We start from the raw sequence: 112122 nt of genomic DNA, 5'->3' as shown, positions 1-112122 counted from the left end.
GGTCTGGTGCGGACGGGCATAGATGAGATCAAAGGACATGCGCGGGAAATGGGCTTGCGCCAGTTTGATCGCCGCCTTGGCTTCCTCGGCGCTGTGCAGGCGCCCCAAAAAGCGCAATTGGTCATCATAGAGCGACTGCACCCCCAGTGAGACGCGATTGACGCCGGCCTTAGCATAGCCTTTAAAGTGATCCGCTTCGACCGAAGTCGGGTTGGCTTCCAGCGTCACTTCGATATCGTCGGCCATGGTCCAGAGGCCCGCAGCGGCATCGAGCAAAGCAGCGACGGTTTGCGGCTTCATCAGCGACGGGGTGCCGCCACCGAAAAAGATCGAGGTTAGCGCCTGACGCTTGCCCGCCGCCTTTTGGCGCTCGGCATAAAGGCGCATTTCAGCGATCATTGCGTCGGCGAAACGGTTTTGATCAACCGGCTGATGGCGCACATGGCTGTTAAAGTCACAATAGGGGCATTTGGCCATGCAGAAGGGCCAATGAAGATAGAGCCCGAAACCGGGTGAGGCTGGCCCTGTCCCATTCTTTGTGTGTTTTACGATGCTGGCGGCGCGTGCGATCATCATGGTTCCTGACAGATCAGGCCTCTCTCCATGCCAATGGCGAAGAGGCAAAAACCCCGACCAGCCCGAAAGGGCGGTCGGGGCTTGGGACTTTCATGTTACTTGAGAAAAGACTCAAGGCAAGCATCGGAAAAGAGCTTGAAGGCGCGGGAGCGATGGGACAGGCCGCGATCGCCGCCCGGTTTCCAGCCATGTTTTTGCTCTGAGGTCATTTCGCCAAAGGTGATGTCATGGCCTTCAGGGACGAACATCGGATCATAGCCAAAGCCTTTGTCTCCGCGCGGTGGCCAGATGACCTCGCCTGCCACTTCGCCGCGGAAGAATTGGGTCTCGCCATCGGGCCAAGCCAGACAGAGCACCGCGATGAAGCGGCCCGTCCGGTCTTTGGGCTCGGTTGCGCCCTTGGCTTGCAGCTTTTCCTCGACATTGCGCATGGCCAAGGCGAAATCCTTGGCAGGCCCCGCCCAACGCGCGGAATAGATGCCCGGATCGCCATCAAGGGCATCGACCGCAAAGCCGGAATCATCGGCCAAAGCCGGCAGGCCCGTGGCTTTGGCGGCAGCCAAGGCCTTCAGTTCCGCATTGGCCTCGAAGGTGGTGCCGGTTTCTTCCGGCTCGTCCAGCTCCAATTCGGCTGCGGTCTTGATGCTCAGGCCATAATGGGCCAGCAATTCCTGAATCTCGCGGATCTTGCCCTTATTGTGGCTCGCCACCACAAGCGGCGTGTCGACACTAAGCTGATTGCTCATCGGATGCTCTCTTTGTTGTGGGCGGATTGGCTCAGGCTTCGTCGGCGAGCTGAAGGGTCAGCAATTCGCCGATTCCTTTCTTGGCCAGCCCCATCAGAGCCATCAATTCTTCTTCGGAGAATGGCTCGCCTTCCGCGGTGCCCTGAATTTCGACGATGCCGCCCTTGCCGGTCATGACGAAGTTGGCGTCGGTTTCAGCGTCGGAATCCTCCAGATAATCAAGATCCAGCACCGGGGTGCCGTTATAGATGCCGCAGGAAATGGCTGCGACCTGATCCTTGAGGATGGCGGCATCCTTGGCGACCATGCTGCGGCTGCGCATCCACTCGATGCAATCGCGCAAGGCAATCCAGGCACCGGTGATGGAGGCGGTGCGGGTGCCGCCATCGGCCTGAATGACGTCGCAATCGACGGTGATCTGACGTTCACCGAGCGCTTCCAGATCGACAATAGCACGCAGGGAACGGCCAATCAGGCGCTGGATTTCCTGTGTCCGGCCAGATTGTTTGCCCGCGCTGGCCTCACGGCGCATGCGATCGCCGGTGGCGCGCGGCAGCATGCCATATTCAGCGGTCACCCAGCCGCGATTCTGACCTCGGAGCCAGGGCGGGATGCGCTCTTCAAGGCTGGCGGTGCAGAGCACATGGGTATCGCCAAACTTGATCAGGCAGGAGCCTTCCGCATGTTTGGAGACATTGCGCGTGATCGTCACCTCGCGCTTCTGGTCTGGGGTACGTTTGGACGGGCGCATTGAAGTCTCCTGCTTGCTGTGTCGAATGGCCGGGACGCCTGATCCCCCGCTCACGCAAGGGTGAAAGGGATGTTGGCCACATGGGCCATTGTTTCCGGTCCGGTCACATCTATATCTTGTGCATTGCACATGCTTGAAGAGCTTTCTAGAAGTGCATGGGCCTTGAGACAAGGGGTGCTTGCAGCATTTCGTGTTTTTGGGGCATAAGAATATGGAACGATGCTTCGAAACCACGGAGCCTGTTATCGACAGAGAGTGTCAGATGATCGATCGCATAAACAGCTTTCCGCCCTTTACCGGGATGGATGACCGGTTGAAGGACATTTTCCGGACCATTGTCGAATCCTATCTGCAAACCGGGGATCCGGTCGGTTCGCGCAGCATTTCACGCGCCCTGCCGATATCCCTGTCCCCTGCCTCGGTGCGCAATGTGATGTCGGATCTGGAGCATCTGGGCTTGATTTATGCGCCCCATACCAGTGCCGGGCGGTTGCCAACCGAAATGGGCTTGCGCTTCTTTGTTGATGCGATGCTGGAATTTGGCGATCTGTCAAATGATGAGCGCCGCAGCATTGAAAGCCAGATGACCGCGTCACCGGATCATGAGGCCGGGGTCGACAATCTTCTGACAAAAGCCAGCAAGATGCTATCGGGTCTGTCATCCGGGGCGGGCCTTGTGCTGACATCGAAGCAAGATAAAAGGCTCAAGCATGTGGAATTTGTCCGGCTGGAAGCGACCAAGGCCTTGGTCGTGCTGGTGGATGAGGAAGATCGGGTCGAGAATCGTCTGATCGACCTGCCCTCGGGCCTGCCCGCCTCAGCGCTGACGGAAGCCAGCAATTTTCTCAATGCCCATATTCGCGGCAAGACGCTGACGGCGGCGCAGACCGAAATCGAGGCCCATCGCCATGCATTGCAGGCCGAACTGGATGAACTAACCGCCAAGCTGGTGGAAGCCGGGCTCGCCACATGGGCCGGGGCCAACACGGACCAGCCACAGAGCCTGATTGTTCGCGGGCGGTCCAATTTGTTGGAGCATGTCACCGCGCGGGAAGATCTTGAGCGGATCCGGCATCTGTTTGATGATCTGGAGACCAAAAAAGATCTGGTGCAGTTGTTGCAGCTGGCTGATCAAGGGGACGGGGTCCGGATCTATATCGGATCGGAAAACAAGCTTTTCTCCCTGTCCGGCTCGTCGGTCATTGTCTCGCCCTATCGGGATAGTGAGCAGAATATTGTCGGCATTCTTGGCGTGATTGGTCCAACGCGGTTGAACTATGCCCGCATCGTGCCAATGGTCGATTATACCGCTCGGGTCTTGACCAGCATGTTGTCGGAGAAACCCTGAATCGTGACCGGTGCCTAAGGTCCCCCGTTTTTTGACGTCAAAATAGTCCAGAAGGCCACTGCATGTCCTTTGGGGTGTGAATCGCCTTGAAATATCCGCGGCTTTTGCATCTCTTTGCCCTGCACTACTTGATTTTCTGCTGAAAAGCCTGATATCGGGTGCAAACCAAAAGACCTGAGGATGTTTGGTGCGCGTTACGGTGATATGCCTCACCCGCATGCGCACTCGTTCCAAAAGCGAGGCCAATTGATGTCTGAAGAAAAGCAAAACTCTGAAACTGTCGAGGATCCGCTTGCCGAGGCTCCGGTTGAAGAGACTGCAACCGATGCGCCCTATCTCAATCCGCTGGAAGCAGCCGAGCTTCGGATTGCCGAGTTGGAAAAAGAACATGGCGAGATGAAAGATCAGCTTCTGCGCACCGTCGCCGAAATGGAAAATCTGCGCCGCCGTACCGAGAAGGAAGTGCGCGATGCCAAGCAGTTTTCGGTCGCCAGCTTTGCGCGTGACATGCTTGCCGTTGCTGACAATCTGCGTCGCGGTCAGGAAGCCGTTGCCGATGAAGAGCGCGTTGCCGCCGAGGGTGCACTGAAAGCTTTGCTCGATGGCACGGCGATGACCGAGCGGGAAATGCTCAAGACACTGGAAAAGCATGGTGTCAAAAAGCTGAACCCGGAAGGCGAGAAATTCGATCCCAATTATCATCAGGCGATGTTTGAAGTGCCGAACCCGGAAGTGCCGAACAATTCCGTGGTTCAGGTGGTTCAGGCCGGTTATGTGATCGGCACCCGCGTTCTGCGTCCGGCGATGGTCGGCGTGGCCAAGGGGGGACCGAAATTCGTGTCCCCAGCTGCGGATGAAGAGTCAACAGACGATGCATCAGGCGAAGGTCTCGACAAAAGCGTCTGATATTACCGCATAGAAGAACCCAAAGCCGTTGCCGCTCTCGTAAGCGGCAGCGGCTTTTTCACATCGATGGGATTCTGTCGCGAGAATATCTCGATCAAAGGCGAAAGTGCGCCGTTTCGTCGCACCTTGCAGGCCTTTTTTGGATGGTTCCAATGATTTTAGTCAAAGAGAGGCGTTCGGTCTGAGACTAAAGTGGACTCAACCTTGTGGTTCGGGTTCGCCAGTGCGTCTCTCTCCTCCCCTCGACGTTCCTCTGCTGGCACCATACCCATGGATCACGCCTATAAGGAGACCTCCAACGGGTCTCCTTTTTTTTGCCCTGATGAAATCTATCGTTTACGTAATGGGCATGTTGTTGCGGTTTTACGATCTGCCAAGCGCTGTAATAATCCAGGATCGGAACTGAATGGCCGCCGGGCTGATATGGCCACGTTGGCGCACCAGTCGCATTGTTTGGCCGGTGGCAAGAGGCGTGCTATCCAATGCAACGAGGCTTCCGTCTGCCAGCGCGGCATGCGTCAGGGCAGCATGGGCCATAAAGACACCCCTGCCCTGTCTGGCGGCTTCGAGCGCCAGCCATTGATTGGGATAATTGAGGCCCGCATGCCAATCCAGAGAAAGGCTCGCTCTCGCCTCAGCCCAGACCTGCCAATCGGCTTCGCAATGACTGTCATGCAACAAGGTCACCGATTTCCAGTTATGGGGATCCTGAAGACCCAACAGATCCCGATATTGCTGAGAGCAGACCGGCAGGATCGCATCATCATACAGAGGTTCGCTGAGAAGGTCGCCGTCTTTTGCCTCTCGGTTGGTAATCAGGAAATCGAGCGCGCCCATATTCTGGCTGCCACCACGCCTTGATTCTCCGCGAGGAATGATTTCCACCTGTGGATTGAGTTGATAAAAGTCCTGCAGGCTGGGCAACAGCCAGCCATCGAGCAAGGCGGGCGGCAAGGCAATGGTGAGAGAGACAAGTGGGACGTCGCCTTGTTTGGGTGGCATCAGCGTCGCAAGCTGATCGAGCAGGCGGGTCACGTCTGGCAGATAACGCTCGCCAGCGTCCGTCAGTTTCACCTTGTTGGCCCGACGAACGAACAGGACCTCTCCCAGCCACGTCTCCAAGCCCTTGACATGCTGACTGATGGCGGTCGAAGTGACATCCAGTTCCTGCGCTGCGCGCGCAAAAGAACCATGACGCGCTGCAGCTTCGAAGGCCTTGACGGCGCTGAAGGGCGGTAGCTTTCGCGACATGTGGAACCTCGACTCTGTCTGACTTTGGAAATGTGCATGGCTTGGTGCCCGGATCGGTTTTCCTTGCAGGTGGGCATTTTCCATTTATCACATCATGATCCAAGACGTGGTTTGGGCAGTGATACCGCTCCAGAATGCCAGAGAAACGACAAAGGGCAAGAAAAACTTTTCCAAGTTTTTCTTGCCCTATTTCATCATATTGAATTTATTTCTTTATTTTACACGCCCTTCAGCCGCTGCCAACAGTTGCGCGTTGCCACCGGACGCCGTCGTGTCGATGCAGAGATGTCGCTCGAGGATGAAACGGGCCGGATCGGCTTCGACAATCAGTGGCATCAAAACCCCGTCACGTTTGGCAATTTCAATGCGGAGGGCCCGTTTGATGTCAGCTTCAAAGCAACAGGCGATGGCATCAATCGAGTCCAGATGGGACATTGTTTCGATATCGACATGACCATCGAAACCGACAATCGGCGCCCCTGATGGCTTGAGCTGTTCCGCAAGGGCCTTGGCGCCCGGCGCGACCAGCACCACCGCACATCCACCAACCAGCGCAGCCACTGTCATTTTCAGGGTTTCGGTATCATCGCCCCCGATCACCAGCGCAATACCGCGCGGTGCAAAAGTCAGCCGGTTGGACTCCCCGGTCGGTCCGGGCATTTCCTGCGGTTCGAGCGGCTCTCCCATATGAGCATCAAACTCAACCGGCATGTCGCAAACGCCTTTCAGCGCGGCGTAGCGGAAGGCATTGGCCGCCCAGTGGGTGCGCAGCTCGTGCTCGGTCTGCAGCTCATGGATCGCATATTGCAGCTCGACAGTGGCGATTTGCTCGCCACTCATCGTGCCGGTTGCCGGGGCAGCCCCCTGATAGAAGCGATTGACATAGTGCGGGCCACCGGCTTTCGGGCCGGTTCCAGACAGGCCTTCGCCACCGAAGGGCTGCGAGCCAACAATGGCGCCGATCTGGTTGCGATTGACATAAATGTTGCCGACCTTGATTCGGTCAACAATGTCCTGCACCCGATTGTCCATGCGGGTGTGAAGTCCAAAGGTCAGGCCAAAGCCCTTGGCATTGATGGTCTCAACCACCTTGTGCACATCGCGTGCGGCGAAGGAGGCCACATGAAGGACGGGACCGAAAATTTCCTCCTCCAACTCTTCAATACCGGAGAGCTGAATGATGGTCGGCGCGCAGAAAATGCCGCTCTCCGGCACATTCAACTGCTTGATCAGCTTGCCAGCGGCACGCATTTGCTCGCAATGGGCGTCGATCTTGCCCTTGGCGGCCTGATCAATCACCGGGCCGATATCGGTCACCCAGTCCCATGGATTGCCCAAAGCCAGTTCAGCCATTGCGCCCTTGAGCATCTCGATCACTCGTTCATAAATGTCCTCCTGCACATAAAGCATGCGCAAGGCCGAGCAGCGCTGGCCGGCCGACTGGAAGCTCGAGGCGAGGATATCGCGCACGGCCTGTTCCGGCAGGGCGGTGGAATCAACAATCATTGCATTGAGACCCCCGGTCTCGGCAATGACAGGCGCGTCCGGGGAAACATGTTCCGCCATGGCGCGGTTGATGGTCTGAGCAACGCCGGTCGAGCCGGTGAAGCAAACCCCGGCAATCCGCGGATCGCTGGTGATCGGCGTGCCAACGGTGCGGCCACTGCCGGGCAACAGCTGCATCGCGGCTTTTGGCACGCCGGCTTCATGCATCAGCTCAACGGCACGGGCGGCGATCAGCGGGGTTGGGCCTGCGGGCTTGGCCAAAACCGCATTGCCAGCGGCGAGCGCCGCCAAAATCTGGCCGGTGAAGATGGCGAGCGGGAAATTCCAGGGCGAGATGCAGGCGATGGTTCCGCGCGCCTGCTTTTTGGCCTCGGCTTCCAGACGCTCTGCTTCATTGGCATAGAAGCGGGCAAAATCGACCGCCTCGCGCACTTCGCCGATGGCATCAAGCATGGTCTTTCCCGCTTCGCGGCTGGCAAGTGCAAAAAATTCCGGAGCATGGTCTTCATACAGATCACCGACCTTGCGCAGAATCGCAGCGCGCTCGGCGGTCGGCACCTGTGACCAGTCCTCGAACCCTTTGAGGCTGGCAGCAAGAGCCGCTTCGACATCATCGCTGGAGGCTTGCGCGACAAGACCGATTTGGTCACTTGGGTCGGCAGGGTTGAAAACCGGTTTCATTTCGGAAGCGGTTTCATATCCGTCAACCATTGGCTTTGCCGACCATTGGTGGGTCTTGAAACGACCACGTTTCGCATCCAATTTGGCCATGGTGACCGGATCGGTGTGATCCCACCCCTGGCTATTGACGCGTTTTGCACCAAAAATGTCTTTTGGTTTGGTGATGTAAGGATTGGCAATCGCATCGCCAAGGCTGCGCACCTGTGCGAAGGGATCCTTGGCGATTTCTTCCGGCGCGATGCTCTCATCGACAATCTGGTTGACGAAGGACGAGTTGGCGCCATTTTCCAGCAGACGGCGGACCAGATAGGCCAGCAAATCTTCGTGGGCACCGACCGGCGCATAGATGCGGCAATTGACATATTCGGTCTTCATCAGGGTTTCGAACAGGCTTTCCCCCATGCCATGCAGACGCTGGAATTCGAACCGGTCCTTGCGGATGCCCATGGTCTGGGCAATTTCGAGGATGGCAGCCACCGAATGGGCATTGTGCGAGGCAAATTGCGGGTAGATCCGGTCTGTCATGTCCAGCAAGCGGCGGGCATTGGACAGATAGGAGACATCGGAATTGACCTTGCGGGTAAAGACCGGGAAGCTTTCAAGGCCCATCACCTGGGCGCGTTTGACCTCGGCATCCCAATAGGCCCCCTTGACGAGGCGCACGGTGATCTTGCGGTCCAGCTTGTGGGTCAGGGCATAGAGCCAGTCGACAACGAAGGAAGCACGGTGGCCATAGCTCTGGACCACGACACCAAAGCCATCCCAGCCAGCCAGCGCCGGATCAGAAAAGACCTTTTCGATCACATCAAGGGACAGATCGAGGCGGTCCATTTCCTCCGCATCGATGTTGAAGCCCATATTGGCGGATTTGGCCAGCAGGGCCAGCGACAGGGTGCGCGAGGTGAGTTCCTTGAGCACCCGGTCCTTCTTGCCCATCTCATAGCGGGAATGAAGCGCCGACAGTTTGACCGAAATGCCCGGATTCTTCATCGTGTCATCGGACTTGCAATGCTTGGCCAGCGCGGTGATCGCATCAGAATAGGCAATGTGATAGCGCATCGCATCCGCTTCGGTGCGGGCCGATTCGCCAAGCATGTCGTAGGAATAGACATAGCCCTTCTTTTGCATGCCCTCAGCACGGTTGGTGGCCTTTTCGATGGTGGTGCCCAGCACGAACTGGCGCCCCAGTTCCTTCATCGCCTGCGCCACGGCGGTCCGCACCACGGGTTCGCCCATCCGTTTGACCATCGAATGGAGCGTCGTGGCCAGCCCTTTTTCTTCGTCGGTTTTGAGCAGCTTGCCGGTCAACATCAGGCCCCAGGTGGAGGCATTGACCAGCGAGGAGGCCGATTTGCCCAGATGCACACCCCATTCACTGGGGGCGATCTTGTCGGAAATCAGCGCATCGATGGTGTCCGGGTCCGGCACCCGCAGCAGGGCTTCGGCCAGACACATCAGGGCAATGCCCTCTTTGGTCGACAGGCCATATTGGGCCAGAAAGCTTTCCATCATGGTCGGAGCGGTGCTGGTACGGATGGTCCGGACCAGATCGGCGGCACGTTTGCTGGCCCGGGCGCAGAGATACTCGTCGAGATCAGCTTCCTGCATCAGACGACGGACATTTTGCGCCTCATCGGCCAGATAATGATCGCGGATGATGGTGCGAAGGCTGGTCATGCGGTCAGTCAGATCCTGTGCCCGCTCGCTGTTCTGTTGATCCATATGGACCTCCTTGGACGGCTTGGCTCGGCGGCTCGATCTTGCTTTTGCTTTGATTTTCGCTCTGTTTCAGGCGAAGAATGTCGGGACCGCGAAGCGATGTGATTGCTTGGAAGATGGCTTCAGAATAGCGGAAAATGCCTAGGCGAACCGACTGAATGATTTGCAAATTTAGCCAAATTCTCTTATTTTTGGTCCATAGACTTCATTCAATGCCTAGAAATTTTGACAATTATGGACAATTTGGACAATCTTGATCGCAAAATTCTCGACGTTCTGGCCGACGACGGGCGGATCACGATCACTGACCTTGCAAAAAAGGTCGGTCTATCAAAGACCCCTTGCCAGCTCAGGATGCGCAAGCTGGAGGAGAAGGGCTATATCCGTGGCTATGGCGCGATGCTTGACCCGGAAAAGCTTGGCGAAGGGCATATCGCTTTTGTGCAGGTCTCCCTCAGCGATACACGATCGGACGCGCTCAATGCCTTCAACGAGGCGGTGCGCCATATCAGGGAAATCGAGCAATGCCACATGATCGCGTCGAATTTCGACTATCTTCTGAAAATCCGCACCCGTGACATGTCGAACTATCGCAAGGTGCTGGGTGAGAAAATCTCCGCCCTGCCCCATGTGTCCCACACATCGACCTTTGTGGTGATGGAAAGCGTCAAGGATCGAAAGTGAATGGCATTGGTGCGGCCCGGTTCAGTCCGTTTTCGCACTCAAGACCCTGAGGCTTTTGGGGTGAAGCTCAATCGTCACCTTGTCTTCCAAGGGCAGCAATTCGCCATCCTGAACGCATTTGGCCGGTTTCTTGCGGCTTGTCATTGAAATCTCGACCTTCCTGGCAGCCCTGATTGTGAGGTCGGGATTGTCGTGGGTTTGCCCTAGCAACAGATCAGCGCCCAGTTTCAGTGCCTTTTGGCGGTTCATCCGGCCAACCATATAGACACCGAGCCGCCCACCATCGGGCTGCTCGGCAAAGGGCGGTGTGGTGCCACCGAACAGATTGTTGGAAATGGACAGGGCACTCAGTTTGCAGGTTTCCGGTGTGCCGTCGATTGAGAGGGTCAACTGATAGAGCGGCATGCGGGCGATGGTCCGCCAAAAAGCTTTCAGGCTGGCGGCCATTTTGCCAAAGCGCGAGCCATAGGTCAGACGATCACGCTTGCGAATCATCCGTGGGTGCAGACCAATCGACATTTGATGGACAAAGGGACGACCGTTGGCGGTTGCGATGTCATAGGCGCGCATTTGGCTGTGCCCCAAAGCATCGATGGCAGCATCGAGATCAAGCGGCATGGCCAACGAACGGGCAAACAGATTCATCGTGCCGCCTGGAATGACCGCAAGGATCTTGTCATGCTTCCAGGCAAATTCAGCTGCCGCCGACACGGTGCCATCGCCCCCACCGGCCAACAGGACCGCAAAATCTTCGCTGCGGGCGGTTTTCTCCATGTCGTCGATCAACGCCTTGCCGTCTCCCACATGAAAGGTCACTGCATCATAGTGATCAGCCAAGGCCTGCTGGATATGATCCTTGACGGCGTCGAGATCGGCGGTGCGAAAGGTGCCGCTACCGGTATTGAGGAAAGCATGGACGCTGTTTTTCGGCTCAGTCACGGCTGGCTCCTTCCGGTCTCGTGTCACTTCCGGCCTTTGTCACCCGCCGCATGGTCAAATTGATCCGGCCCGGCTCTTTGAGCAAAGTCGAGGTGCCGGGATAGATCTTGTCGACCCCATGATAGGCGAGGCGGTCTTCGCCTTCGAGCAGCAACACGTCACCGGACTGGAGCAGGAAGCTCTGGGTTGGATCCTTGCGTTCCCTGCCACCAAGGCGAAAGCGGGCATCATCGCCGAGCGAGACAGACAGGATCGGTGCATCGAAATCCTCTTCGTCATTGTCGACATGGAGGCCCATTTTGGCGTCCGGACGATAATAATTGATCAAACAGGCTTCAGGCGGCAACGGGTAGCCGGTCAGATCCTGCCAGAGCTGCATCAAGCGATCAGGGATTGCAGGCCAAGGCTGACCGGTGACTGGATGGACCGGCTCATAGCGATAGCCCGATTTGTCCGATAGCCAGCCCAACGGGCCGCAGTTGGACATGCGCACCGACAAAGGTTTGCCCCAGCGCGGCATGGTCGGGGTGAAAAGCGGGGCTTTGGCCACGATTGCGCGAATATCTTTAAGCAGAGCCTTTTGTATTTCGGGTGCGAGATGAGCACTCAACAATCGCATTTTCTGGTCCTTTTTGCCTTGGAATGATCCGCCTCATGTTGCTGTCCGCCCTGCCCGTTGCCATTGTTCGCGACGACATCCCCCAGCCCTCTAACGCAGAAAGGGGCCTGCGGGATCCATTATGCTGCCCATTTTGTTCGAAAATCCGGCAGCGGTCAGAGGTCGGCTGCCGGACAATCGGCTGATGGTCTCACTCCGCAAAGGTAAAGGCTCTGGGGAATTGTGCATAGAGCGGATCGCCGTCCCAGAAGACATCGGTCGGCCCGATGGCATAGTCAATCAGGTTCCATTGGCCATAGGCCTGTCGGAGCAGCGCATACGTGGTCAGGCCGTCCTGATCGCTCCACATTTTGAATTGCGGACCGTTTGTGGCAATGGCTGCGCCACCGGGCCTTTGCGGTTCAACCACCAGCCAGGCCCAGTCGCCATAGACATTCATCCGGTTGACCACGAATTCAACCGGTGCGCCAAGGCGGGCTTCCAGCAGCGGGCGAATCGCGTTGAGCACCGCCTTGCGCTCCATACTGCCTCTTTCTGGCGTGTAAAATTGCTGTGCCGAGGCCACGCTGATGCCCAGTTGGCCAACAGTGAGCAGCAAGGCTGCAATCACGGCAATCGGCATCCAATGTCTGTTGATCATGTCTTTTCTCCCCTTGTCCCCCATGACGAACGGCAAAGTCGGTGCGGCCCGATCGTATTTTTCAGGGTCTGTGTTTGCTTCAGTCAGAAAAACCGCTTGCATCAGTCTAGCGGATAAAAACCGCTATGCTAAGACGATTTACACGGCCCTTCGCCTTGCTTTGGGCGGGTCAATTGAGGCCTCTTGTGGGGAATTTTTCATCTTAACCCCGATTTAACCCGAAACACCCCCTTTATTTTGCCGCTCCACTCTTATATGAGGGGTGCCAACTTTTCGAATTTTGTCGCAAAAGCGTTCAAACTGGTAGGGTTTCAGCCTTGCACCATGCATGGGTGGCCCCTATATGTCCCATTGAATGGAACCTAACCCGCGCGGCAACGCGCATCTTCAGGGGGTCGGGCCGACAACCGGCGCAAACAAACCGCTTTTGAAGGGTTTCACCGACCTGCCGATAAGGAGAAACAAGAATGAGCAAAGTCATTGGTATTGACTTGGGCACCACAAACTCCTGCGTGTCCATTATGGATGGCAAAGAGCCAAAAGTCATCGAGAACGCCGAAGGCGCCCGTACCACCCCGTCGATGATCGGTTTCACCGACGATGGTGAGCGTCTGGCCGGCCAGCCAGCCAAACGGCAGGCTGTGACCAATCCGCTGAACACCCTGTTCGCGGTCAAGCGTCTGATCGGTCGTCGGTTTGATGACCCAGCCGTTAAAAAGGACATGGATCTGGTCCCTTACAAGATCGTCAAAGGCGACAATGGCGACGCTTGGGTGGAAGTCGAGGGTGGTAAATACTCTCCTTCTCAGGTGTCCGCGATGATCCTTCAGAAAATGAAGGAAACCGCTGAAGACTATCTCGGTACCCCAGTCACGCAGGCCGTTATCACGGTTCCTGCCTACTTCAACGATGCCCAGCGTCAGGCCACCAAAGATGCCGGCAAGATCGCAGGCATGGAAGTGCTGCGCATTATCAACGAGCCAACTGCAGCTGCGCTTGCTTATGGCCTTGATAAAAACGACGGCAAGACCATCGCGGTTTATGACCTTGGTGGTGGCACGTTCGACGTGTCCGTTCTGGAAATCGGCGACGGCGTGTTTGAAGTGAAATCCACCAACGGCGATACCTTCCTGGGTGGTGAAGATTTCGACATGCGTCTGGTCGACTATCTGGTGCAGGAATTCAAGAAAGACAGCGGCATTGATCTGAAAAATGACAAGCTGGCTCTGCAGCGCCTGAAAGAAGCTTCCGAGAAAGCCAAGATCGAACTGTCTTCCTCCACCCAGACCGAGATCAACCTGCCTTACATCACCGCAGATGCCTCTGGTCCGAAACACCTGACCCTGAAGCTGACCCGTGCAAAGTTCGAAGCGCTGGTTGACGATCTGGTCAAACGCACCATCAAGCCTTGTGAAGCCGCCTTGAAAGATGCTGGCCTCAACGCCTCCGAAATCGACGAAGTCGTGCTGGTTGGCGGTATGACCCGCATGCCGAAGGTGCAGGAATCGGTCAAGCAGTTCTTTGGCAAAGAGCCTCATAAGGGTGTGAACCCGGATGAAGTGGTTGCCATGGGTGCGGCCATTCAGGCTGGCGTTCTGCAGGGCGACGTGAAAGACGTGCTGTTGCTCGACGTGACCCCGCTGTCTCTGGGTATCGAAACCCTTGGCGGTGTCTTCACCCGTCTGATCGACCGCAACACCACCATCCCGACCAAGAAGGGTCAGGTCTTCTCGACCGCTGATGACAATCAGAGCGCCGTGACGATCCGGGTTTTCCAGGGCGAGCGTGAAATGGCTGCCGACAACAAGATGCTTGGCCAGTTCGATCTGGTTGGCATCCCGCCAGCCCCACGCGGTGTGCCGCAGATCGAGGTGACCTTTGACATCGACGCCAACGGCATCGTCAACGTATCCGCGCTCGACAAGGGCACCGGCAAGGAGCAGAAAATCTCCATCAAGGCCTCTGGCGGTCTTTCCGACGACGAGATCGAAAAGATGGTCAAGGATGCCGAAGCCAATGCCGAAGCCGATAAGGTGCGCAAGGAAATGGTGGAAGCCAAGAATCACGGCGAAGCCTTGGTGCACTCGGCCGAGAAGAGCGTTGCCGACTTTGGCGACAAGGTATCGGATGCCGACAAATCTGCCATTGAGGCAGCGATTGGCGAACTGAAGACCGCTCTGGAAGGTGACGATCTTGAAGCGATCAAAGCCAAGACCGAAGAGTTGACCAATGCTTCCATGAAGCTTGGTGAAGCCATGTATGCGGCACAGCAGTCCGATGAGGAAGCCCAAGCCGCCGCAGATGCTGCACGCGATGCTGCCAAGGATGATGACATCGTCGATGCCGACTTCGAAGAAGTCCGCGACGATGACGAGAAAAAGTCCTAAGGCCGGGTCGTTACAAGACAAAAGGCAGCACTCATCGGGTGCTGCCTCATCGTGTTGAGAACCCGGAGTGATGCCACACTTCGGGTTTTGTTGTGAAACCAGTGCAGTTGGGCGGGCAAATGAACATTCCGACAGATTCCGAAGATGTCTATGGCAGCCATGCGTTGCCTGCGTCCCTCGCCCACCTTCGGGCCATAGCCAATGCGCGTGGTGCGGGCCTGTTTGATCGACGCCTTGCGTCTATCACCCGCAAGCTGCTCTATCTGCTGACCTCATCGCCTTATGATGTACCGGTCTTCCGTTCGCAGAAATTGCGCCTTTATCCCAAGAGCAATCGGTGTGAAAAGCGGGCCTTTGTCGGGCTGTCTTCATGGGATCAAGGGGAGCGGGCGGCCATTGCTGCTGACATAGCCGCATCTGTCGCACGTGAGGCGCCTTTCGTCTTTCTCGATTGCGGCGCCAATATCGGGCTTTACAGCCTGTTTGCCCGTGACGAGGCGCTGGCGCTGGGCAAGCCCTTCGTCGGACTGGCGATCGAGCCGGATCCGGTGAACCAGAAGCGCCTGGCGTTCAACCTTGATGCCTCTGATGCACGGGACGTGACCATCGCCCCCTTTGCCATCGGGCGAGAAGAGGGCATTGTGCGGTTTGTCAGTTCGGTTTCCAACCGTGGTGAAGCCCATGTGGCGTGCGACGCAGAAACCAACCCTTGCATTGAATTGCCAATGCGGCCGCTGTCGGACCTTGTCAAAGCGCATGGGATCGACCATATCGATGTGATGAAAATCGACATCGAGGGACACGAATTTGAGGCGCTGGAGCCTTTCTTCGATGCGGCACCAAAGTCCTTGTGGCCCAAAAAGATTTTGATCGAGGTGGGCCGAGATCAGAAGACCGATGCTCTGTCGCTGTGCCTAGATCGCGGCTATCGCGTCGAAAAAGCCATCAACATCAATGCATATCTTGCACTGGAAACGCCAGATCAGACCGTTGATTGGCCGTAGACCAAGACGAGTTAGAAAGTGGAACGGATGTCCAAAGCCGATTATTACGAATTGCTCGGGGTCTCCCGTGGGGCTGACGACAAGGAGTTGAAAAGCGCCTTTCGCAAGAAAGCGATGCAATTTCACCCTGACCGCAATCCGGACGACCCGGAGGCCGAAGCCCGCTTCAAGGAAATCAATGAAGCTTACGAAATTCTCAAGGATGCCGAGAAGCGCGCCGCCTATGACCGCTATGGTCATGCAGCCTTTGAACAAGGCGGAATGGGGCAGGGCTTCGGATCTGACTTCGGGTCCTCCATGTCCGATATCTTCGAGGATATTTTCGGCGACATGATGGGCGGCGGTGGCCGTCGGTCCCGCGGTCGCGAGCGTGGGGCTGACCTGCGTTACAATATGGAAATCACACTGGAAGAGGCCTTCCACGGCAAAACCGCCGAAATCGAAGTGCCGACTTCTGTCACCTGTACCACCTGTTCAGGCTCCGGTGCCAAGGCAGGCACGAGCCCGAAACCCTGTCGCACCTGTGGTGGTATCGGCAAGGTTCGGGCCACACAGGGCTTTTTCACCGTCGAGCGGACTTGTCCAAGTTGTCATGGCCGTGGCGAGGTGATCGAGGATCCATGCGAGAGCTGTCACGGTTCGGGTCGGACGATGGAAAACCGCACCTTGTCGGTCAACATTCCGTCTGGTATCGAGGACGGCACCCGCATTCGCCTGTCCGGCGAAGGGGAAGCCGGGGTCCGGGGTGGCCCTCCGGGCGATCTATACATCTTCCTTACCCAGAAACCGCATGACCTGTTCCAGCGGGATGGGGCAGACATTTTCTGCCGCGTGCCAATTTCGATGTCGACCGCCATTTTGGGTGGCCAGTTCGAGGTCCCGACCGTGGATGGTGGCAAGACGCGGGTGAATGTGCCCGAAGGCACCCAGACGGGCAAACAGTTCCGTCTGCGTGGCAAGGGCATGCCGGTTCTGCGCAGTGCGCAATATGGCGACATGTATATTCAGGTCGACGTGGAAACGCCGCGCAAGCTAACCAAACGCCAGAAGGAACTGATCATGGAGTTTGACGAGCTGGCGCATGCAGACAATCATCCAGGCAGCGACGGCTTTTTCGCCAAGGTGAAGGATTTCTTCGAACGCATCGGCGAATAGATAACAGTCTGCCAATCGATGTTGAAAAGGGGTGTTGGATCAGCACCCCTTTTTTGCATCCGCTGACTTAAAAACACCATCAAAGCGGATCATGCTGTCGCCGAATGCTGATGGCACAGCCGGATTGATGTCGGGACTACAAGCCTTTACCGGGCTTGATTTGTTTCTTTTCTTGATGTGATGTCTTTCATCGCGCATCATTTGACAATATATTGATTACGTATGTTCCCTCATTTATTCTCTCGCGCCATCTGGCACGGGTCACAGTGTCTACTCCTCAAGCCTGTCGAATGTCAGGCTTGGATTTTGCCGGAGAATCCAATGCTCAAGAAATTGCGTAACCGTCCCTTGATCACCAAGATCCCGGATGAAATCCGTTTCTTGCGGCAATGGTTCGACAATCCGCTGAAAACCGGCGCAGTGGCGCCGTCCAGCCCGGCTTTGGCGCGGCGCATGGCCTCCTTCATCGATCCGGCCAAACCGGGTCTGGTGGTGGAGCTGGGGCCCGGGACGGGCGTTGTCACACAAGCGGTCCTTGGGCGCGGTGTTGAGCCAAACAGGGTGCTGGCGGTGGAATATTCCACCGACTTTGTCGACATTCTGCGCGACCGCTTTGCCGGTGCGACGGTGATGCAGGGGGATGCCTATGACTTTCAGACAATCCGGCAGACTCACATCAACGAGCCTCTGGCAGCGGTGGTCTCGAGCCTGCCCCTCTTCACCAAGCCGAAGGCCATGCGCAGCAGACTGATCGATATGTGCCTTGATGCGCTGGCACCGGGCTGCCCCTTCATCCAGTTTTCCTATGCCCTGGTTCCGCCGGTGCCAGTCGGGGAGGGCAATTTCACCATCGAGACCAGCAACTGGGTCATTGGCAACCTGCCGCCCGCCCGTGTCTGGGTGTATCGCAGACCGCTGCAATAGGTCTGTTTGCGACGATTTCTCCTCTTTCTTCTTCTTCAATATACAGGATGGGTTATGCAAAAGACGCGTATTCTCTGTTTTGCTGGGTCGACGCGGTCCGGTAGTTTCAATCAGGCTCTGGCGGGTGTCATGGCCAAAAAACTCAGCCTGATGGAAATGGATGTCACATATCTGAATCTGACTGACTATCCGCTGCCGCTATTCAATGCCGATGATGAAAAAGAAAAGGGCCTGCCGGACAATGCGGTGAAACTGGCCAAATTGATGGCCGAGCATGACGGTATCTTCATTGCCAGCCCGGAATATAATGGTTCTGTGACACCCTTGATGAAAAATACCATCGACTGGGTCTCGCGTGTGCCGGCCGAAGGTCGCCATCCCTATCGGTCGCCGGTCTTTGCCATTGGCGCGGCCTCACCCGGCCAGATGGGTGGTATGCGTTCTCTGGCTCATTTCCGCCAGATCCTCGTGGCCTTGGGGGCCATCGTGATTCCGGAACAGGTGAGCGTCGGCAATGCGGGCTCGGCCTTTGACGACAAGGGCGATCTGAAAGAGGATCGACAAAGCGCCTTCCTTGAGGGCTGTGCCCATAAACTGATCCAGACAGCGCAACGCCTGAAGCCACTCGGATAGACCATCGTCGGCCATCTATTCACCTACACAGCTATGGACCGGACCAGATTTGGGTGATAAGGCTCTTGCCAATTATCCCAAATCTGTCAGCTACGGAGATCTTCCCATGTCCATCAGCGCCCGCGACCGCCTGATCGTACCCCTTGATGTGCCCACGCTTGATGACGCCCGCCGGGTTGTCGATGATCTGGGGGACACAGTCTCCTTCTACAAGATCGGCTATCAGTTGGGTTATGCAGGTGGCTTTGCGCTGGCCCATGACCTCATAGCAGAAGGCAAGCAGATCTTCATGGATCTGAAATTGCTCGATATCGACAATACGGTCGAGAAGGGCGTGGACTCGATCAGCCGCATGGGCGCAACCTTTCTGACCGTTCATGCCTATCCCAAGGCGATGCGGGCCGCTGTCGCGGGGCGGGGCAGCTCGGATCTCAAACTGCTCGGTGTCACCGTACTGACCTCTATGGATGATCAGGATCTGCTCGAGGCAGGCTATCGGATGCGTGCAGAGGAACTGGTTGCCATGCGCGCCAAGGATGCCAGAGAAGCAGGCATGGACGGCATCGTCTGTTCAGCACAGGAAGCCACGGCCATGCGCACCATTGTCGGCCCGAATGTGTCGATCGTAACCCCGGGCATCCGCCCGAGTGGCAGCGATGTTGGCGACCAGAAGCGGGTGATGACGCCGGGCAAGGCCATTGCAGCGGGTGCTGATTATCTGGTGGTTGGGCGTCCGGTGCTCAATGCGGCTGACCGTCCATCAATGGCCCGCCAGATCGTCGACGAGATTGCAGCGGCGCTGTAGGGATCAGCCAGCGATCTAACGATTATTTCGGTTCCGAAGCAAAAATCGGAATCTTTCATATCCAAAGATGATCTGGCCTCGACACATTCCGTCAGTTCAGCGTGGCCAATGGTTGTCCAAGCGCTGACGTTGGTCAGCTTCGCGATGGCGAATGACCGAATGTGTCTTTGCACCTTGAACAGGTCGGGCGAGATCGTCAGGCAGCACTGGTGCGCAAGCCCTTGAATTCCCCATAGCGCCATGCCTCGCGCTGCTTGCGCAGGGCGTGCATGTAGATGACCTGCCCGATGGCAACACTGAGCAAAATCATCAGCAAGCCGGGGATGACAAGAGCATAGAGATAGCTGTCCGGATTGGTTTTCAAGAAAGCCTTTTCCGGACGGTCCGGATTGACATGGGCCAAAACCGTGCGCCCCACGGAATAGGCCGCAATCTGATGCTTCACTTCGCCGGGCGAGTGAGATCGGATTGGCCGGACTGACAGGCGCTGGCCGGTATAGAGCGTGCCATCATACAAATATTGATACTGGATATCGGCCGTGAAGACCGGCGTACCATCCTCATAGGTCATCCGAACCACGTCGGACTTCATGACAACTGCCGTTACCTGCTTCCAATTCTGAGCCGTGAAGGCTGTGGAGAAATGCGCAAGACCGACCACAAACAAGGCAAAGCCGACCACGACGAGGAAGAAACGCAACAGACGAACCGATCCGCGTTGATCCACCGACAGCTGTGGCCGCTGCAACCGCCAGCGGGCCGGTTCCTTGATCGGTTGGCGTTCAATTCCCTTGGTTCCCGGATAAATATAGGCAGGTTGGTAACGCATGATCAAAATCTCGAATATCAAAAAAATAGAAATTGCAACTCAATGAAACCACACTTTTCCAGTGCGGCCTAATGCCGATGTAAGGATATATCATTAGTTTAATGAAATTCTTTCGCTATCGGAAAAATTTTATCTTTATGCTTTTCAGATGAAACCAGATTCTCTGTTTAGGGCTTGTTAACTTTTATTATCCACAGAGTCTTCACAGATGGGAGAGAAGCAAAAGACGGAGAGACCAGAGTCTTTCTCGCACTGAAACCATTCACTATTTGCAGCACCAGAGTCATCGCACCGGGTGACAAGAGCGATAACTTTGCGCGCAGAGTCGAGGCAGAGTCAACGGAATCGCGCCCAGAGTCGAAGCCGATTTACCCTTTGTTAATACTTAGTGGTGGGAAGTTTTCGCAGCCGATCGATCATAGCCGGGCCTCCGCGCGAATGCTCGTCAGTGGCGAGAGCGTTTTTTGTAGCGTGCCTTGAACAATAGGGTCGCAAGCATCGCCTTGAGGCAGCCGAACAAACCGAATGTCCGCACCCGATAACGCCATTCCTGCCCATAATGATTGCCCGCGTCGGCGAAGCGTTTGCGGGCTGGCAGTGAACGATCGCCGCCGATAGCGTCGATTGTGGAATCGAAAATGTTCGAGGTGATCGGCGCAGGCAGCACACCATAGGTGGTGAGGCCATGCTCCCAGGGACGACGCAAATCTTCATCCACGGGCCGCATTCGGCGGGTTTGGTAGCCAAGAAACTTGCGGGCACCGGACTGGTTGATCACATAGGCACCGGTATTGTTGGGCACCCGCCAATAGAGGACAATCTCACCAGCTGCACCGGGCAGGTTTGAGACCGTCTTGAAATGGGCCTTGGCCGGATTGCTCAGGCGCACAATTTCCCAATCTTCGGGCAGGGTGTCGATGGCCGCCATTAGGGGGCGGAAGTTTGCTTCAAAGCGCAAGTCGTCTTCCATCACCAGAACCGGCTCTTTGATATCTTCATCGACGATGCGTTTCAGAATCGTCAGGTGACTGGCATAGCATCCAATCTCTCCCTTGCTCATGGCGCTGGCAATTTCGCCTGCATCATCAAGGAAGAAGGGCTTCAAACACTCATCCATGGCCAGACCGAGGCAGGCAGGAACTCGTTCAGGTGTGATGCCATAAGGCTTGAGCGCTTCTTGCATATAAATGAAACGGTCATTGTCTCGATCGAGATTGATAAGAAAGAAGCGCATGGCTGTCCCTGTCAGATCAGAATCCATCCCTGAGGGCAGATGTCATCGATATAAGTCGATTGCATATGGTCGCGCGTGAACCATCGACGGGGCGCAATGACCTGCTTATGCGCCTTCGGATTCAGCCAGGCGCCCCACCAGCTGAAGGAGGAATTGGCGATGATATGGTGATTGCATTGACTCATCAAGGCGAGATCATGCATCCGGAAGGCTTCGGGCATCAAGGTGCGGTTAGACCAGTGCTTGGTGAGGGCATCGGCGGCTTCGATATCATCGCTGAAAATGTAGAAATGACAATCGGGCACCATCTTTTCCATCAATGCACGGGCACCATTGTAATAATGGTCTTCCATGATGCCGTGGATTTTCAGCACCTTGGGATCATAGAGATAATCGCCCCGTCGGACATGAACGGACACGGAACCGGGACGTGACACCGTGTTCAAACTGTCTTTGGCCAGATCATTGATCAGATGGGACAAGGAAAACTGTTGTCGCACGCCATCTATTTCGCTATCGAAATAATCTTCAGACTGGAAATATCCGTTGAGATAACACCCCGCCTTAACTGCATGGATCGCCTCGTTTGTGGTCAGGCTGAAATGTCGAAAATGGGTGCCGGGCCAATTGTCTCCATGTTTGTTTTTTGATCGAGAGAACAGACGTTTCAAGCCGAACGCTTTAGCCGCATCACAGTCCCAGAGATCCGCTTCAAGGGCGAAGTTGGCCAGACCGAACGTGGTGTGACCAAGGCGGTTGGAATCGACCACATGAAGCAGCAACTTGCGGTCAAGCCGCCGGGCTTGCGCAAAAGCCGCTGCATATTGGAACATTTGATTGCCGAGGCCACCGAAAATACGGACACAGAGAAACTGGTCGACATTGTGCGGTGTTACTTGAATGGCTTTCATCAGCTACCTTTTGCGCCGTCGCCTGTGGGCGGTCTCGTTCACTTCCGCTCGAACAGGGTGATTTCCATGTGCCACAGCAGCCTTTTTGCAGCGCGCGGCACTTTCAGCAGGCGTGACAGACGCGAGGCCTTGATCCAGCGAATCGGCTCGGGTCTTTCCAACAGAGGAATGTCTGCCAGCTCTGGAGACAGATCTATAACCAATTTGTCCAGCACGGCAAAGAGATTATGCTCATGCATCAACCGATCCTTGTTGGCCTGCATGGCGATGGCCGCCCGCTCGTTCCCAGCTCGGCCCTGATCAAGGCATTGACGGATTCGCTCAACGGATTCACGTGGACGGGTCAGATCAATCCACAGCAGGCCATCCTTGTCGAAATCATCCGCAATGGCCGGCGAGCCACCATGAATGAGAAATGCGCCGCCGAGCAGGGTATCAGCCGTTTTCTCCGTCCAGCCATGGGGCAGAAGATTGTTTTCCAAAGCCAGATGATATCGAGAATTTTCGATGACTTCCGCCTTGTCTTCAAGGGGTTGGAAGCCGCGCCCGAAGATTGTTAACCGCTCCCCCAACGCGACCTTCAACAGGCGCAGAAAGCGCAATCGGCGCACCTGATTTTTGGTCTGGCTTTTGGTGGAGCAAATGGCAGTGAGCTCCAGACTTCGGTCTTCAAGGGTGCGGACCGGTTGCGACAAGGCTTGCCAGTCCTTGCTGACATGCAAGGATCCACCGGCACCGATATCCATCCCGTAGAACCAGGGAAGGGCGGTTTGCGTGATCCGGGTCAGGCCTTTGAACCCCTTGACATTATAGGGGGATAACACGATTCCGAACTGGTCCAGATACGCCTCGGGATAGGCCTGAAAGTCCGGCGGTTCACTGATCACCAGCACCCGGCGGGCTTTTGGCACCCGCGTTTTGAGCGGCGCCTTGTGGCGATCATAGGCAACGAGCCAGTCTGCTTTCTGTTCGGGATCCTCAAGAATGACCTGCAAATCATTCCAGCAGCCATCCGATCCCGGTGTTTGCCGAAACAAGGCTCTGGTCGCGTGGGACGAGGAAAAATGAATGCATGTCATCAGCTGTTCCGTACCAACCTGGCTTTGCGCAAAGTGTGTGGCAAACGCCAGAATCAATCACTCAGTGCGCTGTATAGTGGTGCCTTGTTCCTCCCAGTTTATCAGGTTAAAGGATCTCTAACCAATCAAAACGATTACCCTACGACAGGGTGCCTTTGATCATCATCTCCCGGATGAAGGGAAATCGCACTTTTATTGACTTGGAAGACCGGAACCACTGGTGTAAGGCATAGACAATTCTTGCTGTCCCGTTCCTATCGAGCCATGAGACCAGATGACCGAACCCAAACGACTTGCCAAACTTCCCCTGTCCGTTTTCATCATCACGCTGAATGAAGAAGACCGCATTGCACAGTCGGTGCGCAGTGTCATCGATTGGGTGGACGAGGTGATTGTGGTGGATTCCGGTTCCACGGACCGCACGATCGAGCGGGCCGAGGATCTTGGTGCCAAAGTTGTGCATCATGACTGGCCGGGCTATGGCCAGCAGAAACGGTTTGGTGAGGATCTGTGCCGCAATGACTGGCTGCTGAATATCGATGCGGATGAGGAAATCACGCCGGCTTTGCGCGATGAGGTCATTGCCCTGTTCGACCCGCTTCCCGATACCGATATCTGCAAGCTCGAGATTCTCGACATTTATCCCCACTTGAGCGAAGCCAAAAGCTGGGCCTATGGCTATTGGCAGTATCGGCTTTATGACCGCACCAAGGGTCGTTTTTCCGCATCAACCGTGCACGACACGGTGCGCCCGAGCGCAGAAGCGCGCATTCATGTTCTGAAGGGCAAGGTCAATCACCGCTCCTTCAAGACCATCGCCTTTGCCGTCGACAAAATGAACCGCATTTCCTCAATGCAGCGCGATGACATGCTGGGTCGCAAACGCAAAGTTCCAACTTGGCGGCTGATTACCGAGTTTCCCTTTGCCTTCTTCAAAGGCTATTTTCTGCGCAAACACTGCCTCTATGGCTACTGGGGCTTTGTGCTGGCTTACAATTACGCCTTTTCTCGTCACCTGCGGGTTGCCAAGATGTATGAGGCACAGATCTTGAACAAAGATGCCCCGTAGCACCATCCCCTCAATGGACATGATGATGACCATGAAAAACTTCGCAACCAAACTCGTACGCAGTTTCAAACGATCCATCTTGCGCGATGAGTTCCTGCTCGCATACAAAAAGTGGCGAAAGACCAAGGGCGATCAAACTTTGCGATTTGATTATGATTTGGACGACACAAGCGTCGTGTTGGACGTTGGCGGGTTTGAAGGCAATTTTGCACACGACATCCATGATCGATTTCGATGCAAAGTCTTTGTGTTCGAGCCTTCTGCCGCATATGCTGATGGTTGCAAGCAGAGATTCCAGACTTGTGAAGACATCACCATCCTGCAATATGGGCTATCCGACAGCAATGAGACTGTTCTCTTGAGTGCCGATGGCGATGGCTCAAGTGTCTTCAGGGAAACCGGAGACGATTCTCAAAGTGTCGTGCTGCGGTCTGTAGAAGATGTTCTTGCTGAGTTGCAAATCGAAGAGATAGATCTGTTGAAAATCAATATTGAAGGCGGGGAATTCCCTTTGCTTCAATCGATGATCGAAAGGGGGCTAATCGACAGGGTCCGGTTCCTTCAGGTCCAGTTCCATGATTTCGTTCCCAATGCGAGAGCCAAACGGGCTGATATTCGGGATGCATTGGCGAAAACGCACAAAGAGCAATGGTGCTTTCCTTTTGTCTGGGAAAGCTGGGAAAGGCAGTAGCCTCTCTTCAAATGCGAAACTTTGTCGTGTCTGGTGGCACAAGATCCGGGCATGAAGACCTATTCATCAAAGGATTTGCTGCCATGCAGCGGGCAAACAGGTCTTGCACCAGACACAGGACATGCTTAGAACAAGCATAACTCAGATAGGGCCGGTGTGATGTTTGTATCGTCACAAACCGGCAAAAAGAGCGGGGAACCAGTATGACAGACATTCGGCTTGTGGTTATGGGTGCTCAAGGGCGCATGGGACGTGCTCTGATTGCCGCCATTCATGAAGCAGAGGGTGTCTGTGTTGCTGGAGCGATTGAACGGGACGGGTCTGACGCGGTTGGTCAGGATGCTGGCCTGTTGGCCGGTCTGCCCAATCTGGGCGTGACGGTGACCACCGATCTTGCCGCCGCGCTGGATCAGGCGGATGGGCTGATTGATTTCACCGCACCAAAGGCAACCCTTGCCTTTGCCGCCATCGCCGCTGAGAAAAACAAACTCCACATCATCGGAACCACTGGCTTCACCCCCGAAGAAGAAGCCGAGCTGAAGGTTGTTGCCGACAAAGGGGCCGTGATGGTCAAGTCTGGCAATATGTCGCTCGGGGTCAATCTGCTTGGCAAGCTGGTGGAACAGGCGGCACGCTCTCTCGATGCAGATTTCGACATCGAAGTGGTTGAAATGCATCACAAACACAAGGTTGACGCTCCATCTGGCACCGCCTTGCTGCTGGGCCAGTCGGCGGCCGAAGGGCGCGAGATTGACCTGCATGACAATGCGGTGATGGCGCGTGAAGGCATTACCGGGGCGCGTGAGCGCGGATCGATCGGCTTTGCCACCTTGCGCGGTGGATCGGTGATTGGCGAGCATACGGTGATTTTTTCTGGCGAAGGCGAGCGGATTGAATTGACCCACAAGGCGCAGGATCGGTCGATCTTTGCCCGTGGCGCGGTCAAGGCTGCATGCTGGGCCCATGGCAAGCCAATCGGCTATTACACAATGATGGATGTCCTCGGTTTGAACCAATAGACCCGATTTGCAAGCCTTTGGCGCGGGCCCCCTGCTGACAAGCTTGCTTAAAGACCCTGTTTCCCTATGCATCCTTTTGAGGTGAGCTCACTGTAAGCCGGGATGCGTTGTCGTTGACTGTGAAGGAGTTGATCCTATGGAACGGACACTAGTGCTGGTGCGTCATGGCCAGAGTGAATGGAACCTCAAAAATCTCTTTACTGGCTGGAAGGATCCGGACCTCACCGAGCAGGGCCATGCAGAAGCCATTGCTGCTGGTAAAAAGCTCAACGAGCTGGGTATGAAGTTCGATATTGCCTTCACCTCTGATCTGCAGCGTGCGCAGAAAACCTGTCAGCATATTCTGGATGGCGTCGGCCAGTCCGATCTGGAAACCATCCGTGATCTGGCGCTGAATGAGCGCGACTATGGCGATCTGGCTGGTCTGAACAAGGATGATGCCCGCGTCAAATGGGGTGAGGAGCAGGTTCACATCTGGCGCCGCTCTTATGACGTGCCTCCTCCAGGCGGTGAAAGCCTGAAAGACACCGCTGCCCGCACTCTGCCTTACTTCATTACCGACCTGCTGCCACAGGTCATGTCTGGCAAAACCGTTCTGTGTGCAGCGCACGGCAATTCCCTGCGTTCCATCGTGATGGTGCTGGACCGTTTGACCAAAGAGGAAATCCTCGACGTCAATCTGGGCACCGGCATTCCGATGATCTACAAATTCAACGACGATACCAGCGTTGCATCGAAAGAAATCATCGAACTCTAAGGATTTCCTTGGTCAATTCGAAACCGAAAGGGCAGCTTTGGCTGCCCTTTTTTGTCTCTGGATAGCGGAGAAGGAGACGGATTAGACGCCACCGACCTGTTGGCCGGATTCCCAGCCCAGGATGGCGCGTTTGCGGGTCAGACCCCAGTGATAGCCGCAGATCGAGCCGCTCTTACCCACAACCCGATGGCAGGGGACAACAAAGGAAATGGGGTTCTTGCCCACCGCCGTACCAACAGCACGGGCGGCCTTTGGATTACCGATCCGCTCGGCGACATCGGAATAGGTGGTCATGTTGCCAAAGGGAATCTTCAACAGCATTTCCCAAACCCGCACCTCAAAATCTGTTCCAAGCAGAGTGATCCGCAAAGGCTGCTCGTCATTCCAGGCCTGCGGATCAAAAATCCGGTGGACATAGCTCTGGGTGGCGGCGGGATTTTCTTGATAAATCGCGTTCGGCCAGCGGCCCATCATGTCTTCGAGCGCCTTATCTTCCTCACCGGGATCGGCAAAGGCCAGACCGGCAAGGCCATGCGCCGTGACCATCACCAGAGCCATGCCAAAGGGACTTGGATGGAATCCATAATCGATGGTCAGACCGGCCCCTTTGGCCTTGTAGGCACCGGGGGTAATGGCCTCATGGGTGACAAACAGGTCGTGCAGACGCGAGGGGGCAGACAGTCCGACCTCGAAGGCTGCATCCATTACAGAAGCGGACTGATCGAGCAATTCCTTGGCGTGATCAAGGGTCACCGCCTGTACAAAGCCTTTGGGCGACAGACCACCGGTCCAGCGGGTGAACAGCCGTTGCAGATGGTGTGGCGACAGGCCCACATGATCAGCGAGCCTCTCAAGGCTTGGCTGATTGCGCCAATGATGGGTGAGATATTCGATCGAGCGGCGAATGGTGTCATAGTCGCGCAAAGCGTCCTGTGCATCGGTCCGGCAGGACTGGGCATCGGTCAGGATCGGCAAATCCGTTGTCAGGGGCAGGATTTTGGGCAGGCTCTGGCTCGTCATGCACTGGCTCATTGTTGGCAAACTCCTCGGTCTGTGAAGAGATGCTATCGAATGGCAGAGCATTCAACCACCCGAAACTTGCGCGCACCCGGTTTTTGCCGCCATCAGCGCCGATTTTAGCGCCCCGGCAAGGCTTTCCCGCTCACAGGCATGGAGGAAGGCCCCGATTTCCACTCGTTTGCCATGGGAGGTGAGATGCAGCTCGGTCATGCCGCGATCCTCTTCCTCGCGCGTTTCCATCCTGACCCAATAGGGATTGAAGGACATATGGCTCTGGCGGCCCCTGGGGCATGTGCGGATGACGCTGACTTCGCACTGGGTGATGCGGATCTGTTCCGTTGCTCTGGCATCGCGATAATTGCGGCGAAAAGCCCACCACAAAAGCAGGATATCCAGCCCGGCAAAGCCAAGGATCGGCCAAGCACCCATCAGATAGAAGGGAATGGAGACAATCAGCAACAGAAGGCCGACAAAGATCATCAACCCGATGAAGCCATTGCGTCCCAAGGATCGGTAGGGATGGAGGATGGCATCAAAATAGGGTTCGGTCTCATCAAAGCGCTGTGTGGTTGCTTCATCAAGAACTGCCATAGCGATAGTCTACCCAAATCTTACGTATTTTCCCATAGTGTTTTTCGCAGCCCTTGCCGATTTGGATCGTTGATGGGAAAGAGACTTGCATCAATTGGCGCCGGGAGCCTAAAGATTGATGAGATTATCGAGAAAGGATGAGGACCTTGACCGACCAAGCGGACGACACAACGCCTGCCCCAAAGCCAGCAAAGCAAAAAGGAGCAAAATCGGCAAAAGCCCCGATTGCTGCGAAGAAAAAACCAGCGGCTAAGAAGCCTGTGCGGCGGCGCAAGTGGAGCAAGATGCCAAAGGAGGATATCGAGGCGCTGTTTGATCGTTTCTCGCGCCAGCGGCCCAATCCGCGCGGCGAACTCGACTATACCAACGCCTACACCCTGCTGGTGGCGGTGGTTTTGTCGGCACAGGCCACCGATGTGGGGGTCAATAAGGCGACGGGACCGCTCTTTGCTGTGGCCGACAGCCCGGAAAAGATGGTGGCGCTCGGCGAAGATTTGGTCCGCGATTATATCAAGACCATCGGGCTTTATCGCAACAAGGCCAAGAATGTCATTCTGCTTAGTCAGAAATTGATCGACGAATTTGGTGGTGAGGTGCCTGCGGACCGCGATGCCTTGGTCAGCTTGCCCGGCGTGGGGCGGAAAACCGCCAATGTGGTGTTGAATATCTTTTTCGGTCAGCCGACCATCGCGGTCGACACGCATATTTTCCGGCTGGCCAACCGGTTGGAACTGGCACCGGGCAAAAATGTCGATGAGGTGGAATTGGCGCTCGAGAAGGTCATCCCAGACCCTTATGTCCGGCATTCCCACCATTGGCTGATCCTGCATGGGCGCTATGTCTGCAAGGCCCGCAAGCCCGACTGCAAGCAATGCATCGTTGCTGATCTCTGCCGTTTCAAGGACAAGACCTATTCGGTGCCCGCACCGATTGTGGTGCTGGATTCCTATGAGAATAAGCTGAGCGAGCCGAACAAGACCGGAGAAGTGCTCTAGTCTTGCCGTCTGGGCGCGCTCATGGCGTCAGGAGCCGATCAATCGGTGTTGACCGGCTTGGATCCGGTCAGCCTTTTGTGGACATGGACCATGAAGGCGGTGGCAAAAAGCGGGGTCAGCAGGTTCAACAAAGGCACAGCGATGAAGCCGGCAATCAGCAGGCCAGCAATGAAGATCCGGCCGCCATAACGGCTGCGCAGCTCCTTGACTTCGGCGCGTGAGCGAAAGCGCAGGGCGGCCTGTTCAAAATATTCACGGCCCAGCAGATAGCCGTTGGCGATGAAAAAGAGCGGCACGCCAAGTCCGAGGAACGGGATCAGCAATAGCACGATCAGGTTGACGCCGATGACCACACCCAGAAAGCGCAAGGTCTGGATGATTGCCTCGCCGAGCGGTAAATCGCGGCCATTGGCTTCGTGGGGATAGTGCCGATCTTCGACGGTGCGGCTGACTTCATCGAGAAACAGACTGGCAACGACGGTGGAAACCGGGATAATCAGAAACCAGAGACCGAAAAACAGCCCCAGAGACGTGATGATGGCCGCCGCGGCCTCTGCCCATCCGGGCAAGAAATCTTCCAACGTCAGCATATATTCGATGCCTTCACGCATGCCCACCCAGACAAGCGCCAGCAGCAGCAAGGTGATGCCGAGCATTTTCCAAAGGACAGAGCGGAACGGCTTGGTGAAAAGCTGATTGAAGGCCAGGAGGGCTGAGGCAAACATGAATGTCGAGTCTTTCGCGAATTTTGAGGTGCGTCCTGCATCACATAGGCGGGTAAAAGCGCCAGTGCAAGGGCCGTTCACCCCTTTTGGCGGTTGCCAAACAGGGCCCCGTTATTATACTGCCGCCGACTTCACCCCCCTTGAAACCGAAAGAAAGGCTCGTTTTTTGGAGGACTATCTCCTCAATTCACGTGCCGGAGTTCAGCATGACAGCAGCAAAATATGACATTTTGGGAATCGGGAATGCAATCGTTGACGTGCTTTCGCGCACCGATGATGACTTCCTCGTTGCAGAAGATCTGCATAAGGGATCGATGAACCTGATTGATGCTGAGCGTGCCGAATATCTCTATGCCCGCATGGGTCCGGCGATTGAGGCATCCGGTGGCAGCGCAGGCAACACCATTTTCGGGATTGCCAGCCTTGGCGGTCATCCGGCCTATTTCGGCAAGGTGGCCAAGGATCAGCTGGGCAGCATCTTCACCCATGATATGCGCTCGCTGGGTGCGCATTTCGACACATCACCGCTTAAAGATGGTGCGCCAACTGCCCGCTCGATGATCCTGATCACCCCGGATGGCGAGCGGACGATGAATACCTATCTGGGTGCCTGTGTGGAACTGGGCGAAGAGGATATCGACCCGGATGTGGTCGCCAATTCCGGCATCACCTATATGGAAGGCTATTTGTGGGACAAGGAAAATGCAAAAAATGCCTTCCGCAAGGCTGCCCGCATTGCCCATGAAGCAGGCCGTGAGGTGTCCATTACCTTGTCGGACAGCTTCTGTGTGGATCGCTTCCGTGGTGAGTTTCTCGATCTGATCCAAAGCAAGCAAGTGGATATCCTGTTTGCCAACGAGCCGGAAGTAAAAGCGCTTTATCAGACTGCTGATCGGGCGACGGCGCTCAATGCCCTGCGCAAGGATGCCAAGCTTGCCGCCATCACATTGGGCAGCGAAGGGTCTGTCGTGGTATCAGGCGATGAGACCATTTATGTCGAAGCCTGCAAAATCCGCGAGCTGGTGGATACGACCGGGGCAGGGGATCTTTATGCCTCCGGCTTCCTGTTTGGCCTGTCGAAAGGCTTCAGCCTTGAGAAATGCGCCACCCTTGGCAATTTCTGCGCCGCTGAGGTCATCCAGCATATTGGCCCACGGCCGGAGCATGACATGAAGCAGGCAGCCGAGCAGGCAGGCTTGCTCTAAGACCCAATCCCCGTAACAGGCAAACATGCAAAAGGCGGCTTACAAGCCGCCTTTTTTGTTTCGATTCCGGATCAAAGCTTGGAAATTTGCTCTTTCTAGAGCTTGCGCAGCAGGACCGTCTTGATGGCGTGGGTTTCATCCTTGCCCAAGACCAGATCGGCGCGCGGACGCGTGGGGAAGATATTGTCCCGCAAATTGACCAGGTTGATGGTCGTCCAGAGCCGGTTGGCGGTCTCTTCGGCTTCCTCATCGGTCAGCGTCGAATAGCGATGGAAATAGGAGCCGGGATCGCGGAAGGCGGTCTCGCGCAGGCGCTTGAAGCGCTCGATATACCAGCGATGCAGCATATCCTCTTCGGCATCGATATAGATCGAGAAGTCGAAAAAGTCAGAAACAAAGGGAATGGCCTTACCATCATTGGGCAGCAGGCCGGTTTGCAGGACGTTCAGACCTTCAAGGATCAGAATGTCCGGCTGGTCGATGATCACGGCCTCATCGGGCATCACGTCATAATAGAAGTGGGAATAAACAGGTGCCCGGACATTGCGCTTGCCGGTCTTGATGTCGGTCAGGAACTGCAGGATCGCCGTGCGATCATAGCTTTCCGGGAAGCCCTTGCGCTGCATCAGGTCCTCGGCATTCAGCACCGCATTTGGCAGCAGGAAGCCATCGGTGGTCACCAGATCTACCTTGGGGCTGGCAGGCCAACGAGACAACAAAGCCTGAAGCAGGCGGGCCGTGGTCGATTTGCCGACGGAGACCGACCCCGCCACCCCGATGATGAAGGGGGTTTTGGGCTCATTGGTGCCAAGAAAATGCTGAGTGGCATTGTTCAGGCCCTTGGCAAACTCAACATAATAGCTGAGCAATCTGGAGAGCGGCAGGTAGATTTCCTCAACCTCTTCCAGAGAAATGGGTTCGTGAAGGCTCTTGATGCGCTCCAGATCCACATTGGTCAACGTCATGGGCGTGTCTGCACGCAGGGTCGCCCATTCTTCGTTGGTAAATGCACGATAGGGGGACAGATTCCGCCGTGCCATTTGTTCCATTGTCTTATTCCCCGGTGCCCGGTCGACCAGTTCCATATCAGGTCACTCCCCCAAGCATCCTGCCTTGATCATCCAAGCCGATGGTTCGCAAGCAGTTTGACGCCTATAGTGGCTTTGTTCGATCAATCGCAGCCACTCTAGACGCAAGCGCTGCTCTCAATGTTGATTGATCTCAAAACCTATCCCTTTTGCCGCCTTTCGAGCGACCTTGTCTCCCCCTGTGGCCCTTGCAACAGAGAGTATGAAAAAGCGCGGCGATCCGTCTTTTGCCTGCTCTTGCAGTGCGTCAATTCACTCGCATGGCGCAATTGGCAATAAGTATGCGTGTTAGTGCGTAGCTTATGCGAGGCCGTGAATAGCGAGTGATGATTCACGTGAAATGAGAGGATGAAGTGGCACGCGGCGGCTCAGACAGTCAGTCCGGCTTGCGGGCGGCTTTCTCTTCCAGCCCGGTCTGGCCGGTGCGGCGGGCCAGCTCGGCCATCACATCGTCCAGTTTGACACCGGAAATGTTCAGCACAACCAGCAAGTGATAGAGCAAGTCTGCAGTTTCAGACGTCAACTCTGCCTTATCGCCCTTCATAGCGGCGATCACGGATTCCACCGCCTCTTCGCCAAGCTTCTGGGCGCATTTGCCGACACCTTTGCCGACCAGTTTGCGGGTGTAGGAATTCGTGTCCTTGGAAGCAGCACGCTTCGCAATGATCGCTTCGAGATCACTGAGAGTGAATTTGGCCATCTGGCTGTCCTTCCCGTTCTATTTGTCCATATCCATGCGCATGGGGATGCCTGAAGCGGCCATGTGGGCCTTGGCTTGCTGAATGGAAAATTCACCAAAATGGAAGATGGAGGCAGCCAGAACAGCAGTTGCGTGACCATCACGCACCCCTTCGACCAAGTGATCAAGGGTGCCAACACCGCCAGAGGCGATCACAGGAACCGTGATCATATCCGCAATTTTGCGGGTCAATTCGATATCGAAACCGATTTTAGTGCCGTCGCGATCCATTGAGGTCAGAAGGATTTCACCTGCGCCCAAATCGACCACTTCCTGGGCATATTCAATCGCGTCAATGCCGGTCGGTGTACGGCCACCATGGGTGAAGATTTCCCATCTGGATGGTTCACCCTCCTTGGAAACGCGCTTGGCATCGACCGAGGCCACAATGCACTGCGCGCCAAATTTCTCCGCCGCTTCCTTGACAAACTCGCGGCGCAAAACGGCGGCGGTGTTGATCGACACCTTGTCGGCCCCGGCTTTCAGCAAGTCGCGGATATTGTCGGTGGTGCGGATGCCGCCACCGACGGTGACCGGCATAAAGCATTCTTCCGCCGTGCGGCGGACCACATCAAAGATCGTGTCACGGTTTTCATGGCTGGCGGTGATGTCGAGGAAGCACAATTCGTCGGCACCGGCGGCGTCATAGGCCTTGGCGCTTTCCACCGGGTCACCGGCATCCTTCAGATCGACAAAGTTGACGCCTTTGACCACGCGGCCATCTTTAACGTCAAGGCAGGGAATTACGCGGGCTTTGAGCATGTCACTTCTCCGCTTCCTTGGCTGTCTTGATCAAAGCCAGTGCTTCGCTCGGATCAAGGCGGCCATCATAGAGGGCGCGACCGGTGATCGCCCCTTCCAAAATGGCGCAATCGGGCTGGATCAGCCGTTTGACATCGTCAATCGAAGCAAGGCCGCCCGAGGCAATCACCGGAATGGAGACGGCACGGGCCAGCTCGAGGGTGGCGTCGATGTTGAGGCCGGTCAGAATGCCATCGCGGTCAATGTCGGTATAGATGATCGCGGAAACGCCAGCATCTTCGAACTGGCGCGCCAGATCGATCACAGTCAATTCCGAGGTTTCGGCCCAACCCTCGACGGCCACCTTGCCACCCTTGGCATCAATGCCAACGGCCACACGGCCCGGAAACAGCTTGCAGGCTTCTTTGACCAATGCCGGATCGCGTACAGCGACGGTGCCCAGAATCACCCGGGAGATGCCCTTGTCGAGCCAATGCTCGATGCCATCAAGATCGCGGATGCCGCCACCGAGCTGGACTGGATTGGTGGTGCTGGCCAGAATGCTCTCAACGGCGGCGCTATTCTCGGACTTGCCAGCAAAAGCGCCATTCAGATCAACCACATGGAGCCATTCAAAGCCTTGATCCTGAAAGCTTTTTGCCTGTGCGCCGGGATTGTCGTTGAAAATGGTCGCCTGATCCATGTCGCCGAGCTTGAGGCGCACACATTGACCATCCTTGAGGTCGATTGCAGGAAAGATGATCATTATGGTCTCCAGCGCAGGAAATTCGAAATCAGCGCCAGCCCCAGTTTCTGGCTCTTTTCAGGGTGGAACTGGGTGCCGACAAAATTGTCCCGACCAACCATGGCGGTGACGGTCTGGCCATAATCGCAGGTGGCCAGCAGATCATCGGCATGGGTCGGCTGCATATGATAGGAATGGACGAAATAGGCATGCAGGCCGTCAGGCCCGGTCGGAATACCAGCCCAAAGCGGATGATCCTTCAGAACGGACACTGTGTTCCAGCCCATATGCGGGATTTTCAGGGTTGGATCCTGTGGCTCCAGCGCCACCACATCGCCGGCAATCCAGCCAAGTCCGTTGGTGGTGCCATGCTCCAGCCCCCGGTCGGCAAGCAATTGTTGGCCGACGCAAATGCCAAAGAAGGGTTTGCCCTTTTTGTGAACGGCTTCCTCCAGCGCTTCGGTCATGCCATCCACCGCATCCAAACCGGCGCGGCAATCAGCATAGGCCCCAACGCCGGGCAGGACGATCCGATCAGCTGCGCGGACATCCTCCGGGTTGGACGTGACAGCTACGTCGCCGGTCAGGCCAGCTTCACGGGCGGCGCGCTCAAACGCCTTGGCGGCGGAACACAGATTGCCCGAGCCATAATCAATAATCGCAATGCGCATGGTCTTTACGTCTCCCGGGACCGGTCTGGTGCGGGGAAGAGGCCGATGATCGGCTCGCTGGTCCCTGTGTCCCGCATTTTATCCTTGAGCGCGACATAGCCGCTTTTGCTCTGGTTTGGCAATGGCTTTGAGCCGGATGCGTCTGCAGACCGCGCAAATGGGGTCTGCGTCGCCCCCCTTTCGGCCTCTGCCAGTCTTGCTGTCACATAGCGATGCTCACAATGCTCCAGATCCTCGGCATAAAGACTTGCCACTTCGATATAGCCCTTGTTGCGCAGGGACCAACCGATGAGATTGGGGGCCTCGAGGCTGATCCACAAGCTCATCAGAAGGGTGATCAGCATGGAAGCCCAGATCGGCAACATGGTTTCGAGCGCCGAGACCGGGATCAGAATGAGAATATAGATCAGCAAGATCCACCACAGCCGCTTCACCAGCATCCAGACAGCGGGCAGCATGAAGGCGAAGATCGAATAGTGATCCTTGATCAGGATCGCCGAATCGATCGCCTCATGAGGGGGCAGGCCGGGCTTTTCATAAATGGTGTAGGAGGGCATCCTGCCACCTTTCATTTCGTGTCTGTGAACGACATCGTTATCAAAGCATGACGGGCGCAGCCATCAGCCATTCAGCGTTCCCTTGGTGGAGGGCACCCGGTCCGCCTGACGCGGATCAAGCTCGATGGCCTGGCGCAAGGCACGTGCCACTGCCTTGAAACAGCTTTCGGCAATATGGTGATTGTTGCGACCATAGAGATTGGCAATATGCAGCGTGATGCCGGAATTCTGCGCAAAGGCATTAAAGAATTCCTCGAACAGTTCGGTATCGAAATCACCGATTTTGTCCTTTGTGAAGGTCACATCCCAAACAAGGAAAGGTCGACCGGACACATCCACAGCGGCACGGGTCATGGTTTCATCCATCGGCAAATGGGCATCGGCATAGCGGGTGATACCCTTTTTGTCACCCAGCGCCTGTTTCAAGGCCTGACCCAGCGCGATGCCGACATCCTCGGTGGTGTGATGGGCATCCACATGCAAGTCACCCTTGACCTTGATGTCCATGTCGATGAGCGAATGGCGGGATAGCTGATCAATCATATGGTCGAGAAAGCCAACCCCGGTGTCGATCTTGTAGCTGCCGTTGCCATCCAGATTGATGGACAGGGCGACATCGGTCTCGTTGGTCTTGCGATTGATCGTTGCCTTGCGCATAGATGCATTCCTTCGCGTGGGTCTTCAAGCCAAAACACCCGGGGTCCAGAGCAAGCCTTTCGCGCCGTTGCGCACACGCTTTGCTTCCAACCTGCCGGGCAATCCTTTATGTATCAGGGCATTCTTTACAAATCCATAGGCCTCAACGCGCTAATTGAATCAACATGGTTGGTTTTTGACGTATTTGTTGCGCATTTTCGCACGATTATGGCACCACCATGCGCAAAGTCGCACAATGAGGTCTTTTGGCCTTGGTCTTGAAGGTGTAGAAGCTGAGCCAAAGGGGCTGATTGAAAGTCGATCAGTGGCGCTTACATAAGACACAGATTTCCAATCGATCCCAAGGGCTCAGCAGCCTGAGGGACCCGAGGGGGCCGCAACAGGGATGAGAGAATGAGCGATCAAAGTTCAAATGTGCCGGTTTGGCACGGCACGACCATTGTAACCGTTCGCAAGGGTGGCAAGGTTGTCATTGCCGGCGATGGACAGGTGAGCCTTGGCCAGACGGTCATCAAGGGCAATGCCCGTAAGGTGCGGCCACTGGGCAAGGGCAATGTGATTGCCGGATTTGCCGGGGCAACCGCCGATGCCTTCACCCTGTTCGAGCGGCTGGAAGCCAAACTGGAACAATATCCCGAACAGCTGACCCGCGCCTGTGTCGACATGGCCAAGGATTGGCGCACGGACCGCTATCTGCGCCGTTTGGAAGCGATGATGATCGTGGCGGACAAGAATGTCTCGCTGGTCCTGACGGGCACTGGCGACGTTCTGGAGCCCGAAGACGGGGTCACGGCGATTGGGTCTGGTGGCAATTATGCGCTGGCTGCCGCCCGTGCCCTGATGGATACCGATCTGGACGCCGAAGCCATTGCCCGCAAGGCGATGGGCATCGCGGCTGACATTTGTGTCTATACCAACGGCAATCTGACGGTGGAAGTGCTTGATGCTGACGCGTGACACCCTTATCGCTGCCAGCCGTCAGGGGTTGATCGGGCTGGATCAGGTTGATCCGCTGCTGGCTTTTCTCACCGGTGAGGATCAGGCAGGACGCGCCGTGATGCACGACCCGGAAGAAATGCACTTTGCCCGGGGCTTTCACGATATTTTCATTTCGATCGGCCTTGTCATCCTGATGTCGGGCTATTTCGCGACCGCCATGCTGTTTGGCAATGACGAGGCCACAACGGTGCTGATGACTTATGGTGGTAGTATGGTGCTGGTCTGGAGCCTGGCCGAATGGTTTTCCAAGGCCCTGCGTCTGTCCTTGCCCTCGATCCTTTTGAGTGGCCTGTTTGTTGCTCTGAGTGGTCTGACCGGGGTCTCTTTGCTATCGGTCCTGTTTGCACTGGGCAATGGCTGGTCCGTGCCGAACTGGGCAGCGCTTGACGGATCCGGTTTCTTTGGTTTGGTGCCATTTTTTGCTGCCATTGCGGGGGGCTTGGTCTTTTATGGCCGGTTTCGCGTGCCGATCACCCCAACCTTCATCACCTTGGCGACCATCGGTCTGTTTTTCATGCTGCTGGCTTTGATCGAGGAGACGCTTCTGACGGATTTCATCACCCTCTGGATGATACTGGTCGGGCTCGGCTGTCTTTCGCTGGCTTTATGGTATGACCGCCAGGATCGCATGCGCCAGACGGTGAAGAGCGACACGGCCTTCTGGCTGCATCTGGTGGCCGCACCCTTGCTGGTCCATTCGCTTCTGTCCCATTTGTCGGTGATTGAGTCCAGTGCCTTTGCGGCACTGGCGACCATCGCCTTGTTTGTTCTTATCGGGCTGTTTGCCTTGATCATTGACCGCCGTGCCCTGCTTGCCTCGGGGATCGGCTATCTGGGCGTTGCCATCGGCATCCTGATCGAACAAAGCCAGTTGGGTGAGGGGGGCGCCGTTGCGCTTACCTTGCTGATTCTTGGCCTGTTCGTCCTGATGCTTGGCTCAGCCTGGACCAAATTGCGGGATCTGCTGCTCAGCCGATATTCCCATCATCCGCTGATGCGCAACCTGCCTCCTGTTTCTTCCGAAAGGATCTGATGAATGACCAACTTTTCCCCGCGCGAAATCGTGTCCGAGCTGGACCGCTTCATTATCGGCCAGAAAGAAGCCAAACGAGCAGTGGCCATCGCGCTGCGCAATCGCTGGCGTCGGCAACAGCTTGACGACAGCCTCAAGGAAGAGGTTTTGCCCAAGAATATCCTGATGATCGGGCCGACGGGGGTCGGCAAGACCGAGATTTCACGCCGTCTGGCCAAGCTCGCCAATGCCCCCTTCATCAAGATCGAGGCGACGAAATTCACTGAAGTGGGCTATGTCGGGCGTGATGTGGACCAGATTGTCCGCGATCTGATCGAAAGCGGCATCATGTTGACCCGGGAAAGCCGCCGCAAGGATGTGAAGGCCAAAGCCCATAGGGCCGCAGAGGATCGGGTGCTGGATGCGCTGGTCGGTCCCGGTGCGGGCAGTGCGACCCGTGACAGTTTCCGCAAGAAGCTGCGCGATGGGCTGCTGGACGACAAGGAAATCGAAATCGAGGTGCGCGACAGCTCGTCGCCAATGTCGAATTTCGAAATTCCCGGCATGCCCGGAGGTTCCATGGGCGTGATGAATCTGTCGGACATGTTCGGCAAGGCCTTTGGTGAGCGCACCAAATCCCGTCGGGTGTCGGTCAAGGAATCCTACGAGCTTCTGATCATGGAGGAATCGGATAAGCTGCTTGATGAAGATCAAGTTGTTTCGGAAGCGATTTCCTTGGTGGAGAATAACGGTATCGTTTTCCTCGACGAGATCGACAAGATCTGTGCACAGGATGGCCGCGGTGGGGCAGATGTGTCCCGTGAAGGGGTCCAGCGCGATCTGCTGCCACTGATCGAAGGCACCACGGTGACGACAAAATATGGCCCGGTGAAAACCGATCATATCCTGTTCATCGCTTCGGGTGCGTTCCATGTGGCCAAGCCCTCTGACCTGCTGCCCGAGCTTCAGGGTCGCTTGCCGATCCGGGTGGAACTGAATGCGCTGACCAAGGACGATTTCCGCGCCATTCTGACCGAAACCGAAGCCAATCTGCCGAAACAATATAGCGCGTTGATGGCCACCGAAGAGGTGACACTGAGCTTCACCGACGACGCAATCGAAACGATCGCCGATATTGCGGTGGACCTGAACAGCTCGGTTGAAAATATCGGAGCTCGCCGCCTGCAAACGGTCATGGAGAAGATTCTGGAAGATATTTCCTTCGAAGCGCCGGACAAAGCAGGAGAAGAGGTCGAAATAACCGGTGATTTTGTGCGCGAGCATATTGGTGCTCTGGCCAAAAATACCGATCTGAGCCGCTATATTCTGTAACAGAAGTAATCTGGCTCAGAGCTGATCTCTGAGATCGGGGCTACCCATGCCCCGGTCTCGCGACGAAGCAGCGCGCAGCTGCAGAATCAACGCATCAAGACTGTCGGGAGAGAGTTGATTGATTCGATCAGCCAGCAGATTGGCCAGCTCGGTTGCCTTGGGATCGAGGCCCGCGGTGCGAATCGTTGGATTCGGATCCGAAATCTCCGCCAGACGCTGCAATTCTTCCGCTTCATCCCAAATCACATTGAAATATCCAATGATCCGCTGGATGAGAAACCAGGTCGGCTTGCCGCGTTTGCCATGTTCCAGAGCTGAAAGATAGGCGCTGGATACCTCCAGTCGCTCCGCCATTTCCTTGAGGGAAATGTTGCGTTCCTGCCTCATGCGCCGCAGCTTTGCACCAAACGGGGTCATGTCTCACCGTCCTCAAAGGGCTTTTCAGGCCCGGTTTCGAGCTTCAATCGTGTCAGGCTTTAGGCATTTTATCCTGATTTGCCCCGTTTTCTCAAGCGCACATGCAAAGCGCCTGCCCCTCCGAGGGTGCGATGGGCTTCCTCGAAGCCGACAATCAACGACCGGATTTCCGGTTCGGACAGCCATTTGGGCACCACACGGCGCAGAACGCCCTTCTCAGGCCCGACAGAGTAGGTTTCGGCATCTCCCCGGCTTCCCTTGCCGGTGATCACCAGAACATGCTTGTGGCCCTGACTGTGCGCGCTGCGCAGGAAGCCGAACAGGGCAGAATGGGCCTCGCGCTGGGTCATGCCATGCAGATCAATCCGGGCGTCGATGAAGGCACGTCCCTGAACGATGCGCTTTCTTTCCTTCCGGTCAATCGGGCTGAGCGGCGGCAAGGGTTGAGGGCGATGCTTGCCATTGCCCCCCATACCGGCTTTTTTCAGACTCAGCATGTCATCCTTGGTCGCGCGGCGGCGCTGAACCGGATGGTTCGGATCGGGTTGATTGGTCGGATCCATCGAGGAAGGCTGATCGATGGTCTCGATCAGAGCCTTCAATTCAGCGGATTTGCCTTCCATCGGGGTAACGGTGTCAGCCACCTTTTGCCAAAGCTTGAGATCCTTGCGATTGAGCGGAGGCTTTCTAGCCATCGGCCTGCTCCTTCTCATCAAGGGGCAGCAAACAGGTAAAGCAGGTCGGTTGTTTGAGGATGCCTGCCAATTGGCCTGCTGTCTCGCCAGAGCCGCAGAAAAGGTCGGCACGGGCCATCCCTTTGATGGCTGAGCCAGTGTCATGGGCCAGAACCAGTTGGCGGAACGGGGTCTCGTCTCCCTGTTCCAGCGAGGGCAACATGGTCTCGATCCAGAAGGGCAGGCCAAATGTGTGGAGATGCCGATCGACCGCGATGCTGCGCAGAGGCAAAAGCGGCACATGGGCCGCGGACTCTGGGCCGACATCCGGGCTGTTGAGCGCTGGCTCTTCAACCGGCTTGAAAAAGATATAGGAGGGATTGCGGCCAAGATAGGCGACGCCTTCCGCACCCATGGCCCGCAGATGGGCGATCAGAGCGCCCATTGAGATCGAATCGGGGGTGAAATGACCCTCTTCAATCAGCAATTTCCCAAGGGATTGATAGGGATGGCCGGATTTTCCGTCAAAGGCGACACGCATTGTCTGGCCGTCTTCGAGCCGCAGGCGGGCGGATCCCTGAATATGGATGATATAGGCTTCGAAGGGGTCTTTGAGCCAAACGAACTCCAATCCCTGGCCTTCAAGACCGCCAGCCATGATCGCGGCGCGGCTCAGATGCAGTTCAATCTTTCCGTTGCGCTGGCGGGCAAAACTGGTCTCTGGTGTAAAACCTGCAGCAAGCGCTTCCTTGGTCTTGAGGCTGACCAAATCATGCGGGCGACGATGGAGAGGAAAGCGAAATTCGGTATCAGGGGCCAGCCGTGCATCAAATTCCGGCTCATAATAGCCAGTCAGCAAGCCCTCGCCATCAATCGAATAGGGCGCGAAATGACGCTCGAAAAAAAGCCGGGCATGGGGGCGGGGCAGATCGGCTGGCAAATCAAGAGCCGCTTGCGCCACGGCAAGCAACGCCTTGATCGCCACCGACGGATGACGGCTGGTCGGCGGATGGGCGATCAGGAAGGGCGCAGAGTGACGAAAGGCGGCAAAGGCCGCCTCGTGATTATGATCAGCCCAACCGGAAAGGGTCGCAAAGTCTGTCCGGGTCAGGCCAGCCATCATCTGATTTCTTCCTTCTTTTCACCAAACGGGCCCGCAAATCCTTGAACAGGAAAGGGGCCCGATTGTCAGCATGGCGGCAAAGTGATTGCCTGCTTTTGTTATTGCGCCGATTCCGTGCCGATCAGCTTCCAGTTCGGGTTGCGGCTGGTCACATCGCGGGCAAAGGTCCAGATATCGGTGACTTCGTCAATGGCATTCGGATCCCCTTCCACCACGTGACCGATGTCATCCTTGGTGCAGGAGGTGATGGAAGAAACAAAGCGCACAGTGATCTGGGCTTCACCACCGGCCAGTTCCGCCTCGACAATCGAAGACTTGTTGATGCCGATGAAGGTGAACTCAACCCGCAAGCCCTGTTCGTCCCGATCATCCAGAGCCTGAACGAAGCCAGCAAAAACATCGCCTGCCAGCAATTTTTTCAAGGTCCGGCGGTCCCCTTCGGCAAAGGCCGTGACAATCATTTCATAGGCGGAGCGGGCACCGGCCATGAAGGAATCAGGCTCGAAACTCTTGTCTACCGACATCAGATGGGTGAGAGCCGCATTGAGTGGCGAGCCTTCCGGCGCGATCTTTTCCAGACGCTGGGCTTTTTCCTCAGCTTCCATTTCCTCAGTCTGGGCGCGACCCGGCAAGGAAATGACATTATCGCCAACATCGTCTGCGCGTGGCGCCTTGCCATCGTTCTGTTTGTCTGGATCGGCATAAGGATCGTAAGGATCCGGCTCATTGCCGGTGCGTGTACCAAGAACGTCCCGCAGACGCATGAACAGCACCACTGCGATCACAAGGAAAATGATGGATGTGAGATCGAAACCGAAGACATCGGACATAGAGTTAGCCTTAATCCATTCGTTTTTTGCAGAAAAGGCCTGCAAGTTTGACATTTCTTTCTATATGTAGGGGAGAGGCGTCGGCAAATCCAGAAAGGATGCATGCCAGCCCCAAAAAAAGCGCACCCTCATTGGAGTATTTTTGATTACGATGCAAAAATCGCTGTTTCCCTTCGTTCCCTTCCTGCTGCTGATCGTCCCAGTTCTGGAAATCGGGGTCTTTATTCTGCTTGGCGGGCAGATCGGCGTCATCAATACCCTCCTTGGCATTGTTCTGACCGCCTTGATCGGCACCATTTTGCTCAGACGGCAGGGTTTTGCCCTGATCAATCAGGCTCAGGGCCAGATGAATGCAGGCAAGGTGCCGGGCAAGGAACTGGCCCATGGGGTGATGCTGTTGGCGGCAGGCCTTCTTTTGCTGACACCGGGCTTTGTGACCGATACATTCGGTTTCCTGCTTTTGGTACCACCCATTCGAGACGGGATTTTCGCTTTTTTCAAAAGCCGGATCACCTTGGTCAATGCCGGTGCAGCGCAGTCCGGTTTTTCCAGCAGCAATGCAGGTGGCACCTATTATCGCAGCTACAGCTATTCCTCGACACAGACCGACTCCACACGCAACCGATCGGCGGACCCTTCGGTGATTGATCTGGACGATGATGACTTTAGCGAAGTCACCAGCCACGATGCCATCGAAGCCAAGCCATCGAGCCAGAAGCCTGACCAGAAGGACAGCCAATCTCCTTGGGAAAAATCCTGATTGGCGATTGCCCTTTTTGGATAGCGTTGCGCCGTATGTCGGGGGGAAAGATGGGCAAATTGGCCTAAAAGCCGCTGCCGTGGGGGCCTTTTCCTTGTTTCCCGTCAAGCATCATGCTAGGCGCTAGATAGCGAAGGATTCCAAGCCGGAATCCTGTATATGGACACCAATTTACGGGAATAAATTTATGAGCGACGCACAAGAAAACGGCGCTGCCGAGGGCCAAGAGCAGAAGCTTCCTGGCATGCGCATTCTGGCGCAGTATATCAAGGATCTGTCTTTCGAGAATCCAAATGCTCCGGATTCCCTGCGTCCTCGCGAGAATAGCCCGGACATCAATGTTCAGATCAACGTCAATGCGACGCCGATCACCGAAACCGAGTTCGAAGCCGAGCTGACGCTCAATGCAGAAGCCAAAGACGGCGAAACGGTGATGTTCAATGTTGAGCTGCTGTATGGTGGCATCTTCTCGATCGTCAACGTGCCGCAGGAGCAGCTGCATCCGTTCGTCATGATCGAATGCCCACGTCTTCTGTTCCCATTTGCCCGTCAGATCATTTCCGATGCGACCCAGCGCGGCGGTTTCCCTCCATTGAATGTGGATCCGATCGATTTCGCGATGCTATATCGTCAGCGGATGATGGAACTGGCCGCCAAAGAAGGCGAAGGCCAGACCGAGCAGTAAGACCTGCTTCAATGAACGTAATAAAAAGCCGACCTCTTTGCAGGTCGGCTTTTTTGTGCCTTGAAAGCGCCAATCGTTTCACGTGAATCCGTCCGGTTAGACGGGGGCTGAAAAAGCGTCAAGATGATTGTTCACTGTCCACTTTGGCCAGCTCGGGCAGATAGTCAGCCCAGAGGCTGTCGCCTTTGATTTCTTGCAAAAAGGCCAAATGTGCCTGACGGTCCGCTTCGCTCAAACGGCCGGGCAGGGGATTCGGCCGGGGACGGGCAGCAACTCTCTGACGACGCCCCCACTGCCCCTCATCACCGCTGCCCTGATCCTCTTCCTCTCCGGCCAGCAGCAGGCTTTTCTGGCGGCCACCGATCAGTTCGAGATAGACATCGGCAAGGATCTCACTATCGAGCAACGCGCCGTGGAGAGATCGTTTGGTGTTGTCGATGCCGAACCGGTTGCAAAGGGCATCGAGGCTGTTGGGTCCTGCGGGAAATTTTGTCCGCGCCATGGCCAGAGTATCGCGCACCAGATTGTCATCAATCTGCGGAAAACCAGCCTTTTCCAGTTCCCAGTTGAGAAATTTGACGTCGAACTGGGCATTATGCGCGATGATCACCGTGTCCTTGATGAAATCATGGAAGGCTTGCGCCACTTCGGCAAATTTCGGTTTGTCAGAGAGAAACTCCTCCGACAGGCCATGCACTTTGAAGGCCCCTTCGGGCATGTCTCGTTCGGGATTGATATAGACGTGAAAGTTGTTTTCCGTCGGCAGGTGATTGATCAGCTCGACACAGCCAATTTCCACCACCCGGTCGCCGGTGAAGGGATCAAGCCCTGTGGTTTCGGTATCGAACACGATCTCTCTGAGTGCCATGGAATCCTCTTGCGTCCAATTATCGGGACTGATGTCCGCTTAGTATGCTTCATTCACCGGTGAGAGAAAAGCGCTGACGGATGGCGTCGAGCACCCTGTCCACCTGTTCTGCGGCGTCTTCAAGGCTGGTGCCGGTGTCGATGACATAATCGGCCCGCTGGCGCTTGTCTGCATCAGGCATTTGCCGCGCCTTGATGGCTTCGAATTTCTCTTCGCTCATGCCCGGTCGGGCCAAAACACGCGCGCGCTGCACCTTTTCAGGTGCCGAGACCACGACAATCACATCGGCGCGGGCCTCACCACCGGTTTCAAACAGCAGGGGAATATCGAGCACCACCATCTGGGCACCGCTCGCCTTTGCGGCTTGGAAAAAGGCGCATTCCTCTTCATGAACCAACGGGTGAATGATCGCTTCAAGTCTGGCCATGGCCTCGCTATTGCCGATTACCTGTTTGGAAAGCGCTGCGCGATCCACCCCGTCCGGGCCAGTGGTGCCGGGAAAGGCCGCCTCGATCAGAGGCGCGGCCCGGCCTTGATAGAGGCGATGGACCGTCGCGTCCGCATCATGCAAGGGGCAGCCACGCTCGACAAACATTTGCCCCGTTGTTGATTTCCCCATGCCGATGGACCCGGTCAGGCCGATCTTGATCATCGCTCAAGCCTCCAGAATGCGCGTGCGCAACCCATCCGTTACCGCAGGACGCGTTCCGAACCAGTGTTCAAAGCCCGGCACCGCCTGATGCAGCAGCATGCCAAGTCCATCCACGACCCGATTGCCACGGATACTGGCTGCAGCCAGCAGGTCGGTTTCCAGCGGATTATAGACGATATCGGTGACCAAAGCGGAAGTAGGCAGCACATCGAGATCAATTTCAAGGGCAGGTTGGCCAACCATGCCAAGGGAAGACGTGTTGACCAGCAGATCCTTGCCAACGAGGGCTGGAGAAAGATTGTCCCAATCTTCAACCATCACCCGGTCGGCAAAACCGAGCGCAGCAAACAGCTGTTGCAACTCTTCGGCGCGGGCGCGGGTTCGATTGACCAGCGTGACTTTTTTGAAATTGCGGTTGATCAGGCCATCAATGATCGGGCGGGCCGCGCCACCGGCGCCAATCACCAGGGCATGAGCGCCCTGTTTTGCGTCCCAGCCAGGGGCGCGTTGGTCAAGATTGGCGAGAAAGCCATAACCGTCGGTATTGTCTGCATGGAGTTTGTCGCCTTCAAACCACAGGGTATTGGCTGCTCCAAGGCGTTTTGCCGTGTCGTGAATGACATCGACATGGGCCAGCACCGCCTGTTTGTGGGGAATGGTGACATTGCCCCCAACAAAGCTTTGGTCGCGCAGCGACCCGACGAATTTTTCCAGATCTTGCGGCTCGACTGCAATCTTCTCATAGGAACCGGCCAATTCATGCTGCTTCAACCAGTGACCATGGATCAGCGGCGATTTGGACTGTTCGATGGGCCAGCCAATGACGAATGCCTTTGGTGCTTTTGGGACTTCAGACTTGGTCATTGATCAAAACTCCAAACCGTGGTCGCGGCGCAAGTAGGAAAGAAGCGGCAGCAGCGGCAGGCCCAGAATGGTGAAATAGTCGCCTTCGATTTTCTCAAACAATTGCACACCCAAGCCTTCCAGTTGATAACAGCCAACACTGGCACGGACCTGTTCCCCAACGCGGGCCATGTAACGGCCGACCTCTTCGGGACCAAGTGGCCGCATGGTGAGAGTGGCAGTGGAGACATGGCGCCACAAAGTTTCCCCATCCTTTACACAAGCCACCGCCGAATGGAGCTGGTGATTTTTACCTGCCATTTCAAGCAATTGGGCACGGGCTGCGGCTTCATTTTCCGGTTTGTTAAAGCGCTTGTCGCCGAAGCCGAGTGTCTGATCGGCACCGATGATCAAGACTCCGGGATTGCGATCTGAGACATCCATCGCCTTCACCTCTGCCAACAACTCGGCAATGTCTTGGGGGCTGCCTCCAGCCTTGATAAGGGGCTGTTCGGCGGCTCGTTCATCAATTTCCGCGGTTTGGCACGCAAAAGACAGTCCGGCATTGGAAAGCAAGGCGGCGCGCGACTGGCTCTTGGATGCTAGAATCAGGGGTGTCATCATCAGGGTCCCTTTGAAGAAATGCGGTTTGAGACCTTTTAGAGCAACTCAGCCAGAAACGAAACTGTTGATCAGGGCTGGACTCGGGGATTTTCTCAAAGATTCAAAAGGATCAATTTGTTTCAAAATCGAACGATCGGCTGGTTATCAACGGAACGAAAATTAGTGGTTGGTTAAGAGCGATTCTCTCAAGAATCTCCTTGCCAGCCTTTGTCGAAATCCCCCTTTTTGCGTCTCTGGACCACTTATGCCCAAGGTCAAAATTTTCTGGATAGGGGTTTCTACAATCCGACTTGAAGGCCGATTTCTGTCATTTTCTTGTCGTGATTGGCTGCTAAAAAGCGCATGAGTGGATGATTCTTCCCCAAGCCAGATGGGCCTCAGGGGACAATGTTGGGTGAATCTGGCGCTTTAAGATTTTCTTCACTTTTCCCAAAGCGCCATCCCCAATTGCTTTTGCGCGGAGACGTATTTGTTAACCATGTATTAACCTAGGTTAACAAACAATTAATACACAAAGAGCGCAAAATTCGTTACCACTTAATCCTCGCGTAATTCAGTTTTGACATTGATCCAGCTTTCTGGATTCCTTGATCAAAATCGACTTTTCCCCGCTGTTCAATTTGCAAGTGGAGGAGTCTATACCGAAATAGGAGGGGGTTTTCCAAGCGATCTGTGACTCATTTGTGGGTGAAAAAGATATCCCGCAATCCACTGCCAATAAGAAGAAACAGATCTTAGAATCTAAGAATCTTTTTTATAGGAAAACCCGTTTGATCGTGCTCAGATAAGACCCGGATGAAGAGAGAGACCAAGACAGTGACCAACCGACGCCTACTCAATGTACTCAATGGCCAAACCGAAAAGGTGCCCCCAATCTGGCTCATGCGACAGGCGGGTCGTTATCTACCAGAATATCTGGCAACCCGGGCAGAAGCCGGGAGCTTTCTCAATCTGTGTTACAATCCCGAATTGGCTACCGAAGTGACGTTGCAGCCGATCCGTCGGTTTGGATTTGATGCTTCCATTCTTTTCTCAGACATTCTGGTGGTTCCCGATGCATTGGGACGATCCGTGCGCTTTGTGCAAGGGGAAGGACCGCAGCTCGATCCGATCCGTGTTGAGGAGATCAATGATCTCGATCCTTCCAAGGTTTTGACCCAGCTTGATCCTGTCTATGAGGCTGTCGAGCGGATCCGGGCCAATCTGCCCGATGAGACCACCTTTCTGGGATTTTGTGGTGCTCCATGGACGGTTGCCACTTACATGATTGCAGGTCATGGCACACCGGATCAGGCACCGGCGCGGTTGTTTGCGCGTCGCGAGCCAGAGGCCTTTGCCAAACTGATCGATGTGCTGGTGGAAGCGTCCATCCTGTATCTGGTCAGGCAGCTGCGTGCGGGTGCCGATGCGGTGCAGATTTTTGACAGTTGGGCCGGTGTGCTCGATGACGCCCTGTTCCTGTCCGCCAGTCAGGAACCGATTGCCCGAATTGTGGCAGGCGTACGGGCGGAAGTGCCGGATGCAAAGATCATTGGCTTTCCGAAAGGGGCCGGGTTGCGTTTGCCGGGCTTTGTCGAGGCAACCGGTATCAATGCGGTTGGTCTAGACTGGACCGTACCTCTGGATTGGGCGCGTGATACCCTTCAGGACAAGGTGGCGCTGCAGGGCAATCTTGATCCGACATTGCTGATTACCGGCGGTAAAGATCTGGACCAGTCGATTGATCGGATCATGGAAGCCTGGAGTGATGGGCCCTTTATCTTCAATCTCGGCCATGGCATCACCCCGCAAGGCGATATCGATCTGGTGCACCAACTGATTGATCGGGTGCGCTCCTACGGCAGCTGAGCCACTTGCCCTTTGCGAGAGCCGGCGCTCGTTCGGCTCTTTTCAGCACTTCTCTTTTCCTTTCATTGACACTCCCAGAGGGACACATGGAATTCCTGACGTTTCTGGATTACTCCTGGACCAAGGCACTGCATATCATTTCGATCATTACTTGGATGGCGGGGATTTTCTATTTGCCGCGGTTGTTCGTTTATCACGCCATGACCGAGGTGGGCACCGACAAGTCCGAGACCTACAAGATCATGGAGCGGCGTTTGTTGAAGGGGATCATGAATCCCTCAATGATCGCGGCCTGGATTTTTGGTCTCTGGCTGGCCTTCCCGCATGAAATCTGGTCGATTGATTCCATCTGGCTGAACATCAAGTTTGTGCTGGTGTTCCTGTTGACCATCTATCATATGATCTGTGCTCGCTATGTGCGCTTGTTTGCAGCGGACGCGAATCAGCATGGCCATGTCTATTACCGCTACTTCAATGAAGTGCCGACTTTGCTGATGCTCGGCATTGTCATTTTGGCGGTGGTCAAACCCTTCTGATTTTTTGTTTTTTCGAAAATATACGACGAATGTTCAGTGAAACCCGCTTTCTAGCAGCAGAAGGTGGGTTTCTGGCTTTTTTGGGCTTGCTCGAAAGTAACGAAGCCTGTATGTTCGCCGAAATCGTGACACAACGATAGTCTTGAGACCCCTTATCATCCTCTTGTTTCGAGACAAACAAAACACATTCTCAATCCTGTGTTTTGTCCTTTCCTTACAAATTTCCCCTGGTTGCTTAGATTTTAAGAGAGTTTCGCTATGCGCGAAATGAAACTACAAGAACTCAAACAAAAATCCCCGACAGAGCTTCTGAACTTTGCAGAAGAGCTTGAGGTCGAAAATGCCAGTACCTTGCGAAAGCAAGAGCTGCTTTTTGCGATCCTGAAACAGTTGGCAGAAAAAGACACCGACATCATCGGTGAAGGTGTCGTGGAAGTCTTGCAGGACGGCTTCGGCTTCTTGCGCTCGCCAGATGCCAACTATCTCCCTGGACCCGACGACATTTATATCTCGCCATCGCAGATCCGTCGGTTCTCGTTGCGCACCGGTGACACGGTCGAAGGCCATATCCGCAGCCCCAAGGAAGGGGAGCGGTATTTTGCGCTTTTGAAAGTCAACACGGTGAATTTCGAGGATCCGGACAAGGCGCGTCACAAGGTTCATTTCGATAATCTGACACCGCTTCACCCTGAAGAACGCTTTAAGCTGGAAGCCACTGATCCGGACGGCAAAGATATGTCGAGCCGTGTCATCGATCTGGTTGCTCCGCTTGGCAAGGGACAGCGTGCGCTGATCGTCGCGCCGCCGCGTACTGGTAAGACGGTGCTGCTGCAGAATATCGCCAAGTCGATCACCGCCAATCATCCCGACAGCTGTCTGATCGTGCTGCTGATTGATGAACGTCCCGAAGAGGTGACGGACATGAAGCGCACGGTGAATGGCGAAGTGGTCTCGTCCACCTTCGATGAACCGGCGTCCCGTCACGTTCAGGTCGCCGAAATGGTGATCGAGAAGGCAAAGCGTCTGGTTGAGCATGGTCGCGATGTGGTCATTCTGCTCGATTCGATCACCCGTCTGGGCCGTGCCTACAACACCGTGATCCCGTCTTCGGGTAAAGTGTTGACCGGTGGTGTTGATGCGAACGCCCTGCAGCGGCCGAAACGCTTCTTCGGTGCGGCGCGTAATATCGAAGAGGGCGGGTCACTGACGATCATTGCAACAGCGCTGATCGATACCGGCAGCCGTATGGATGAAGTGATCTTCGAAGAATTCAAGGGCACCGGTAACGCCGAGATCGTTCTTGATCGCAAGGTTTCCGACAAGCGTATCTTCCCGGCAATGGATATTCTGAAATCCGGCACCCGTAAGGAAGAGCTTATGGTCGACCGCAAGGAGCTGCAGAAAGTCTTTGTTCTGCGCCGTATCCTTGGGGCGATGAGCAATGTCGATGCGATCGAGTTTCTGCTCGACAAGCTTCGGTCAACCAAAGACAATGCCGCGTTCTTCGACAATATGAATACCTGATCTGCAGCAGGCCCGAAAAGGTTTGGGCTTGCTCTTGATTGCAGGAACGATTAGAAAGCCGTCTGACACATGTCAGGCGGCTTTTTTCATGGCTGCCACGCGGCCGCAGATCGACAGGATCGTTTTGGTCGCCAGACATCGAATCGGATCAGAAATGGTCGCCCCTTCTCACCCACAAAGGCAGGGCCTCATCACCCGGACCTTGGGACCCAAAGCATCATGACACGTGATACCATCTTCGCTCTTTCCTCTGGTGCAGTCCCGGCAGGGGTTGCGGTTGTCCGTATTTCCGGACCAAGGGCACGAGAGGTCATGAATTGTCTTGTCGATTCGGAACCGAAATCTCGCTTTGCGGCGCTGCGCTATATCACCAACCCGCATACGGGGGATGTGATTGATCAGGCATTGGTGCTGTTTTTTACCGGCGAGCGATCCTTTACCGGAGAGGAAGTGGTCGAGTTCCAGCTGCATGGGGGGCGGGCAATCGTCAAGGCGATGCTGGAATTGCTTGGTTCCTTCGATCACTGCCGGTTGGCAGAAGCAGGGGAGTTTGCCCGGCGAGCGTTTGAGAATGGCAAATTTGACCTGACCGAGATTGAAGGACTGGCCGATCTTATCCATGCGGAAACCGAGAATCAGCGCAAACAGGCCATGCGGCAGGCGAGTGGCGCTCATCGCAGTGTGATTGAAGGCTGGCGCGAAACCCTGCTTTATGCCCGCAGCATGATTGAGGCGGAACTGGATTTTTCCGATGAGGAAGATGTGCCAGGTGCCGTATCTGATGTGATTTGGCCAAAATTGCAGAAGCTCAAGGCCGAGATGGAGCATCATCTGGCCAATGCCCATCGCGGTGAACGTTTGCGTGATGGGCTGACCGTGGTGCTGGCCGGTCATCCCAATGCAGGCAAGTCGTCGTTGCTCAACTGGTTTGCCAAGCGGGATGTGGCGATTGTGACGGAAGAAGCTGGAACAACACGCGATCTGCTGGAGCTGCATCTGGATATTGAAGGCTATCCGGTGACAATGATTGATACGGCAGGCTTGCGCGAATCCGACAATATTGTCGAGCAGGAAGGCATTCGGCGGGCGCTTGAACGCAGCGAGTATGCCGATCTGTTGATTGAAGTTGTGGATGCCAGCATCCCCGATGCACGGGTGTCACTCAACACGCGGGCTGAACGGATGGTTCTGTTCAACAAGCAGGACCGGATAGGGGATGCCCGCTCCGATCCACAAGTGCCGGAAAAAGGCGAAGATCATGCCTTTTTTGTGTCGGTGAAGAGCGGCATGGGGATGGATTTCTTTTACGATTCGTTTGTGAAACAAATCGCGGATTTGTTCGATGGAGCGGAGAATATCCTAATTACCCGTAAACGCCACGAGGCCTATTTGCGAGTTTGTGTGGATAATGTGGACAAATCCCTTATCTACTCAGACTCTCCTCTAGAAATTCGCTCCGAATTTTTGCGCATGGCTGGGGATGAGCTGGGGAAAATCACTGGACGCATTGATGTCGAAGATATGCTCGGCGTGATTTTTTCACAATTCTGTGTGGGTAAATAGTGGATCGTTTCACGTGAAACAGGGTGATTTAGATTTTGGTTTGACAGTGTTTCACGTGAATCGCGGATTCTTGTTAAATCTATCGAGCTGAGTCGGTTTCACGTGAATCCCTGAAAACAAAATTTTTGTAAATAACGCTGGAAGCGTTTCACGTGAATCCTGTATAAGGGCTCTAACAACTTTGGGTGTTCCAAGACTACCGGGACTTGATCCTCTCTGGCGTTGCTTTCAGATCAAGGGTCTGTGATTTCCGGTGCGCTCAACTATATAGGGTGGAGTGTTAAAGAAATTCCTAACCCTCATGGAATGCACGCTCTATCGGTTGCCGAGCAGGATGAACTTTGGCTGACCGATTTTGATCTAGGGAAATGTGAAAAGAATGATGACCCATTTTGATGTGGTGGTCGTTGGTGGTGGCCATGCCGGAACCGAAGCAGCTGCGGCCGCAGCGCGTACCGGTGCTGCCGTTGCTCTGGTGACCCATAGTCGCGACACGGTTGGTGTCATGTCTTGCAATCCTGCCATTGGTGGTCTTGGTAAAGGACATCTGGTGCGCGAAATTGATGCGCTGGGTGGATTGATGGGGCAGGCGGCTGATCGGGGTGGTATTCAGTTTCGGTTGCTCAATCGCCGAAAAGGGCCAGCGGTTCAGGGGCCTCGGGCTCAGGCAGATCGTAAGCTCTATCGCGCGGCTGTTCAGGACTTGCTGTTTGCTATTCCCAATTTGACGATTGTTGAGCAGGAAGTGTCTGATTTATCGATTGTTGATGGGTCGGTTGCTGGTGTTTATCTGTCTGATGGTCGCGAATTGACTTGTGGCGCTGTGGTGTTGACGACTGGCACATTCTTGCGTGGCCTTATTCATATTGGTGAGCGCAGTTTCTCGGCTGGGCGGATGGGGGACCCGGCGGCCAATGATTTGTCCTTGCGGTTGATGTCGGAGAATTTTCGGTTGGGTCGCCTGAAAACCGGAACACCGGCGCGTCTGAATGGGCGGACGATTGACTATGCGTCGCTCGGTGTGCAGCCGGGGGATGATGAGCCAATTGCGTTTTCCTATCTCACCAAAGAAATCACCACACCACAGATTGCCTGTTATGTGACGCGGACGGTGGAGAAGACCCACAAGATCATTCGTGACAATATCCATAAATCGGCGATGTATTCGGGCAAGATCGAGGGGACGGGACCGCGCTACTGTCCGTCGATCGAGGATAAGATTTCGCGCTTTGGCGATCGCGATGGCCATCAGATTTTCCTGGAGCCAGAAGGGCTTGATGTGGATACGGTCTATCCGAACGGCATTTCCACCTCACTGCCAGAAGATGTTCAGGACGCCTATATTCGATCCATTCCGGGTTTGGAGCAGGTGGAAATCGAGCAATATGGCTACGCGATCGAATATGATTATATCGACCCGACCGAGTTGAAATCGACGCTGGAGACCAAACGGATTGGCGGCTTGTATTTGGCCGGTCAGATCAATGGCACCACGGGCTATGAAGAGGCCGGGGCGCAAGGTTTGATGGCCGGATTGAATGCGGCACGTCAGTGTGGTGGGTACGAGGGTGTGACACTCTCTCGTTCGGATGCCTATATCGGCGTGATGATTGATGATCTGATCACCAAGGGTGTGGCCGAGCCTTATCGGATGTTCACTTCGCGGGCCGAATATCGCCTGTCGCTGCGGGCGGACAATGCGGACCAGCGGCTGACGGAAAAGGCTGATGAGTGGGGTTTGATTTCAGAAGAGCGGCGTGCTGTCTTTGCCGACAAGAAGGCCGAGATGGCGGCGATCACCGCTCTGGCAATGGAAAAGAACCTGACGCCAAACGAAGCCGAGCAGTATGATTTGCGAATCAACAAGGATGGGCAGCGGCGCAGTGTCTATGAATTGCTCGCTTATCCGGATCTTGATCTGGCGCGCTTGAAACAGATTTGGCCGGAATTCGGGTCTTTTTCAGCTGCGGCGCAAAAGCAGTTGGAAATCGAGGCGCTCTATCAGGTCTATATGAAACGTCAGACCAGTGATATCGAGACCTTCAAAAAGGATGAGGCATTGGAAATTCCGGCTGCCTTGAACTTTGCCGAGATCAATGGATTGTCGAACGAGTTGAAACAGAAGCTTGCTCATATCCGACCACAGACTCTAGGGCAGGCGTCCCGCATTGATGGTATGACACCGGCGGCTCTGACTTTGGTGCTGGCCCATAGTAAGCGTGTATCGTGAGAGAGCATAAATGACGGATATGAGCATGAGAGACGAACAGCAAGGTCAGGCGTTGATTTCTGACATGCTGACGGTTTCACGTGAATCCTTCCACAGGCTGGGGATATATGTTTCCCTTGTGCGAAAGTGGCAGCCAGCGCAAAATCTTGTTGCATCAAAAACACTTGGTGAGATCTGGGTTCGACATGTTGCCGATAGTGCACAGATATTCGCAAATTATCCCCAGGCGCGCCACTGGGTGGATATGGGGTCTGGAGCCGGATTTCCGGGGCTGGTAACAGCCATTTTGCTTGACGATCTGGGGGAAGATTATTCCGTTCATATGATCGAGAGCAATGGGCGCAAGGCTGCCTTTCTGCGGACCGTGGCACGGGAATTGTCGCTCAATGTTACGGTTCACAATGATCGAATCGAAAGCGTTCTGGATGGTTGGGATCAGCCGATTGATGCCTTCAGCGCCCGAGCGCTGACGTCATTCGCCAATTTGTGCGACTTTGTTCGTCCGTACTTGTCGGAAGGGTGTGTTGGCGTTTTCCACAAAGGACGAGACTTCGATCGGGAATTGGAAGAGGTCAGTGTCAGCTGGGACGTAGATCTGATACAAAAAACGAGCAGAACGGATCCGGATGCGCGGATCGTTATTCTGCAAAATCTGTCATCCAAAACGCATAGTGACGCAGATGCAAAGTGAGGCCACTTTATGAGTTCACTGCCGGAATCTCCTCGCGTTCTGACCCTTGCCAATCAGAAGGGCGGTGTTGGGAAAACCACAACAGCCATCAATCTTGGAACCGCTCTGGCGGCGATTGGTGAGACGGTTCTCATCGTTGACGTTGATCCGCAGGGAAACGCCAGCACCGGTCTCGGCATCGATCGTCAGGCGCGTAGCGTTTCGACCGCCGAGTTGCTGTTGAATGAGGCCACTTTGCTGGAAGCTGCCATTCCGACCGCGGTGCCGCGTTTGTCAGTGGCTGCTTCAACGATGGATCTGCTCGGTCTGGAACAGGAAATTTCCGGTTCCAGCGACCGCGCCTTTCGCCTGCGTAAAGTATTGCAAAAGCATGGAGAGTTGGGGGATCAGATCCCGGAAGACAAGCGCTTCACCTATGTTCTGATCGATTGCCCACCTTCGTTGAACCTGTTGACCATCAATGCGATGGCCGCGGCCCATTCCATTTTGGTGCCGCTGCAATGCGAGTTTTTCGCGCTCGAAGGTTTGACCCAGTTGATCCAGACAGTCAATCAGGTGAAGGGAACGCTCAATCCTGAACTGTCTATTCATGGCATTGTCATGACGATGTATGATAGCCGCAACAATCTGTCGAATCAGGTGGTTGAGGATGTGCGCGAGCATATGGGTGACAAGGTGTATGACACCATCATCCCGCGGAACGTCCGGGTGTCGGAGGCGCCGTCCTATGGCAAACCGGCATTGCTTTATGATCTGAAATGCTCCGGCAGTCAGGCTTATCTCAAGCTGGCATCGGAGATTATTCAGCGCGAGAAGAAACTGCGCAACAAGGCGGCCTGAGGCTGGTCGCCCATTTTGGTGGAAGAAGGGGTCCGGACGCGTCAGAAGTCAGTTGATGCCCGGCGGGAATGCGGAATATGGCAAAAAAACCTACAGAGGGAAAACGGTTGGGGCGCGGTCTTGCTGCTCTGATCGGGGATATGGACAATGAAGGGCAGGCGTTGGAACGGGCTCGTTCGCAACGTCGTATCCCAATCGAATTTCTGCGACCCAATCCACGCAATCCCCGCAAGGATTTCATTGAAACCGATCTGGAAGATCTGACGAAGTCCGTCAAGGAAAAGGGCATCATGCAGCCCATCCTGTGTCGCCCGGTTGACGGTCGACAGGACTCGTTTGAGATCATCGCTGGCGAACGTCGCTGGCGCGCGGCCCAAGGTGCTGGACTGCATGAGGTGCCTGTCTTGATCCATGAGGTCAATGACAAGGAAGCGCTTGAGCTGGCGATCATCGAGAATGTTCAGCGCGCCGACCTGAACTCGCTGGAAGAAGCGCTTGGCTATGATCAACTGATCGAGCAGTTCGATTATACGCAAGCCGAACTGGCGGATGTGATTGGCAAGAGCCGTTCCCATGTTGCCAACACTTTGCGTCTGCTGAAACTGCCCGAAAGCATCAAGGAATATCTGAAAAAGGGCGAGCTGACCGCTGGCCACGCCCGTGCACTGATCACGGCGGAAAATCCGGAAGAGCTGGCTCGTCGCATTGTTGAAGACGGGATGACCGTGCGCGACGCGGAAAAAGCCGGTCAGGAAAAGGCCAAAGACAAGAAAGAACCAAAGCCGAAGAAAGAGAAAGACGCCGACACGGTGGCGCTTGAAAAGCGTCTGACGGATCGTCTGGGCTGGAATGTTTTCATCGCGCCGAAGAAAAAGGGTGGCGAGTTGAAGATCCAGTATAAGTCTCTCGAGCAGCTGGATGCGATCATTGAGATTCTCGAAAAGCAATAAGGGCCTTCCAAGGTCATGAAAAAGGGGAGCTTCGGCTCCCCTTTTTTGTTGGCTATTTGGCTTCAGGTGGCTTGAGTCGTGATCGAAATGGCGCGCCGCAAAGGCCACAAAACAAGGAGCGTCAGGAGGGCGGCGACGCCAAAGGCGCCTGCTGGATGATAATATGGGGTGCCTTGGACGGTGAAAAAGGCAAACAGCCAGGTCATAATCAGGGGGCTGATTATGGTGGTGATCGCGCTGATGGACGCAATCGCGCCTTGCAGTTCACCTTGGGCGTTGTCGGAAACGCGCTTGGTCATCAGTCCCTGCATTGCTGGGCCGGTGATGCCGCCCAGTGCACTGAAGGGCAGGAAGAGATAGAGGATCCAGCCCTGAAAGATAAACAGATAACCAAACAAGGCTACGGTTTCGAGCAGGATGCCGAGGAGGGCAACGCGGGATTCACTGATGAATGAGAGCAGCCAACGAATCAGGAAGGCCTGTACCAAGGCATAAAACAAACCAAAAATGCCCAGAGAAATGCCAATTTCGCGGCTCGTCCATTGAAACGCCTCGCGGGTATAGTAGGGCCAGATGGCAGGATAGATATGGGTTGCCAGATGGAACAGGAAAAAGGCGGCCAGGAAAAAGATCAGACCCGGCACCAGACTGGCTTGTTGTAGCGCACCGAGAGGATTTGCTCGTCTCCAGCTAAAGGCACGCCGATTCTCTTCAGAAAGTGTTTCGGGAAAGATGATGGCGCCATAAAGGAAGTTCAAGAAGACCAGAAAAGCGGCTGCAAAGAAGGGCGCGCGGGTGCCAAATTCTGCCACCAGTCCACCGATGATTGGTCCGGCGATGAAACCGAATCCAAAGCCTGCACTGACCATTCCGAAATTGCGGGTTCGGTTGCTATTGTCCGAAATATCCGCTGTTACGGCAAAGGCCGTGGCATGGGTTGCTCCGGCGATGCCGGCAATCAGTCGCCCCACGGCCAGAAGCCATAGGGACGGTGCAAAGCCCATGATCACATAATCAATGCCCAGGGCGGCCAGGGAAATGAGCAAAATGGGGCGCCTGCCAAAGCGGTCAGAAAAATTGCCCAATGTCGGTCCGGTCAGAAATTGCATCAAGGCATAAACGAAGCTGAGATACCCGCCATAGATGGCTGCCTGGCTGATACTGGCGGAGGAAAGTTCCTGTATGAGATCCGGCATGACGGGCAAAATGATGCCAATACCCATCGCATCCAGAAAGACCGTGATGAAGGCAAAGCGAGCGGAATGCCCGTGAGCTGGTGTGGCAGTGGCGTGGTTTGTCATGATTTTTTCCGGCGAGATAGGGCGTTACCGAGCCTATTAAATGAAAGCCCGATAGAGGGATCATCTCCGGAAATACCATCTCTAATCAAGCTATTGATTCTGAAAGCGAGTCTTTGTTCAAAGACTGATTCACGTGAAACGGTTTTTCTCGCTCAAAGAAGGCGGGAAAGGGGTGCCTTAAGCAATCACTTGCGGCTGCGCTGGGCCGTCGCGGCGATCATCAGTAAGGTCTCCGAGATGATGGTCGCAGAGAGATGATAATGTTTGCGGCTGTTGGCAAGGCTCTCGGCCAAAAGCTCACAGGCCCGGGATGCTTTGGCACTGGACCAGATACGCGTTTGGGCCTGTATTTTGCCCTTGCGCTTGAAATGCAGCATTGGGGCGGCACGATCGAGGGCTGATTGCGGTGCGGTTCCCTTGTCCATCAAAGAGAGGCACTTTTCCAGCATCTGAAAATGACGAAGCGCAGCGGACCCGATAACCGATGGATGTTGGCCCGAGCCAAGGCTTTGCTCCATCTGGCGATCCAGCTCACCGATCTGACCGAGCGCTGCGCTATCGATTACCATATCGATCTGGTGGGTGGACGCGTCGCCGACAATGTCGGTGATATGCTGGTCAGTGATTTGCGTTTCGCCCAATGCATAGAGACAAAGCTTTTGGATTTCTGCGCGCGACGCCATGCGGTCTGCACCGAGATTGTCCAGCAACATGGCCCGGGCAGAGTCGCTGATGGTGAGGTTGGCGAGATTGATCTCTTCGTCAATGATGCCATTGAGCGCTTCGCGGGCATCCACATAGCAAGGCAGGGCGACAGCGCTGGTGGCTTTCTCGATGCTCTTGCGAATGGGGCTCGACTTTTTCAGATCGCCTGCCTTGATGATGATATAGGCGTCTTTTGGCGGCGTGGAGAGGACCGGGTCGAGCGCTTTCTGAATGGGCTTGTTGCCGCTGACTTGCAGGATAATGATACGGCAGCCGCCAAACATCGAAATGGTGTTGGCTTCATCGGCAAGGCGCAAGGGATCGGCGGCAATTTCGCTTGAATCAAGCCGTACAGAGGCAAAGGGATCGCTGTTGTCTTTGAGGAAATATTGCGCCAGCCGGTCGGCCCGTTCGGTGATCAGGCCGGTATCCTGACCATAGATCAGGATGACTTTGTACTGAGGATTGGGTCTGGTGATGAAAGAGTCGACCATATTGGCCTTGATCTGCGCCATGTCCAATCCCGTTGTTCGGTGGCTGGGAAGCCGCTGGAGAGGGAAAACTGCCGCTTGGATAAAGCGGCAGCCTGCTTTTCTGATCAGGTGCCTGCAGCAAGATAGGCGGACAGGCGCAGCTGGATGTCGTTGGCGACCTGCTCTGCGGCCCGGTTCTGGGCGTCCAGTTCGGCGCGATCATTGGCAAATCGCTGGGAACTGCGGGCAAAGGAGGCGGTAAAGAAGCTTGAGCCTGTGGTGGCGATTGCATTGTCTGCCAAGCGGATCAGCTTATAAGTGGCAGTGAGGCGCACGCGCGTGGTTTTTGCCAGCCCGGTACCGCTCTCAATATCAAGCTCGTTGGTGATATTCTGCACGTCCATCACCAACCGATAGGCAGGAGTGGAGGGTGATCCGCCGCCAGTGAAGGCGAAAATCAGGTGATTGCGGATTTCCTGCTCCACCCGGTCTTTGGCCGGTGCGATCTCAATGGTCGAGAGTTCAGCCGCCAGTGTCTGTCCGGTGGTGGTGTCGGTCGAATAGAGCGGACGCACCTGACAGGCAGACAAGGCAAGACCAAGGCCCACCAGAAGGGCCACGGTCATGGTGCCGGATTTGAGACGGGATTTAGACGACGACATTGACGATCCTTTTCGGCACTACAATGATCTTGCGCGGGGCTTTGCCCTCCAGCGCACGAACCACAGGTTCGGACGCCAGCACTGCGGCTTCGATTGTAGCCTGATCCGCGTCGGCGGCAATGGTCAATTCGCCACGTTTCTTGCCATTGATCTGAATTGGCAGGGTGACTTCATCTTCCACCAGCATGCTTGGGTCGGTTTTTGGCCAATTCTGGTTGGCAACCAGGCCATCTTTGCCAAGGGCAGTCCAGCATTCTTCCGCCAGATGCGGCATCATCGGAGCGGCCATCAGCAGAAGCATCTCAAGGCTCTCATCGAGCGTTGCAGCAAGGCTTGCGTCTTTGTCCAGCTTGTCCTTTTTGATCACCGAGGCGATGTGATTGACCAACTGGTAGATCTGGGCAACCGAGCGGTTGAAGCCGAGCTGTTCAATGGCCGCTTCCACAGACGCCAAGGTCTTGTGCGTGATGCGGCGCAGGGCAAGCGCCTCGTCAGACAGGCTTGACGGTGCTTCATGCTTGGTATCGCCAAGGAAGTCAGTGGCATCAGCCACCAGTCGCCAAATGCGCTGTACGAAGCGGTGAGCGCCTTCTGCGCCGGCTTCGGTCCAGATTACATCGCGCTCCGGAGGGCTGTCGGACAGCATGAACCAGCGGGCTGTATCGGCGCCGAAACTCTCGATGATGTCAGTTGGGTCGACGGTGTTTTTCTTCGACTTCGACATTTTCTCGATCGAGCCGATGGCGATGCTTTCCCCGGTCTCATTGTGTTTGGCGCTGCGTTTGCCGTCAGCTTCCGAGATGGTGATTTCAGCGGGAGACACCCACCGGCCATCTTCACCTTTATAGGTCTCATGCACCACCATGCCCTGTGTGAAGAGGCCCTTGAATGGCTCTTTCACGGTCATGTGGCCGGTCTCGCGCATCGCGCGGGAGAAGAAGCGGGAATAGAGCAGATGCAGGATCGCATGCTCGATGCCGCCGATATATTGATCGACCGGCAGCCACTCATCCACTGCGTTGGTATCGGTTGGGTTGCTTTCCCATGGCGCGGTAAAGCGGGCGAAATACCACGAGCTGTCCACGAAGGTGTCCATGGTGTCGGTTTCGCGACGGGCTGACTTGCCACAGTTCGGACAGGTGCATTGACGCCAGGTTGGATGACGATCCAGCGGATTGCCCGGTTTGTCAAAATTGATGTCTTCTGGCAGCTGGATCGGCAGATTTTCTTTCTTCTCCGGCACCACACCGCAATCGTCGCAATGGACCATCGGGATTGGGCAGCCCCAATAACGCTGACGGGAAATGCCCCAGTCGCGCAGGCGATATTGCACCTTGCGTTCGGCCTGTGGTTTGTCGCCGATGCTCACGGCTTCGAGCTTGCTGGCAACCGCATCCTTGGCATCCGCGATGGACAGGCCATCGAGGAACTCGGAATTGAAGATCGTGCCTTCGCCGGTATAGGCCTCGTTGCCCACGTCAAAGCTGGCAGCGTCTGCATCTTTTGGCAGCACCACTGGCAGGACCTTGAGGTCATATTTGCGGGCGAAATCAAGGTCGCGCTGGTCATGGGCCGGGCAAGCAAAGATGGCGCCGGTGCCGTAATCCATCAGGATGAAGTTTGCGACATAAACCGGCAGCTTGATGTTCTCATCCAAAGGATGCGTAACGGTCAGTCCGGTATCGAAACCAATTTTCTCTGCCGTTTCCAGCTCAGCCGCCGAGGTGCCCTGCTTATGGCATTCAGCAACAAAAGCCTGAAGGGCAGGATTGTCCTCGGCCAAAGCCTTGGTCAGCGGATGGTCAGCAGACAGGCCCATGAAGGAGGCCCCGAACAGGGTGTCCGGCCGGGTGGTGAAAATCTCGATTTCGCTGTGGCCGTGGGTTTCTTCGGTCAGCTGGAACCGCACTTGCAGGCCTTCGGACTTGCCGATCCAGTTGCGCTGCATCAGGCGCACTTTGTCCGGCCAGCGGTCGAGATTGTCGATCTCATCAAGCAGGTCTTCGGCAAAGTCGGTGATTTTGAAGAACCACTGGGTCAGCTCGCGCTGTTCAACCTCGGCGCCAGAACGCCAGCCCTTACCGTCAATCACCTGTTCGTTGGCCAGAACGGTCTGATCCACCGGATCCCAGTTGACCTTGGCATTTTTGCGATAGGCGAGGCCTTTTTCGACGAAATCGAGGAACAGCATTTGCTGGCGGTGATAATAATCCACGTCGCAGGTGGCGAATTCGCGGTCCCAATCCAGCGACAGGCCCATCAGCTGCAGCTGGGCGCGCATGGTGGCGATATTTTCATAGGTCCAGTCCTTGGGATGAACCTTGTTCTGCATGGCGGCGTTTTCGGCTGGCATGCCGAACGCGTCCCATCCCATTGGATGGAGCACGTTGAAGCCCTTGGCCCGTTTGTACCGGGCGACCACATCCCCCATCGTGTAGTTGCGGACGTGACCCATGTGAATCCGGCCAGACGGGTAGGGGAACATCTCTAGCACATAATATTTCGGACGGGGATCGTCGTTTTTCGTTTGGAAAATTTTCTGGAAATCCCAGGTCTGTTGCCAGCGAGTTTCCGCCTCGCGTGCGTTGTAGCGTTCATTAGCCATTGTATATGCCGAAATGCCTCGATTTATGGTCACTTTCTGGCCTGACCATCATCAGAATTCACCCCTTGCGTCAAGTCCTTTAAAGGTCAGAACCGATTTGGAGCTGTTCAATCTTGCGATGTTGCATGGAAGCGAGTACTTTATCGGCCACAAAGCCAGAGATACAGGCCCGAAGATGGAAGGCCTGACAGGCGTCAAAATTGAGGATTCAAGAAGCAAGATGAGTATATCATCCCAGTTGGCCCGGGTGTGTGAGGCCATCGCGGAGTGCGAAAAACAATCGGAACGAAAACCGGGAAGTGTTTCACTCATCGCTGTTTCAAAGACATTCGACGCCGATGTCATCCGAAAGGCACTGGAAGCTGGCCAACGAGTCTTTGGTGAAAACAAGGTGCAGGAAGCCAAGGGCAAATGGCCGGACTTGCGCGAAGAATTCGACGATGTCGAGCTTCATCTGATCGGCCCGCTGCAATCCAACAAGGCCAAGGATGCAGTCGCCCTGTTTGATGTCATCCACACCATTGACCGGAAGAAAATCGCCCGTGCCATACGGGTTGAGATGGAAAAGCAAAGCCGCGAAATTGACCTGTTTGTCCAGATCAATACCGGCTATGAAGACCAGAAATCCGGAATTCTCCCTGAAGAAGCCGATGATTTCATCGGCTTTTGTCAGGTCGAGTTGGGCTTGAAGATCCGTGGCCTGATGTGCATTCCGCCCTCCGATGATGATCCCAAGGCGCATTTCAAATTGCTGCGCAAGATTGCCAAGCGCAATGACATTGCGGACTTGTCGATGGGTATGAGCGCCGATTATCCTGAAGCCATCAAGCAAGGGGCAACCCTTGTGCGCGTCGGCAGCGCCATTTTTGGCGAGCGCCCACAAAAGCACTAGAAGCCGCTCTGAAATGCGATCAGCGACCAATCTGTATGCACGTGTTCGGGCTCAGACCGGTTAGCAATTGCCTGAAATCAGGTTTGCTTAAGGCAATGCAGCCTTCCGTCGGCAAGTAGCCGGGCCGGGCAACATGCATGAACAGGGCGGAGCCTCTTCCCTTTTTTCGCACGCTGATGTTGATATCGAGCACCACGATCAGGTCATAGAGTGCGTCTTGTCGCCACATCTCTTCATGAGAGGTGGAAAAAGGTAAGCGAACCAGTTGGTTATAGCTTGGATGATCGGGCGCATCGCACCATCCCATGGCCCGATGAAGGGGCCGGAAGGCCAGCCGAGAGCGGGGTTTTGCTTCGCGGTCGGCGCGGTAGAATCCATAAAGCGGTCGGGTGACAAGGATCGATGTGGCGCCATCGCCTTCGCGTTTGTTCACGGTCAGACCAGTTTTTCCCAAGGCACAGGGAAAACAGAATCTGTCGGCCAGCACGTGCCCGCGGTTCGGCGTCAAGCCCGTCGATCTGATGCTTATCCTGTTAAGTGAGCCGCGCAAAAGGATAAATTCCTCGTTCTGTTCGGTATATTGATCCGGTCAATCTGTGTTACAGTTCCGTTTTCTCACGGATTTGTGAGCGCCATCAAATGGTTCTGACAGTGACGTGATTGGCTGTGATTTGCAATTGCAGCCTTCTGTTTCTTTATTGAAGCGAGAATAATCAATGCATTGGGCTTGATTGATCGGATTGAATGGCAACAGAGTTCGGCAGAGGGGTTTGTTGGGCGCGCCTGGTTCCATTCTGAGGATGCGAAAATGACTGCAAGAAAGATATTGCTCGTTGATGACGACACCGAACTGCGCGAAGCCCTTGTGGAGCAGCTGTCCCTGTATGAGGAATTCGACCTCTATCAGGAAGAATCCGCTGCAAAGGGCATCCAAACCGCGCGGTCGGATCATTTCGATTTGTTGGTGATGGATGTTGGTCTGCCGGATATGGATGGCCGCGAAGCGGTGAAATTGCTGCGTAAGGGCGATTTCAAGGCGCCGATCATCATGTTGACCGGCCATGACACGGACTCTGATACCATTCTGGGACTGGAAGCCGGGGCCAATGACTATGTCACCAAGCCGTTCCGTTTTGCGGTTCTGCTGGCTCGGATCCGTGCCCAGCTGCGTCAGCACGAAAATAGCGAAGATGCGACCTTCAGCGTGGGCCGTTATACCTTCAAGCCCGCCGCCAAGCTTCTGTCGGATGAATCCGGCAGCAAGGTGCGCCTCACTGAGAAGGAAACCTCGATCCTGAAATATCTGTATCGCTCAGGAGACAAGCCGGTCAGCCGTGATGTGCTGCTGCATGAGGTCTGGGGCTACAATTCCGGCGTGACGACCCATACGCTGGAAACCCATATCTATCGTCTGCGCCAGAAAATTGAACGCAATCCGTCCAATGCGGAGCTGCTGGTCACCGAAGCGGGTGGCTACAAGCTGGTGCCATAAGGCGATCTGACCGGTTCGTGTGGGTGATCCGGTCGCCCGCCTTGACAAGAATGGCGTGCAAGCGCCTTTATAAAGCATGCCCGGTGGCTTCAATCCGCGGGCATGCTTTGTTATTTTGGCACCGAGCCACATTTCCCAACCCCGAGAAAAGCCGGACTGATGAGATCCCATGAGCCTGACCAGTGATATCGATCTATTGCGCAATGTGCCCTTCTTTGCCGATTTCTCCGAGGATCAGCTGCGCCTGTTGGCCTTTGGCGCGGAATCGCGGATGTATCGCGCCAAGCAGGTGATGTTTCGGCAGGGGGATCTTGCTGATTCCGGGTTTGTTATCAGTGAAGGGCAGGTGCGGATGACCATCACGGTGGATGGTGTCGACCAGCAGTCGCAGATTTTGGGGCCCGGCTCGCTGATCGGTGAAATGGCTCTGTTGGCCGAAACTCGTCGCTCGGCGATGGCCGCCGCGATTGAAGATGTCAAGGTGATTCAGATCCGGCGAATTCTGTTCCGTCGGGTGATGGATGAATATCCCGACCTTGCCGTACAACTGCGCGATAAGCTGGCTGGCCGTCTGAGCAACATGGTGCAGGATCTGGAGCAAGTCCGCTCGATGCTGGACCGCAATCAGGCCGCTGATATGAGCCTTGAAGAGGTTGCGGCTTTTGCCGACAAGCGCGACTAGCGGCTTTCTGCTTCTGGTTGGCACCAGAGGCTTCCAAGCATAACTAAACCCCCGCCGATGTATGATCGACGGGGGTTTTTTGATTATTGGATCAGTTGTTTAGCGATTGCTTAGCGATTCTGGCGGTTGTCGATCAGATCTTCGACGACCGTTGGATCTGCCAGCGTCGAGGTATCGCCCAGCGAGCCAAAATCATCCTCGGCAATCTTGCGCAGAATACGGCGCATGATCTTGCCAGAACGGGTTTTCGGCAGCCCTGGTGCGAACTGGATGAGGTCTGGAGAGGCAATCGGGCCGATTTCGTGACGCACCCAGTCGCGCAGTTCCTTGCGCAGCTCTTCGGATGGTTCTTCCCCTTCCATCAGGGTGACATAGACATAGATGCCCTGACCCTTGATGTCATGCGGATAGCCAACCACGGCGGCTTCAGAGACCTTTTCGTGGGCGACGAGGGCGCTTTCTACCTCGGCGGTGCCCATGCGGTGGCCGGAAACGTTGATCACGTCATCAACGCGGCCGGTGATCCAGTAATAGCCATCGGCATCGCGGCGGGCGCCGTCGCCTGCGAAATAGTAGCCCTTGAAGGTCTCGAAATAGGTGGAAACAAAGCGGTCATGATCGCCATAAACCGTGCGCATCTGGCCCGGCCAGCTGTCGGCAATGCAGAGAATGCCTTCGCATTCGGTCTCGGTGATTTCCTTGCCTTCATTGTCGAGCATCACCGGTTGTACACCGAAGAAGGGCCGCGTTGCGGAGCCGGGCTTGAGGTCCGTTGCACCGGGCAGTGGGGTGATCATGATGCCACCGGTTTCGGTCTGCCACCAGGTATCGACGATCGGGCATTTATTCTTGCCAACCACCTCATAATACCATTTCCAGGCTTCCGGGTTGATCGGTTCACCAACCGAGCCAAGCACGCGCAGGCTGGAAAGATCGGCCTTCTCGACATGCTCGTTGCCAGCCCCCATCAGGGAGCGGATGGCGGTCGGTGCGGTATAGAAGATGTTGACCTTGTGCTTGTCGCAGACATCCCAGAAGCGGGACGGGCTTGGATAGGTCGGGATCCCTTCGAACATTAGGGTGGTGGCACCATTGGCCAGCGGTCCATAGACAATATAGGAGTGACCGGTCACCCAACCCACGTCTGCAGTACACCAATAGATATCGCCATCATGATAGTCGAAGACATATTGATGGGTCATTGAGGCATAGACGAGATAACCGCCTGTGGTATGGACCACGCCTTTTGGTTTCCCGGTGGAGCCGGACGTGTAGAGGATGAAAAGCGGATCTTCGGCATTCATCGGCTCTGGTGGGCAGTCAGCAGAGGCTGGACCGACCACATCGTCATACCAGTGATCCCGGCCATCAATCATCGGCACATCGCCGCCGGTGCGCTTGACCACGAGGCACTTGACGTCATGTTTGACTTTTTCAAGGGCTGCGTCGACGTTGGTTTTCAGAGGCACCTTGCGACCGCCGCGCAGGCCCTGATCGGCGGTGACAACCAGCTTGGCGGTTGAGCCTTCCACGCGATCGGCAAGCGCGTCCGGTGAAAAACCGCCAAAGACGATGGAGTGAATCGCGCCAATGCGCGCACAGGCCAGCATCGCATAAGCCGCTTCCGGGATCATCGGCATGTAGAGAATCACGCGGTCGCCTTTGGCCAAGCCGAGTTCTTTGTAGGCATTGGCCAGTTTGGAGACGCGCTCATGCAGCTGCTTGTAGGTGATTTGCTCGTCATCTGCCGGGTCGTCGCCTTCCCAGATGATAGCGGTCTGATCCCCACGGCTCTCCAGATGGCGGTCGATGCAGTTGGCCGAGACATTCAGTTCGCCATCTTCGAACCACTTGATCGAGACATTGTGGTAGTCATAAGAGGTATTCTTGACCTTGGTGTAAGGCTTCATCCAGTCGAGGCGTTTGCCATGCTCCGCCCAGAAGGCTACTGGATCTGACACCGACTGATTATACATCGACAAATAGGTGTCATTATCAATAAGGGCATTGGATGCCACATCCGCCGGCACCGGATAAACATTGTCCGACATGAGTTCCTCCCAGAACAGGTCCAAATTTGGGTTGCCATCCCGCTACGCAAAAACACGGCGATGGTCTGACGTTCGCGCCCATTATGCTCAGCGGAATGCACCCCGTCCACTGGCTCGATATTGCCCTTTGGTCGGTTGTTGGAGGGTTTTTTGTCAAAGATTGCGCTGAAAGCGCAGGGGTTTACGACTTTGGGCTAGTGTTGCCTGGAGGATCAATCGGGCAACAGGAAGATCTCACCCTGCCGTTTGGTCACCGTGACCGGGCTGAGAGACTGGCCGAAACAGGGGCCGGAGAGGCATTTGCCGTCGGACAAGCGAAAGCGCGCTCCATGGGTGGAGCAGACGATGAGGCTTGGATCGTTCCGGTCTAGAAATTCGTGCGGGAAGGTTTCAAGCGGCGTTTGAATATGGGGGCAGACATTGTGATAGCCGTGCACGGTCCCGTCTGGATCCATTGTAATGATCAGATCCAGATCTTTGTCCCGATGGGTAAGGATCGCGTTAAAGGCGCCGGTTGGCTGCAAATCGGCCAGTTTGCAAAGGAGAATCGGGGCGCTCTTGGGGTTTGGCATGGCAGGATCTTTTGCGAATCACCCTCTGGGAGTCAAATGGATCCCTGCAATGGTACAGCGAACCGACCCGCCTGCCATCTCGATTGTCGGGATGGATAGCGGCAGCAATCTAGCAGATTGCTCTATGGTTTCGATCTGGTCCGGGGTCAGTGCGTCATAGGCCCGGGTCGATAAAGCGAGAATGCGGCCCTCTGCGCCCTGCAACTCAATGGCATTGCCGGCAAAATTGCCAATCTGGTCATTTGTCAGGCCAATCACTGTGCGGCCCGATGCTTTGAGGCGGCTGATCATTTCGCGTTTGCGACTTTCATCCTCGATCATGTCGAGCCCAATCAGGGCAAATTCGGTGGCGATGCACATCAGCACATTGGTGTGATAGATCGCCGTGCCATGGGCGTCGCTGGCGGCAAAGGCCATGGGTTCGAAATTGAAGTGGGTCGAGAAACGCTCAAGGGCAATGGGGTCCGTTCGGTCCGATCTGGTGGCATAGGCGACCCGATCAATATGGTCGAGCACCATGGCTCCAGTGCCTTCAAGAAACAGGCCGTCCGGTTCAAGGCCTGAATAATCGATCACATCCTGCACACGGTAGCGATGCTTGAGCATTTCGATGATATCGGGGCGGCGTTCAAGGCGGCGATTCTCTGCTTTCATTGGATACATCGCGATATGACCGCCCGCATGGGTGGAGAACCAATTGTTGGGAAAGACCGAATCAGGAGTTTCTTTTGTCTGATCCTCAAACAGATGGACGGTGACGCCCGCTTCCTGCAGATGCTTTGCTGCCTGGGTTATTTCTGCATGGGCCAGAGCCGCGATGTCCGCTTGCCCATCAATCGGCAAATCCGTATCCAACGCCTGAAAGGCATTGTCGAGGGCCGTTTGGCCATTGATGTGGAAGTGGTGTGGGCGAATCATGACAATGGCGGCCGGAGCCTGAGCGGACATCATCGGGAGGTCTCCTGAATGGTCAGGCGATGGGCCTATTCGGCGGCTGTGACATTCTTTTCGGCTCGACGGACCATGCCATAGAGGTCGCGTGGTTCGTCCGGGTCAGCCAGCATGTCCAGATTGTCAAAGAATTCGGTGCCCTGAATGGCGCCATAGAGATAGCGCAGGGCAGAGAAATCCTCGATTGCGAAGCCGACCGAATCAAACAGGGTGATCTGGTTATCCGAGGTGCGGCCCGTTTCCTTGCCAGCAATTACTTGCCACAATTCCTTGACCGGGTGGTCCTCTGCCAACTGCTGGATTTCGCCCTCAATGCGGGTTTGTGGCGGATATTCAACGAAAATGTCAGAGCGCAGCAGAATGTCCTTGTGCAGCTCTGTCTTGCCGGGGCAATCGCCGCCAATGGCGTTGATATGCTGCCCGGAGCCGACCATGTTGTCGGTCAGAATGGTGGCGCATTGCTTGTCAGCGGTGCAGGTGGTGATGATGTCGGCACCACTGACACATTCCTGATGGCTGTCGGTGCGAATGACAGTGAGGCCGGAATCGCGCAGGTTGAAGACCGCTTTGTCGGTGGCCACCGGGTCGATGTCATACAGACGGACAGTGTCGATGCCGCAGATGGACTTGAAGGCCAGCGCCTGAAACTCGCACTGGGCACCATTGCCGATCATTGCCATGACCTTTGCATTCTTTGGTGCCAGATACTTGGCCGCCACCGCTGACATGGCCGCGGTGCGCAGGGCGGTCAGAATGGTCATTTCAGTCAAGAGGATCGGATAGCCGTTGCCAACATCGGCCAACAGGCCAAAGGCAGTGACCGTCTGCAGGCCCTCTTTGGTGTTTTTTGGATGACCATTGACATATTTGAAGCCATAGACCTCGCCATCCGAGGTTGGCATCAGCTCGATCACGCCTTCCTTGGAGTGTGAGGCGACACGCGGGGTCTTGTCAAAGCTCTCCCAGCGTTTGAAATCACTCTCGATCTGCGCTGCGATGCCGCCGATCATCTTTTCCACGCCGATCGAGAGAATCAGTTTCATCATATTGTCGACGCTGACAAAGGGGACGAGATTGAGGCTGTCTTTTCGCGGTTTGATCATCGAGGCATCCTGCTTTCTGGCACAATGTGGGAGGGATCGGCTGCGACTGAAATGTGGTCTTTCAGGAACCGATTGCGCTTTGTTGTTGAGAATAGCGGGCCGGTTAATCAGACAAAATGGCAAAAGGCTTCAATAATCGACAGACTTTTGATAATTTCGTCAGATGTTTTTATGCAAAATGATAAATTTGGGGCGCGAAGGGACATGACAACACACTCAGCGAAGCATGTTTATGATCAACTGGACAAGGAGTTGATTTCGCTTTTGCGCCATGACGGGCGGGCGCCCTTGTCCAAGCTCGCCGATATTCTCAAAGTGTCGCGCGGAACAGTGCAGAATCGCCTCGACCGATTGCAGGAATCCGGTGCGGTGATCGGCTTTACGGTGAGGGTGCGTGAGGATTATGAGCTTGATGGTATCCGGGCGGTGATGATGATCGAGGTGGTGGGAAAATCCACTTCGCAGGTGATCAAGCGTCTGCGCGGCATGCCGGAGCTTCAAACCCTGCATACCACCAATGGCTCGTGGGATCTGGTGGCGGAAATTCAGGCCGCGTCTCTCTCCGATTTTGATCGGGTGCTGCGTGAGGTGCGGCTGATTGAAGGGGTGCTGAACAGCGAAACGAGCATTCTGCTCAGCACCATCTGAACCGGTTGCCCTTTTGTCAGCCAAACCAGCCGAGAATCGCGCCCTGAGCAGCGAGATTGACCAGCCAGTGGCCGCCATCTATCAGAGTGAGGCGGAAGGGCTTTTTCTGATAGGCATAATTGACGGTGAGGGTCGTGGCGACAAATCCGATCCAGATGAAAATTGCCGACATCATTCCGCGCCGCGGGGTCGGGTCGCCGACATGGACCAGAATGCCAAACAGCATGGTCGCTATGACGATATTGGCCAAGGCGGCGATGATGAAAGGCAGTGGGCTTTGCTTGCCGTCCGCACCCTTAATGGTTTCGGGAGTCAGGCCTGCCGCCGTCATCCATGGTTTGGCCAGCAGCATGTACCAGATAGCACCGATGGCATACCCGGCCAGTGCTGACAGCAACACGGCGATCCAATTGACTTCATCCAACGGCATTGTCTTCTCCCAGCCTTGATTCCTGAACTGACGGCTCCGTTCGGGTTGTATCAGAAGATCAGGGAAATTGACTATTAAATCTTGTTTGGTTTATTGCATGTGAAAAAGCTTCAACCGAATGTGATTGGCACTTGAAAGGCACTTCGCCTTACCTTTCAGCATGATCTCATTTTCTGAATATGGCATGGTGCCGAACTTCTTCAAAGCCGGGTGGTCACGATGATGCTTTCTCGACGCGCATTGATGCGCCTTGTTCCTGCTGCTGTTGCTCTGGGTGTCGGACTCGCTTCGGCTGTGCCGGGCGTTGCTGCCACGGGGGATAGCCCCATCGTGGTGGAGTTATTTACCTCGCAAGGCTGCTCGTCCTGTCCGCCAGCGGACAAGCTGCTGGGTGAATTGTCGGCCAATCCAAATGTGATTGCCCTGACGCAGGCTGTCGATTACTGGGACTATCTTGGCTGGAAGGATGAAAATGCCCGCAAAGCCCATACGGTTCGTCAGCAGAATTATGCCCGGGTGCGCGGGGATCGCCGCATCTATACCCCCCAAATGGTGATCAATGGGCGCACCCATGTGGTCGGATCCCGCCGTGGGGAAGTGGAGCGCGGTCTGGCGCGTGGTGCAAAGGCTTTGTCCGTTAATATCAAAACCGAAACCTCGCGCGATGCCCTCAAGATTTCGGTGGCAGGATCAAACAGCGTTGACAAACGGGTGCGCAATAGCACGCTTTATCTCGTTCCATTCAAAAAGTCGGTTTCGGTGGCGATCAAGCGGGGAGAAAACCGGGGTCGGACCGTAACCTATCATAATGTGGTGTCCGGGATGCGGCCGATTGGTATGTGGCATGGGGATTCGATTGCCGTCGAGTTGCCTCTGGCGGAATTGCAGCAGCATGGATTTGATGGCTGCGCGGTGTTGCTTCAGGCAGATCTGAAAGGATTGCCCGGTCCCATACATGGTGCAGCCATGGTGTCATTCTGACAAATGACGGGGTCAGGACGTCAGGCGCTTCTTGACCAGCTTCCAGCCCGTGATCATTGGGGTGACCAGATTTTCGCGTTTCCAGATCTTGTAAAAGAGGATCGCGGCAACATGCAGGACCACGATGATCATCACGGCCTTTGATAAAATATGATGCAGTCGATTGGCTAGCACCGACATATCATAGCCGACATAGCTGGCAAGCGGGCCGACATTGACATAGTCATCAGGATCGGAAACCAGACCGGTGACTGCCTGGGCGATCAGAATGGCCAGAAGCGCGAACGCGGCGAATGCGCCGAGCGGATTGTGCCCAGGCCAGTAGCTCGGTTCACGTCGGGCTATGGTGGACAGATACTTGATGACCGCGTTCGGGCCATAAATGAAATGACTGAACCGGGCCGTTTTTGGGCCAACAAATCCCCAAATCAGGCGGAAGGCCAACAGGCCGCAGACTGCATATCCGGCATAGAAATGCAGGGTCATGACATCCGGGCCAAATTCCCCCAGTCCCCATGCAGTTGCCACCGCGATGACAAGGGCCCAATGAAAGAGCCGCAGGGCCGGGTCCCAGATTTTGACATGCTCAACGTTGCTCGGGACTTCCGTGTTTGAATGCTTGTCGCTCATGCTGTTTCTCTGATGTCAGAATATGGCTGATAGGAGACGAGAATGACAAAGACCGGGACGGATGCCCGGTCTCTGGATTGAATGAAAAATTCTATTTCTCGCGGAAGCTGTCGTGGCAGGCTTTGCAGGTGCCGCCGGTTTGACCCAGAGCCTTGCCAAGCTCGGCGCGGCCCTTGCCAGCTTCGGTTTGCAACATGGCAACGGCTCCCGCCAGAGCGCCCGCTTTCTCGCCAAATTCTGGGAAATTGTCCCAAATTTCCTTCTTGGAGCGGGTTTTGCCGGACATTGCGGAGGAATCCGTACCCGGTACAAAGAGGAAACCGATGTTGGTCTTGGACAGATGGAACAGATTGTCGGCGTGGGTTTGCGCCTTTTTGGCATCATACTCGACTTCGCCTTTGGCCATGGCTGCGAGTGCGCCCATATTGGCCCCAAGCAGTTTGAAATGCCCCTGACGGGCTTCGATGGCTTTGTCGTTGGCGAGGGCAGGAACAGCAAGGAGGGAAGCAGCGACGGCTGCAAGAGCAAGTGTGCGCATAGTTTGGTCCTCTTGATCGTTGGTCATTCAATGGTTCGAATTATAAAAATTTGAAGTGTGACGATCGTATCAGCATCATTTCGGCTTTTTGATGCATTGCACGGTCTCATTAATAAACTTTCCGTGATCAGGGCCACTGACTGCGGAAAGGGCAGCTGACTCTTATGGCAGATAATTTGCACTATTATGAATATAGCCATCCTGCCACGGGTTGAAAGCCTTTGTCGCCCTCTGATGCCAATTGTCGCGGGCAGCCGAGCAAATGGTCAAGGCCCTCTTCTGATTTGTTCGCAGGAGATCCGGATTTGGATCGATTCTGCAAAAAAGGCCCGCCGGATTGTATTTCTCGGCGAGCCTTTGGAGTGCCATCACTCAGTGAAGGGGTTACAGACCGGCTTTTTCGCGGACTTCGTCAAACTTGTTTGCCGCATTCTTCCATTCCGGGCCCTGATCAAAGCGCAGCAGCGCAGTGATGAACTGATCTGAGAATTCCTCGGCGGCCTGGGCTGGCAGGAGCGAAGGCAGATTGTCAATGGACGTGACTTCCACCGCATCGCCGGCGCCATTTTTCACCACTTCGATCACCGGTTCGGTCCAACTGGTCGGCGCGTCATAAATGGGCAGTGGGTTGAAATCAGAGAAAGGATCGCAGGAGACGTCGGCGATGACTTTCATAGTGCAATTGGCGTCTGACAGGTGGCTCTTGTTGGCCAGCAACAGGCCGGGGCCGAACATCAGCACGCAATTGACCATCAGGTCATGAGACAGAAGCGTCTGGCGATCGAGCAGACGGGTTTCCTCAATGTCCCATTTGGTCACCGAGAAGCCGACCGCTTCAAGGCATTCACAAGCGCCCGTGCCCGAGCGTCCCTTGGCACCGATAACAATGGCGGTTGGCATATCGCCGTCCCCTTCGGTGGCCAAAGCGCGCAATTTCTCGATGATCACATCCTGACTTTCATAAGGGCTGACGCCATGGAGGATTTCGTCGCGCCCGGCGCGGCGTTCGAGCAGACGGTGCGCCCCGAGGGCGGCGCCCATCCAACCGGCCCAATAACCAAAGGCGGCAACCCGGCGGCCATCGTCGCCAACTAGGAACTCGATGTCATAAAGCAGGCCGTCGCCCTTGGTGAAGCGGGCCATCTCACCTTCCCAACCGGTCTGGTCCTTATAAATATGGGCGAAATGGATCATCCGATGTGGCAGCTCGGCAGGGGTTTCGGCCAGTTCCTTGAGGCCCAAAATGACCGTGTCCTTGGGGGCATCGACCCAGGAGCGCGGGGCAGCGATGGCGCAGCCTGCCGCTTCATAGTCAGCATCGGCAAAGGCGCGTTTGTCACTGGCCTCGACGGTGACTTGGAAGCCAGCATCGCACAGGATTTTTGCATTTTTCGGGGTCAGAGCCGTGCGACGCTCGGTGCTGCGATCTTCGTCGCGCAGCCAGATATGGGCTTTGGGTTCGGACATGGTTGGTCTCCATCTGGTCGGCAGGCGCGCCCGCTATTTTGCTTCAGATTTGCTTCAGGCGCTGTCTTTTTTCGTTGGCGGCTAGATTACCCGCTTTGAATCAAAAAGATAGAGGGAGGCCTGTGCCGAAATGTTGGATCGGGATGCGATTTCGTCATTTTGCCAGTATGCCAGCGCAGCTTGTCGCCCCGAGGGCTAGCTGGTCCGGCTGAGGGTAGCGGTCATCAGACCTGCGCCAATCAGAAAGGACGCGCCTGCCTGATGGGTGCGTTTGACGAAGCGGGGGTTCGACAGGGTCTGGCTGAGGCTGCCTGCCAGCAGGGCCCAACTGGTGACGATGACAGCAACACAGCAAAGAAAAGTGGCTTCCAGCAAAGCAAATTGCATCAGGGCCGGGGCTGTCGGGTCAACAAATTGCGGCACGAAGGCGACGAAGAAGATGATGCCTTTGGGATTGAGCGCGGTGACAGTGAAGGCACTCCAAAACATCTTGCTCCGGCTGGTTTCGGACTGGCCGTCGCCCAGTTCGATGCGGCCACCTGCATTGCGCCACATCTTGATGCCGAGCCACAGCAGATAGGCCGCCCCGATCCATTTGAGAATGGTGAAGAGCAGGGCGGAGGTAGCAAGGATCGCTCCGGCACCGAGCAAGGATGCGGTCATGGTGAACAGATCGCCCATCAAGACACCGGGAATCGTCGACCACGCGGTCTTGCGCCCCCCACCCAAGGCATAGGAGATCACCAGAATGACGGTCGGGCCGGGAATGATCAACAAGGCAGAGCTGGCGAGGATGAAGGCGATCCAGACGTCAATTGGCATAGATGCTATTCCTGTTTGGCAGTGATGTGGCTCTTTCCAGCAAACGCAGACTTGTCTATGAAAGGCAAGACACTTTCCGGGAGACGCTCGTGACGACCTTGTTCTTTGATTTAGACGGTACATTGATTGATCCGGCAGAGGGAATCATCAATTGCCTGCATCATGCCTTCGACACCCTCGGCATCAAGGATGTGCCTGAGGATCTGCACTGGTGCATCGGGCCACCCTTGCATGATAGCTTCGCAATCCTTGTCGGGCCGGACCGGGTGGATGAGGCGCTTGCCGCCTATCGGCAACGCTATGGCGAACTTGGTCTGTATGAGCATGTGGTTTATGAGGGCATCCCGGACTTGTTGGCTGATTTGAATCGGCGAGGCTATCAACTTTGTCTGGCAACGTCGAAGGTGAAGGTCTTTGCCGATCGGATCCTGACACACTTCAATCTGGCGCAGCATTTCCAATATGCTTTCGGGTCCGAGCTGGATGGCAGCCTGAGCAACAAAGCCGAGTTGCTGGCCCATGGGCTGGCGGTCACGGGCGTTTCGGCGGCAGATGCGGTGATGATTGGAGATCGCAAATTTGATATGATCGGGGCGTCGGCCAACGACATCGCGACCATCGGCGTGACCTGGGGCTATGGCAGCGTTGAGGAGTTGGAACAGGCGGGCGCTGGGCGACTTGTTGCTTCAGTGGCAGACTTGGCTGGCCTTTTTGGCTGAAATTGGGCGTTTTTTGTGGCCTATGGGCTTCAAAGCGGTTGACCTTTGAGTCATTTGCGCGTAGAAGCGCCCCATTCTCAATTGCCGATATGACAATTTGAGCCACTGACCCGGTCCCGCAATGGTATAAAGAGAACCGGGAAGTCCACATCCGACAGCGCGATGCGCCCTCGGATGCTTTTTGCTATGGCCCGTTGTTTTTCTTCTTTGAAAGCACTTGGCGCGAGGCAGGAAAAGGCCCAAATTTGACCCATCGGCAGGTTGAGAAAACTCGAAGGAGCAATGAATGTTTGAATCTCTATCAGATCGCCTAAGCGGCATTTTTGACAAGCTCTCCAAACGCGGTGCGCTGAGTGAAGCTGATGTCAATTCTGCGCTGCGTGAAGTGCGACGCGCTCTGATCGAGGCGGACGTTGCTCTGGATGTGGTGCGTAGCTTCACCGAGCAGGTGAAGGAAAAGGCGGTCGGTGTCGAGGTGATCAAATCGGTCAGCCCGGCGCAGATGGTGATCAAGCTGGTCCATGACCAGATGGTCGAGATGCTCGGCGCGGATACCAAGACCATCGATCTGAATGCCCCTGCGCCTGTGGCGATCATGATGGTTGGTCTGCAGGGCTCGGGTAAAACCACCTCGACGGCGAAAATTTCCCTGCGCCTGCAAAATCGCGAGCGCAAGAAAGTCTTGATGGCCTCACTCGATACCCGCCGTCCTGCCGCGCAGGAGCAGCTGCGGGTGCTGGGTGAGCAGAATGGCATCGAGACACTGCCGATTGTCGCTGGCCAAAGCCCGACCCAGATTGCCGAGCGCGCCATGAATGCTGCACGGCTGGGTGGCTTTGACGTGGTGATGCTCGACACTGCAGGCCGGACCCATGTGGACGAGCCCTTGATGCTGGAAATGGCCGACATCAAGAAGGTCACCAACCCGCACGAAATCCTGCTGGTTGCCGACAGTCTGACCGGTCAGGATGCGGTCAATGTCGCCAAGAGCTTTGACGAACGGATGGATGTCACCGGTATCGTTCTGACCCGTGTGGACGGGGATGGTCGCGGTGGTGCGGCCCTGTCGATGCGGGCTGTGACCGGCAAGCCGATCAAGCTGATGGGCATGGGCGAGAAGGCCGATGCGCTGGAAGAATTCCATCCAGAGCGTATCGCTGGCCGTATTCTTGGCATGGGCGACATCGTTTCGCTGGTTGAGAAAGCGGCGGAAACGATCGATGCGGAGAAGGCTGCTGCTGCTGCGGAAAAACTGCGCAAGGGCAAGTTTGATCTGGAAGATCTGAAAGACCAGCTGGGCCAGATGGCCAAGCTTGGCGGCCTTGGCGGCATCATGGGCATGATGCCGGGTATCGGCAAGATCAAGAAACAAATGGCTGCGGCCAATCTTGATGATTCCATTATCAAGCGTCAGGTGGCGATCATCAATTCGATGACCCGCGCTGAGCGCCGCAACCCGAAATTGCTCAATGCCAGCCGCAAGAAGCGCGTGGCAGGCGGGGCCGGGGTGCAAGTCTCTGAAATCAACAAACTTCTGAAAATGCATCGCCAGATGGCGGACATGATGAAGATGGTTGGCAAGAAGAAAGGTGGCCTTGGCGGTCTGCTCGGTGGCGGTATGCCGAATATCGATCCGGCTGAACTGGAGGCCATGCAGAAATCTGGTCAAATGCCCGATATGGGGGATTTGACCAAGGGATTGTCCGGCGGCCTGCCGGGTGGTCTGCCCGGCGGATTGGGTGGTATGCCCGGTCTGGGCGGGCCAAAACTTCCCGGTCTGGGCGGCATGCCCGGCAAGCGGAAAAAGAAACGCTGATCCAACAAAGAGGGTTGGTTCGACATTGAATAAAGGTCAGGGGCCGGCGCATCGAAATATGCAGGCCAGAAGAAGCTGATCTGAAGACACAAAGAAATTGCCGTATTTGGAAAGGAAAATCCATGGCTCTTAAAATTCGTCTGGCCCGCGGTGGCTCCAAGAAACGTCCTTACTATCGTGTCGTTATCGCTGACGTCCGTTCCCCACGTGACGGTCGCTTCATCGAAAAAGTAGGCTCTTACAACCCACTGCTGCCGAAAGATTCCGAAGAGCGCGTCAATCTTGACATTGAGCGCATCCAGTACTGGATCTCTAAAGGCGCACAGCCTACCGATCGCGTTCTGCGTTTCCTCGATGCTGCCGGTGTTGCCAAGCGTCCAGCACGCAACAACCCGAACAAAGCTGAACCAGGTGCCAAAGCCAAAGAGCGTCTGGAAGAGAAGCGCATGAAAGAAGAAGAAGCTGCTGCTGCTGTCGCTGAAGCAAGCGCTGAGTAATCTTCGCCTGATGAGGGAGTCCGGATATCAGCCGGACTCCCTTTTTTATTGCCTTGAGGAACCTGCCCATGTCCAAATCCATGCCCAAACAGGCAGCCGAGCCGGAAGGCAAGGTCTGTCTCGCCCAGATCGGCGCAGCCCATGGGGTGCGTGGGGATGTGCGGATCAAGTTGTTCTCCGATGACCCGGCAGCACTGACCCACTATGGCGCGCTGTCGAACGCGGATGGGTCGCGCCGGTTCGTGATCGAGAGCGCGCGCCTGTCCAAGACGGTTTATGTTTGCCGGATCAAAGGGCTGCGGGACCGCAACGAAGTCGAAGCGCTCAATGGCGTGAAGCTTTATATCGACCGGGATCAATTGCCAGAACTCGATGAAGAAGAATTTTATCATTCCGATCTGCTCGGTCTGGACGTGCGGCTTGAAGATGGTACGGTGCTCGGCTCGATTGTTGGCATTCCTGATTTTGGCGCGGGCGATCTGCTCGATATCGCGCCGAAAAAGGGCAAGGGCTTCTATCTGCCTTTCACCATGGCCGTGGTGCCCCGTGTGGATGTGGCAGGCGGTTTTGTCACCGTTGTGCCGCCTGAAGGCTGGCTTGATGACGCAGATCGAAGCGAGCAGGCGCAAGAGGGTGAAGGGTTTGATTTTTCCCAGTCGCCAGAGTTGCTTGATGGCCTGAAAGATACCGATTGAAACGGGGACGGACGGATGTCGGACGAGACCAACAATGAGGGGCTGAATGAAGCGCCATGGCGGGCGACCATTCTCACCCTTTATCCCGACATGTTCCCCGGACCGCTTGGCACCTCTCTGGCTGGCCGGGCGCTGGAAAATGGTCTTTGGTCTCTTGATATTCTGCATATTCGCGATTTTGCCGAAGGCAAGCATCGCAATGTTGACGACACCCCTGCGGGGGGTGGCGCTGGCATGGTGCTGCGGCCCGATGTGGTGGGGCGGGCGATTGATGCCGCTACCGGGGAAGGGGACATGCGGCCACGCATTCTTCTCTCGCCACGCGGTAAGTCGCTGACACAGGAAAAAGTCCGGTCGCTGAAAGAGGCGGGTGGGGCAATTTTGCTTTGCGGTCGGTTTGAAGGGGTCGATCAGCGGGTGATTGATGGCCGCGAGTTGGAAGAAATTTCCATTGGTGATTATATTCTGTCGGGTGGTGAGCTGGGCGCCATGGTGCTGATGGATGCGGTGGTGCGGCTGTTGCCCGGCGTGATGGGCAAGGTGGCGAGCGGCGAGGATGAAAGCTTTGAAAGTGGCTTGCTGGAATATCCGCACTATACCCGCCCGGCCATCTGGGAAGGCCATGAAATCCCTGAGATTCTCTCCTCAGGCCATCATGGCAAGATCGCTCAGTGGCGCCATGAGCAAGCCGTCGCGCTAACCAAAGAACGCCGGCCTGATCTGTATGAGGCTTGGGAGGCGGAGGAGTAGGTCAACTCTTCTTTTTGCGGTCTTTACCATCCCTTCTGATTGCTTCCTGATCACGCCTGATCGTGAGGGTAATTTCATACTTGCCCTTGCATTGTCACAGTCTGTGCTATACATAGCGGGTTCCTGCTCGGGCGTAGACGATGGGCTTTCCATCAGCGGAGCGGGATATCTTGCTGACAATCCATAAGAGATTGTCGCCGGGACGACCCCCATCGCGGGGCAGACCCCACAGGCAGCTTTTCTGCGCAAGCTTCCCCCAAATGAACAAATGTATGCCATTGCTCGCCGCACTTTTGCGCGATCAAGCAATGGCCAATGGAAGTATTCCTTGACCAATTTTTCTGATCTCGGCCTCGCCGAGCCAATCCTGCATGCCCTTGAAACAGAGGGCTATGCGCAGCCAACCCCGATCCAGATCGAAGCCATTCCGGTGGCAATGACCGGTGCGGACATTCTGGGCATTGCCCAGACCGGAACCGGCAAGACCGCGTCCTTCGTTCTGCCGATCCTTGACAAGTTGGCGCGCAATGATCGTAGACCAACGCCGAAAGCCTGCGAAGCCCTGATCCTTGCTCCAACGCGCGAGCTGGTGGCACAGATTGCCGAGAATATTCGCAAATATAGCCGCAATATGCGGGTGTCGGTGACCATCGTTGTCGGTGGCGTCAAGCCATCACCGCAAATTCGCAAGCTGGCAAGTGGTAGCCATATCGTCGTGGCCACCCCGGGACGGTTGCTTGATCACATCAATAATGGCCATCTGACCCTTGGCCGCACCAAGATGGTGGTGCTCGATGAGGCCGATCATATGCTTGATCTGGGCTTCATTCCCGACATTCGTCGCATCATGAAGCATTTGCCGAAAGAACGGCAGACCTCTTTGATGTCGGCAACCATGCCCAAGCCGATCCGGATCTTGGCCAAGGATTTCCAGCGCAATCCGACTGAAATTGCCGTTGCGACAGTGTCTCGGCCGATTGAGCGGATCGAGCAAAGTGTGCGCCATGTCCATCGTGATGCCAAACGACACGCCCTGACGGCGATCCTGAAAGGCGCTGAAGTGGATCGGGCGATTGTCTTTACCCGCACCAAGCGCGGGGCCGACCGGGTCAGTCAGCATTTGCAGAAAGCCGGACTGATGGCCGCTGCCATTCATGGCAACAAAAGCCAGAGCCAGCGGGTGAAAGCGTTGCAGAGCTTCAAGTCGGGGGAAACCTCGATCATGGTGGCGACCGACATTGCCGCTCGCGGCATTGATATCGATGATGTCTCGCATGTGGTGAATTTCGAGCTGCCGGAAGTGCCGGAAGCCTATGTCCACCGCATTGGTCGGACGGCGCGTGCCGGTCGGACGGGGACGGCGGTGTCTTTGTGTGAGCCGTCGGAAGTGAAATTGCTGCGCGGCATTGAAAGGCTGATCGGCAATAACCTGCCGACCGATGACAGCGAAATGGATCTGGAAGGCTTCTCGCCGATGGACGCAATCCTGTCGGACGCGCCGCAGGACGATCGCCGCAAAAGCAATCCGCGCAAACGGCGCGGCGCCAGTGCCCAGAATGACAATCAGGCCGACAGTCAGGGCCGGCGTCAGGCTGATGGCCGGCGGGATGGCAAGCCCAAAGTCAATAGCCGCGGCAAGGCCAATGGTCAGGCAAAATCCGCCGACCGGCAATGGTCCCCAATGGAAGCGTCGGCTTCTTCTGGCGCTTCGGCCCAGGAAGGCAAGGCTGCGCGTCCAACAAATGGACAGAAGCGCAAACGCTTTGGTGACAAGCCTGCCGGAGCCAGTGGGTCCCGATCCAATGGCGCACGGATGGGCGCTTCGGGCAAGCAAGGGGCAGGGCGCGACTTCAATGGCGGGGCAAAATCCGGCAATGGTCGCCGTCGCCGATCCGGCTCTGCACGTCCAGCAGCCACTGCCTGACGCGTTGATAGCAATAGACCCGGCATGGTTGGGATATTCCATCATGCCGGGGCGATTGATGCGGTGTTTTCCTTTTTGTTGGCTGCGACTTTCCAAGGCGCGGTCTTGAAGGGGAGAAAAGGCAGAAAAAGCCGCGGTTTGACTCACTTTTTGGGGTGACAAATGGCGTGACATGGGGTAAAGACCCCCAATCTGATTTCCAACAAGTACGGCGAACCGGCCCTTGTGGCAGTCGGGCAGCAATGAGCCTGACGGGACTGCATTGGACGCTCTGGTCGTGGTTATACAACAAGAGTGAAGATCATGAACATCATTGAGCAGCTCGAACAAGAGCAAATGGCCGAAGTCGCTGCAAAGCGCGAAATCCCAGAATTCTCTCCAGGTGACACCGTGCGCGTGAATGTGCGTGTGACCGAGGGTACCCGCACCCGTGTTCAGGCTTATGAAGGCCTGTGCATTGCTCGTTCCGGCGGTGGCCTGAACGAAAACTTCACCGTTCGCAAAATCTCTTACGGTGAAGGCGTTGAGCGTGTATTCCCAGTTTACAGCCCAATGATTGACAGCCTCGAAGTCGTTCGTCGTGGTAAGGTTCGCCGTGCGAAACTCTACTATCTGCGTGAGCGCCGTGGTAAGTCTGCTCGTATCGCCGAGGCAACCAACGTGCGTGCGCGTCGCCTGAACGATGTGACCAAAGCCAAGGCTGCTGAAGAGCGCGCTGCTGTCAAAGCTGCTCGCGCTGAGAAGAAAGAAGCCGAGTAAGCCTCGCTTCCTTCGAAAAGATCAAAGGCCCGATGGATCTCCGTCGGGCTTTTTTTGTTGGTTGAATGTGCGGTGTGGCTGGTTTTTGTGGCAGATGGGTTGGATCTGAGCGACGGGTGTCTTTCCTGAATGCTGTGCCGGGGTTGATTGGCGGCATTTTCTGTCGCCTCAATCTGTTTTATTTTCGCAATATTGCTTGACGATCACCCTGAAATTGTCGCAATACAGAGCCAACCTGTTTTGCCCTGGATTTTGCGCTATCTTGTATGGTGCCAAGTCTGCCGGGCGACCGGCCAAGGGGGCAGTTTTGTGCCGCACTTGCATGGCCGGTTCAAACCGTGATGACTGACCGGGCTTTTGTCTCGCGCCTCGCCGAGGAAAGGCTCTCCAATCAAGGGATCAACTTGCCTCCCACCGCTTATGCAAACCGGATGCGGGTTGATCGAGAAAAGGACTCGTAACAAGCATGTCTGCACCGAAGACCCTTTATGACAAAATCTGGGATGCCCATGTCGCTGATCAGCAAGAAGACGGCACTTGCCTGCTTTATATTGATCGGCACCTTGTCCATGAAGTGACGTCTCCGCAGGCCTTTGAAGGGCTGCGCATGGCGGATCGCAAGGTACGGGCTCCCCAGCGCACGCTGGCTGTTGTTGACCACAATGTGCCAACCACTGATCGCACCAAGGGCATCGATGATCCTGAATCCAGGTTGCAGGTGGAAACGCTGGCCAACAATGCCGCTGAGTTCGACATCGAATATTACGATGAGCTTGATAACCGTCAGGGCGTGGTGCACATCGTGGGTCCCGAGCAGGGCTTCACCCTGCCTGGCATGACCATCGTGTGTGGCGACTCCCACACCTCGACCCATGGTGCCTTTGGCTCTCTGGCCCACGGCATCGGCACCTCCGAAGTGGAGCATGTGTTGGCGACCCAGACGCTGGTGCAGAAAAAAGCCAAGAACATGAAGGTCGAAGTCAATGGCAAGCTCGGTGAGGGTGTGACCGCCAAGGACATCGTTCTGGCCATCATCGGCAAGATCGGTACCGCTGGCGGCACTGGCCATGTGATCGAATTTTGTGGTGATGCCATCCGTGATCTGTCGATGGAAGGCCGGATGACTGTCTGCAACATGGCGATTGAAGGCGGGGCTCGTGCAGGCTTGATTGCTCCGGACGAAAAAACCTTTGCCTATATCAACGGCCGCCCGAAGGCACCGAAAGGCGCAGACTGGGACAAGGCGGTTGCCTGGTGGAAAACGCTCTATACCGACGAAGGGGCGCATTTCGACACGGTTGTTACGCTTGATGCCGCTTCCCTGCCGCCAATTGTCTCCTGGGGTACCAGCCCTGAAAATGTGGTGACCATCGATGGTGCCACCCCTGATCCGGACAAAATCGAAGACGAAGGCCGTCGTGCGGCGGTACAGCGTGCACTCAATTATATGGGTCTTGAGCCAAACACCAAGATGACCGATATCGCGATTGATCGCATCTTTATCGGCTCTTGTACCAATGGCCGCATCGAAGATCTGCGCGCCGCAGCCGACGTGCTGAAGGGCCGCAAGATCAAGGATGGCATCCATGCGATGGTTGTGCCGGGGTCCGGTCTGGTGAAGGCTCAGGCCGAAGAGGAAGGTCTGGACAAGATCTTTGTTGAAGCGGGCGCTGAATGGCGCGAGCCGGGTTGCTCCATGTGTCTTGCCATGAATGCGGACAAGCTGGCACCGGGGGAGCGTTGCGCGTCCACCTCGAACCGCAACTTTGAAGGCCGTCAGGGTTTCAAGGGCCGTACGCATCTGGTATCGCCAGCCATGGCTGCTGCTGCTGCAGTGGCTGGTCGCTTCATCGATGTGCGCGAGCTTGACTGATAACGAGATCAGGCAAGGCCGTCAGGGCCTTGCCTTTTTTGTTGCGCTCGTCATCCCTTATGGAGAAACACGAATCTGAGGCCGGGTTTCCTGCAAGCGATGCGCTCCGGACGACTTGATTCTGTGGGATTTGTGGGGACGGGTGGCAGCAATGGATTGTTAATTTCTCGTTGCAAACTACCATGAGGGTCTGTGTGGGACCGCTTTCAAGCGGGCGCCAATTCGGGCGGCTGTTTCGGACCCATGCTGATATTTAGTTTTTGAGACCGGAACGGGAGACATCATGAGCAAGATTGAGATCAAGATTCTGGACCAGGACACCGCCCCCAATCTGGCTCCGCTGATCGCAGCCCATGCGCAGGAGCGCAAACGTGGAGCACCGCGTCAGCCCGATATTTTCTATGCTGAAACGCTGTTGAATGATCGCACAGCAGAAGTTCTGGGTGCCTATGTTGATGGCGAACTGAGTGCTTTTGCAACCTTTTTCGATCTGCCGGAAACCATTTCGGGCAAGCGTGTCGGCCATATCGACATTCTGTATGTCGATTACACGGCCCGTGACAAAGGCGTCACCAAGGCGATGATCGAGGACCTGATCAAAATCGGTGACGAGCGCAACTGGCTGGAATTGCAATGGAACAATCCAAGCCCGAGCCAGCAAGGCAAGATCGCGCAGATTTCCCATTTGTCGAGCTCTGCCAGTGTCCGTGTATCGATTGGCATCCACGAAGAGCATACCAAGGTGCAATAAGCTCGATTGATGGCCTGAAGCAATCAAGCCCTGTCGCTCTGGTGACAGGGTTTTTTCATGGCCTGAATTGCCAGACCTTGGTGGATCGGATCTCGGCATCTTCCAGCGCCCGGCTGCGGGGGATGGAATAGGCCTTGCGTTCAACAAGGCAATTCTTGGGCAGATAGGACCGGGTAGGGTCGCCGACATATATGACCGTGCCACACGCATGGAGCTTTTTCATCAGATCGACGACCAATCTGCTCATCTCTGCATCATAAAAGACATCGCCAGCAAGCATGATGTCTGGCGGAGAGGCGAGCAGTTTCGCTGTACCATCCGATGACAGGCAATCTTCGATGCTGGGTGTGATCTGATCGCTATTCAAACCATTCAGCGCAGCATTGAGTCTGATGGCTTCGATCGCAAAGGGGTCAATGTCGGTGGCCAAAGCTGATTTTGCCCCTGCCTGGATGGCTGCGATTGCGATGAGGCCGGAGCCTGAGGCAAAATCAAGCACGGTTTTATTCGAAAGCAAGTCTGAATGATCAAGACAGAAGCGCGCCAAAGCTTGTCCACCCGCCCATGCAAAAGCCCAGAATGGGGAAGGTAGACCGAGAGCGTTGAGCTCTTCCTCGCTCATACGCCAAAGAGGCGTGTCGTCATCGGCGAGGTGCAGCACGATGTCGGGCGTCAGGGGAACTGGCAGGATCGCGGTATGGCCCCGAATGAAGGCCGCTTTGTCCGCGATTCCCGTTTGTTTGGTGTCAGGCACTGGGTTGCGTTCGGATCAGGCGTCGACGCCAGCCATTTCGCAGATGAGGTTCCATTCCTCATCAGACACGGGCTGGACGGACAGGCGGGAATTGTTGACCAGTATCATCTTGCTCAGCTCTGGATGCGCCTTGCAATCTTCCAAGGTGATCGGGGTTTTGACCGGGGCAACAGCCTTGATGTCGACGCATTCCCATTTGCCGGTGTCATCGGTGCTGTCGGGGTGGCTTTCAGCGCAGACTTCAACGACGCCAACGATGCGTTTCTCATTGATCGAGTGATAGAAGAAACCGCGATCGCCGAGCTTCATGGCACGCATGTTGTTGCGGGCCTGATAGTTGCGCACGCCGTCCCATTGTTCCCCTTCTTCACCCTTGGCGACCTGCTGGTCCCAGCTCCAGGTGTTGGGTTCGGATTTGAACAGCCAATAAGCCATGGGATTCTCCGTTGGTTCGTGTTCAATCAAGCCGGTGCGCCGATGATCCATTTCCATGGGCGAATCTCAACGGAGGCAAACAGTCCGGCTTTGGCATAGGGGTCGTTGGCAAGAAAGGCTTCAAGGCTCTCTTTGTCGTCTGCTTCGCAAATCAGCATCGAGCCGAGCATGGCACCCTCTTCGGAAAGGAAAGGTCCACCGATCTTGATGGTGTCGGTATTTTCCGCCACGAAGGCCAGATGGGCTTCACGGTTGGCCATACGGGTTTCCAGCGCGCCGTCTTTGTCGGTGCAGGTAACATAAAAGTGCATTGTCATCTCCTCCAATAAAAGGGTGTCGAAAATCAGGGCTGATCGCTTTCCCGCCGCAAGGGGCGGGTCATCAATTGGGTGACCGCTTCGTCGATGCTGCTCTTGCGTTCGAGCACATTGGCGACCGCTTCGGCAATGGGCATTTCCACCCCATGCTGGCGGGCCAGTTCGCAGGCGACGCTCGCGGTATAGGCGCCTTCGGACAATTTCGCCCCCGGACCCATCAGGTCAGCCAGATCGCGGCCTTCGCCAAGGGCATGGCCAAAGGAGAAATTGCGGCTCTGAGGGCTGGAACAGGACAGGGCAACATCGCCGAAGCCGCTGAGGCCCATCAGGGTGTCCGGGCGGGCCCCAAGCTTGATGGCGAGCCGCTGCATTTCGGCAAAGCCACGGGTCATCAAGGCAGCATGGGCGCTGGCCCCCAGTTGCTTGCCGACAACGATGCCACAGGCAATGGCCAGCACATTTTTCAGGGCTCCACCCAGCTGCACCCCGATCAGGTCGGTGCTGGCATAAGGGCGGAAGCTTTTGTTGGACAGGCTGGCGCAAATGCGTTCGGCCAACAGGCTTGTGGGGGCGGCGATGGTCACAGCCGTTGGCAGGCCACGGGCCACATCGGCGGCAAAGGACGGGCCGGAGAGGATGGCCGGTTGGGCCTGAGGCAAATAGTCCCCCAGCACTTCGGTCATCATCCGCTGGGTGCCTTTCTCTAAGCCCTTGGCTGCAAGAATGACGGGCGTGCCCTTCTTGACGTAAAAGCCGATGGCGTCGGCAATGGCATGGGTGGTCTGGGCCGGGGTGACCATCAGAATGCAGTCCGCATCGGCGGCTTCGGTCAAATCGGTGGTGGTCTCCAGCGGATGATCGAAGGTGATGTCGGGCAAATAGGCGGGCAGTTGCCGCTTGTGGGCGATGCTTTCGAGATTGTCTGCGTTGCGGCCCCAGAGCACCACATCGCGCCCGGCCCGCGCTGCGTTCAGCGCCAGAGCAGTGCCCCAGGCGCCTGCGCCCAAAACGGCGATGCGGTCAAATGGTTTGATGGAACTGGATTGCATGCTCATGCCTTGGCTCCCTTGCGGCCTTTACCGATTTTTGCCGCCGCCTTGTTGTCGAGTGGCCAGCGAGGCCGGGCCGGGCAGTCAAGCGGGTCGGTGAGGCCAAGCGCCAGCCGTTCGGCCCCGGCCCAAGCGATCATCGCGCCATTGTCGGTGCAAAGGCTGATTGGTGGGGCGACCAGTTCGGCCTGTTGCTGGCTGAGGACCGCATCAAGGATGGAGCGGATGGCCTGATTGGCGGCAACGCCACCGGCAACGATCAATTGCGGCTTGGCACTATCGGGGAAACGGTCACGGAAGGTGGTGAGCGCCTTGCCAATCCGATCCTTGAGAATATCGCATATCGCAGCCTGAAAAGAGGCGCAGAGATCGGCGACATCCTGATCTGACAGGGGGGCGATTTTTTCGGCTTCGCGACGGACGGCGCTTTTAAGGCCCGAGAAGGAAAAGTCATAGCCCTCACGGCCTTTCATCGAGCGGGGCAGGGCAAAGCGTTTGGGATCGCCCAGTTTGGCGGCCTTTTCCACTTCCGGGCCACCGGGATAAGGTAGGCCGAGCAGCTTGGCTGTCTTGTCAAAGGCTTCGCCAAGCGCGTCGTCAATGGTGGTGCCCCAACGTTCATACTCGCCAACGCCCTTGACCAGCAGGATCTGGCTGTGACCGCCGGAGACCAGCAAAAGCAAATGGGGAAAGGGGGCATTGTTGGTCAGGCGGGCCGTCAGGGCATGGCCTTCGAGGTGATTGACCGCGATCAGTGGCAAATTGTGGGCGGCGGCAATGGCCTTGGCGCTCATCAGGCCGATCAGCACACCGCCGATCAGGCCGGGGCCGGAGGTGGCGGCCACTCCGTCAAGGTCGGCAAAGGTCAGGTCTGCATCGGCCAAAGCCTTGCGGATGATGCCGTCGAGGCTTTCGACATGGGCACGGGCGGCGATTTCGGGAACAACGCCACCATAAATGGCATGATCTTCGATCTGGCTGAGGACAACATTGGACAGGATTTCGCCCTGGCCACTCCTGTTATCTTGTCGGGAGGGGTTGGCAGTTGTGCCGGGTTTGTCCTCGAAGCGCCGAACCACCGCCGCCGCGGTTTCGTCACAACTTGTTTCTATGCCTAAAACGATCATTGCGCGTGTTGCTTGGTTGCCTTTATGGTTCAGCCTGTTTTCAAAGATTCTTTTCTGAGCAAGGTCTGGGCAAAGTGATTTGCCTGAACTGCCTGATAGTGTCTTTGGCCGGTTGGCTTGACTTGTAGAGCAAAGCCGAACGCTTGGCATCCCTTTTCTTTTCGGGATGTTGAATTGATCAATTTCAAAGCGGACCTGCCGCGGAGTCTCTATGGATTGGCCAAAGAGTCCTCTGTGATTGGCAAGACGCGGGGAGATGTCCCGGCGGATCAGAGGGATCGATCCGGGACCAAGGGAAAAAAGGCACATTCAATGGCATCCAGCACTATCAAAATCGGCACGCGCGGCAGCTTGCTCGCTCTGGCTCAGGCGCATGAAACCAAGCGGCGTTTGATGGATGCCCATGGGCTGAGCGAGGAAGATTTTGAGATCGTGGTCATCAAGACGACGGGCGACATGATTCAGGACCGCCCACTGTCGGAAGCTGGTGGCAAGGGGCTGTTCACCAAGGAAATCGAGGAAGCGCTGCTGGATGGCAACATTGATCTGGCGGTGCATTCCTCCAAGGATATGCCGACCGTGCTGCCGGATGGCCTTGAGTTGTCAACTTACCTGCCGCGTGAAGATGTGCGCGATGCCTTCATTTCCCGTAAGTATCAAACGCTGGCCGAGATGCCCGAAGGGGCGGTTGTCGGCACGTCGTCCCTGCGGCGTCAGGCAATGGTCAAGAAGGTGCGACCAGATCTGCAGGTCGTGATGTATCGCGGCAATGTGCAGACCCGGCTTGAAAAGCTGGATCGTGGCGTTGCTGATGCCACCTTGCTGGCCTGTGCCGGGCTTCACCGGCTTGGACAATCGGAAATCATTACCTCGGCAATCGAGACCGAGGATTTCCTGCCTGCCGTAGGGCAGGGGGCGATTGGCATTGAGACGCGAATCGGCGACGCACGCATTATGGGCTTGCTCTCAGCCATCCATGATGCCGATACCGAGCGGGCGCTTGCCTGTGAGCGGGCATTTTTGGGGGCGTTGGATGGCTCCTGCCGCACGCCGATTGCCGGTTTGGCCCGGATTTCCGGCGATGCGCTGAGCTTTGAAGGCCTCGTCTTGCTGCCCGATGGCAGCGAATATTATGACATTGCCGAAGACGGATCGGTTGATGAGGCGGAAGCTGTTGGTCTGAGGGCCGCCGAAAAACTGCGTGCACTTGCCGGGACGGCCTTTTTCGAGGCGGTGCTGGCTGCCAGCCACTGAAGCAACGCGTCACGTTCGAGCGATTTGGGGGACATTGTCTTTGCGGATTTTGGTCACACGACCGGCTCTGGATCAGGATCAGACTTGCAAGGCGTTGCGGGCTCTGGGGATCGAGCCTGTGTCGGCCCCTGTGATGGAGGCGCAGGGGCTGCAATTCTGTCTGCCCGAACAAGCGTGGCAGGCGGTGGTGGTGACCTCACGCAATGGCTTGAGGATGCTTGAGCCTGCCCAGATTGCCCAATTGCGCCTTAGGCCCCTTTATTGTGTTGGCGCGAAGACCGAAAGTCTGGCGCATGATCTGGGCTTTGAGACAATCGAGATGTGTGCGCCAGATCTGGCAGTGCTGACACCGGCGCTTGTGTCCCGTCTGAACCCCGCGGGTGGTCCCGTCCTCTATTTGACCGGTCGCCACCGGACCGGATCGCTGAAAGCCGCTCTTGAGACTGCGGGGCTGAGAGTTGAACAGGTGGAAAGCTATGACATGGTGGCGAGCCCCACCTTGCCTGAAGATGCTTTGACTGCGATCCGCAAGGGTGGGATCGATGGGGTGTTGTTATACTCGCAAAGATCGAGCCAATTGTTCCTTTCCATCGCCCGTGAACAAGGGCTGGAAGCGCAGCTTGGCGGGTTAACTTTTTATTGCCTTTCACCGGCTATCGCTACGTTAATTAAAGAGGCGGGCTATCCTTTGGTCGTGGCGGACGCACCGAATGAGAAGTCTCTGCTTGCAAGTCTGGAAAAGGGCCGTAACTATTTAATCTAATAGTGATACAGCCCTGTCATGATTATTCTCCGGCATGGAGAATTTGACGAAGGGATGGGTTGCCCCACGACCCGCTGTGCATGTCGCTGCCGATCGTCTGCTCGGCTTTGAAGGCGACTTGCTTGGAACTACGTATACAAAGTGGACGGCCATCGGCCTATGATGGCACCGCTCTTGAGATGTGACCGACCCCGCGCGACGGGAATTGAGGAATGGTATGACAGCTCGCAAACCCAGAAACAGGACTCAGGCCGCTGGTAAGGCAGCCAAAACCATCGATCTGACCGCCGAAGATGTGACGGACAAGCCGGCAGCGGATGCGCCGTCCAAAGCGGCAGACGACCCCTCTCCCGAAAAGACCGACGCGAAAGCCGATGAAAAAGTCGCTGCACAGGCCTCTCCAGAGGCGTCCAGCAGCGAAGAGGTCGACAAGGCCAAGCCAGATGCAGCCACGGATGAAAAGGTGGAGACCGCGCCTGATGCCAAAGCTGAAGACAAGGCAGACGCCAAGCCAAGCAAAACATCAGATGATACGCCAAAGGATGCGTCTGTGAAGGATGAGAAGGCTGAAAAGTCCAGCTCCTCGGTTCCCAAAATGCCAAAAGCGAGCCCGGACGCGCCTGCTGCATCGCCTGCAGCCCAGCCCAAACAGGGCGGCGGCTTTGGTGGTGGGCTGATCGGTGGCTTGCTTGGCGGTGTGGCTGTTGTGGCTTTGTGCTATTTCGGACTGCAGCAGGGCATGATTCCGATGCCGACTTCGCAAGCGGCAAAACAGGCCGAAGCACAATTGCAAAGCCTGACTGGCGACCTTCAGGCCTTGAAAGATACGGTTGCCGAACAAGCCAATGTCGATCTGGGCCCGCTTGATCAGCGCATTGCTGCCTTGGAAGCCGAAATTGGCGAGGTCAGCAAAACCTTGTCGCTGGCAACCGCTCCGCTTCCGACGGAAGGTGAAGCGACCGACGGGGAGGCCGCTCCTAGGGTTGATCTCGCACCGATCAATTATGCTCTGGCCGGTCTGACTGCCAAGCTGGAAGAGCTGACCTCGAAACTGGAAGAAGTGACGACACAGGCCGCCACCCTGACAGACAGTCAAGGCGGGCTGACGCAGCGCATAGCCGGGCTGGAAGGCCTGCATGCCCAGTTTGTCGAGGCCAAGAAACAGATTGCCGAACTGGAAGTCGTGACCAAGGCGCAGGCCGCACGGATCGAGGAAAAGGCCGCTGAAACCATCGCCAAGCTGGAAGAAGATCTCGGGGCCGCCAAAGAGGCGATCCTGTCCAACACCGATCGCCGGATCAATGACGTGGTGGTCGATCTGAGCAAGTTTGGTGACAAGGTCTCCGCCCAAGCGCAGGATTTGGTGGGGCGCGTAACGACGCTTGAAGACAACAATGTCTCCGAGCAGATGCAAAGCTCCGCACGCACCATTGCGCTGGCTGGCCTTGAGAATGCAGTCGCTTCCGGGGCCGATTATCAGCTGGCTCTGGCAACCTTCACCGATATTGTCGGTAGCACCCCGGCGATCGAAGTTCTGGCGGGGCATGCAGACAACGGCGCGCCAACCAAAGCGAAACTGGCGGCTGATTTTGATGCGGTTTACGACCATGTTCTGAAAGAAGCCGAAGATGCCGGGGCGGGAACCTTGCTCGACAAGTTCCTGCTCAATGCGCAAAATCTGGTCAAGGTCCGTTCGCTCAGCGGTGAGAAGAAAGGCGAGAGCCTGACAAGCCTGCTCGGGGTGATCGAATTCCATGTCAAGAAGGGTGACCTTGAGAAGGCTGCCGCTGAATGGGAGGCTTTGCCAGAGGCTGCGCGTGATGCCAAGGCGGGCGCTGCATGGATCGAGGGGCTGAAAGCCCGCATCGCGGTGGATGCCGCCATGGAAACCATTCGCTCGGACTTTGGCGATCTCGCCAACAAGAATGACAGTTAAGGTGGGGATTGAATAGTTATGATTAAGGCACTCATCTTTTTTGCGATCCTGCTGGGCATTGCATTCGGTGGCGCATGGTTGGCCGATCGGCCGGGTCAGATCATTGTTGAATGGCCGTGGCTGGATACCGAAATCGGCGTCTCACTGCTGACCGGTTTCCTGATGCTGGTGGCTTTGGTGATTGTGGCAATCATCGTCTGGATGGTTTTCATCGGCATGATCCGCATTCCACAGTCGATTTCCGGTTTCTTCACCGGGCGGCGGCGTGACAAGGGCTACAAGGCCCTGTCTACCGGTATGGTTGCTGTTGGTGTCGGGGATTTGGCTCTGGCGCGCAAGCAAGCCCTGAAAGCCCGCAAACTGATCGGTTCAGATCCGATGACCCTGATGCTGGAAGCCCAGACGGCGCAGCTGGCAGGGGATGCCACCAAGGCGCGTCAAAGCTTTGAAGCGATGCTTGAGCAGGATGAAACCCGTCCTCTTGGTCGTCGTGGTCTTTACATCGAAGCGCAGCGCCGCGGCGATGCGGAAGAAGCCTTTACCATGGCCAAAGCCGCAACGGGCGATGGCAAAAAGACTCCGGGTTGGGCCGGAACGGCTCTGTTCGACATCCAGACAGCTGCTGCAGACTGGAAGGGCGCTTTGCTGACCCTCAGTCAGAATCAGGCCAACAAACATGTCACCAAGGAGCAGTTCCGTCGCCGCCGTGCCGTCATCCTGACCGCGCAGGCTATGGAGCTGGAAGAGCAGCCCAACTCAGCAGACGCCATGCGTGGTTTGTTGCTCGAAGCCTGCAAGTTGGCTCCCGGTCTTGTCCCAGCCGCAGCCAAGGCAGCCGGTGTGCTCAATGAACTCAAAGACTATCGCAAGGCCTCCAAGGTCATCGAGACCGCGTGGCGGGTCGAACCGCATCCTGATCTCGCTGAAGCCTATGCGACGATCAAGACCGGGGACACGGCACTTGAGCGTTTGAAGCGGGTTCGTTCGCTCTATGCCTTGATGCCGGACCACACCGAATCAAAGATTGCCATGGCGCGCGCCTGTATCAATGCCCGGGAATGGGCTGAAGCGCGCAGCCTGTTGGCGCCGCTGGTCGACTCCCATCTGACGCCACGCCTGTGCATGATGATGGCCGAGTTGGAAGAGGGCGACAAGAATGACTTCGGTCTGCTGCGTCAGTGGTTGGCGCGTGCGGTCGGTGCCCATCCGGATCCGGTTTGGACGGCTGATGGTCAGGTTAGCGATCGCTGGCAACCAACCTCACCGGTGACCGGCAAACTCGACGCCTTTGAATGGAAGGTTCCGGTCAATGAACTGGCCGATATGAATCGTCCGGTTCTGGAAAGTGCCGATCTGGCCTCGCAAGAGGGGCCAAATGAGGATGATCTGGTGCTGATCCCGAACAGCGAAGATACGTCAAAGGATCTTGAAACCCCCGCTGAAGCTGCCGTTGAGGCGCCTGTTGCTGATGCCAAGGAAGAGGCAGACATCCCTGTCGCTGAACCGGTGGAAGACGATGTTCCGGTAGCCGAACCAGTGGATGATGACGCTGCTGCAACTGCCATTGACGTTGACAGCGAGGTGGATACCGGGGAAGAGGTGGCAGACGCTGCGAAAGCGGAAACACCGTCAGAGGAGGGTGTTGCTGCCAGCAAGCCCAAAGACGTCGAGTTTCCGATGAAGCAGGCGCCCGATGATCCGGGCCCGAAATTCGACCCGACGAGCCAGCGCCCGGATGATCCGGGACCAAAGCCTGGTGCCAAACCGGGCGAGCGGAAAAAACGCTTCCGTCTGTTCTAGGCAAATGAAGACAACAAAGCCCGGCAATGCCGGGCTTTTTTCGTATTGCAACGATTGGATGCGTGGAAGGGTACGGCGCATTTGCGTGGCTTGTTTCGCGTGCTTTTTCAAGTGAGTTGTGATTTCTCACGTGTGTGGGGCGCTTTCTTTTCGATTCACCCACAAGAGGCCCAGATGCCTCTTGCCAGTTGCGAGGGAATTGGCTAAGAGAAGCCACCCGAAAGCCGATTTTCCGGCTTATATGGCATGCTGCTGTAGCTCAGTTGGTAGAGCAACGCATTCGTAATGCGTGGGTCGTAGGTTCAAGTCCTATCAGCAGCACCATTTCTTCCCAGTCTTCGCATCAAGTTACTCCGTTGCCTGTCACAGGGCAGGTGCGGTTCCCTGTCGTCATTGTTTCGGAGCTGGCACGCCCGCACCCTCGAGCAAGGTCTCGGCAATCTGCTTGGCGATGTTGGCCGCTTCCTTCATGCCGCGCACTTGCGCGGTGACAATCGCCCCCTCTTTCAGCAAAGCCAGTTGCTCGGCCAGCTTGCGCGGCTCGGTTGCTCCGGCCTGCTCGCACAGGGTTTCGATGAAGGCGACAATGCGCTCCTTGTGATCAGCCGAGAGATGGTGAGCCGGGTGAGACAGGTCGCCGAACTCGCTTGAGGCATTGATAAAGGCGCAGCCATAAAAGCCCAGTTTCTTGAAGGCCTTGCCCTCAAACCAACTTAGCAAAGCGTCAAACATGGCGAGCAACTGGGCACGTGGCAAGGGAGAAGAATTTTCCATTTCACTGGTCAGCCAGTCACGGAAGGTCTCGTCCCGTCGCTCGAGGGCGGCGAGGATTAATTCATCCTTGGAGCGGAAGTGTTTGTAGAGAGTCATTTTGGCAACGCCTGCTTCGGCTAGGATCTTGTCGATGCCGGTGGCGTTGAAACCGTTGGTATAGAAGAGCCGCAGGGCAGTATCGATCAGTTCATCACGACGGGATTTCAAAGGCTGGTCTCCATTTTTTTGTTTTTCTGGTTCGGTGTCTTGTTCAGACTGTTCTGTCTATTTTCTAGAAAAATAGCAATTATTTCAAAGAGTTTCAAGATCACCTTTTTGTGATAGGGCATTTTCATTGACGAAAGACAGACAGGTCTGTATATGTAAGGTCAAGCAAGCATTCCATTCCTAAACCTTGAAAGGACATTCCAATGCCAAGAGTTGATCTCCCTGCTTCCATCCAAGAAGCACCAGCCGCGTCCCAGCCCCTTTTGCAGGGCGTTGAAAAAATGCTCGGCTCCGTGCCAAACCTGTTCCGTCTGACCGCCACCAGCCCGTCTGCTCTTGAAGGTTATCTGGGTCTGAATGGGGCGCTGGCGTCGGGCAGCCTTAATGCTCAGACCCGCGAGCGAATTGCCCTTGCCGTCGCCGAAATCAATGGCTGCGACTATTGCCTTGCCGCGCACACTTATCTTGGCAAAAACCTCGCCAAACTGGACGATGCTGAAATCAGCGCCAACCGTGATGGCCGTTCCAACAACCCGCAGGCTCATGCGGCTGTACGCTTTGCCGTCAAACTGGTTCTGCAGCGCGGAAAAGTGAGTGCTGAAGATGTTAGCGCCGTGAAAGCCGCAGGCTTCAGCGATGCGGAAGTGATCGAGATTGTGGCGCATGTCGCTCTCAACACTCTGACCAACTATCTCAATGAAGCTTTTGATACGCCGATTGATTTCCCGGCTGTCCAGAGCTCTGCCGCCTAAACCCCCCGCACCGGGTGCTTCACTTGTTGCGCCAAGATGGAACAAGCGGGGCACCCGGTCCCCCTCTAAAAGACCTGAAAACCAGCAGCCAAGATTCGGGCCCCAAAACCAGCCCAAAGACAAGGATAAGACCATGACCCGTCCACCGCTTCCCCCGTTTGACGCAGACAGCGCCGCCACCAAAGTGCGCATGGCTGAAGATGGCTGGAATAGCCAGCAGCCGGAAAAAGTATCCCTTGCCTATAGCACCGACAGCCAATGGCGCAACCGGGCGGACTTTGTCACCGGACGGGAGCAGATTGTCGATTTGCTCAGCCGCAAATGGAAACGAGAGCAGGAATACCGCCTGATCAAGGAGCTATGGGCCTTCACGGACAATCGGATTGCCGTGCGATTTGCCTATGAATGGCGCGATGACAGCAACAACTGGTTTCGCGCCTATGGCAACGAGAATTGGGAGTTTGGCCCTGACGGTCTGATGCAGGTGCGTATCGCCTCGATCAATGACCTGCCGATCCGGGAAGAGGACCGCCTGTTTCACTGGCCGCTAGGCCCTCGCCCCCTTGACCATCCCGGACTGTCGGACCTAGGGCTTTGATACCCCTGCCGACCCGGTGAACACCCGTTATACGCGTTCGGAAAGGACTTGATATGCAGACCGACCAGATCGAAGCACATCGCAATGGCACGGCCGACTTTGTGGCCTTGTCCAAGAAAGACTCTCCCAAGACAGACGCGCTGAGCGAGACGTCTGATCCGTCTGCGTATGCCAATGCCCTGTCGATCGTCACTCACGATCTGAAGGGACCTTTGGCCAATCTGTCGCTGCTCATCGAATCCATCGAGGACAGCGCAGAAGCCGGCAGCCGCACCGCGCGCAATGCCGCCAAGGCGGATGTGATCATCACCCAGTTGAGCAAAATGCTCAGTGCGGTGCTGGAACGGGCCCGCGAAGGGCGGGACCCGCTCTCCTGCCGTCAGGACAGGGTCAACCTGATCGACGTGCTGGAACTGGCCATGTCGGTCAATCAACCGCGTGCTCGAAGACGGGGCATCACCATAGAAAGCTGTGCCCTGACGCCTGTGACGGTCAGTGGCGATCAGGAGCTGCTGTTCGAAGCGGTCGACAATCTGGTCGGCAATGCGGTCCGCCATAGCCACCCCAACAGCAAGATCCGGTGTGAAGTGGGGCTTGAGGCTGATGGTACGGCTTACCTGCGGGTCGACGATGAAGGACCGGGCTTTCAGGAGGGCGACTTGCACAGGGCCTTTCGCCCCTTCACCCGGCTGTCGGCGCGGACAAGGAACGGGGAAGAGAGCAGTGGCCTTGGCTTATGGATCACCCGCCTGATCGCCGAACGCCATGGCGGCCGGGTGGAAGCCAGCAACCGGCCAACCGGCCAGGGGGCTTCGATGACCCTGTGGATCCCGGCCCAGCGCCCCGGTGCTGGCGACAAAAGACGCGAGCCTTTGCACCGGACCGGTTGCGGTCCACAGAGGCACCAAGCGGGCCAGCGGCATTTGGCTGGCTGAGCTGACGATCTTCGGCGTCACGCGGCAATTGTGCTGAGCGCCGGACCTTTCGGGACGTGACATGACGTCTGACAGACCGTGGGCTTTGCAGCCTGCGAACGGGAAAGCTGTGCCTTGACCATGGCCTTGCCACCACTGCCCGACCCTTATGACCAAACTGGACGCTTAACCCTGATCAATGCCGAGACGGCATGGGGACCAACCATATTAAGGAGCAAATTATGACCATCAAACACGATCATCACCACGAATACGGATGCGATGTCACGCAAGAATCCGTTGATCTGGCCCGCCGCCGTCTGTTGGCGCGCGCCGCAGGGGCTGCGGCTGTTGGTGCCGTCGGTATGGCTGCATCCGGCACCACTGCCATGGCAGCCACCAAGGAAGCGATGACCTTGTATGCCAAATCGGCCTGATTGCCATCACCCACCCCAATATCACCCAAAGCAACCCAACCCAACTGACCAGACACATCTTCCTGAAAGGACCAACCCATGCTGTCGAAACTGATTTTCACCTGCCTTGCCGCCGTTATGACGGTTTTCATCTCCACCGCTGTTTTCGCGGCTGACGAATATAACGTCAATAACGGCCTGACCCTGTCCGGCAAACCGCTTGGCCTGCACGGCTATGATCCGGTTGCCATGTTCAAGAAAGACGCGCCTGAACTGGGCAATGCCGAATTCACCTCCCATCATGATGGTGTCGATTACTATTTCGCATCTGCCAAGACCAAGGACCTGTTTGACGCGGATCCGGCATCCCATCTGCCACAATTTGGTGGCTTCTGTGCCTTTGGCGTGTTTGTTGGCGCCAAACTTGACGGTGATGTGCGCTATGCGGACATCGTCGATGGCAAGCTCTATCTGTTCGTCAATGAAGCAATCTTCAAGAAATATCTCGATCAGAAAGACGAAGTCATCAAGGGCGCTCATGCCAAATGGGATGGCATTCGGTCTACCGCCATTGGTGATCTTTGATCCCTTGAGCCATGTGTAAGTGATGGGGCGGGTCTTGGCTTGCAAGGCTCGCCTTTTTGCGTCCGGGGCCGGGCTTCAATGCTCGTGATAGCATTTGTTGCGCGACATTTTACCGATGCCGGGATTGAAGCTGTTGGTTGGATCAAGATTCTTGTAGAAGTTGGCGAGATCATCCTTGGCCTGATAGAGATGGCCGACATTATGCTCGGCGGGATATTCTGCCCCCCGTTCATCCAGCAGCTTGAGCATCTCTGCCTTGATGGCTTTGGGATCTTCGCCCTTCTTGACGATGTAATCCTGATGCAGCACATGACAGAAGAAATGGCCGTAATAGAGCTTGTGATGCAGCTTGTCGGTGATATGGGGGGGCAATTGTTCCAGCCAGTCATGGTCATTGCGCCTCAATGCGATATCCAGCGCCAGAATATCTTCAACCTCGTCGCTATGGATCGCCTGATAGCGGATGGCAGCGCCTGCGGCGGCAAAGCGGTGGAGACCGGCAATTTTGCCTTCACGCGGGCTGCATTCAAAGAAAGCGAGCTTGCCTGCCGCCTGCAGGCCAGCCAGCAGCTCTGACGCTTCCTCGATGCCTTCGTCACGCATTTTGAGGATCAGGTGATGCTCATACTGGTCGCGGAAATCACACATCCGCTGGGGCAGAATTTCCGGCCAAAGGCGGGATAGCATCTGCATGAAGCGGTCGGTGAAATGCTTCAAGCCCGGAATTTTGCTGGTCCGGGCATCGACCCAGCCTTTGAGGGCGAAGAAGGTGGGCAGGCGGTCGGTGCCAAGTTTGTCGATCAGCACCACGGTGTCCTTGCCGTAAGAGCGGGTGATGTCGAAAATATCGCGATGCATATATTCGCCTGAGACCGGCAGATGCGCGCAATCTGAGAGAATGGTTCGGCGTAATTCTCCCAGATGGAGGGGATCGTTGGTGCCGACATAGAAGGTCTTCTCACGGGCATTTTTCGGATAGGTATCCAGCCGCACCGCAAAGACTGCGAGCTTACCGGCGCAGCCGGAGGCTTCATGCAAGCGGCGTTTGTCGGCATTGAAGCGGGCTGGGCTGGCGGCATCGACATCGCGTACCCGGCTGGCATAGTCGGTATCGGATGCCTTGCGATTGGTCTCTTCGATGTCTTTGTCCTGATAGTCGCCTTGCTCCAGGCGAGTGAGGATGGTTTCTGGCGTGTCGCCGAGCTCGATGCCCAGATGATTGACCAGCTTCAATTGACCCTGATCGTCGATCTGGGCGAAGAGTGACAATTCGGTATAGGAGGGGCCGCGCTCGATCAGCGCGCCGCCGGAATTGTTGCAGACGCCGCCTATCACCGACGCGCCAATGCAAGAAGAACCGATCACCGAATGAGGTTGGCGGCCCAACGGGTCGAGCAGTTTTTCAAGGGCGAACAGGGTGGAGCCGGGGAAGGAAATGATCTGTTTGCCCCCTTTGAGCGCCTTGAGGGCATCCATCCGGCGGGTGTTGATGAGCACCACGTCACGGTCATAGCGTCCCTTTGGGGTGGAGCCTTCGGTCAAGCCGGTATTGGCGGCCTGCATGATGACGATCTTGTCGGCGGCGACGATTTTCTCAAGGCAGTGCCAGAATTCAAGCAAGGTGCCGGGCTGGATCACCGCGATGGCGTCGCCCTCGCCGGAGCGAAACCCCTTGCGGAAGCGCTCGGTCTGCTTGTCGCCGGTCAGGACGTGGCGCGGACCGACGATTGTCTTGAGGCTTTCAATCAGAGCGGCATTGTCTGTCATGCTTTCCTCCCAACATTTGCAGATGTGCGTGGCGCGATGTCTTTTGGTCTTCAGAAGGTCAATAAACTTTACCTGTGGTTTGAGTCAATGAATTTTCACGTTGATTGGCTTATTTCCTAGATCACTGCGCTTGTCACCACAAAAGAGAAGTATGGGTCTTTTCTTGTTTGATGGCCAGTGGTAAATATTATGGCAAATGATTTCGAATGGAACCGAGACCCGTGATGCCTTCTGCAATTGATCCCGCTACTCCCTTTGATCCTGTTGGACATGAAAGCGTTTCCGCCGGGGTTGTGCATCAGATCGAGGCGATGATCGTCGACGGCATCCTGAAAGATGGCAGCCGGTTGCCGTCCGAGCGGGAGCTGGCAGAGGCGATGCAGGTCTCCCGGCCCAAAATCCGCGAAGCCCTCCAGCAGCTCGAAGCGCGCGGGTTGGTGAGCATTCGGCATGGGGAAGGGGCTTTCATTGCCAAGTTGAGCGGGGCGGCGATGACCCCCGCAATGCTGGACTTGTTGGGGCGGCATGGGGAAGCCCTGTTTGATTATCTCGAATATCGGCGCGAACAGGAGGCCTTTGCAGCGCGACTGGCTGCCGACCGGGCAACGTCCGCCGACAAGGCACGGATCCGGTCCATCATGGATCAGTTGGAGCAAAGCTGGGAGAACCAGGATCAGGCGGCGTCGATCGAGGCGGATTTTCGCTTTCACAGTGCGATTATCGATGCCAGTCAGAATAGTTTGCTCATCCACATGATGGCTTCGATCTATGATCTGACCCGTAGCCGAATTTTCTATAATCGCGACTTTCTGCTCAGCATTGATGGCTCTGGACGTCTGTTGCTCGATCAGCATTTGGCTCTTGGTCAGGCGATCCTTGATGGCGATGTGAAGGCTGCCGAAGAGGCGGCCCGGGCGCATCTCGATTTCATCGAACGCTCTTTCCGGGTTGGGCAGGAGCAACAGGAGCGGGAAATCAAGGCCCGCAAGCGGCAGCTTCTGGCGCGTTGACCTGTTGGGGAGGACAGCCTTCGTAGTCTGACGGTCTTTTGCTTGCGATTTCCTGCCTTTATCCTTGATGTCTTGCACCTGTCATCTAAAACAGGTTGAACTGACGCCACTTTGGCATCGATGCCTCTTATTCCAAAGGAAGCAAGACAAAGGACCAGAATGTCATGCGTATGATCGGCCTCTTTTTGATTGCCGCCGCATTGGTTGCACCGCTTTACTGGTTTTGGCCCCTGATGGGCCACCATGACCAGATTGCCCTGATGAGCCAGTATATTGGCTGTGTTGCCTTGATTGCGATGGGTGTTTCGCAATTTCTTGCCCTGCGCTTGCGCTGGCAGCAGATGATTTTCGGTCCTCTGGATCGCATCTATCAGCTGCATAAATGGCTTGGCGTCATCGCCATCACGGCGATCCTGCTGCATGATACGGTGGATGCCGAAATGGATGGGTTGGGGGCGGAAACGCTGCTGGTCGAGGTTGCGGAAACGCTGGGGGAGTTGAGCCTGTATGGCTTCCTGATCCTCGTGGTTCTATCGATTGCCACCTATGTGCCCTATCATCTCTGGCGCTGGACCCACCGCTTGATGGGCGCCTTCTTCGCCGCCTCAGCCGTGCATTATCTGTTTATTCTCAAGCCCTTCGATGTGCTTGATCCGCTGGGACTGTATGTTGGCGGCTTCTGTGCTTTGGGGATCCTTTGCTATCTGATTACGCTGTTGCCCTTTTCGCTGTTTGCCGGTCGCCATGCCTATCGGGTGGCCTCTGTCGAGCAGTCCGGAGAGGCGGTGGCTGTGTCTCTGGAACCCGAGAAGAAAGGCATGAAGCACCGGGCCGGGCAGTTTGCCTTTGTGCATTTCACCGGCAAGGGCAAGAATGAAGCGCATCCTTTTACCATTTCCAAGGCTCCGGAAGGGGACCGCACCCTGCGCTTCACCTTCAAGCCATTGGGTGATGACACGCGCCTGCTGGCGCAAGATGTGGTTCCGGGTGATGCGGTGCGGGTATCGCCGGCTTATGGGCGGTTTGAACGCGGTGGCAAGAAGCCGGAAGTCTGGATTGCCGGCGGGATCGGCGTCACCCCGTTTGTCGCCTTTGCTCAAAGCCTGAAGAAAACCGATCCGCCGGTTGATTTCTTCTATTGTGTGTCCGATGCCTCGAAAGCGGCCCATTTGCAGGATTTCGCCAATGTGGCAGAGCGCTGTCCTAACTTTCGGATGCATCTGGTGGAAAGCTGCAAGACTGGCCGCCTGAATGTTGATCTGGTCGAAGCGCGGGTGGAAGCGCCGATGTCTGATGTAACCGTCTATTATTGCGGGCCAGACTCAATGCGCAAGCACCTGCAGGCAGGGCTGGTTGCCAATGGTTTGCCCTCTCGTCGCTTCAAGTATGAAGTGTTCGAAATTCGCTCAGGCATCGCTGTGACGCCGGTGTTGAACGGGGTCGCGCGGCTGGCGGAGTTTCTGCTGAGGGGCTTTTTGAAGCGCCGGGCTGAAGCCAAAGGCTAGGCAGCAAAATCTCTTCGCTTGTAGAAAGGCCCGGCATTTTGTGTGCCGGGCCTTTCTTTTTTTCAGCTCTTAGTAAGCGCCACGCACATGCTCGGCGATTTTGTCGTTATAGAAGGCGATCAGCTCGCGATGGGTGGCTTCTGACAGCGGAGGCAGGGACGAGATGGCCGCATTGCGCACCGCCTGTTCCGGTCGACTGGCGCCGGGGATGATGGTGGAAACCGCTTCGTGATCCAAAATCCAGCGTTGGGCGAAATTGGCCATATCCATGCCCTCTGGCATGAAGGCCTTCATCTCATTGACCAGCTGCAAGCCGACCTCATAAGGAACACCAGCAAAGGTTTCGCCGACATTGAAATGGGCCCCGTCGCGGTTGAAATTGCGATGATCCTTGTCAGAAAACTGGGTGCTGGCCGAGAATTTGCCCGACAGGATGCCGGATGCCAGTGGCAGGCGGACAATGATGCCGACGCCTTTTTCCTGCGCTTTTGGCAGCAATTCGGTGGTCAGCTTCTGGCGGAACAGGTTGTAGATGACCTGCAGGCTGGTCAGCCCTTCCTGCTCAAGGCAGATCAGCCCTTCCTCGACTGTTTCGACGCTGGCCCCGAAATTGCGAATGCTGCCCCGTTGCTTCAACTCGCGCAGCCAGTCAAAAATTTCGCCATTGCGCATCACATCGGTCGGCACGCAATGCAGCTGAATGAGATCAAGGCAGTCGACACCGAGGCGGTCGCGGGATGCATCCACAGAATCGATCAGCGCCTGTTTGCTGTAGCCGTCTGGATAGACCGCGCCGCGACCGAATTTGGTCGCCACCCGAATTGCCGGGTCATTTTTACTGGCCAGAAACTTGCCGATCAGGCTTTCCGAGCGGCCATCGCCATAGACATTGGCGGTGTCAAAGAAGGTGACGCCCTTTTCATAGGCGGCCTCAAGGATGGCGAGACCGGTTTCTTCAGCCACTTGCTCGCCCCAGTCGGCGCCCAGCTGCCAGCAGCCAAGACCCACTTCGCTGACAGCGAACCCATCTTTGCCCAATTGTCTCTCACGCATCGTTACCTCCCGCGCAGATTGTCCTGCGCCCTTCGTGCTTTTGTGGTCGACCCGTTAGACGGATGGGGCGACCGCGGTCAAAATCTGTCATTGATCCATGGGATGACTACGAAATGGACTTTCGCAGTATTGCGATGATCCTGCGAGTGCCTATTTTCGTGAAAGCATGGACGAATGCTGCTGTTCCGGTTATGCATGCCGTATAAGCAAATCAAAGCCTTGCAAAAGACATGATATAGACAACCTGTTTATGCAAGTTGCCAAGAGAACATCGACAAGCATGCTTTGCGGCGTGCCAGGAAAATCTTGAGATCGGATTGAACCATGTTTGACAGCTTGATGCAATTGTTTCGCGAAATGTCCGGCGGAGACAGCGAAAAAGCCCTGTTTCAGGACGGGGATTGTCGCGTGGCAGTGGCGGCGCTGATGGTGCAGTTGATTTCAGTGGATGGCGTGATCGATGGGGCGGAACAGGCGCGCCTGAAAGATGTGCTGAAGAAGCGCTTCTCCCTCTCCGACAAGGAAACCTCCGAGTTGATCTCCATTGCCCATGAGCGGGAAAAGGAGGCGGTGGATCTCTACGGCTTTACCTCCGTGTTGAAGCGCGAATTGGACGAAGCAGGCCGGGTTGAAATCATTGAAATGATGTGGAAGCTGGTCTTTGCCGATGGCGAAATCCACGAGTTCGAAGACAATCTGGTCTGGCGCGTGGCGGAGCTGCTCGGTGTGTCGCGGCGGGATCGCATTCGCATGCGCCAGTCCGTTGAGTCCCATGCAGACAAGGCAAGCGAATGAACAACGGGGCGGGGGCGGAACCAGCCCGAATCCTCATTGTGCTGCATCAGGAAACTTCGATTCCGGGGCGTGTCGGTACAATGCTGGAAAAGCGCGGCTTTCATCTTGATATCAGGCGGCCGCGCTTTGGAGATCCCTTGCCCTATACGATGGCAGAACATGCGGGCGCTGTCGTGTTTGGCGGGCCGATGAGCGCCAATGATCCGGATGCCTTCATCAAGCGCGAAATTGACTGGATGGCTGTGCCCTTGAAAGAGGACAAGCCGTTGCTGGGCATTTGCCTTGGAGGCCAGATGCTGGCCAAGCAGCTGGGCGCACGGGTCAAGGCCCATCCCAAGGATCAGGTTGAGATCGGCTATTATCCAATCAAGGCGACGGATGCGGGCGAGGCAATGATGCGTTGGCCGAGCCGGGTCTATCAGTGGCACCGGGAGGGCTTCGAGCTGCCCAAGGGGGCGGAGCTTCTGGCCGAGGGGCAGGTCTTTGCCAATCAAGCCTATCGCTACGGGGCCAATGCCTATGGCTTGCAGTTCCATCCGGAAGTGACCATGCGGATGATGATGCGCTGGACCACCAAGGCATCGGATCGGCTGAAACTGCCTGGTGCGCGCAATCGTCGCAACCATTATGCAGGGCGCCTGTTCCATGATCCGGCGGTGGAGCGCTGGTTGATTGCGTTCCTTGATCACTGGATTGGTCGCGCCGATCAAGCCTAGAGATTGTGGGGCTGGCTTCTCACGCAAGTCTTGCAATTTGCAATAGTGGCCATGCAATCTGCATCGACAATCGTTATCGAAGGGTTGCCGGTGCGTTTGCCTGTTCAAGATATTGTGGCTTGCCCTCTTCGAACTCTACCATATATGGAAACGGCTCGCGCGCGCCTTGCTTGGCACGATGCTTGCGATGAAGAAGACAAGCTGGCCTTGAGTTTTGCGTAGCCAGTTCTCAATTCGAAAGCCCCGATGCATGCGTGTTTTTTGTCTGCATCGGGGCTTTTGCTGTTTTTGCATTCTTTTTACGCAATCTGCGGGATTGGGCTTGCAGGCTTGTCGGTGGATCGCTACATCACTGATGAGTTTGGCGCTGGAAAATCCAGCCTTTCCAGCCATTTTAGGGACCTGCAATCTGCACCAATCAGCAGCCGCGATTTGGCTATGGCCAATCGGTCCGGCGATCCTTTGAGGAACAAGATGACCGCAATCATTCAGCTTATCGACATGATCCTTTCCCTCTATACCTATATCGTGATTGCCTCAGCCGTCTTTTCCTGGCTGTTCGCCTTCAACATTGTCAATCCGCGCAACCAGATTGTGGCAAGCATTTATGAAGTTTGCTGGCGATTGACCGAGCCGCTTTTGTCGCGCATCCGCAATTTCTTGCCTGCGATGGGCGGGATGGATCTGTCGCCGATTGTTCTGTTGCTCGGCATTTTCTTTATCCGCAATTTGCTGCGCACCGGCATCTACTAAGCGCGTGGCAAAAGGGCGCCTTTGAAGGCGGCCCGATCACTTGTGGTTCGGCATGAAAAAAGCGCGGTCCCGGATGGGAGCCGCGCTTTGTCTTTTTCTATCGATGATGAAGATTATTTCTTCATGTTGTCGATTGAGACCTGAATCATTTCCTTGGCTTTTTCCGGGCCAGCCCAGTCTTCGATCTTGACCCATTTGCCGGGCTCGAGATCCTTGTAATGCTCGAAGAAATGCTTGATCTGCTCGATCAGGTTTTTCGGCAGGTCTTCATAGGTCTTGATGTGATCATAGTGGCTGGTCAGCTTGGAATGCGGAACGGCGACCACTTTTTCGTCTTTGCCGCCATCATCTTCCATGATCAGCACGCCAACCGGACGGGCGCGCATGACAACGCCGGGCTGCAACTGGGCGTCGCCAACGACGAGCACGTCGATTGGGTCGCCATCATCGGCCAGCGTGTTGGGGATGAAGCCGTAATCGCAAGGATAGGCCATTGGGGTGAAGAGGAAGCGGTCAACGAAGACGGCGCCGGAATCCTTTTCCACTTCATATTTGACGGAGGAGCCTTTCGGCACTTCGATCACAACGTAAATGTCTTCCGGGGCGTCTTTGCCAGCTGGGATTTCGCTAATATTCATCAGTCAACTCCAATAGGGTCTCGTGCCGGATAGCCTCAAGCCTGTGCAGGCGCAAAGGCATCAATTGCTTGTTGCCAGGGACCATGACAGCCTGACGAGGGCATGCATGATATGCGCAGTTGCCTAGCGGTTTAGGGCCATTGGAACGGGTTGGCAAGACAAACCTTCGATCAAGCCCGCATCTGGCGGTGGCTGACGGTTTTTTCCAAATTGTTTACCGACAATCCGCTTTTTTGAGGGGGATAGCCGGTATTTCGCAAAGATGATTGGGCGTGAAACGCATTTTTCAAAAAAATCTGAGAACCTTTTTCCATGCTAAAGCGTCTATCCAATAAGGCGCGCGACCCGATCCGCCCGCCGCTTGGTGAATTCACGTTTCATATTGCAGGGCAATTTTTTGGACAGGCAGCAGGGGAGACAGTCAAATGGTTGCTTTTGATCCGGTCAAATTTATGGGTTTTGTTGCGGGAACATCTTTTGCCGCCAGTCTGCTTTTGCTGTCCGGTCCGGCCGGGTCTGCGGAAATCTCCCATGCCTACAGCAAGCTTGATGAAGCCTCCTGCATGACGCTGGTGGTCAATGAGGAAGAAGGCTGGAGCCAGCAGGTCTGCAAGGGCTATGACGGCGTTGCGGTCTTTGTGTCCGAGGGGGATCTGCGGATGTCCCTGTCTTATCGCACCCAGAAAGCCGATGATCGCTATTTCACCTTTGGCAATTTCAACCGGGTTGGCGACACTATGGAATGGCGGCTGCGGGATGAGGAGGGCAGGAAGGTGCCTTTTGCGACCATCCTGCGCTGGTATGTCTCGGTGGAACAGCCCCGCGAAGAGCAGGCTTTGGTGATCACCAAGATCGAAGAGAATGATTTCTGCATTGCCGGCTTTGTCGAGGCGACGGCTGAGCGCAATGCCAATCTTTTGGCGCGCGACGTTGCCGATCAAGTGGTACCGGGCTTTGTTTGCGGTCAGGATCAGCCTCAATGGCATGGCCAGACCGGGCCGTTGGCCTCTGCCATGACCCGCTAAGGCTCCATCTATGACACGGGCCTAGAGGGCTTCGCCTTGCAACAGGCGGGGCCGGTTGCCCTGATTGCCTGCGGCTTCCTCGATGAAATAGCGCTTGAGGCCGGGCAGGCGCTCGACCATCCCCAACCCCAGATCGCGCACATGGCGCAAAATGTCGCTCTTGTTGGAGAAAAGGCGATTGAGCAGGTCGCAGGTCATGCCCATTTGCACCACGTCAAAGCGGCGCCAGGTCTGGTAGCGCTCCAGCACATCCAAAGCGCCAATATCCTGCCCAAGGCGGACGGCTTCGACCAGAACCTCTGCCAGCGCGGCCACATCCTTGAAACCGAGATTGAGGCCTTGCCCGGCAATCGGGTGAATGCCGTGGGCGGCGTCGCCGATCAGCGCAAAGCGCGGGGCGACATAGGAGCGGGCCAAGGTCATGCCGAGGGGGAAGCCCTTGCGCGGGCCTTTCTCCGACACGGTGCCCAGTTGTTTGCCAAAGCGGCGCTCAAGTTCCAGCGAGAAAGTGAAGTCGTCCATGGCCAACATCCGCTTGGCGTCGTCGGTGCGTTCATTCCAGACCAGTGATGAGCGATTGCCTTTGAGCGGCAGGATGGCAAAGGGGCCTGCGGGGAGGAAATGTTCAACCGCGCGGCCATTGTGTGGGCGCTCATGTTCCACCGTGGTGACGATGCCCATCTGGTCATAGTCAAACCGGACGGTCGAAATGCCCGCCAGATCACGCAGGCGGGAGCGAACGCCATCAGCGGCGATGAGCAAACGGGTGGTGACTTTCTGGCCAGATGTCATCAGGACATGGGTCTGGCTGATTTCCTCGGTGAAGGAGGAGACGCTGTCCTGCTCAATCAGGGTGACGCCTGCTTCCTTTGCTGCATCATAGAGCGCCCCGACCATGGCGCCATTGGGCACCATATAGGCAAAGGGCTCTCCATCGCCAGTTGCGCCTTCAAAGGTCAGCAGAGCCGGGCGGACCAGATCCTGCAACTTGGAATCGGTGACCACCATATCGCGGATCGGTTCGGCTTCTGGCTCAATCTGGCCCCAGACACCGAGCTGGCCCAACATGCGGGTGGCCGCCGACGCAATGGCCGAGGCGCGCTCATCGGCCCGCATGCGGGCAATGGGTTGGGGTTCAATCACCAAGATCGACAGATCACAGGCCTGACGCACGGCGAGTGCCAAGGACAGGCCAACATAGCCACCGCCTGCAATGACCAGATCATATTTGTCTGAGGGGGCGATGGGTGCTGCTTGTTTTTCCGTCATGATCTGATCCCGGAGCTGGTGCCACATGTCCGATGGGGATGGCTAACCCAAGGTCAACCAAATCAAGGCATTAGATTGGGTTTTCCGCCGCCTGCCGGACTGTTTCTCTTGTCTTCCCCTTTTATATAGCCAGAAGCGGGCAGAAGATCTGCATAAAGTGTAGGGGATGTGCAATTTTTGTTGGAAAGCCGGTTTGCATCCCGATCAAACTGGGGCAGTGTTGATGCCCAGAAAATGCTATGTGCGCTTTGGTGGCCGAAGGGATGCCAGAGCGGGCCGGTGCGCCGGACCCGATGAATGAAAAGCAAGAAAGAACAGGATCTGACCATGACCACTGCCATCGACAATCTTCTCTCCATTCTTGACCTTGAGCGGCTGGAGCAGAATCTGTTTCGGGGGCGCAGCCCGCAGGATGGCTGGCAACGGGTGTTTGGCGGTCAGGTGATCGGTCAGGCGCTGGTGGCCGCTTCTCGGACCGTGGAAAGCGACCGGGCAGCTCATTCCCTGCATTGCTATTTCATGCGGCCGGGCGATCCTTCGGTGCCGATCATCTATGAAGTGGACACCTTGCGCGACGGGCGGTCCTTTGTCACCCGCCGGGTGCTGGCCATTCAGCATGGCAAGCCGATCTTTTCCATGTCGGCGAGCTTTCATCGCCATGAGAAGGGTCTGGAACATCAGATTGCCATGCCTGATATTCCGGCTCCTGAAGCGCTGCCGAATGAAGCGGACATGATTGAGGCCTATATGGCAGAGGCGCCGCAAAATATTAAAGCCTATTTCCGTCGCGAACGGCCGATCGAGCTGCGTCCGGTCAATATGGAGCATTATACCACCGACAAGAAAATGGAACCGCTGCAATATGTCTGGGTGCGGACAACGTCTCGCCTGCCCGATGACCTGTCGATCCACAAATGTGCGCTGGCCTATGCCTCGGACATGACGTTGCTCGACACGTCGCTCTTTCCTCATGGGAAATCGGTCTTCAACAATGATGTCAGCCCGGCGAGCCTTGATCACGCCATGTGGTTCCATGCGGACTTCCGGGCGGATGAATGGCTGCTTTACAGTCAGGATAGTCCATGGACCGGCGGTGCGCGTGGCTTCTCGCGTGGGTCGCTCTATCGCCGGGACGGCACGCTGGTGGCCAGTGCCTGTCAGGAAGGACTGATCCGCATTCTCGATCGCCGGTAGGAGATTGCGATAGGTCTATTGCCTCATGCTGCGGCAGGGCAAGATTCTGAAAAGACTCATGCTTCGGCATTGAGCATCTCTGAGAGCAAAATTCTGATTATTTTATAGGCATAGTTTTTTCTATGCCTATTTTTTTATCATTTTTGTCTGATGCACAATTATCATGCACGGGTTAATATTTTGGCAATATTGGTTATTATTGTTGTAAATCAAATATTTATAAATTTTTTTTGCAAACTGGCACGGCTCTTGAAAGGAGAGGGACAGCAATCGCTAAGCTTCACCCCGGTCTCCTGACGATTGGGGTGGGCATCCAAAAACCCAAAGAG

General features: G+C 55.9%; 112 protein-coding genes and 1 tRNA gene (1 of these 113 running past the window's edge). 59 read left to right on the top strand and 54 right to left on the bottom strand.

All coding sequences use genetic code 11. The features are described from left to right. From hemW to rph, 3 genes are all read right to left on the bottom strand, one after another. Positions 1–573, bottom strand: the 5' portion of a protein-coding gene (gene hemW / locus FDK21_RS09000; RefSeq protein WP_138148246.1) for a radical SAM family heme chaperone HemW. The gene continues 639 nt to the left of window position 1, outside the view; only the first 573 of its 1212 coding nucleotides appear in the window; the start codon lies at positions 571–573; its stop codon lies beyond the left edge, outside the window. Positions 574–671: 98 nt separating this feature from the next. Next, positions 672–1322: an RdgB/HAM1 family non-canonical purine NTP pyrophosphatase gene (rdgB, locus tag FDK21_RS08995; protein WP_138148245.1), complete on the bottom strand. Its 651-nt coding sequence runs from the start codon at positions 1320–1322 to the stop codon at positions 672–674. Positions 1323–1353: 31 nt separating this feature from the next. Beyond that, positions 1354–2073: a ribonuclease PH gene (gene rph, locus FDK21_RS08990; protein ID WP_138148244.1), complete on the bottom strand. Its 720-nt coding sequence runs from the start codon at positions 2071–2073 to the stop codon at positions 1354–1356. A 262-nt stretch (positions 2074–2335) separates the two neighbouring features. Between rph and hrcA the strand changes: the two genes are divergently transcribed. Together hrcA and grpE are read left to right on the top strand one after the other, a co-directional pair. Then, positions 2336–3421, top strand: coding sequence for a heat-inducible transcriptional repressor HrcA (gene hrcA, locus FDK21_RS08985; protein WP_245418341.1), 1086 nt, complete (start codon positions 2336–2338; stop codon positions 3419–3421). Positions 3422–3670: 249 nt separating this feature from the next. Beyond that, a complete protein-coding gene (gene grpE / locus FDK21_RS08980; RefSeq protein ID WP_138148243.1) occupies positions 3671–4327 on the top strand; it encodes a nucleotide exchange factor GrpE in 657 nt (218 codons plus the stop codon). 363 nt (positions 4328–4690) lie between these two features. On the opposite strand, the gene FDK21_RS08975 is transcribed toward grpE, so the two are convergent. Together FDK21_RS08975 and putA are read right to left on the bottom strand one after the other, a co-directional pair. Continuing rightward, complete coding sequence (locus FDK21_RS08975; protein ID WP_171022002.1) at positions 4691–5578, bottom strand: LysR family transcriptional regulator; 888 nt, start codon at positions 5576–5578, stop codon at positions 4691–4693. Positions 5579–5791: 213 nt separating this feature from the next. Further along, entirely contained in the window at positions 5792–9487 is a 3696-nt protein-coding gene (gene putA / locus FDK21_RS08970) for a bifunctional proline dehydrogenase/L-glutamate gamma-semialdehyde dehydrogenase PutA (protein WP_138148241.1), read from the bottom strand. A 231-nt stretch (positions 9488–9718) separates the two neighbouring features. On the opposite strand from putA, the gene FDK21_RS08965 reads away from it, so the two are divergent. Next, a complete protein-coding gene (locus FDK21_RS08965) occupies positions 9719–10168 on the top strand; it encodes an Lrp/AsnC ligand binding domain-containing protein (RefSeq protein ID WP_114008174.1) in 450 nt (149 codons plus the stop codon). A 21-nt stretch (positions 10169–10189) separates the two neighbouring features. Here FDK21_RS08965 and FDK21_RS08960 read toward each other — a convergent pair whose 3' ends face one another. The 3 genes from FDK21_RS08960 to FDK21_RS08950 form a co-directional block, all read right to left on the bottom strand. Next, entirely contained in the window at positions 10190–11107 is a 918-nt protein-coding gene (locus FDK21_RS08960) for a diacylglycerol kinase family protein (protein WP_171022001.1), read from the bottom strand. Continuing rightward, positions 11100–11726, bottom strand: coding sequence for an alpha-ketoglutarate-dependent dioxygenase AlkB (locus FDK21_RS08955; RefSeq protein ID WP_138148239.1), 627 nt, complete (start codon positions 11724–11726; stop codon positions 11100–11102). The genes FDK21_RS08960 and FDK21_RS08955 overlap by 8 nt, the downstream gene beginning before the upstream one ends. A 190-nt stretch (positions 11727–11916) precedes the next feature. Continuing rightward, positions 11917–12366, bottom strand: coding sequence for a hypothetical protein (locus FDK21_RS08950; protein WP_138148238.1), 450 nt, complete (start codon positions 12364–12366; stop codon positions 11917–11919). Positions 12367–12833: 467 nt separating this feature from the next. On the opposite strand from FDK21_RS08950, the gene dnaK reads away from it, so the two are divergent. The 6 genes from dnaK to pyrF all read left to right on the top strand — a co-directional run bounded on the left by dnaK (position 12834) and on the right by pyrF (position 19274). Continuing rightward, entirely contained in the window at positions 12834–14753 is a 1920-nt protein-coding gene (gene dnaK, locus FDK21_RS08945) for a molecular chaperone DnaK (RefSeq protein ID WP_114008178.1), read from the top strand. 119 nt (positions 14754–14872) lie between these two features. Beyond that, positions 14873–15757: an FkbM family methyltransferase gene (locus FDK21_RS08940; RefSeq protein WP_114008179.1), complete on the top strand. Its 885-nt coding sequence runs from the start codon at positions 14873–14875 to the stop codon at positions 15755–15757. A 27-nt stretch (positions 15758–15784) separates the two neighbouring features. Beyond that, positions 15785–16912, top strand: a complete 1128-nt coding sequence (dnaJ, locus tag FDK21_RS08935) for a molecular chaperone DnaJ (protein WP_114008180.1) — start codon at positions 15785–15787, stop codon at positions 16910–16912. Between the two features lie 321 nt (positions 16913–17233). Further along, complete coding sequence (locus FDK21_RS08930) at positions 17234–17836, top strand: rRNA adenine N-6-methyltransferase family protein (protein WP_114008181.1); 603 nt, start codon at positions 17234–17236, stop codon at positions 17834–17836. Positions 17837–17890: 54 nt separating this feature from the next. Next, on the top strand, positions 17891–18469 hold the full coding sequence (locus tag FDK21_RS08925) for an NAD(P)H-dependent oxidoreductase (protein ID WP_138148237.1): 579 nt from the start codon (positions 17891–17893) through the stop codon (positions 18467–18469). 106 nt (positions 18470–18575) lie between these two features. Continuing rightward, positions 18576–19274 (top strand): orotidine-5'-phosphate decarboxylase, encoded by a 699-nt coding sequence (gene pyrF, locus FDK21_RS08920; protein ID WP_114008183.1) that lies wholly within the window; start codon positions 18576–18578, stop codon positions 19272–19274. Between the two features lie 196 nt (positions 19275–19470). Here the strand turns inward: pyrF and FDK21_RS08915 are convergent, their stop codons facing one another. The 4 genes from FDK21_RS08915 to FDK21_RS08900 form a co-directional block, all read right to left on the bottom strand. Beyond that, on the bottom strand, positions 19471–20103 hold the full coding sequence (locus FDK21_RS08915; protein WP_138148236.1) for a DUF3592 domain-containing protein: 633 nt from the start codon (positions 20101–20103) through the stop codon (positions 19471–19473). Between the two features lie 445 nt (positions 20104–20548). After that, positions 20549–21337 carry a glycosyltransferase family 25 protein gene (locus FDK21_RS08910; protein WP_171022000.1) on the bottom strand — a complete coding sequence of 263 codons (789 nt, stop codon included), beginning with the start codon at positions 21335–21337 and terminating at the stop codon, positions 20549–20551. An 11-nt stretch (positions 21338–21348) separates the two neighbouring features. After that, complete coding sequence (locus tag FDK21_RS08905) at positions 21349–22248, bottom strand: alpha-1,2-fucosyltransferase (RefSeq protein WP_138148234.1); 900 nt, start codon at positions 22246–22248, stop codon at positions 21349–21351. A 38-nt stretch (positions 22249–22286) separates the two neighbouring features. Next, positions 22287–23327 carry a hypothetical protein gene (locus FDK21_RS08900; protein ID WP_138148233.1) on the bottom strand — a complete coding sequence of 347 codons (1041 nt, stop codon included), beginning with the start codon at positions 23325–23327 and terminating at the stop codon, positions 22287–22289. A 274-nt stretch (positions 23328–23601) separates the two neighbouring features. Between FDK21_RS08900 and FDK21_RS08895 the strand changes: the two genes are divergently transcribed. From FDK21_RS08895 to FDK21_RS08880, 4 genes are all read left to right on the top strand, one after another. After that, entirely contained in the window at positions 23602–24396 is a 795-nt protein-coding gene (locus tag FDK21_RS08895) for a glycosyltransferase family 2 protein (RefSeq protein WP_138148232.1), read from the top strand. 25 nt (positions 24397–24421) lie between these two features. Further along, positions 24422–25087 (top strand): FkbM family methyltransferase, encoded by a 666-nt coding sequence (locus FDK21_RS08890; protein ID WP_171021999.1) that lies wholly within the window; start codon positions 24422–24424, stop codon positions 25085–25087. Between the two features lie 203 nt (positions 25088–25290). Beyond that, positions 25291–26106, top strand: a complete 816-nt coding sequence (gene dapB / locus FDK21_RS08885) for a 4-hydroxy-tetrahydrodipicolinate reductase (RefSeq protein WP_138148230.1) — start codon at positions 25291–25293, stop codon at positions 26104–26106. A gap of 136 nt (positions 26107–26242) precedes the next feature. Next, positions 26243–26863 carry a 2,3-bisphosphoglycerate-dependent phosphoglycerate mutase gene (locus FDK21_RS08880; RefSeq protein ID WP_114008190.1) on the top strand — a complete coding sequence of 207 codons (621 nt, stop codon included), beginning with the start codon at positions 26243–26245 and terminating at the stop codon, positions 26861–26863. An 81-nt stretch (positions 26864–26944) separates the two neighbouring features. On the opposite strand, the gene FDK21_RS08875 is transcribed toward FDK21_RS08880, so the two are convergent. Together FDK21_RS08875 and FDK21_RS08870 are read right to left on the bottom strand one after the other, a co-directional pair. After that, entirely contained in the window at positions 26945–27883 is a 939-nt protein-coding gene (locus FDK21_RS08875) for a bifunctional helix-turn-helix domain-containing protein/methylated-DNA--[protein]-cysteine S-methyltransferase (protein WP_138148229.1), read from the bottom strand. 63 nt (positions 27884–27946) lie between these two features. Next, on the bottom strand, positions 27947–28474 hold the full coding sequence (locus tag FDK21_RS08870) for a DUF2244 domain-containing protein (RefSeq protein WP_138148228.1): 528 nt from the start codon (positions 28472–28474) through the stop codon (positions 27947–27949). A 137-nt stretch (positions 28475–28611) separates the two neighbouring features. Here FDK21_RS08870 and nth point away from each other — a divergent pair, with 137 nt between their 5' ends. After that, entirely contained in the window at positions 28612–29469 is an 858-nt protein-coding gene (gene nth, locus FDK21_RS08865; protein ID WP_138148227.1) for an endonuclease III, read from the top strand. 38 nt (positions 29470–29507) lie between these two features. Here the strand turns inward: nth and FDK21_RS08860 are convergent, their stop codons facing one another. Further along, the gene (locus FDK21_RS08860) at positions 29508–30194 is read right to left on the bottom strand and encodes a sulfate transporter family protein (protein WP_114008194.1); all 687 of its coding nucleotides are present in this window, start codon (positions 30192–30194) and stop codon (positions 29508–29510) included. A 206-nt stretch (positions 30195–30400) separates the two neighbouring features. Between FDK21_RS08860 and FDK21_RS08855 the strand changes: the two genes are divergently transcribed. Next, on the top strand, positions 30401–31399 hold the full coding sequence (locus tag FDK21_RS08855; RefSeq protein WP_138148226.1) for an adenosine kinase: 999 nt from the start codon (positions 30401–30403) through the stop codon (positions 31397–31399). A gap of 95 nt (positions 31400–31494) precedes the next feature. Here the strand turns inward: FDK21_RS08855 and coaA are convergent, their stop codons facing one another. The 7 genes from coaA to hisB all read right to left on the bottom strand — a co-directional run bounded on the left by coaA (position 31495) and on the right by hisB (position 36597). Next, the gene (gene coaA / locus FDK21_RS08850; protein ID WP_114008611.1) at positions 31495–32448 is read right to left on the bottom strand and encodes a type I pantothenate kinase; all 954 of its coding nucleotides are present in this window, start codon (positions 32446–32448) and stop codon (positions 31495–31497) included. A gap of 415 nt (positions 32449–32863) precedes the next feature. Further along, entirely contained in the window at positions 32864–33187 is a 324-nt protein-coding gene (locus FDK21_RS08845) for a phosphoribosyl-ATP diphosphatase (protein ID WP_138148225.1), read from the bottom strand. An 18-nt stretch (positions 33188–33205) separates the two neighbouring features. Then, complete coding sequence (gene hisF, locus FDK21_RS08840) at positions 33206–33988, bottom strand: imidazole glycerol phosphate synthase subunit HisF (RefSeq protein WP_114008197.1); 783 nt, start codon at positions 33986–33988, stop codon at positions 33206–33208. Position 33989: 1 nt separating this feature from the next. Further along, the gene (hisA, locus tag FDK21_RS08835) at positions 33990–34733 is read right to left on the bottom strand and encodes a 1-(5-phosphoribosyl)-5-[(5-phosphoribosylamino)methylideneamino]imidazole-4-carboxamide isomerase (RefSeq protein ID WP_138148224.1); all 744 of its coding nucleotides are present in this window, start codon (positions 34731–34733) and stop codon (positions 33990–33992) included. After that, positions 34733–35383 carry an imidazole glycerol phosphate synthase subunit HisH gene (hisH, locus tag FDK21_RS08830; RefSeq protein WP_114008199.1) on the bottom strand — a complete coding sequence of 217 codons (651 nt, stop codon included), beginning with the start codon at positions 35381–35383 and terminating at the stop codon, positions 34733–34735. The genes hisA and hisH overlap by 1 nt, the downstream gene beginning before the upstream one ends. Before the next feature lie 5 nt (positions 35384–35388). Further along, positions 35389–35940, bottom strand: coding sequence for a DUF2628 domain-containing protein (locus FDK21_RS08825; protein WP_171021998.1), 552 nt, complete (start codon positions 35938–35940; stop codon positions 35389–35391). A gap of 63 nt (positions 35941–36003) precedes the next feature. Continuing rightward, positions 36004–36597, bottom strand: coding sequence for an imidazoleglycerol-phosphate dehydratase HisB (gene hisB / locus FDK21_RS08820; protein ID WP_114008201.1), 594 nt, complete (start codon positions 36595–36597; stop codon positions 36004–36006). Between the two features lie 393 nt (positions 36598–36990). On the opposite strand from hisB, the gene hslV reads away from it, so the two are divergent. Genes hslV through hslU form a run of 3 tightly spaced genes read left to right on the top strand, consistent with a single transcriptional unit; the run spans position 36991 to position 39940 of the window. Continuing rightward, the gene (gene hslV / locus FDK21_RS08815) at positions 36991–37554 is read left to right on the top strand and encodes an ATP-dependent protease subunit HslV (protein WP_114008202.1); all 564 of its coding nucleotides are present in this window, start codon (positions 36991–36993) and stop codon (positions 37552–37554) included. After that, complete coding sequence (locus tag FDK21_RS08810) at positions 37541–38629, top strand: hypothetical protein (protein WP_138148222.1); 1089 nt, start codon at positions 37541–37543, stop codon at positions 38627–38629. The genes hslV and FDK21_RS08810 overlap by 14 nt, the downstream gene beginning before the upstream one ends. Positions 38630–38632: 3 nt before the next feature. After that, a complete protein-coding gene (gene hslU / locus FDK21_RS08805) occupies positions 38633–39940 on the top strand; it encodes an ATP-dependent protease ATPase subunit HslU (protein WP_138148221.1) in 1308 nt (435 codons plus the stop codon). 15 nt (positions 39941–39955) lie between these two features. On the opposite strand, the gene FDK21_RS08800 is transcribed toward hslU, so the two are convergent. The 4 genes from FDK21_RS08800 to FDK21_RS08785 form a co-directional block, all read right to left on the bottom strand. Continuing rightward, on the bottom strand, positions 39956–40357 hold the full coding sequence (locus FDK21_RS08800; protein WP_138148220.1) for a helix-turn-helix transcriptional regulator: 402 nt from the start codon (positions 40355–40357) through the stop codon (positions 39956–39958). A gap of 68 nt (positions 40358–40425) precedes the next feature. Continuing rightward, on the bottom strand, positions 40426–41052 hold the full coding sequence (locus FDK21_RS08795; RefSeq protein WP_138148219.1) for a Smr/MutS family protein: 627 nt from the start codon (positions 41050–41052) through the stop codon (positions 40426–40428). Next, positions 41045–42154, bottom strand: coding sequence for an MltA domain-containing protein (locus tag FDK21_RS08790; RefSeq protein ID WP_138148218.1), 1110 nt, complete (start codon positions 42152–42154; stop codon positions 41045–41047). Before FDK21_RS08790 ends, FDK21_RS08795 begins: the two co-directional genes overlap by 8 nt. A 98-nt stretch (positions 42155–42252) precedes the next feature. Beyond that, complete coding sequence (locus tag FDK21_RS08785; RefSeq protein WP_138148217.1) at positions 42253–42984, bottom strand: Tim44/TimA family putative adaptor protein; 732 nt, start codon at positions 42982–42984, stop codon at positions 42253–42255. A 151-nt stretch (positions 42985–43135) separates the two neighbouring features. On the opposite strand from FDK21_RS08785, the gene FDK21_RS08780 reads away from it, so the two are divergent. Together FDK21_RS08780 and secB are read left to right on the top strand one after the other, a co-directional pair. Then, positions 43136–43744, top strand: coding sequence for an FxsA family protein (locus tag FDK21_RS08780; RefSeq protein WP_210238718.1), 609 nt, complete (start codon positions 43136–43138; stop codon positions 43742–43744). A 187-nt stretch (positions 43745–43931) separates the two neighbouring features. Continuing rightward, positions 43932–44429, top strand: coding sequence for a protein-export chaperone SecB (secB, locus tag FDK21_RS08775; RefSeq protein WP_114008209.1), 498 nt, complete (start codon positions 43932–43934; stop codon positions 44427–44429). A 118-nt stretch (positions 44430–44547) separates the two neighbouring features. Here the strand turns inward: secB and dnaQ are convergent, their stop codons facing one another. The 4 genes from dnaQ to FDK21_RS08755 are packed head-to-tail and all read right to left on the bottom strand — an operon-like array spanning position 44548 to position 47416. Beyond that, positions 44548–45297 carry a DNA polymerase III subunit epsilon gene (gene dnaQ / locus FDK21_RS08770; RefSeq protein WP_138148216.1) on the bottom strand — a complete coding sequence of 250 codons (750 nt, stop codon included), beginning with the start codon at positions 45295–45297 and terminating at the stop codon, positions 44548–44550. Positions 45298–45346: 49 nt separating this feature from the next. After that, positions 45347–45949 carry a dephospho-CoA kinase gene (gene coaE, locus FDK21_RS08765; RefSeq protein WP_138148215.1) on the bottom strand — a complete coding sequence of 201 codons (603 nt, stop codon included), beginning with the start codon at positions 45947–45949 and terminating at the stop codon, positions 45347–45349. 3 nt (positions 45950–45952) lie between these two features. Then, on the bottom strand, positions 45953–46813 hold the full coding sequence (locus FDK21_RS08760) for a shikimate dehydrogenase (RefSeq protein WP_138148214.1): 861 nt from the start codon (positions 46811–46813) through the stop codon (positions 45953–45955). A gap of 3 nt (positions 46814–46816) precedes the next feature. Continuing rightward, complete coding sequence (locus FDK21_RS08755; protein WP_114008213.1) at positions 46817–47416, bottom strand: Maf-like protein; 600 nt, start codon at positions 47414–47416, stop codon at positions 46817–46819. Between the two features lie 816 nt (positions 47417–48232). Between FDK21_RS08755 and hemE the strand changes: the two genes are divergently transcribed. From hemE to FDK21_RS08715, 8 genes are all read left to right on the top strand, one after another. Continuing rightward, positions 48233–49264 carry a uroporphyrinogen decarboxylase gene (hemE, locus tag FDK21_RS08750; RefSeq protein WP_114008613.1) on the top strand — a complete coding sequence of 344 codons (1032 nt, stop codon included), beginning with the start codon at positions 48233–48235 and terminating at the stop codon, positions 49262–49264. Positions 49265–49368: 104 nt separating this feature from the next. Next, complete coding sequence (gene hemJ, locus FDK21_RS08745) at positions 49369–49800, top strand: protoporphyrinogen oxidase HemJ (RefSeq protein WP_138148362.1); 432 nt, start codon at positions 49369–49371, stop codon at positions 49798–49800. A 258-nt stretch (positions 49801–50058) separates the two neighbouring features. Then, positions 50059–51324: a transcription termination factor Rho gene (gene rho / locus FDK21_RS08740; RefSeq protein ID WP_114008214.1), complete on the top strand. Its 1266-nt coding sequence runs from the start codon at positions 50059–50061 to the stop codon at positions 51322–51324. A gap of 219 nt (positions 51325–51543) precedes the next feature. After that, entirely contained in the window at positions 51544–52887 is a 1344-nt protein-coding gene (gene mnmE, locus FDK21_RS08735; RefSeq protein ID WP_138148213.1) for a tRNA uridine-5-carboxymethylaminomethyl(34) synthesis GTPase MnmE, read from the top strand. Positions 52888–53266: 379 nt separating this feature from the next. Beyond that, positions 53267–55117 carry a tRNA uridine-5-carboxymethylaminomethyl(34) synthesis enzyme MnmG gene (gene mnmG, locus FDK21_RS08730; protein ID WP_138148212.1) on the top strand — a complete coding sequence of 617 codons (1851 nt, stop codon included), beginning with the start codon at positions 53267–53269 and terminating at the stop codon, positions 55115–55117. Between the two features lie 10 nt (positions 55118–55127). Beyond that, a complete protein-coding gene (gene rsmG, locus FDK21_RS08725; protein WP_348639243.1) occupies positions 55128–55808 on the top strand; it encodes a 16S rRNA (guanine(527)-N(7))-methyltransferase RsmG in 681 nt (226 codons plus the stop codon). A gap of 9 nt (positions 55809–55817) precedes the next feature. Further along, positions 55818–56648, top strand: coding sequence for a ParA family protein (locus FDK21_RS08720; RefSeq protein WP_114008216.1), 831 nt, complete (start codon positions 55818–55820; stop codon positions 56646–56648). A gap of 77 nt (positions 56649–56725) precedes the next feature. After that, a complete protein-coding gene (locus FDK21_RS08715; RefSeq protein WP_114008617.1) occupies positions 56726–57598 on the top strand; it encodes a ParB/RepB/Spo0J family partition protein in 873 nt (290 codons plus the stop codon). 62 nt (positions 57599–57660) lie between these two features. Here the strand turns inward: FDK21_RS08715 and FDK21_RS08710 are convergent, their stop codons facing one another. From FDK21_RS08710 to leuS, 4 genes are all read right to left on the bottom strand, one after another. Then, positions 57661–58899: a TCR/Tet family MFS transporter gene (locus FDK21_RS08710; protein WP_138148211.1), complete on the bottom strand. Its 1239-nt coding sequence runs from the start codon at positions 58897–58899 to the stop codon at positions 57661–57663. A 185-nt stretch (positions 58900–59084) separates the two neighbouring features. Further along, positions 59085–60119 carry a DNA polymerase III subunit delta gene (gene holA / locus FDK21_RS08705; protein ID WP_138148210.1) on the bottom strand — a complete coding sequence of 345 codons (1035 nt, stop codon included), beginning with the start codon at positions 60117–60119 and terminating at the stop codon, positions 59085–59087. 83 nt (positions 60120–60202) lie between these two features. Beyond that, positions 60203–60739, bottom strand: a complete 537-nt coding sequence (lptE, locus tag FDK21_RS08700) for an LPS assembly lipoprotein LptE (protein ID WP_138148209.1) — start codon at positions 60737–60739, stop codon at positions 60203–60205. Then, positions 60726–63344: a leucine--tRNA ligase gene (gene leuS, locus FDK21_RS08695; protein WP_138148208.1), complete on the bottom strand. Its 2619-nt coding sequence runs from the start codon at positions 63342–63344 to the stop codon at positions 60726–60728. Before leuS ends, lptE begins: the two co-directional genes overlap by 14 nt. A 220-nt stretch (positions 63345–63564) precedes the next feature. On the opposite strand from leuS, the gene FDK21_RS08690 reads away from it, so the two are divergent. After that, the gene (locus FDK21_RS08690; RefSeq protein WP_138148207.1) at positions 63565–64236 is read left to right on the top strand and encodes a YggS family pyridoxal phosphate-dependent enzyme; all 672 of its coding nucleotides are present in this window, start codon (positions 63565–63567) and stop codon (positions 64234–64236) included. Between the two features lie 19 nt (positions 64237–64255). On the opposite strand, the gene FDK21_RS08685 is transcribed toward FDK21_RS08690, so the two are convergent. Beyond that, positions 64256–64723, bottom strand: a complete 468-nt coding sequence (locus FDK21_RS08685; RefSeq protein WP_348639245.1) for a L,D-transpeptidase family protein — start codon at positions 64721–64723, stop codon at positions 64256–64258. Between the two features lie 321 nt (positions 64724–65044). On the opposite strand from FDK21_RS08685, the gene FDK21_RS08680 reads away from it, so the two are divergent. Then, the gene (locus tag FDK21_RS08680; protein WP_114008619.1) at positions 65045–65728 is read left to right on the top strand and encodes a response regulator transcription factor; all 684 of its coding nucleotides are present in this window, start codon (positions 65045–65047) and stop codon (positions 65726–65728) included. A gap of 169 nt (positions 65729–65897) precedes the next feature. Beyond that, the gene (locus tag FDK21_RS08675) at positions 65898–66410 is read left to right on the top strand and encodes a cyclic nucleotide-binding domain-containing protein (protein WP_114008222.1); all 513 of its coding nucleotides are present in this window, start codon (positions 65898–65900) and stop codon (positions 66408–66410) included. A 110-nt stretch (positions 66411–66520) separates the two neighbouring features. Here FDK21_RS08675 and acs read toward each other — a convergent pair whose 3' ends face one another. The 4 genes from acs to FDK21_RS08655 all read right to left on the bottom strand — a co-directional run bounded on the left by acs (position 66521) and on the right by FDK21_RS08655 (position 71087). Next, positions 66521–68461: an acetate--CoA ligase gene (gene acs / locus FDK21_RS08670; protein WP_138148205.1), complete on the bottom strand. Its 1941-nt coding sequence runs from the start codon at positions 68459–68461 to the stop codon at positions 66521–66523. A gap of 212 nt (positions 68462–68673) precedes the next feature. After that, positions 68674–69033, bottom strand: coding sequence for a Rieske 2Fe-2S domain-containing protein (locus FDK21_RS08665; RefSeq protein ID WP_138148204.1), 360 nt, complete (start codon positions 69031–69033; stop codon positions 68674–68676). Between the two features lie 18 nt (positions 69034–69051). Then, entirely contained in the window at positions 69052–69984 is a 933-nt protein-coding gene (locus FDK21_RS08660; protein WP_246657532.1) for an arginine deiminase-related protein, read from the bottom strand. 32 nt (positions 69985–70016) lie between these two features. Continuing rightward, positions 70017–71087 carry an ornithine cyclodeaminase gene (locus tag FDK21_RS08655; protein WP_114008224.1) on the bottom strand — a complete coding sequence of 357 codons (1071 nt, stop codon included), beginning with the start codon at positions 71085–71087 and terminating at the stop codon, positions 70017–70019. Between the two features lie 204 nt (positions 71088–71291). Here FDK21_RS08655 and FDK21_RS08650 point away from each other — a divergent pair, with 204 nt between their 5' ends. After that, positions 71292–71735 carry an Lrp/AsnC family transcriptional regulator gene (locus FDK21_RS08650; protein WP_114008225.1) on the top strand — a complete coding sequence of 148 codons (444 nt, stop codon included), beginning with the start codon at positions 71292–71294 and terminating at the stop codon, positions 71733–71735. Positions 71736–71751: 16 nt separating this feature from the next. Here FDK21_RS08650 and FDK21_RS08645 read toward each other — a convergent pair whose 3' ends face one another. Further along, the gene (locus tag FDK21_RS08645; protein WP_114008226.1) at positions 71752–72165 is read right to left on the bottom strand and encodes a DUF1761 domain-containing protein; all 414 of its coding nucleotides are present in this window, start codon (positions 72163–72165) and stop codon (positions 71752–71754) included. Between the two features lie 219 nt (positions 72166–72384). Here FDK21_RS08645 and FDK21_RS08640 point away from each other — a divergent pair, with 219 nt between their 5' ends. Continuing rightward, positions 72385–73146, top strand: coding sequence for a DUF1223 domain-containing protein (locus tag FDK21_RS08640; protein WP_246657531.1), 762 nt, complete (start codon positions 72385–72387; stop codon positions 73144–73146). A gap of 12 nt (positions 73147–73158) precedes the next feature. Here the strand turns inward: FDK21_RS08640 and FDK21_RS08635 are convergent, their stop codons facing one another. The 4 genes from FDK21_RS08635 to FDK21_RS08620 form a co-directional block, all read right to left on the bottom strand. Next, positions 73159–73776 (bottom strand): cytochrome b/b6 domain-containing protein, encoded by a 618-nt coding sequence (locus FDK21_RS08635; RefSeq protein ID WP_138148203.1) that lies wholly within the window; start codon positions 73774–73776, stop codon positions 73159–73161. A gap of 91 nt (positions 73777–73867) precedes the next feature. Next, a complete protein-coding gene (locus FDK21_RS08630) occupies positions 73868–74314 on the bottom strand; it encodes a cytochrome c (RefSeq protein WP_157967551.1) in 447 nt (148 codons plus the stop codon). A 384-nt stretch (positions 74315–74698) separates the two neighbouring features. Further along, positions 74699–75781, bottom strand: coding sequence for a saccharopine dehydrogenase (locus FDK21_RS08625; RefSeq protein WP_138148202.1), 1083 nt, complete (start codon positions 75779–75781; stop codon positions 74699–74701). 195 nt (positions 75782–75976) lie between these two features. After that, complete coding sequence (locus FDK21_RS08620) at positions 75977–76603, bottom strand: LysE family translocator (RefSeq protein WP_138148201.1); 627 nt, start codon at positions 76601–76603, stop codon at positions 75977–75979. A gap of 89 nt (positions 76604–76692) precedes the next feature. On the opposite strand from FDK21_RS08620, the gene FDK21_RS08615 reads away from it, so the two are divergent. From FDK21_RS08615 to FDK21_RS08575, 9 genes are all read left to right on the top strand, one after another. Further along, entirely contained in the window at positions 76693–77322 is a 630-nt protein-coding gene (locus FDK21_RS08615; protein WP_246657530.1) for an HAD hydrolase-like protein, read from the top strand. A gap of 286 nt (positions 77323–77608) precedes the next feature. Beyond that, positions 77609–79138 (top strand): signal recognition particle protein, encoded by a 1530-nt coding sequence (gene ffh, locus FDK21_RS08610; protein WP_114008232.1) that lies wholly within the window; start codon positions 77609–77611, stop codon positions 79136–79138. 122 nt (positions 79139–79260) lie between these two features. Further along, positions 79261–79635: a 30S ribosomal protein S16 gene (rpsP, locus tag FDK21_RS08605; protein ID WP_138148199.1), complete on the top strand. Its 375-nt coding sequence runs from the start codon at positions 79261–79263 to the stop codon at positions 79633–79635. A 68-nt stretch (positions 79636–79703) separates the two neighbouring features. Beyond that, positions 79704–80330 (top strand): ribosome maturation factor RimM, encoded by a 627-nt coding sequence (gene rimM, locus FDK21_RS08600; protein ID WP_246657529.1) that lies wholly within the window; start codon positions 79704–79706, stop codon positions 80328–80330. 15 nt (positions 80331–80345) lie between these two features. Next, positions 80346–81080: a tRNA (guanosine(37)-N1)-methyltransferase TrmD gene (gene trmD / locus FDK21_RS08595; protein WP_138148198.1), complete on the top strand. Its 735-nt coding sequence runs from the start codon at positions 80346–80348 to the stop codon at positions 81078–81080. Positions 81081–81408: 328 nt separating this feature from the next. Continuing rightward, positions 81409–83004, top strand: a complete 1596-nt coding sequence (locus FDK21_RS08590) for a DEAD/DEAH box helicase (RefSeq protein WP_138148197.1) — start codon at positions 81409–81411, stop codon at positions 83002–83004. A 303-nt stretch (positions 83005–83307) separates the two neighbouring features. Further along, positions 83308–83763 (top strand): 50S ribosomal protein L19, encoded by a 456-nt coding sequence (rplS, locus tag FDK21_RS08585; protein ID WP_138148196.1) that lies wholly within the window; start codon positions 83308–83310, stop codon positions 83761–83763. 466 nt (positions 83764–84229) lie between these two features. Next, positions 84230–85636, top strand: coding sequence for a 3-isopropylmalate dehydratase large subunit (gene leuC, locus FDK21_RS08580; RefSeq protein ID WP_138148195.1), 1407 nt, complete (start codon positions 84230–84232; stop codon positions 85634–85636). 283 nt (positions 85637–85919) lie between these two features. Further along, positions 85920–86387, top strand: coding sequence for a GNAT family N-acetyltransferase (locus FDK21_RS08575; RefSeq protein ID WP_114008238.1), 468 nt, complete (start codon positions 85920–85922; stop codon positions 86385–86387). A 55-nt stretch (positions 86388–86442) separates the two neighbouring features. Here FDK21_RS08575 and FDK21_RS08570 read toward each other — a convergent pair whose 3' ends face one another. The 5 genes from FDK21_RS08570 to tsaD are packed head-to-tail and all read right to left on the bottom strand — an operon-like array spanning position 86443 to position 90069. Further along, positions 86443–87141 carry a 50S ribosomal protein L11 methyltransferase gene (locus FDK21_RS08570; protein ID WP_246657528.1) on the bottom strand — a complete coding sequence of 233 codons (699 nt, stop codon included), beginning with the start codon at positions 87139–87141 and terminating at the stop codon, positions 86443–86445. 15 nt (positions 87142–87156) lie between these two features. Further along, complete coding sequence (locus FDK21_RS08565) at positions 87157–87576, bottom strand: EVE domain-containing protein (protein WP_114008625.1); 420 nt, start codon at positions 87574–87576, stop codon at positions 87157–87159. A gap of 26 nt (positions 87577–87602) precedes the next feature. Then, positions 87603–87887: a YciI family protein gene (locus tag FDK21_RS08560; protein ID WP_138148194.1), complete on the bottom strand. Its 285-nt coding sequence runs from the start codon at positions 87885–87887 to the stop codon at positions 87603–87605. 32 nt (positions 87888–87919) lie between these two features. Continuing rightward, positions 87920–88927, bottom strand: coding sequence for an NAD(P)H-dependent glycerol-3-phosphate dehydrogenase (locus FDK21_RS08555; RefSeq protein ID WP_210238731.1), 1008 nt, complete (start codon positions 88925–88927; stop codon positions 87920–87922). Between the two features lie 17 nt (positions 88928–88944). Beyond that, complete coding sequence (tsaD, locus tag FDK21_RS08550) at positions 88945–90069, bottom strand: tRNA (adenosine(37)-N6)-threonylcarbamoyltransferase complex transferase subunit TsaD (RefSeq protein ID WP_138148193.1); 1125 nt, start codon at positions 90067–90069, stop codon at positions 88945–88947. 312 nt (positions 90070–90381) lie between these two features. On the opposite strand from tsaD, the gene hemC reads away from it, so the two are divergent. The 5 genes from hemC to FDK21_RS08525 all read left to right on the top strand — a co-directional run bounded on the left by hemC (position 90382) and on the right by FDK21_RS08525 (position 96146). Next, complete coding sequence (gene hemC, locus FDK21_RS08545) at positions 90382–91323, top strand: hydroxymethylbilane synthase (protein ID WP_138148192.1); 942 nt, start codon at positions 90382–90384, stop codon at positions 91321–91323. A gap of 40 nt (positions 91324–91363) precedes the next feature. After that, positions 91364–92086 (top strand): uroporphyrinogen-III synthase, encoded by a 723-nt coding sequence (locus tag FDK21_RS08540; RefSeq protein ID WP_171021997.1) that lies wholly within the window; start codon positions 91364–91366, stop codon positions 92084–92086. A gap of 217 nt (positions 92087–92303) precedes the next feature. Beyond that, positions 92304–94022, top strand: coding sequence for a hypothetical protein (locus tag FDK21_RS08535; protein ID WP_138148190.1), 1719 nt, complete (start codon positions 92304–92306; stop codon positions 94020–94022). Between the two features lie 18 nt (positions 94023–94040). Next, positions 94041–95822, top strand: a complete 1782-nt coding sequence (locus FDK21_RS08530; RefSeq protein ID WP_138148189.1) for a heme biosynthesis HemY N-terminal domain-containing protein — start codon at positions 94041–94043, stop codon at positions 95820–95822. 248 nt (positions 95823–96070) lie between these two features. Beyond that, positions 96071–96146, top strand: a tRNA-Thr gene (locus FDK21_RS08525). 66 nt (positions 96147–96212) lie between these two features. Here the strand turns inward: FDK21_RS08525 and FDK21_RS08520 are convergent. Then, a complete protein-coding gene (locus FDK21_RS08520; RefSeq protein ID WP_138148188.1) occupies positions 96213–96803 on the bottom strand; it encodes a TetR/AcrR family transcriptional regulator in 591 nt (196 codons plus the stop codon). A gap of 203 nt (positions 96804–97006) precedes the next feature. On the opposite strand from FDK21_RS08520, the gene FDK21_RS08515 reads away from it, so the two are divergent. From FDK21_RS08515 to FDK21_RS08495, 5 genes are all read left to right on the top strand, one after another. Beyond that, a complete protein-coding gene (locus FDK21_RS08515; protein ID WP_138148187.1) occupies positions 97007–97555 on the top strand; it encodes a peroxidase-related enzyme in 549 nt (182 codons plus the stop codon). A 133-nt stretch (positions 97556–97688) separates the two neighbouring features. Beyond that, a complete protein-coding gene (locus FDK21_RS08510) occupies positions 97689–98153 on the top strand; it encodes a nuclear transport factor 2 family protein (protein ID WP_114008247.1) in 465 nt (154 codons plus the stop codon). A gap of 53 nt (positions 98154–98206) precedes the next feature. Beyond that, a complete protein-coding gene (locus FDK21_RS08505) occupies positions 98207–99088 on the top strand; it encodes a HAMP domain-containing sensor histidine kinase (protein ID WP_138148186.1) in 882 nt (293 codons plus the stop codon). A gap of 221 nt (positions 99089–99309) precedes the next feature. Beyond that, positions 99310–99504, top strand: coding sequence for a hypothetical protein (locus tag FDK21_RS08500; RefSeq protein WP_138148185.1), 195 nt, complete (start codon positions 99310–99312; stop codon positions 99502–99504). 78 nt (positions 99505–99582) lie between these two features. Further along, a complete protein-coding gene (locus FDK21_RS08495) occupies positions 99583–100068 on the top strand; it encodes a YHS domain-containing (seleno)protein (RefSeq protein WP_138148184.1) in 486 nt (161 codons plus the stop codon). Positions 100069–100143: 75 nt separating this feature from the next. Here the strand turns inward: FDK21_RS08495 and dld are convergent, their stop codons facing one another. Then, complete coding sequence (gene dld, locus FDK21_RS08490; RefSeq protein ID WP_138148183.1) at positions 100144–101835, bottom strand: D-lactate dehydrogenase; 1692 nt, start codon at positions 101833–101835, stop codon at positions 100144–100146. A 224-nt stretch (positions 101836–102059) separates the two neighbouring features. On the opposite strand from dld, the gene FDK21_RS08485 reads away from it, so the two are divergent. Together FDK21_RS08485 and FDK21_RS08480 are read left to right on the top strand one after the other, a co-directional pair. Beyond that, entirely contained in the window at positions 102060–102845 is a 786-nt protein-coding gene (locus FDK21_RS08485; protein WP_138148182.1) for a FadR/GntR family transcriptional regulator, read from the top strand. A gap of 164 nt (positions 102846–103009) precedes the next feature. Further along, the gene (locus FDK21_RS08480) at positions 103010–104350 is read left to right on the top strand and encodes a ferric reductase-like transmembrane domain-containing protein (protein WP_138148181.1); all 1341 of its coding nucleotides are present in this window, start codon (positions 103010–103012) and stop codon (positions 104348–104350) included. 69 nt (positions 104351–104419) lie between these two features. On the opposite strand, the gene FDK21_RS08475 is transcribed toward FDK21_RS08480, so the two are convergent. Continuing rightward, positions 104420–105403, bottom strand: coding sequence for an aldo/keto reductase (locus FDK21_RS08475; RefSeq protein WP_114008253.1), 984 nt, complete (start codon positions 105401–105403; stop codon positions 104420–104422). Between the two features lie 324 nt (positions 105404–105727). Here FDK21_RS08475 and FDK21_RS08470 point away from each other — a divergent pair, with 324 nt between their 5' ends. The 3 genes from FDK21_RS08470 (at position 105728) to FDK21_RS08460 (ending at position 107667) form a co-directional block, all read left to right on the top strand. After that, complete coding sequence (locus tag FDK21_RS08470; protein WP_114008254.1) at positions 105728–106198, top strand: TerB family tellurite resistance protein; 471 nt, start codon at positions 105728–105730, stop codon at positions 106196–106198. Then, positions 106195–106914, top strand: a complete 720-nt coding sequence (locus FDK21_RS08465) for a glutamine amidotransferase (RefSeq protein WP_138148180.1) — start codon at positions 106195–106197, stop codon at positions 106912–106914. The genes FDK21_RS08470 and FDK21_RS08465 overlap by 4 nt, the downstream gene beginning before the upstream one ends. Positions 106915–107388: 474 nt before the next feature. Then, a complete protein-coding gene (locus FDK21_RS08460; protein ID WP_138148179.1) occupies positions 107389–107667 on the top strand; it encodes a YggT family protein in 279 nt (92 codons plus the stop codon). A gap of 113 nt (positions 107668–107780) precedes the next feature. Here FDK21_RS08460 and ppa read toward each other — a convergent pair whose 3' ends face one another. Next, positions 107781–108305: an inorganic diphosphatase gene (gene ppa, locus FDK21_RS08455; protein ID WP_114008256.1), complete on the bottom strand. Its 525-nt coding sequence runs from the start codon at positions 108303–108305 to the stop codon at positions 107781–107783. A 425-nt stretch (positions 108306–108730) separates the two neighbouring features. On the opposite strand from ppa, the gene FDK21_RS08450 reads away from it, so the two are divergent. Then, complete coding sequence (locus FDK21_RS08450; RefSeq protein WP_138148178.1) at positions 108731–109330, top strand: hypothetical protein; 600 nt, start codon at positions 108731–108733, stop codon at positions 109328–109330. A gap of 21 nt (positions 109331–109351) precedes the next feature. Here FDK21_RS08450 and FDK21_RS08445 read toward each other — a convergent pair whose 3' ends face one another. Further along, positions 109352–110599: a ubiquinone biosynthesis hydroxylase gene (locus FDK21_RS08445; RefSeq protein WP_138148177.1), complete on the bottom strand. Its 1248-nt coding sequence runs from the start codon at positions 110597–110599 to the stop codon at positions 109352–109354. Positions 110600–110926: 327 nt separating this feature from the next. On the opposite strand from FDK21_RS08445, the gene tesB reads away from it, so the two are divergent. Continuing rightward, positions 110927–111793 (top strand): acyl-CoA thioesterase II, encoded by an 867-nt coding sequence (gene tesB / locus FDK21_RS08440; RefSeq protein ID WP_114008630.1) that lies wholly within the window; start codon positions 110927–110929, stop codon positions 111791–111793. Positions 111794–112122 lie beyond the last annotated feature (329 nt).

This window comes from Cohaesibacter sp. CAU 1516 (assembly GCF_005771485.1).
Classification (GTDB): domain Bacteria; phylum Pseudomonadota; class Alphaproteobacteria; order Rhizobiales; family Cohaesibacteraceae; genus Cohaesibacter; species Cohaesibacter intestini.
Note: the sequence above shows the minus strand (reverse complement) of the source record. Positions and strands in the feature narration are given on the sequence as shown.

Excerpts from the sequence above, each read along its gene's own strand:
- pyrF (WP_114008183.1), top strand. The coding sequence starts at position 18,576 with ATGTCCATCAGCGCCCGCGACCGCCTGATCGTACCCCTTGATGTGCCC.
- FDK21_RS08630 (WP_157967551.1), bottom strand. The coding sequence starts at position 74,314 with ATGCGCACACTTGCTCTTGCAGCCGTCGCTGCTTCCCTCCTTGCTGTT.
- FDK21_RS08825 (WP_171021998.1), bottom strand. The coding sequence starts at position 35,940 with ATGCCCTCCTACACCATTTATGAAAAGCCCGGCCTGCCCCCTCATGAG.
- FDK21_RS08690 (WP_138148207.1), top strand. The coding sequence starts at position 63,565 with ATGAGTATATCATCCCAGTTGGCCCGGGTGTGTGAGGCCATCGCGGAG.
- holA (WP_138148210.1), bottom strand. The coding sequence starts at position 60,119 with ATGGCGCAGATCAAGGCCAATATGGTCGACTCTTTCATCACCAGACCC.
- FDK21_RS08710 (WP_138148211.1), bottom strand. The coding sequence starts at position 58,899 with ATGACAAACCACGCCACTGCCACACCAGCTCACGGGCATTCCGCTCGC.
- ppa (WP_114008256.1), bottom strand. The coding sequence starts at position 108,305 with ATGAATATTAGCGAAATCCCAGCTGGCAAAGACGCCCCGGAAGACATT.
- FDK21_RS08910 (WP_171022000.1), bottom strand. The coding sequence starts at position 21,337 with ATGCGCTTCTTTCTTATCAATCTCGATCGAGACAATGACCGTTTCATT.
- hslU (WP_138148221.1), top strand. The coding sequence starts at position 38,633 with ATGACCAACTTTTCCCCGCGCGAAATCGTGTCCGAGCTGGACCGCTTC.
- leuC (WP_138148195.1), top strand. The coding sequence starts at position 84,230 with ATGTCTGCACCGAAGACCCTTTATGACAAAATCTGGGATGCCCATGTC.
- rdgB (WP_138148245.1), bottom strand. The coding sequence starts at position 1,322 with ATGAGCAATCAGCTTAGTGTCGACACGCCGCTTGTGGTGGCGAGCCAC.
- FDK21_RS08530 (WP_138148189.1), top strand. The coding sequence starts at position 94,041 with ATGATTAAGGCACTCATCTTTTTTGCGATCCTGCTGGGCATTGCATTC.
- FDK21_RS08560 (WP_138148194.1), bottom strand. The coding sequence starts at position 87,887 with ATGCACTTTTATGTTACCTGCACCGACAAAGACGGCGCGCTGGAAACC.
- hisA (WP_138148224.1), bottom strand. The coding sequence starts at position 34,733 with ATGATCATCTTTCCTGCAATCGACCTCAAGGATGGTCAATGTGTGCGC.
- FDK21_RS08845 (WP_138148225.1), bottom strand. The coding sequence starts at position 33,187 with ATGGCCAAATTCACTCTCAGTGATCTCGAAGCGATCATTGCGAAGCGT.
- FDK21_RS08535 (WP_138148190.1), top strand. The coding sequence starts at position 92,304 with ATGACAGCTCGCAAACCCAGAAACAGGACTCAGGCCGCTGGTAAGGCA.
- FDK21_RS08950 (WP_138148238.1), bottom strand. The coding sequence starts at position 12,366 with ATGATCAACAGACATTGGATGCCGATTGCCGTGATTGCAGCCTTGCTG.
- acs (WP_138148205.1), bottom strand. The coding sequence starts at position 68,461 with ATGTCGGACAATGTTTATCCGGTGCCGGCGGATGTGGCATCCAATGCC.
- FDK21_RS08500 (WP_138148185.1), top strand. The coding sequence starts at position 99,310 with ATGACCATCAAACACGATCATCACCACGAATACGGATGCGATGTCACG.
- rsmG (WP_348639243.1), top strand. The coding sequence starts at position 55,128 with ATGACGGATATGAGCATGAGAGACGAACAGCAAGGTCAGGCGTTGATT.
- FDK21_RS08470 (WP_114008254.1), top strand. The coding sequence starts at position 105,728 with ATGTTTGACAGCTTGATGCAATTGTTTCGCGAAATGTCCGGCGGAGAC.
- FDK21_RS08675 (WP_114008222.1), top strand. The coding sequence starts at position 65,898 with ATGAGCCTGACCAGTGATATCGATCTATTGCGCAATGTGCCCTTCTTT.
- dld (WP_138148183.1), bottom strand. The coding sequence starts at position 101,835 with ATGACAGACAATGCCGCTCTGATTGAAAGCCTCAAGACAATCGTCGGT.
- secB (WP_114008209.1), top strand. The coding sequence starts at position 43,932 with ATGAGCGACGCACAAGAAAACGGCGCTGCCGAGGGCCAAGAGCAGAAG.
- FDK21_RS08475 (WP_114008253.1), bottom strand. The coding sequence starts at position 105,403 with ATGCGTGAGAGACAATTGGGCAAAGATGGGTTCGCTGTCAGCGAAGTG.
- rimM (WP_246657529.1), top strand. The coding sequence starts at position 79,704 with ATGTCCAAATCCATGCCCAAACAGGCAGCCGAGCCGGAAGGCAAGGTC.
- FDK21_RS08975 (WP_171022002.1), bottom strand. The coding sequence starts at position 5,578 with ATGTCGCGAAAGCTACCGCCCTTCAGCGCCGTCAAGGCCTTCGAAGCT.
- ffh (WP_114008232.1), top strand. The coding sequence starts at position 77,609 with ATGTTTGAATCTCTATCAGATCGCCTAAGCGGCATTTTTGACAAGCTC.
- FDK21_RS08915 (WP_138148236.1), bottom strand. The coding sequence starts at position 20,103 with ATGCGTTACCAACCTGCCTATATTTATCCGGGAACCAAGGGAATTGAA.
- hemC (WP_138148192.1), top strand. The coding sequence starts at position 90,382 with ATGGCATCCAGCACTATCAAAATCGGCACGCGCGGCAGCTTGCTCGCT.
- FDK21_RS08495 (WP_138148184.1), top strand. The coding sequence starts at position 99,583 with ATGCTGTCGAAACTGATTTTCACCTGCCTTGCCGCCGTTATGACGGTT.
- nth (WP_138148227.1), top strand. The coding sequence starts at position 28,612 with ATGAGGACCTTGACCGACCAAGCGGACGACACAACGCCTGCCCCAAAG.
- coaE (WP_138148215.1), bottom strand. The coding sequence starts at position 45,949 with ATGATCAAGATCGGCCTGACCGGGTCCATCGGCATGGGGAAATCAACA.
- FDK21_RS08650 (WP_114008225.1), top strand. The coding sequence starts at position 71,292 with ATGACAACACACTCAGCGAAGCATGTTTATGATCAACTGGACAAGGAG.
- FDK21_RS08505 (WP_138148186.1), top strand. The coding sequence starts at position 98,207 with ATGCAGACCGACCAGATCGAAGCACATCGCAATGGCACGGCCGACTTT.
- FDK21_RS08635 (WP_138148203.1), bottom strand. The coding sequence starts at position 73,776 with ATGAGCGACAAGCATTCAAACACGGAAGTCCCGAGCAACGTTGAGCAT.
- FDK21_RS08445 (WP_138148177.1), bottom strand. The coding sequence starts at position 110,599 with ATGACGGAAAAACAAGCAGCACCCATCGCCCCCTCAGACAAATATGAT.
- FDK21_RS08880 (WP_114008190.1), top strand. The coding sequence starts at position 26,243 with ATGGAACGGACACTAGTGCTGGTGCGTCATGGCCAGAGTGAATGGAAC.
- FDK21_RS08870 (WP_138148228.1), bottom strand. The coding sequence starts at position 28,474 with ATGGCAGTTCTTGATGAAGCAACCACACAGCGCTTTGATGAGACCGAA.
- hisF (WP_114008197.1), bottom strand. The coding sequence starts at position 33,988 with ATGCTCAAAGCCCGCGTAATTCCCTGCCTTGACGTTAAAGATGGCCGC.
- FDK21_RS08925 (WP_138148237.1), top strand. The coding sequence starts at position 17,891 with ATGCAAAAGACGCGTATTCTCTGTTTTGCTGGGTCGACGCGGTCCGGT.
- FDK21_RS08645 (WP_114008226.1), bottom strand. The coding sequence starts at position 72,165 with ATGCCGTTGGATGAAGTCAATTGGATCGCCGTGTTGCTGTCAGCACTG.
- FDK21_RS08465 (WP_138148180.1), top strand. The coding sequence starts at position 106,195 with ATGAACAACGGGGCGGGGGCGGAACCAGCCCGAATCCTCATTGTGCTG.
- FDK21_RS08480 (WP_138148181.1), top strand. The coding sequence starts at position 103,010 with ATGCGTATGATCGGCCTCTTTTTGATTGCCGCCGCATTGGTTGCACCG.
- FDK21_RS08715 (WP_114008617.1), top strand. The coding sequence starts at position 56,726 with ATGGCAAAAAAACCTACAGAGGGAAAACGGTTGGGGCGCGGTCTTGCT.
- FDK21_RS08460 (WP_138148179.1), top strand. The coding sequence starts at position 107,389 with ATGACCGCAATCATTCAGCTTATCGACATGATCCTTTCCCTCTATACC.
- FDK21_RS08640 (WP_246657531.1), top strand. The coding sequence starts at position 72,385 with ATGATGCTTTCTCGACGCGCATTGATGCGCCTTGTTCCTGCTGCTGTT.
- dapB (WP_138148230.1), top strand. The coding sequence starts at position 25,291 with ATGACAGACATTCGGCTTGTGGTTATGGGTGCTCAAGGGCGCATGGGA.
- dnaK (WP_114008178.1), top strand. The coding sequence starts at position 12,834 with ATGAGCAAAGTCATTGGTATTGACTTGGGCACCACAAACTCCTGCGTG.
- FDK21_RS08620 (WP_138148201.1), bottom strand. The coding sequence starts at position 76,603 with ATGCCAATTGACGTCTGGATCGCCTTCATCCTCGCCAGCTCTGCCTTG.
- FDK21_RS08510 (WP_114008247.1), top strand. The coding sequence starts at position 97,689 with ATGACCCGTCCACCGCTTCCCCCGTTTGACGCAGACAGCGCCGCCACC.
- rph (WP_138148244.1), bottom strand. The coding sequence starts at position 2,073 with ATGCGCCCGTCCAAACGTACCCCAGACCAGAAGCGCGAGGTGACGATC.
- FDK21_RS08795 (WP_138148219.1), bottom strand. The coding sequence starts at position 41,052 with ATGGCTAGAAAGCCTCCGCTCAATCGCAAGGATCTCAAGCTTTGGCAA.
- FDK21_RS08900 (WP_138148233.1), bottom strand. The coding sequence starts at position 23,327 with ATGACATGCATTCATTTTTCCTCGTCCCACGCGACCAGAGCCTTGTTT.
- hisB (WP_114008201.1), bottom strand. The coding sequence starts at position 36,597 with ATGCGCAAGGCAACGATCAATCGCAAGACCAACGAGACCGATGTCGCC.
- FDK21_RS08785 (WP_138148217.1), bottom strand. The coding sequence starts at position 42,984 with ATGTCCGATGTCTTCGGTTTCGATCTCACATCCATCATTTTCCTTGTG.
- dnaQ (WP_138148216.1), bottom strand. The coding sequence starts at position 45,297 with ATGGCACTCAGAGAGATCGTGTTCGATACCGAAACCACAGGGCTTGAT.
- FDK21_RS08515 (WP_138148187.1), top strand. The coding sequence starts at position 97,007 with ATGCCAAGAGTTGATCTCCCTGCTTCCATCCAAGAAGCACCAGCCGCG.
- rho (WP_114008214.1), top strand. The coding sequence starts at position 50,059 with ATGCGCGAAATGAAACTACAAGAACTCAAACAAAAATCCCCGACAGAG.
- putA (WP_138148241.1), bottom strand. The coding sequence starts at position 9,487 with ATGGATCAACAGAACAGCGAGCGGGCACAGGATCTGACTGACCGCATG.
- grpE (WP_138148243.1), top strand. The coding sequence starts at position 3,671 with ATGTCTGAAGAAAAGCAAAACTCTGAAACTGTCGAGGATCCGCTTGCC.
- rplS (WP_138148196.1), top strand. The coding sequence starts at position 83,308 with ATGAACATCATTGAGCAGCTCGAACAAGAGCAAATGGCCGAAGTCGCT.
- mnmG (WP_138148212.1), top strand. The coding sequence starts at position 53,267 with ATGATGACCCATTTTGATGTGGTGGTCGTTGGTGGTGGCCATGCCGGA.
- FDK21_RS08890 (WP_171021999.1), top strand. The coding sequence starts at position 24,422 with ATGACCATGAAAAACTTCGCAACCAAACTCGTACGCAGTTTCAAACGA.
- trmD (WP_138148198.1), top strand. The coding sequence starts at position 80,346 with ATGTCGGACGAGACCAACAATGAGGGGCTGAATGAAGCGCCATGGCGG.
- FDK21_RS08955 (WP_138148239.1), bottom strand. The coding sequence starts at position 11,726 with ATGCGATTGTTGAGTGCTCATCTCGCACCCGAAATACAAAAGGCTCTG.
- FDK21_RS08565 (WP_114008625.1), bottom strand. The coding sequence starts at position 87,576 with ATGGCTTATTGGCTGTTCAAATCCGAACCCAACACCTGGAGCTGGGAC.
- FDK21_RS08760 (WP_138148214.1), bottom strand. The coding sequence starts at position 46,813 with ATGACCAAGTCTGAAGTCCCAAAAGCACCAAAGGCATTCGTCATTGGC.
- FDK21_RS08860 (WP_114008194.1), bottom strand. The coding sequence starts at position 30,194 with ATGTTTGCCTCAGCCCTCCTGGCCTTCAATCAGCTTTTCACCAAGCCG.
- FDK21_RS08790 (WP_138148218.1), bottom strand. The coding sequence starts at position 42,154 with ATGATGGCTGGCCTGACCCGGACAGACTTTGCGACCCTTTCCGGTTGG.
- FDK21_RS08875 (WP_138148229.1), bottom strand. The coding sequence starts at position 27,883 with ATGACGAGCCAGAGCCTGCCCAAAATCCTGCCCCTGACAACGGATTTG.
- tesB (WP_114008630.1), top strand. The coding sequence starts at position 110,927 with ATGACCACTGCCATCGACAATCTTCTCTCCATTCTTGACCTTGAGCGG.
- FDK21_RS08680 (WP_114008619.1), top strand. The coding sequence starts at position 65,045 with ATGACTGCAAGAAAGATATTGCTCGTTGATGACGACACCGAACTGCGC.
- tsaD (WP_138148193.1), bottom strand. The coding sequence starts at position 90,069 with ATGATCGTTTTAGGCATAGAAACAAGTTGTGACGAAACCGCGGCGGCG.
- dnaJ (WP_114008180.1), top strand. The coding sequence starts at position 15,785 with ATGTCCAAAGCCGATTATTACGAATTGCTCGGGGTCTCCCGTGGGGCT.
- FDK21_RS08665 (WP_138148204.1), bottom strand. The coding sequence starts at position 69,033 with ATGCCAAACCCCAAGAGCGCCCCGATTCTCCTTTGCAAACTGGCCGAT.
- leuS (WP_138148208.1), bottom strand. The coding sequence starts at position 63,344 with ATGGCTAATGAACGCTACAACGCACGCGAGGCGGAAACTCGCTGGCAA.
- FDK21_RS08895 (WP_138148232.1), top strand. The coding sequence starts at position 23,602 with ATGACCGAACCCAAACGACTTGCCAAACTTCCCCTGTCCGTTTTCATC.
- FDK21_RS08655 (WP_114008224.1), bottom strand. The coding sequence starts at position 71,087 with ATGATCAAACCGCGAAAAGACAGCCTCAATCTCGTCCCCTTTGTCAGC.
- FDK21_RS08905 (WP_138148234.1), bottom strand. The coding sequence starts at position 22,248 with ATGAAAGCCATTCAAGTAACACCGCACAATGTCGACCAGTTTCTCTGT.
- FDK21_RS08625 (WP_138148202.1), bottom strand. The coding sequence starts at position 75,781 with ATGTCCGAACCCAAAGCCCATATCTGGCTGCGCGACGAAGATCGCAGC.
- FDK21_RS08965 (WP_114008174.1), top strand. The coding sequence starts at position 9,719 with ATGGACAATTTGGACAATCTTGATCGCAAAATTCTCGACGTTCTGGCC.
- FDK21_RS08575 (WP_114008238.1), top strand. The coding sequence starts at position 85,920 with ATGAGCAAGATTGAGATCAAGATTCTGGACCAGGACACCGCCCCCAAT.
- FDK21_RS08780 (WP_210238718.1), top strand. The coding sequence starts at position 43,136 with ATGCAAAAATCGCTGTTTCCCTTCGTTCCCTTCCTGCTGCTGATCGTC.
- hslV (WP_114008202.1), top strand. The coding sequence starts at position 36,991 with ATGAGCGATCAAAGTTCAAATGTGCCGGTTTGGCACGGCACGACCATT.
- mnmE (WP_138148213.1), top strand. The coding sequence starts at position 51,544 with ATGACACGTGATACCATCTTCGCTCTTTCCTCTGGTGCAGTCCCGGCA.
- FDK21_RS08755 (WP_114008213.1), bottom strand. The coding sequence starts at position 47,416 with ATGATGACACCCCTGATTCTAGCATCCAAGAGCCAGTCGCGCGCCGCC.
- FDK21_RS08800 (WP_138148220.1), bottom strand. The coding sequence starts at position 40,357 with ATGACCCCGTTTGGTGCAAAGCTGCGGCGCATGAGGCAGGAACGCAAC.
- FDK21_RS08720 (WP_114008216.1), top strand. The coding sequence starts at position 55,818 with ATGAGTTCACTGCCGGAATCTCCTCGCGTTCTGACCCTTGCCAATCAG.
- hrcA (WP_245418341.1), top strand. The coding sequence starts at position 2,336 with ATGATCGATCGCATAAACAGCTTTCCGCCCTTTACCGGGATGGATGAC.
- FDK21_RS08940 (WP_114008179.1), top strand. The coding sequence starts at position 14,873 with ATGAACATTCCGACAGATTCCGAAGATGTCTATGGCAGCCATGCGTTG.
- FDK21_RS08930 (WP_114008181.1), top strand. The coding sequence starts at position 17,234 with ATGCTCAAGAAATTGCGTAACCGTCCCTTGATCACCAAGATCCCGGAT.
- rpsP (WP_138148199.1), top strand. The coding sequence starts at position 79,261 with ATGGCTCTTAAAATTCGTCTGGCCCGCGGTGGCTCCAAGAAACGTCCT.
- FDK21_RS08810 (WP_138148222.1), top strand. The coding sequence starts at position 37,541 with ATGCTGACGCGTGACACCCTTATCGCTGCCAGCCGTCAGGGGTTGATC.
- coaA (WP_114008611.1), bottom strand. The coding sequence starts at position 32,448 with ATGGAACAAATGGCACGGCGGAATCTGTCCCCCTATCGTGCATTTACC.
- hisH (WP_114008199.1), bottom strand. The coding sequence starts at position 35,383 with ATGCGCATTGCGATTATTGATTATGGCTCGGGCAATCTGTGTTCCGCC.
- FDK21_RS08450 (WP_138148178.1), top strand. The coding sequence starts at position 108,731 with ATGGTTGCTTTTGATCCGGTCAAATTTATGGGTTTTGTTGCGGGAACA.
- FDK21_RS08660 (WP_246657532.1), bottom strand. The coding sequence starts at position 69,984 with ATGATGTCCGCTCAGGCTCCGGCCGCCATTGTCATGATTCGCCCACAC.
- FDK21_RS08485 (WP_138148182.1), top strand. The coding sequence starts at position 102,060 with ATGCCTTCTGCAATTGATCCCGCTACTCCCTTTGATCCTGTTGGACAT.
- FDK21_RS08855 (WP_138148226.1), top strand. The coding sequence starts at position 30,401 with ATGACAGCAGCAAAATATGACATTTTGGGAATCGGGAATGCAATCGTT.
- lptE (WP_138148209.1), bottom strand. The coding sequence starts at position 60,739 with ATGTCGTCGTCTAAATCCCGTCTCAAATCCGGCACCATGACCGTGGCC.